Origin of the sequence: Microbacterium luticellae (genome assembly GCF_050408645.1) — a bacterium.
GTDB lineage: Bacteria > Actinomycetota > Actinomycetes > Actinomycetales > Microbacteriaceae > Microbacterium.
In genome coordinates, this window is sequence record NZ_JBNTKE010000004.1 from 1 (window position 1) to 112,820 (window position 112,820).

The 112,820-nt window shown below is 61.7% G+C and carries 116 protein-coding genes and 3 pseudogenes (1 of these 119 running past the window's edge); 34 read left to right on the forward strand and 85 right to left on the reverse strand.

Features of this window, described 5'->3' with window-relative positions; all coding sequences use genetic code 11:
• The first annotated feature begins 172 nt into the window (after window positions 1-172).
• Window positions 173-919: a YcnI family copper-binding membrane protein gene (locus tag ACQUSW_RS10575; protein ID WP_428932271.1), complete on the forward strand. Its 747-nt coding sequence runs from the start codon at window positions 173-175 to the stop codon at window positions 917-919.
• A 44-nt stretch (window positions 920-963) separates the two neighbouring features.
• Entirely contained in the window at window positions 964-2,622 is a 1,659-nt protein-coding gene (locus ACQUSW_RS10580) for a copper resistance protein CopC (RefSeq protein WP_428932272.1), read from the forward strand.
• A gap of 217 nt (window positions 2,623-2,839) precedes the next feature.
• Here the strand turns inward: ACQUSW_RS10580 and ACQUSW_RS10585 are convergent.
• Both ACQUSW_RS10585 and ACQUSW_RS10590 read right to left on the reverse strand, forming a co-directional pair.
• Window positions 2,840-3,993 (reverse strand): annotated as a pseudogene (locus tag ACQUSW_RS10585) (IS3 family transposase).
• An 89-nt stretch (window positions 3,994-4,082) separates the two neighbouring features.
• Window positions 4,083-4,386 (reverse strand): annotated as a pseudogene (locus ACQUSW_RS10590) (integrase core domain-containing protein); the annotation flags it as partial.
• Between the two features lie 32 nt (window positions 4,387-4,418).
• Here ACQUSW_RS10590 and ACQUSW_RS10595 point away from each other — a divergent pair.
• Window positions 4,419-4,742 (forward strand): annotated as a pseudogene (locus ACQUSW_RS10595) (IS30 family transposase); the annotation flags it as partial.
• Window positions 4,743-4,876: 134 nt separating this feature from the next.
• Here ACQUSW_RS10595 and ACQUSW_RS10600 read toward each other — a convergent pair.
• From ACQUSW_RS10600 to ACQUSW_RS10765, 34 genes are all read right to left on the reverse strand, one after another.
• Entirely contained in the window at window positions 4,877-6,382 is a 1,506-nt protein-coding gene (locus tag ACQUSW_RS10600) for an FAD-dependent oxidoreductase (RefSeq protein ID WP_428932273.1), read from the reverse strand.
• A 335-nt stretch (window positions 6,383-6,717) separates the two neighbouring features.
• Complete coding sequence (gene rplQ / locus ACQUSW_RS10605) at window positions 6,718-7,257, reverse strand: 50S ribosomal protein L17 (RefSeq protein WP_428932274.1); 540 nt, start codon at window positions 7,255-7,257, stop codon at window positions 6,718-6,720.
• 33 nt (window positions 7,258-7,290) lie between these two features.
• On the reverse strand, window positions 7,291-8,280 hold the full coding sequence (locus ACQUSW_RS10610; protein ID WP_428932275.1) for a DNA-directed RNA polymerase subunit alpha: 990 nt from the start codon (window positions 8,278-8,280) through the stop codon (window positions 7,291-7,293).
• A gap of 136 nt (window positions 8,281-8,416) precedes the next feature.
• On the reverse strand, window positions 8,417-8,815 hold the full coding sequence (gene rpsK / locus ACQUSW_RS10615; RefSeq protein ID WP_428932276.1) for a 30S ribosomal protein S11: 399 nt from the start codon (window positions 8,813-8,815) through the stop codon (window positions 8,417-8,419).
• Window positions 8,816-8,842: 27 nt separating this feature from the next.
• Window positions 8,843-9,217 (reverse strand): 30S ribosomal protein S13, encoded by a 375-nt coding sequence (rpsM, locus tag ACQUSW_RS10620; protein ID WP_428932277.1) that lies wholly within the window; start codon window positions 9,215-9,217, stop codon window positions 8,843-8,845.
• Between the two features lie 147 nt (window positions 9,218-9,364).
• A complete protein-coding gene (gene rpmJ / locus ACQUSW_RS10625) occupies window positions 9,365-9,481 on the reverse strand; it encodes a 50S ribosomal protein L36 (protein WP_005050492.1) in 117 nt (38 codons plus the stop codon).
• A gap of 103 nt (window positions 9,482-9,584) precedes the next feature.
• On the reverse strand, window positions 9,585-9,806 hold the full coding sequence (gene infA, locus ACQUSW_RS10630) for a translation initiation factor IF-1 (protein WP_013583992.1): 222 nt from the start codon (window positions 9,804-9,806) through the stop codon (window positions 9,585-9,587).
• 437 nt (window positions 9,807-10,243) lie between these two features.
• On the reverse strand, window positions 10,244-10,879 hold the full coding sequence (locus ACQUSW_RS10635; RefSeq protein WP_428932278.1) for a hypothetical protein: 636 nt from the start codon (window positions 10,877-10,879) through the stop codon (window positions 10,244-10,246).
• A 222-nt stretch (window positions 10,880-11,101) separates the two neighbouring features.
• The gene (locus tag ACQUSW_RS10640) at window positions 11,102-12,568 is read right to left on the reverse strand and encodes a choice-of-anchor A family protein (RefSeq protein ID WP_428932279.1); all 1,467 of its coding nucleotides are present in this window, start codon (window positions 12,566-12,568) and stop codon (window positions 11,102-11,104) included.
• A 225-nt stretch (window positions 12,569-12,793) separates the two neighbouring features.
• Entirely contained in the window at window positions 12,794-13,471 is a 678-nt protein-coding gene (locus ACQUSW_RS10645) for a DsbA family protein (RefSeq protein ID WP_428932280.1), read from the reverse strand.
• A complete protein-coding gene (gene map, locus ACQUSW_RS10650) occupies window positions 13,471-14,340 on the reverse strand; it encodes a type I methionyl aminopeptidase (protein WP_428932281.1) in 870 nt (289 codons plus the stop codon). Before map ends, ACQUSW_RS10645 begins: the two co-directional genes overlap by 1 nt.
• Window positions 14,340-14,975, reverse strand: coding sequence for an adenylate kinase (locus ACQUSW_RS10655; protein WP_428932282.1), 636 nt, complete (start codon window positions 14,973-14,975; stop codon window positions 14,340-14,342). Before ACQUSW_RS10655 ends, map begins: the two co-directional genes overlap by 1 nt.
• Window positions 14,972-16,294 (reverse strand): preprotein translocase subunit SecY, encoded by a 1,323-nt coding sequence (gene secY, locus ACQUSW_RS10660; protein ID WP_428932283.1) that lies wholly within the window; start codon window positions 16,292-16,294, stop codon window positions 14,972-14,974. Before secY ends, ACQUSW_RS10655 begins: the two co-directional genes overlap by 4 nt.
• Before the next feature lie 101 nt (window positions 16,295-16,395).
• A complete protein-coding gene (rplO, locus tag ACQUSW_RS10665; RefSeq protein WP_428932284.1) occupies window positions 16,396-17,007 on the reverse strand; it encodes a 50S ribosomal protein L15 in 612 nt (203 codons plus the stop codon).
• Window positions 17,007-17,192: a 50S ribosomal protein L30 gene (rpmD, locus tag ACQUSW_RS10670; RefSeq protein WP_428932285.1), complete on the reverse strand. Its 186-nt coding sequence runs from the start codon at window positions 17,190-17,192 to the stop codon at window positions 17,007-17,009. The genes rplO and rpmD overlap by 1 nt, the downstream gene beginning before the upstream one ends.
• On the reverse strand, window positions 17,192-17,899 hold the full coding sequence (gene rpsE / locus ACQUSW_RS10675) for a 30S ribosomal protein S5 (protein WP_428932286.1): 708 nt from the start codon (window positions 17,897-17,899) through the stop codon (window positions 17,192-17,194). Before rpsE ends, rpmD begins: the two co-directional genes overlap by 1 nt.
• Entirely contained in the window at window positions 17,896-18,255 is a 360-nt protein-coding gene (gene rplR / locus ACQUSW_RS10680) for a 50S ribosomal protein L18 (RefSeq protein ID WP_428932287.1), read from the reverse strand. Before rplR ends, rpsE begins: the two co-directional genes overlap by 4 nt.
• Window positions 18,256-18,257: 2 nt before the next feature.
• The gene (rplF, locus tag ACQUSW_RS10685; protein WP_428932288.1) at window positions 18,258-18,794 is read right to left on the reverse strand and encodes a 50S ribosomal protein L6; all 537 of its coding nucleotides are present in this window, start codon (window positions 18,792-18,794) and stop codon (window positions 18,258-18,260) included.
• A gap of 6 nt (window positions 18,795-18,800) precedes the next feature.
• Complete coding sequence (rpsH, locus tag ACQUSW_RS10690) at window positions 18,801-19,199, reverse strand: 30S ribosomal protein S8 (RefSeq protein WP_428932289.1); 399 nt, start codon at window positions 19,197-19,199, stop codon at window positions 18,801-18,803.
• A gap of 144 nt (window positions 19,200-19,343) precedes the next feature.
• The gene (gene rplE / locus ACQUSW_RS10695; RefSeq protein ID WP_428932290.1) at window positions 19,344-19,928 is read right to left on the reverse strand and encodes a 50S ribosomal protein L5; all 585 of its coding nucleotides are present in this window, start codon (window positions 19,926-19,928) and stop codon (window positions 19,344-19,346) included.
• Window positions 19,928-20,287 (reverse strand): 50S ribosomal protein L24, encoded by a 360-nt coding sequence (gene rplX, locus ACQUSW_RS10700; RefSeq protein WP_428932291.1) that lies wholly within the window; start codon window positions 20,285-20,287, stop codon window positions 19,928-19,930. The genes rplE and rplX overlap by 1 nt, the downstream gene beginning before the upstream one ends.
• Before the next feature lie 2 nt (window positions 20,288-20,289).
• On the reverse strand, window positions 20,290-20,658 hold the full coding sequence (rplN, locus tag ACQUSW_RS10705) for a 50S ribosomal protein L14 (protein WP_428932292.1): 369 nt from the start codon (window positions 20,656-20,658) through the stop codon (window positions 20,290-20,292).
• The gene (gene rpsQ / locus ACQUSW_RS10710) at window positions 20,655-20,945 is read right to left on the reverse strand and encodes a 30S ribosomal protein S17 (RefSeq protein WP_428932293.1); all 291 of its coding nucleotides are present in this window, start codon (window positions 20,943-20,945) and stop codon (window positions 20,655-20,657) included. The genes rplN and rpsQ overlap by 4 nt, the downstream gene beginning before the upstream one ends.
• Window positions 20,945-21,262, reverse strand: a complete 318-nt coding sequence (gene rpmC, locus ACQUSW_RS10715) for a 50S ribosomal protein L29 (RefSeq protein ID WP_428932294.1) — start codon at window positions 21,260-21,262, stop codon at window positions 20,945-20,947. Before rpmC ends, rpsQ begins: the two co-directional genes overlap by 1 nt.
• The gene (gene rplP / locus ACQUSW_RS10720) at window positions 21,262-21,681 is read right to left on the reverse strand and encodes a 50S ribosomal protein L16 (RefSeq protein WP_428932295.1); all 420 of its coding nucleotides are present in this window, start codon (window positions 21,679-21,681) and stop codon (window positions 21,262-21,264) included. The genes rpmC and rplP overlap by 1 nt, the downstream gene beginning before the upstream one ends.
• Window positions 21,681-22,427, reverse strand: coding sequence for a 30S ribosomal protein S3 (gene rpsC / locus ACQUSW_RS10725; RefSeq protein WP_428932296.1), 747 nt, complete (start codon window positions 22,425-22,427; stop codon window positions 21,681-21,683). Before rpsC ends, rplP begins: the two co-directional genes overlap by 1 nt.
• Complete coding sequence (gene rplV, locus ACQUSW_RS10730; protein WP_428932297.1) at window positions 22,427-22,828, reverse strand: 50S ribosomal protein L22; 402 nt, start codon at window positions 22,826-22,828, stop codon at window positions 22,427-22,429. Before rplV ends, rpsC begins: the two co-directional genes overlap by 1 nt.
• Before the next feature lie 26 nt (window positions 22,829-22,854).
• Window positions 22,855-23,136 (reverse strand): 30S ribosomal protein S19, encoded by a 282-nt coding sequence (gene rpsS, locus ACQUSW_RS10735; protein WP_257501491.1) that lies wholly within the window; start codon window positions 23,134-23,136, stop codon window positions 22,855-22,857.
• Window positions 23,137-23,148: 12 nt separating this feature from the next.
• The gene (gene rplB, locus ACQUSW_RS10740) at window positions 23,149-23,988 is read right to left on the reverse strand and encodes a 50S ribosomal protein L2 (RefSeq protein ID WP_428932298.1); all 840 of its coding nucleotides are present in this window, start codon (window positions 23,986-23,988) and stop codon (window positions 23,149-23,151) included.
• A 21-nt stretch (window positions 23,989-24,009) separates the two neighbouring features.
• Window positions 24,010-24,333: a 50S ribosomal protein L23 gene (gene rplW / locus ACQUSW_RS10745; protein ID WP_428932299.1), complete on the reverse strand. Its 324-nt coding sequence runs from the start codon at window positions 24,331-24,333 to the stop codon at window positions 24,010-24,012.
• The gene (rplD, locus tag ACQUSW_RS10750) at window positions 24,330-24,992 is read right to left on the reverse strand and encodes a 50S ribosomal protein L4 (protein ID WP_428932300.1); all 663 of its coding nucleotides are present in this window, start codon (window positions 24,990-24,992) and stop codon (window positions 24,330-24,332) included. Before rplD ends, rplW begins: the two co-directional genes overlap by 4 nt.
• A 5-nt stretch (window positions 24,993-24,997) precedes the next feature.
• Window positions 24,998-25,657, reverse strand: a complete 660-nt coding sequence (rplC, locus tag ACQUSW_RS10755) for a 50S ribosomal protein L3 (protein ID WP_428932301.1) — start codon at window positions 25,655-25,657, stop codon at window positions 24,998-25,000.
• 8 nt (window positions 25,658-25,665) lie between these two features.
• Window positions 25,666-25,974 carry a 30S ribosomal protein S10 gene (gene rpsJ / locus ACQUSW_RS10760; protein WP_428932302.1) on the reverse strand — a complete coding sequence of 103 codons (309 nt, stop codon included), beginning with the start codon at window positions 25,972-25,974 and terminating at the stop codon, window positions 25,666-25,668.
• A gap of 573 nt (window positions 25,975-26,547) precedes the next feature.
• Window positions 26,548-26,829: a hypothetical protein gene (locus ACQUSW_RS10765; protein WP_428932303.1), complete on the reverse strand. Its 282-nt coding sequence runs from the start codon at window positions 26,827-26,829 to the stop codon at window positions 26,548-26,550.
• 253 nt (window positions 26,830-27,082) lie between these two features.
• Here ACQUSW_RS10765 and ACQUSW_RS10770 point away from each other — a divergent pair, with 253 nt between their 5' ends.
• A complete protein-coding gene (locus ACQUSW_RS10770) occupies window positions 27,083-27,439 on the forward strand; it encodes a hypothetical protein (protein WP_428932304.1) in 357 nt (118 codons plus the stop codon).
• A gap of 49 nt (window positions 27,440-27,488) precedes the next feature.
• On the opposite strand, the gene ACQUSW_RS10775 is transcribed toward ACQUSW_RS10770, so the two are convergent.
• The 6 genes from ACQUSW_RS10775 to ACQUSW_RS10800 form a co-directional block, all read right to left on the reverse strand.
• Entirely contained in the window at window positions 27,489-27,716 is a 228-nt protein-coding gene (locus ACQUSW_RS10775) for a hypothetical protein (RefSeq protein WP_428932305.1), read from the reverse strand.
• Between the two features lie 142 nt (window positions 27,717-27,858).
• Entirely contained in the window at window positions 27,859-29,052 is a 1,194-nt protein-coding gene (tuf, locus tag ACQUSW_RS10780; protein ID WP_428932306.1) for an elongation factor Tu, read from the reverse strand.
• A gap of 154 nt (window positions 29,053-29,206) precedes the next feature.
• Window positions 29,207-31,321: an elongation factor G gene (gene fusA, locus ACQUSW_RS10785; RefSeq protein ID WP_428932307.1), complete on the reverse strand. Its 2,115-nt coding sequence runs from the start codon at window positions 31,319-31,321 to the stop codon at window positions 29,207-29,209.
• An 87-nt stretch (window positions 31,322-31,408) separates the two neighbouring features.
• A complete protein-coding gene (rpsG, locus tag ACQUSW_RS10790) occupies window positions 31,409-31,879 on the reverse strand; it encodes a 30S ribosomal protein S7 (protein WP_428932308.1) in 471 nt (156 codons plus the stop codon).
• 5 nt (window positions 31,880-31,884) lie between these two features.
• On the reverse strand, window positions 31,885-32,253 hold the full coding sequence (rpsL, locus tag ACQUSW_RS10795) for a 30S ribosomal protein S12 (RefSeq protein ID WP_428932309.1): 369 nt from the start codon (window positions 32,251-32,253) through the stop codon (window positions 31,885-31,887).
• A 317-nt stretch (window positions 32,254-32,570) separates the two neighbouring features.
• The gene (locus ACQUSW_RS10800) at window positions 32,571-34,346 is read right to left on the reverse strand and encodes a S1 family peptidase (RefSeq protein WP_428932310.1); all 1,776 of its coding nucleotides are present in this window, start codon (window positions 34,344-34,346) and stop codon (window positions 32,571-32,573) included.
• 166 nt (window positions 34,347-34,512) lie between these two features.
• On the opposite strand from ACQUSW_RS10800, the gene ACQUSW_RS10805 reads away from it, so the two are divergent.
• Window positions 34,513-34,950, forward strand: coding sequence for an META domain-containing protein (locus ACQUSW_RS10805; protein WP_428932311.1), 438 nt, complete (start codon window positions 34,513-34,515; stop codon window positions 34,948-34,950).
• A gap of 10 nt (window positions 34,951-34,960) precedes the next feature.
• Here the strand turns inward: ACQUSW_RS10805 and ACQUSW_RS10810 are convergent, their stop codons facing one another.
• The 5 genes from ACQUSW_RS10810 to ACQUSW_RS10830 all read right to left on the reverse strand — a co-directional run bounded on the left by ACQUSW_RS10810 (window position 34,961) and on the right by ACQUSW_RS10830 (window position 40,111).
• Window positions 34,961-35,608, reverse strand: coding sequence for a spermidine/putrescine ABC transporter substrate-binding protein (locus ACQUSW_RS10810; RefSeq protein ID WP_428932312.1), 648 nt, complete (start codon window positions 35,606-35,608; stop codon window positions 34,961-34,963).
• 90 nt (window positions 35,609-35,698) lie between these two features.
• On the reverse strand, window positions 35,699-36,193 hold the full coding sequence (locus ACQUSW_RS10815) for a hypothetical protein (RefSeq protein WP_428932313.1): 495 nt from the start codon (window positions 36,191-36,193) through the stop codon (window positions 35,699-35,701).
• The gene (locus ACQUSW_RS10820) at window positions 36,193-37,215 is read right to left on the reverse strand and encodes an ABC transporter (protein ID WP_428932314.1); all 1,023 of its coding nucleotides are present in this window, start codon (window positions 37,213-37,215) and stop codon (window positions 36,193-36,195) included. The genes ACQUSW_RS10815 and ACQUSW_RS10820 overlap by 1 nt, the downstream gene beginning before the upstream one ends.
• Window positions 37,216-37,328: 113 nt before the next feature.
• Window positions 37,329-37,487, reverse strand: a complete 159-nt coding sequence (locus tag ACQUSW_RS10825; protein WP_428932315.1) for a hypothetical protein — start codon at window positions 37,485-37,487, stop codon at window positions 37,329-37,331.
• Between the two features lie 56 nt (window positions 37,488-37,543).
• Entirely contained in the window at window positions 37,544-40,111 is a 2,568-nt protein-coding gene (locus ACQUSW_RS10830; RefSeq protein ID WP_428932489.1) for a glycoside hydrolase family 2 protein, read from the reverse strand.
• A gap of 157 nt (window positions 40,112-40,268) precedes the next feature.
• On the opposite strand from ACQUSW_RS10830, the gene ACQUSW_RS10835 reads away from it, so the two are divergent.
• Window positions 40,269-40,475 carry a hypothetical protein gene (locus tag ACQUSW_RS10835; RefSeq protein WP_428932316.1) on the forward strand — a complete coding sequence of 69 codons (207 nt, stop codon included), beginning with the start codon at window positions 40,269-40,271 and terminating at the stop codon, window positions 40,473-40,475.
• Window positions 40,476-40,975: 500 nt separating this feature from the next.
• Here the strand turns inward: ACQUSW_RS10835 and ACQUSW_RS10840 are convergent, their stop codons facing one another.
• The 8 genes from ACQUSW_RS10840 to ACQUSW_RS10875 form a co-directional block, all read right to left on the reverse strand.
• Window positions 40,976-41,464 (reverse strand): YajQ family cyclic di-GMP-binding protein, encoded by a 489-nt coding sequence (locus tag ACQUSW_RS10840; RefSeq protein WP_428932317.1) that lies wholly within the window; start codon window positions 41,462-41,464, stop codon window positions 40,976-40,978.
• Between the two features lie 54 nt (window positions 41,465-41,518).
• Complete coding sequence (locus tag ACQUSW_RS10845; protein WP_428932318.1) at window positions 41,519-42,559, reverse strand: alpha/beta hydrolase; 1,041 nt, start codon at window positions 42,557-42,559, stop codon at window positions 41,519-41,521.
• A 194-nt stretch (window positions 42,560-42,753) separates the two neighbouring features.
• Window positions 42,754-43,446: a copper resistance CopC family protein gene (locus ACQUSW_RS10850; protein WP_428932319.1), complete on the reverse strand. Its 693-nt coding sequence runs from the start codon at window positions 43,444-43,446 to the stop codon at window positions 42,754-42,756.
• 7 nt (window positions 43,447-43,453) lie between these two features.
• Entirely contained in the window at window positions 43,454-44,143 is a 690-nt protein-coding gene (locus tag ACQUSW_RS10855; RefSeq protein ID WP_428932320.1) for a hypothetical protein, read from the reverse strand.
• 60 nt (window positions 44,144-44,203) lie between these two features.
• Entirely contained in the window at window positions 44,204-44,845 is a 642-nt protein-coding gene (locus tag ACQUSW_RS10860) for a histidine phosphatase family protein (RefSeq protein ID WP_428932321.1), read from the reverse strand.
• A 4-nt stretch (window positions 44,846-44,849) separates the two neighbouring features.
• The gene (locus ACQUSW_RS10865) at window positions 44,850-46,220 is read right to left on the reverse strand and encodes an FAD-dependent oxidoreductase (RefSeq protein WP_428932322.1); all 1,371 of its coding nucleotides are present in this window, start codon (window positions 46,218-46,220) and stop codon (window positions 44,850-44,852) included.
• Between the two features lie 12 nt (window positions 46,221-46,232).
• The gene (locus ACQUSW_RS10870; protein WP_428932323.1) at window positions 46,233-47,294 is read right to left on the reverse strand and encodes a polyprenyl synthetase family protein; all 1,062 of its coding nucleotides are present in this window, start codon (window positions 47,292-47,294) and stop codon (window positions 46,233-46,235) included.
• 100 nt (window positions 47,295-47,394) lie between these two features.
• Window positions 47,395-48,057: a class I SAM-dependent methyltransferase gene (locus tag ACQUSW_RS10875; protein WP_428932490.1), complete on the reverse strand. Its 663-nt coding sequence runs from the start codon at window positions 48,055-48,057 to the stop codon at window positions 47,395-47,397.
• Between the two features lie 128 nt (window positions 48,058-48,185).
• Here ACQUSW_RS10875 and ACQUSW_RS10880 point away from each other — a divergent pair, with 128 nt between their 5' ends.
• Entirely contained in the window at window positions 48,186-49,451 is a 1,266-nt protein-coding gene (locus ACQUSW_RS10880; protein ID WP_428932491.1) for an isochorismate synthase, read from the forward strand.
• Window positions 49,452-49,474: 23 nt separating this feature from the next.
• On the opposite strand, the gene ACQUSW_RS10885 is transcribed toward ACQUSW_RS10880, so the two are convergent.
• From ACQUSW_RS10885 to ACQUSW_RS10910, 6 genes are all read right to left on the reverse strand, one after another.
• The gene (locus ACQUSW_RS10885; RefSeq protein WP_428932324.1) at window positions 49,475-50,389 is read right to left on the reverse strand and encodes an SMP-30/gluconolactonase/LRE family protein; all 915 of its coding nucleotides are present in this window, start codon (window positions 50,387-50,389) and stop codon (window positions 49,475-49,477) included.
• Window positions 50,390-50,425: 36 nt separating this feature from the next.
• Window positions 50,426-51,361, reverse strand: coding sequence for a phosphoglycerate dehydrogenase (locus ACQUSW_RS10890; RefSeq protein WP_428932325.1), 936 nt, complete (start codon window positions 51,359-51,361; stop codon window positions 50,426-50,428).
• Window positions 51,362-51,433: 72 nt separating this feature from the next.
• A complete protein-coding gene (locus ACQUSW_RS10895; RefSeq protein WP_428932326.1) occupies window positions 51,434-52,288 on the reverse strand; it encodes a polyphosphate kinase 2 family protein in 855 nt (284 codons plus the stop codon).
• 35 nt (window positions 52,289-52,323) lie between these two features.
• Window positions 52,324-54,042 carry a 2-succinyl-5-enolpyruvyl-6-hydroxy-3-cyclohexene-1-carboxylic-acid synthase gene (gene menD, locus ACQUSW_RS10900; protein ID WP_428932327.1) on the reverse strand — a complete coding sequence of 573 codons (1,719 nt, stop codon included), beginning with the start codon at window positions 54,040-54,042 and terminating at the stop codon, window positions 52,324-52,326.
• On the reverse strand, window positions 54,039-54,392 hold the full coding sequence (locus ACQUSW_RS10905; protein WP_428932328.1) for a PLD nuclease N-terminal domain-containing protein: 354 nt from the start codon (window positions 54,390-54,392) through the stop codon (window positions 54,039-54,041). The genes menD and ACQUSW_RS10905 overlap by 4 nt, the downstream gene beginning before the upstream one ends.
• A gap of 49 nt (window positions 54,393-54,441) precedes the next feature.
• The gene (locus ACQUSW_RS10910; protein ID WP_428932329.1) at window positions 54,442-55,131 is read right to left on the reverse strand and encodes a peptidylprolyl isomerase; all 690 of its coding nucleotides are present in this window, start codon (window positions 55,129-55,131) and stop codon (window positions 54,442-54,444) included.
• Between the two features lie 74 nt (window positions 55,132-55,205).
• Here ACQUSW_RS10910 and ACQUSW_RS10915 point away from each other — a divergent pair, with 74 nt between their 5' ends.
• Window positions 55,206-55,529: a DUF4229 domain-containing protein gene (locus ACQUSW_RS10915; protein ID WP_428932330.1), complete on the forward strand. Its 324-nt coding sequence runs from the start codon at window positions 55,206-55,208 to the stop codon at window positions 55,527-55,529.
• Here ACQUSW_RS10915 and ACQUSW_RS10920 read toward each other — a convergent pair.
• Both ACQUSW_RS10920 and ACQUSW_RS10925 read right to left on the reverse strand, forming a co-directional pair.
• Window positions 55,485-56,432, reverse strand: a complete 948-nt coding sequence (locus ACQUSW_RS10920; RefSeq protein ID WP_428932331.1) for a 1,4-dihydroxy-2-naphthoate polyprenyltransferase — start codon at window positions 56,430-56,432, stop codon at window positions 55,485-55,487. The two genes, ACQUSW_RS10915 and ACQUSW_RS10920, sit on opposite strands and share 45 nt — an antisense overlap.
• Before the next feature lie 56 nt (window positions 56,433-56,488).
• Window positions 56,489-57,799, reverse strand: a complete 1,311-nt coding sequence (locus ACQUSW_RS10925) for an aminotransferase class I/II-fold pyridoxal phosphate-dependent enzyme (protein WP_428932332.1) — start codon at window positions 57,797-57,799, stop codon at window positions 56,489-56,491.
• 223 nt (window positions 57,800-58,022) lie between these two features.
• Between ACQUSW_RS10925 and ACQUSW_RS10930 the strand changes: the two genes are divergently transcribed.
• The 3 genes from ACQUSW_RS10930 to ACQUSW_RS10940 are packed head-to-tail and all read left to right on the forward strand — an operon-like array spanning window position 58,023 to window position 61,200.
• Window positions 58,023-59,450 (forward strand): DUF6421 family protein, encoded by a 1,428-nt coding sequence (locus ACQUSW_RS10930; protein WP_428932492.1) that lies wholly within the window; start codon window positions 58,023-58,025, stop codon window positions 59,448-59,450.
• On the forward strand, window positions 59,447-60,094 hold the full coding sequence (locus tag ACQUSW_RS10935) for an SDR family NAD(P)-dependent oxidoreductase (protein WP_428932333.1): 648 nt from the start codon (window positions 59,447-59,449) through the stop codon (window positions 60,092-60,094). The genes ACQUSW_RS10930 and ACQUSW_RS10935 overlap by 4 nt, the downstream gene beginning before the upstream one ends.
• Before the next feature lie 26 nt (window positions 60,095-60,120).
• Window positions 60,121-61,200 carry a threonine aldolase family protein gene (locus ACQUSW_RS10940; protein ID WP_428932334.1) on the forward strand — a complete coding sequence of 360 codons (1,080 nt, stop codon included), beginning with the start codon at window positions 60,121-60,123 and terminating at the stop codon, window positions 61,198-61,200.
• On the opposite strand, the gene ACQUSW_RS10945 is transcribed toward ACQUSW_RS10940, so the two are convergent.
• The 8 genes from ACQUSW_RS10945 to ACQUSW_RS10980 form a co-directional block, all read right to left on the reverse strand.
• Complete coding sequence (locus ACQUSW_RS10945) at window positions 61,178-63,097, reverse strand: M3 family metallopeptidase (protein ID WP_428932335.1); 1,920 nt, start codon at window positions 63,095-63,097, stop codon at window positions 61,178-61,180. The two genes, ACQUSW_RS10940 and ACQUSW_RS10945, sit on opposite strands and share 23 nt — an antisense overlap.
• A 101-nt stretch (window positions 63,098-63,198) precedes the next feature.
• A complete protein-coding gene (locus tag ACQUSW_RS10950; protein ID WP_428932336.1) occupies window positions 63,199-64,569 on the reverse strand; it encodes an MFS transporter in 1,371 nt (456 codons plus the stop codon).
• A 172-nt stretch (window positions 64,570-64,741) separates the two neighbouring features.
• On the reverse strand, window positions 64,742-65,512 hold the full coding sequence (locus ACQUSW_RS10955) for an SDR family NAD(P)-dependent oxidoreductase (RefSeq protein ID WP_428932337.1): 771 nt from the start codon (window positions 65,510-65,512) through the stop codon (window positions 64,742-64,744).
• A 23-nt stretch (window positions 65,513-65,535) separates the two neighbouring features.
• Entirely contained in the window at window positions 65,536-66,525 is a 990-nt protein-coding gene (locus tag ACQUSW_RS10960) for a 3-hydroxyacyl-CoA dehydrogenase family protein (protein WP_428932338.1), read from the reverse strand.
• A gap of 21 nt (window positions 66,526-66,546) precedes the next feature.
• Window positions 66,547-67,503, reverse strand: a complete 957-nt coding sequence (locus tag ACQUSW_RS10965; protein WP_428932339.1) for a sugar phosphate isomerase/epimerase family protein — start codon at window positions 67,501-67,503, stop codon at window positions 66,547-66,549.
• A 150-nt stretch (window positions 67,504-67,653) separates the two neighbouring features.
• Window positions 67,654-68,376 (reverse strand): GntR family transcriptional regulator, encoded by a 723-nt coding sequence (locus tag ACQUSW_RS10970; protein ID WP_428932340.1) that lies wholly within the window; start codon window positions 68,374-68,376, stop codon window positions 67,654-67,656.
• 96 nt (window positions 68,377-68,472) lie between these two features.
• Entirely contained in the window at window positions 68,473-70,209 is a 1,737-nt protein-coding gene (locus ACQUSW_RS10975; RefSeq protein ID WP_428932341.1) for a dihydroxyacetone kinase family protein, read from the reverse strand.
• A 130-nt stretch (window positions 70,210-70,339) separates the two neighbouring features.
• Complete coding sequence (locus ACQUSW_RS10980; RefSeq protein ID WP_428932342.1) at window positions 70,340-70,939, reverse strand: NUDIX hydrolase family protein; 600 nt, start codon at window positions 70,937-70,939, stop codon at window positions 70,340-70,342.
• Between the two features lie 97 nt (window positions 70,940-71,036).
• On the opposite strand from ACQUSW_RS10980, the gene ACQUSW_RS10985 reads away from it, so the two are divergent.
• The 8 genes from ACQUSW_RS10985 (at window position 71,037) to ACQUSW_RS11020 (ending at window position 82,881) form a co-directional block, all read left to right on the forward strand.
• Window positions 71,037-71,705 carry an alpha/beta hydrolase gene (locus tag ACQUSW_RS10985; protein ID WP_428932343.1) on the forward strand — a complete coding sequence of 223 codons (669 nt, stop codon included), beginning with the start codon at window positions 71,037-71,039 and terminating at the stop codon, window positions 71,703-71,705.
• Between the two features lie 68 nt (window positions 71,706-71,773).
• Window positions 71,774-73,921, forward strand: a complete 2,148-nt coding sequence (locus tag ACQUSW_RS10990; RefSeq protein WP_428932344.1) for an ATP-binding protein — start codon at window positions 71,774-71,776, stop codon at window positions 73,919-73,921.
• A gap of 665 nt (window positions 73,922-74,586) precedes the next feature.
• Window positions 74,587-79,260 (forward strand): Lhr family ATP-dependent helicase, encoded by a 4,674-nt coding sequence (locus tag ACQUSW_RS10995; protein WP_428932345.1) that lies wholly within the window; start codon window positions 74,587-74,589, stop codon window positions 79,258-79,260.
• Window positions 79,261-79,262: 2 nt separating this feature from the next.
• Window positions 79,263-80,057, forward strand: a complete 795-nt coding sequence (locus ACQUSW_RS11000; protein ID WP_428932493.1) for an EI24 domain-containing protein — start codon at window positions 79,263-79,265, stop codon at window positions 80,055-80,057.
• A gap of 18 nt (window positions 80,058-80,075) precedes the next feature.
• Entirely contained in the window at window positions 80,076-80,858 is a 783-nt protein-coding gene (locus tag ACQUSW_RS11005) for an Fpg/Nei family DNA glycosylase (RefSeq protein ID WP_428932346.1), read from the forward strand.
• A gap of 105 nt (window positions 80,859-80,963) precedes the next feature.
• The gene (locus ACQUSW_RS11010) at window positions 80,964-81,371 is read left to right on the forward strand and encodes a transferase (RefSeq protein WP_428932347.1); all 408 of its coding nucleotides are present in this window, start codon (window positions 80,964-80,966) and stop codon (window positions 81,369-81,371) included.
• Window positions 81,372-81,408: 37 nt separating this feature from the next.
• Window positions 81,409-82,128, forward strand: coding sequence for a LysR family transcriptional regulator substrate-binding protein (locus tag ACQUSW_RS11015; RefSeq protein WP_428932348.1), 720 nt, complete (start codon window positions 81,409-81,411; stop codon window positions 82,126-82,128).
• 15 nt (window positions 82,129-82,143) lie between these two features.
• The gene (locus ACQUSW_RS11020; RefSeq protein WP_428932349.1) at window positions 82,144-82,881 is read left to right on the forward strand and encodes a glutamine amidotransferase-related protein; all 738 of its coding nucleotides are present in this window, start codon (window positions 82,144-82,146) and stop codon (window positions 82,879-82,881) included.
• A 30-nt stretch (window positions 82,882-82,911) separates the two neighbouring features.
• Here ACQUSW_RS11020 and ACQUSW_RS11025 read toward each other — a convergent pair whose 3' ends face one another.
• On the reverse strand, window positions 82,912-83,409 hold the full coding sequence (locus ACQUSW_RS11025; RefSeq protein WP_428932350.1) for a glutaminase: 498 nt from the start codon (window positions 83,407-83,409) through the stop codon (window positions 82,912-82,914).
• An 88-nt stretch (window positions 83,410-83,497) separates the two neighbouring features.
• On the opposite strand from ACQUSW_RS11025, the gene purU reads away from it, so the two are divergent.
• Window positions 83,498-84,349 carry a formyltetrahydrofolate deformylase gene (gene purU, locus ACQUSW_RS11030; RefSeq protein ID WP_428932351.1) on the forward strand — a complete coding sequence of 284 codons (852 nt, stop codon included), beginning with the start codon at window positions 83,498-83,500 and terminating at the stop codon, window positions 84,347-84,349.
• A 14-nt stretch (window positions 84,350-84,363) separates the two neighbouring features.
• On the opposite strand, the gene ACQUSW_RS11035 is transcribed toward purU, so the two are convergent.
• The 3 genes from ACQUSW_RS11035 to ACQUSW_RS11045 are packed head-to-tail and all read right to left on the reverse strand — an operon-like array spanning window position 84,364 to window position 87,499.
• Complete coding sequence (locus ACQUSW_RS11035; protein WP_428932352.1) at window positions 84,364-85,413, reverse strand: NAD(P)H-dependent flavin oxidoreductase; 1,050 nt, start codon at window positions 85,411-85,413, stop codon at window positions 84,364-84,366.
• 52 nt (window positions 85,414-85,465) lie between these two features.
• Window positions 85,466-86,458, reverse strand: coding sequence for an EamA family transporter (locus ACQUSW_RS11040; RefSeq protein WP_428932353.1), 993 nt, complete (start codon window positions 86,456-86,458; stop codon window positions 85,466-85,468).
• Window positions 86,459-86,518: 60 nt separating this feature from the next.
• The gene (locus tag ACQUSW_RS11045; RefSeq protein WP_428932354.1) at window positions 86,519-87,499 is read right to left on the reverse strand and encodes a sulfurtransferase; all 981 of its coding nucleotides are present in this window, start codon (window positions 87,497-87,499) and stop codon (window positions 86,519-86,521) included.
• Between the two features lie 107 nt (window positions 87,500-87,606).
• Between ACQUSW_RS11045 and ACQUSW_RS11050 the strand changes: the two genes are divergently transcribed.
• From ACQUSW_RS11050 to ACQUSW_RS11100, 11 genes are all read left to right on the forward strand, one after another.
• Window positions 87,607-88,488 (forward strand): tryptophan 2,3-dioxygenase, encoded by an 882-nt coding sequence (locus ACQUSW_RS11050; protein ID WP_428932355.1) that lies wholly within the window; start codon window positions 87,607-87,609, stop codon window positions 88,486-88,488.
• Window positions 88,488-89,492 carry a hydrolase gene (locus ACQUSW_RS11055; RefSeq protein ID WP_428932356.1) on the forward strand — a complete coding sequence of 335 codons (1,005 nt, stop codon included), beginning with the start codon at window positions 88,488-88,490 and terminating at the stop codon, window positions 89,490-89,492. The genes ACQUSW_RS11050 and ACQUSW_RS11055 overlap by 1 nt, the downstream gene beginning before the upstream one ends.
• Before the next feature lie 39 nt (window positions 89,493-89,531).
• Window positions 89,532-90,773, forward strand: a complete 1,242-nt coding sequence (locus tag ACQUSW_RS11060; RefSeq protein ID WP_428932357.1) for a kynureninase — start codon at window positions 89,532-89,534, stop codon at window positions 90,771-90,773.
• Window positions 90,770-91,615 (forward strand): PaaX family transcriptional regulator, encoded by an 846-nt coding sequence (locus ACQUSW_RS11065; RefSeq protein ID WP_428932358.1) that lies wholly within the window; start codon window positions 90,770-90,772, stop codon window positions 91,613-91,615. The genes ACQUSW_RS11060 and ACQUSW_RS11065 overlap by 4 nt, the downstream gene beginning before the upstream one ends.
• Window positions 91,616-91,729: 114 nt before the next feature.
• Window positions 91,730-93,019 carry a M18 family aminopeptidase gene (locus ACQUSW_RS11070; protein ID WP_428932359.1) on the forward strand — a complete coding sequence of 430 codons (1,290 nt, stop codon included), beginning with the start codon at window positions 91,730-91,732 and terminating at the stop codon, window positions 93,017-93,019.
• Window positions 93,020-93,102: 83 nt separating this feature from the next.
• Entirely contained in the window at window positions 93,103-94,662 is a 1,560-nt protein-coding gene (locus tag ACQUSW_RS11075; protein WP_428932360.1) for a purine-cytosine permease family protein, read from the forward strand.
• A gap of 2 nt (window positions 94,663-94,664) precedes the next feature.
• On the forward strand, window positions 94,665-95,336 hold the full coding sequence (locus ACQUSW_RS11080; RefSeq protein ID WP_428932361.1) for a cysteine hydrolase family protein: 672 nt from the start codon (window positions 94,665-94,667) through the stop codon (window positions 95,334-95,336).
• 1,510 nt (window positions 95,337-96,846) lie between these two features.
• The gene (locus ACQUSW_RS11085; RefSeq protein ID WP_428932362.1) at window positions 96,847-98,487 is read left to right on the forward strand and encodes a radical SAM protein; all 1,641 of its coding nucleotides are present in this window, start codon (window positions 96,847-96,849) and stop codon (window positions 98,485-98,487) included.
• Window positions 98,484-98,828 carry a hypothetical protein gene (locus ACQUSW_RS11090; RefSeq protein WP_428932363.1) on the forward strand — a complete coding sequence of 115 codons (345 nt, stop codon included), beginning with the start codon at window positions 98,484-98,486 and terminating at the stop codon, window positions 98,826-98,828. Before ACQUSW_RS11085 ends, ACQUSW_RS11090 begins: the two co-directional genes overlap by 4 nt.
• Window positions 98,795-99,649: a prolipoprotein diacylglyceryl transferase gene (locus ACQUSW_RS11095; RefSeq protein WP_428932364.1), complete on the forward strand. Its 855-nt coding sequence runs from the start codon at window positions 98,795-98,797 to the stop codon at window positions 99,647-99,649. The genes ACQUSW_RS11090 and ACQUSW_RS11095 overlap by 34 nt, the downstream gene beginning before the upstream one ends.
• Entirely contained in the window at window positions 99,633-99,932 is a 300-nt protein-coding gene (locus ACQUSW_RS11100; protein ID WP_428932365.1) for a hypothetical protein, read from the forward strand. Before ACQUSW_RS11095 ends, ACQUSW_RS11100 begins: the two co-directional genes overlap by 17 nt.
• A gap of 40 nt (window positions 99,933-99,972) precedes the next feature.
• Here ACQUSW_RS11100 and ACQUSW_RS11105 read toward each other — a convergent pair whose 3' ends face one another.
• From ACQUSW_RS11105 to ACQUSW_RS11120, 4 genes are read right to left on the reverse strand one after another with little or no spacing between them, the layout of a single operon-like run.
• Window positions 99,973-101,397 carry a sodium:proton antiporter gene (locus ACQUSW_RS11105; protein WP_428932366.1) on the reverse strand — a complete coding sequence of 475 codons (1,425 nt, stop codon included), beginning with the start codon at window positions 101,395-101,397 and terminating at the stop codon, window positions 99,973-99,975.
• 53 nt (window positions 101,398-101,450) lie between these two features.
• Complete coding sequence (locus ACQUSW_RS11110; RefSeq protein ID WP_428932367.1) at window positions 101,451-102,206, reverse strand: triose-phosphate isomerase family protein; 756 nt, start codon at window positions 102,204-102,206, stop codon at window positions 101,451-101,453.
• Between the two features lie 4 nt (window positions 102,207-102,210).
• Window positions 102,211-102,672: a ribose-5-phosphate isomerase gene (locus ACQUSW_RS11115; RefSeq protein ID WP_428932368.1), complete on the reverse strand. Its 462-nt coding sequence runs from the start codon at window positions 102,670-102,672 to the stop codon at window positions 102,211-102,213.
• Window positions 102,673-102,706: 34 nt separating this feature from the next.
• The gene (locus ACQUSW_RS11120) at window positions 102,707-104,416 is read right to left on the reverse strand and encodes a dihydroxyacetone kinase family protein (protein WP_428932369.1); all 1,710 of its coding nucleotides are present in this window, start codon (window positions 104,414-104,416) and stop codon (window positions 102,707-102,709) included.
• 211 nt (window positions 104,417-104,627) lie between these two features.
• On the opposite strand from ACQUSW_RS11120, the gene ACQUSW_RS11125 reads away from it, so the two are divergent.
• From ACQUSW_RS11125 to ACQUSW_RS11135, 3 genes are read left to right on the forward strand one after another with little or no spacing between them, the layout of a single operon-like run.
• Window positions 104,628-105,515, forward strand: a complete 888-nt coding sequence (locus ACQUSW_RS11125) for a sugar phosphate isomerase/epimerase family protein (protein ID WP_428932370.1) — start codon at window positions 104,628-104,630, stop codon at window positions 105,513-105,515.
• Window positions 105,512-106,282, forward strand: coding sequence for an SDR family NAD(P)-dependent oxidoreductase (locus ACQUSW_RS11130; RefSeq protein ID WP_428932371.1), 771 nt, complete (start codon window positions 105,512-105,514; stop codon window positions 106,280-106,282). Before ACQUSW_RS11125 ends, ACQUSW_RS11130 begins: the two co-directional genes overlap by 4 nt.
• A 32-nt stretch (window positions 106,283-106,314) precedes the next feature.
• Window positions 106,315-107,010: a GntR family transcriptional regulator gene (locus ACQUSW_RS11135; protein ID WP_428932372.1), complete on the forward strand. Its 696-nt coding sequence runs from the start codon at window positions 106,315-106,317 to the stop codon at window positions 107,008-107,010.
• A 67-nt stretch (window positions 107,011-107,077) separates the two neighbouring features.
• On the opposite strand, the gene ACQUSW_RS11140 is transcribed toward ACQUSW_RS11135, so the two are convergent.
• The 6 genes from ACQUSW_RS11140 to ACQUSW_RS11165 all read right to left on the reverse strand — a co-directional run.
• Window positions 107,078-107,977 (reverse strand): NAD(P)-dependent oxidoreductase, encoded by a 900-nt coding sequence (locus ACQUSW_RS11140; RefSeq protein ID WP_428932373.1) that lies wholly within the window; start codon window positions 107,975-107,977, stop codon window positions 107,078-107,080.
• 2 nt (window positions 107,978-107,979) lie between these two features.
• On the reverse strand, window positions 107,980-109,317 hold the full coding sequence (locus ACQUSW_RS11145) for an NAD(P)H-dependent oxidoreductase (protein ID WP_428932374.1): 1,338 nt from the start codon (window positions 109,315-109,317) through the stop codon (window positions 107,980-107,982).
• A gap of 102 nt (window positions 109,318-109,419) precedes the next feature.
• A complete protein-coding gene (locus ACQUSW_RS11150) occupies window positions 109,420-110,433 on the reverse strand; it encodes a TRAP transporter substrate-binding protein (RefSeq protein ID WP_428932375.1) in 1,014 nt (337 codons plus the stop codon).
• Window positions 110,434-110,456: 23 nt separating this feature from the next.
• Window positions 110,457-111,779: a TRAP transporter large permease gene (locus ACQUSW_RS11155; RefSeq protein ID WP_428932376.1), complete on the reverse strand. Its 1,323-nt coding sequence runs from the start codon at window positions 111,777-111,779 to the stop codon at window positions 110,457-110,459.
• Between the two features lie 2 nt (window positions 111,780-111,781).
• Window positions 111,782-112,339 carry a TRAP transporter small permease gene (locus ACQUSW_RS11160; protein ID WP_428932377.1) on the reverse strand — a complete coding sequence of 186 codons (558 nt, stop codon included), beginning with the start codon at window positions 112,337-112,339 and terminating at the stop codon, window positions 111,782-111,784.
• Window positions 112,340-112,584: 245 nt separating this feature from the next.
• A protein-coding gene (locus ACQUSW_RS11165) for a carbohydrate ABC transporter permease (protein WP_428932378.1) crosses the window boundary here: on the reverse strand, window positions 112,585-112,820 show its 3' end. It continues 673 nt past the right edge of the window; the window shows 236 of its 909 coding nt (coding positions 674-909); the start codon falls outside the window, past its right edge; the stop codon is at window positions 112,585-112,587.

Genomic DNA, 112,820 nt, shown 5'->3' on the forward strand with positions numbered 1-112,820 from the left:
TTCGTCGTGGAATTCGTCGGTTGTGTGCGGGGCGGAAAACGAATGTGGGTAGGTCACACCGGAGATGTCGGAGCGGGAGCACTGATGTGCCTCGGGATGGCAGCGATGTGCCTGCCAATGCTTGTCGGTTAAGACTGCCCTAACCGGGGTGGCACAAAGTAAGGAGAAATCAATGGAAGAAATTACACAACAGCAAACGTCGTCTCGGGCCAAGCGCCCATTCTTGCTGAGCGGGGCAGCAGTGCTGGGCGCGATCACGCTGACACTCGGCGGAGCTGTGGCAGCGAACGCGCACGTCACCGTCAGTTCAGACACCGCAGAAGCCGGAGCGTACTCACTCCTCACGTTCAGCGTTCCGCACGGATGCGACGGATCAGCGACAACGGCCGTGTCGATCCAGATCCCCGAAGAAATCAACTCAGTCACCCCGACGCGCAACCCGCTCTACACAGTTGAAACTATCTCTGAGGTCCTCGATACTCCGATCATGGATAGCCACGGAAATGAAGTGACCGAGCGCATCGCGGAGGTCGTCTACACTGCCCAAACCCCGCTGCCTGATGATCAACGGGACGCCTTTGAACTGTCGGTGAAATTACCCGAGAATGCGGCGGGCGCGACGCTGTATTTCCCCACAGTGCAAACCTGCGAGCAGGGTGAGTCGGCGTGGGTGCAGATCGCGGCTGAAGGTCAAGATCCGCACGAACTCGATCTTCCCTCTCCTCAGATCGCGATTAATGAGGCGAGCGCGAATAGCGGTCACGATCACGGCGATCACACCGCCGAAGCTTCAGAAGCCGCGGCGCAGGACGAGAGTTCGAGCGTGCAGACGCCGCTGGTGATCACCGCACTGGTGGTCGGCACTTTGGGGCTCCTTGCTGGCATCGTCGCACTGGTTCGAGGTCGTAAGCAGGCATGAGTCTGACTGTCACGGGAAAGAGGCAGCTCCTAGAGGGGGTGGTCATGCGGTTACTGCTGGCCATCCTCATCGGGTGTGTGCTGACGTTAATTACTGGCGTCCCACCGGCGAATGCGCACGCGATCCTACTGGACACTACGCCGGGCGATGGTGAGGCCCTTGAGCAAGCTCCAGAAACCGCCGAACTGCAGTTCAACGAACCCGTGCAGCTCATCGAGGACGCGATCCGCCTCTTTCCTAGCGACGGCGACCCGATCGCCCTTAATGCGCAGACACATGACCACGCCGTCGTGATCTCCCTACCGGACCGGCTCGCCGACGGCACTTATGCGCTGAGCTACCGGATCGTGTCTGCCGACGGACACCCCGTCGGGGGCGCGATCACCTTCCACATCGGTGAAGCTTCCTCATCAGCTCCGACTCCGGACGCCGAGACAGTGACATCAGCCTACACAGAAGTGACGGTCACCATCTTGACCGTCATTCAATACCTCGGACTACTCGTCTTCGCAGGACTACTTTTTTTCCAAAGCATCATCTTGCGCCCCCGCCAGAGCTTTTGCGTGAGGGCACGGCGTCTCATGAAAATTGCCCTCGGAGGTGGGGTAGCAGCCTCGGTGCTTCTGATACCCACCTCTGCACTGCGCATAACCGGGAACGGCCTGGGATCGATCCCCAACCTTGACAGGTGGCTGCCGGGAGTGCAGTGGCCTCCGATACTCGTTGCGGCCATCGCACTGGCTACTAGTTTTGCTGCCTACCTCCTCAGCGCACGCGCCCGTTACGTGGCAGCCCGAGTCTCGTCGGTACTGCTGGCTGCAGCTGCAACCGCGACGCCAGTACTGGTCGGGCACTCCCGAACCCGGGAACCCGTATGGCTCATGATCGCGGCAGATGTTTCGCACCTTATCGTCGCAGCACTCTGGACGGGCGGAGTAATCGGGCTTCTTCTGTTTTTAACGTCGGTGAGCCCGCGTCGTGGCAGGACCTCCACAAACATTGAACGAGCCACTCGGGTGACTATACGGTTCTCCCGTTTCGCTCTGTATAGTGTGACCCTTCTCGCGGTCAGTGGCACCGTCATGACCGTGCTGATCCTCGACGCACCGGCGCAACTAGTCGATACCGGTTACGGCCTGACCTTGCTACTCAAACTTAGTATCGTCCTCACGCTCATCGCCCTCGCTGCTTGGAATCGTACCCGGCTCCTTCCGCGCATCATCGCCCATCCGACGGCCGGGCTGCGCTGGGCGGCCCTTAAACGCATCCTCAGTTACGAAGCAGCACTCATCGTCGCTGTCATCGCGATCACCGGGTACCTCGGAAACAGCAGCCCGAACCACGCGCACCACCACGGCGGTCAGGCACAAACTGCAGCTCCGCAGGAAACCTCGGTGCGAGTCGAATCGCAAGGCCTAATCGTCGAAGGCTCACTGCATCCCGTCACGACCGGACCTAACACTCTTGTATTCCACCTCGCCTACGAAGGGGAACCTGTCACGCCGGATGAAGTACTGGTCACTGCACGGCTTCCCGAACAACAGCTCGGGCCCATCACCGCGATCACGACATTAGACACCGCGACTGGGAAGTATGAAGCATCGTTCACACTCCCCGTCAGCGGTGAGTGGCAGTTCGAAATCAGTGCCCGTATCTCGACCTATAAACAACCCATAGTGATCGCGACAATTCCCATCGCGTGACGCATGAGCCGGATGAGGTCAGTCGAACTCAAAATTTCGCCCTGGTCACGGGAATCGTTCCGAGGGAAAATCGTCCCGGGCCTTCAACGACGAAAACAACTCAGTGACGTTGCTCTAAGCGATAGCTGCGCCAGTATACGACGGGCACGTTGCTCTCTAGAGAACTCGCTTTTTCTGACCTGCCCTACGGTTTGGTTACCCACCGTCGTGGTGAGGATCAAGCTGGAACAAGTGTCCGTTCGTAGGCTACCTCGACCTCGATCGGGGTGCGATACCCGAGCCCTGAATGTCGCCGCTTCCGGTTGTGGAACACCTCGATGTACTCGAACATGGCGTTCGCGAGTTCAACTCTTGTTGACCATCGCTGCCGATCAAGCAGTTCGATCTGCATTGAGGACCAGAACGATTCCATCATCGCGTTATCAAGCCCATCGCCGATCGACCCGAACGAAGGCATCAGCCCTGCCTCACGAATCTTGTTCGTGAATGCCCAAGAGGTGAATTGCACGCCATGGTCGGCGTGCACCACCCCGCCAGGAGTGGGTTGTCGGTTCTTCAGCGCCATATCGAGCGCGTTGACAACGAGGTTCGAATTCTGAACGGTATCGATCGACCATCCCACGATCTTTCGACTGAAGGTGTCCATCACGCAGCCGCAGAACACCTTGCCTTCTTTCGTTCGATGTTCAGTGATGTCCGTGACCCAGAGTTCGTTCGGTGACAGGCGATGGAACTTCCGATTCACGAGATCATCCGCGGTGACCACGCCACGTAGCTTTTTCACCTTCGCCGGCCCTGGTAGCCCGCGAATGCCCGCGAGGCTCATGAGCACCGCCACGAGACGTTCGCTCACCACCACACCCATCCCCATCGTGAGTTCGGCATGGATACGCCTGGACCCATAGGTTCCTCGGGACGCTTCATGCACCTCGCGGATCAAACCAGTCAGCCATTGTCGTCGCATCTGCGTGCGTGATAGCGGACGTGCGCGATATCGGTAGTAGCCCGGCGAAGATACCCCGAGCACGCGGCAGCACATCTTCACTGAGAACCCGGCGTCGACCAATGCGTCGATCACCGGGTGGATCCTTTTGGGTGCGGGACTTCCTCCCCGAGGAGCTTCGCAGCACGCTTCACGATCTCGAGTTCTTGTTCGAGCTGGTGGGTGCGTTTCCTCGCGCGAGTGAGCTCCACGCTCTCAGCGGTGCTGGTACCGGGGATCTCACCGCGGTCGATTCGGTCTTGTCTGACCCACCGGTGAAGACCTCCTGCGCTGATGCCGAGGTCTTCAGCAACATGTTTTACCGGCTTGCCGGAACGAACGAGTGCGACTGCACGCTGCCGGAACTCTCCGGGATATTGCTTGGGCATAGGAACGAGCCTTTCAGAAGAGAAATGAACTCGATACTCACAAGCCGAAAGGGTAACCAAACCGTAGGGCAGGTCACGGGTTTCTTTTCTTACGCGGCCACGTCGACCGTGGTTCTCATTATGGTCTCGAACTCGATCGGTGTAGGGCGCCCGAGCCCGCGTTGTCGTCGCTTGCGGTGATACTTCCCTTCGACCCATGCGACGATCGCGAGACGAAGTTGTTCTCGTGTAGTCCGGGATTGCCGGTCGAGAACGTTCTTCTGTAGCAGGCTGAAGAAGCTCCATCGCGGCGTTGTCACCACAGGCTCCGACTCTGCCCATCGACCCTTGGGGCTCGTGAACGCGCAGTGCGTGCTGGAATGCTCGGCTTCGAAATTGGCCTCCTCTGTCGCTCTTGGAGCAGGAGAACGAGGTGCTGCGGCGGGCTGATCGCGAAGATGAAAGACCTCCCCGACCTGCTGCGCCGCTCGGTCACATGGGACCAAGGATTCGAAATGCGAAAACATCAGCAGATCGCGATGGACGCCAATATCGACGTGTACTTCTGTGACCCCCACTCACCCTGGCAGCGACCCACAAACGAGAACACCAACGGGCTCCTGCGCCAATACTTCCCCAAAGGCACAGACCTGAGCGTGTACAGCCAGCAAGACCTCGACTACGTCGAATGGGAAATGAACGACCGACCCCGCAAACGCCTCGAATTCGCCAAACCAGCCGAAGTAATCGAAAGCATACTGTTGCGCTAACCACTTGAATCCGCCCGGACAATAATCGGCAAATCTGTTAGACAAGCGGGATCTGTCAGACAAACGGGGTAGGCGATGGCACGCAACCGACGCCTGACCGCAGCATCCGGCACCAATCCAATCGCTGCTGCCCATCACAGCGTTTCGAGGTCTTCGGTCGCCGGGCCTTCGAGCACTTTTCCGTCGGCACCAAAACGCGACCCATGCAGCGGACAATCCCATGAACGCTCGGCGTCGTTCCACGTGACGATCCCGCCCAAGTGCGTGCATACCGCCGAAAGGCGACACACCTCGCCGCCAACTTTCGACGCAGCAACCGGCTTACCACCGTCGTTCCCTACAGTCCCCTGGCCTTCGTGCAGCGTCGATTCAGACACCGGATGCCGCTCGGCACCCACCCACCCCGAAGCCAACCCCGCCCCCACCTCAGCGTTCACCGCCACCGCCGACACGATGTCTTTCGGCAAGGTCAGCCGACGATGCAAAGTGTTAGCCCACTGCATGTTTCCACCCAGCAGATCGGCGGCAATACTCAAAGCTGCCGCAACCGCGTTCGTCATACCCCACTTGTTGTACCCCGTAGCGAGGGCAACCTTTTTGCCCGTGCGCGGCATCCACCCAACGAAAGGAACACGGTTGATGGAACGATAGTCTTGCGCCGACCACGCGTGAGTGCACTGTGCACCCGGAAAATGTTGCAGCGTCCACGCCTCAAGATCATCAACGTATTTACTTGTGGGCCCCTCCCGCCCCACCGTATGGCTATTACCGCCCACGATCAGCAGCTCTTCGCCGCCGACAGTCGCCGTGCGCAACGAACGAGTCGGTTGATCGAACGACAGATACATGCCCTGTGGGAGCACCCCGGCCTCCGGCATCCGGTATGCCTGCGCATAAGACCGCGACGGCTTGACCTTCGCAAAATACAGCCCCCGTTCAAGAATCGGAATGCCCGTCGCAAGAATCACCGTCGTCGCATGCACGGCACCCAGAGTCGTTGCAACCGTGCTGGGTTCGCCCACATCAACGCCCGTCACGCGTGCACCCTCAACAATAATCCCGCCCCGATCACGCACATCGGCCGCGAGGGTACGAAGCACATCCATCGGGTTAAACTGCGCCTGGTCAGCCAACCGAATCGCCCCATACGTCGCAAAAGGCAGCCCGGTTTCGATAACGCTCTCCACCGGCAGGCCCGCCTCGTGACAGGCACGCAGCTCGACATCTACCGCCCCTGCGCCGTCGGGAGTCGCGGCGTACGAGTACGCATCACGGCGTTGAACAGGCACAGTGTGATCGTCAAGATAACGCAGCATCCACTCCTGACCCTCGCGGTTACCCTCCACATACGCCTTCAACACATGCGCCGAACCACGCGCCAGAATGCTCGACAACACCCGGCCCTGCAACAAGCTCAGCTTCGCAGTCGTATGCCCAGTAGTCACCGCACCAATAAAACGCGCCTCCAGCACCGCCACCGAAAGACCAGCCCGAGCCAACAGCAGCGCAGTCGTCAGCCCCGTCAACCCCGCACCAACAACAACCGCGTCATAGGTAGCATCCGGTTCACAAAAGTCGGAAACAGTGCCGGTCTGCTCGGTATCGGTCTGCTCGGTCTCGAGCCACAAAGATGTCATCATCGACCTCCTACTGTCCGCGAACGCGACGCACCCATTACAACTCCCCCGAGACCCCGGATGCAGGGGCCTTGACTCCGCGCCAACGACATGACATGGTCGCTCGCCCATCGTTCCGCACCGGCGTCCCCATCGCCACCGCCATCGCACCCTCCATCCGTCTGACAAATCGCCATCTGTCAGACAAAAATGGCCAAATCTGTCGGACAAGTGGTGATCTGTCAGACGGATGGGGGGTGGCGGCGGTAACAGTGGCAGTGGCGGCAGCAGCGGCGGCAGCAAAAACAGCAAAAGGCCCGCCACCTCGAGGGTGACGGGCCTTTTTGTTATGCCAGTACTTACTCGGCTGCCTCTTCAGCGGGCGCTTCGGCTGCTGCGTCGGCCGCGGGGGCCTCGTCAACAGCGTCAACTGCTGCCTCGTCAACGGCCGACTCGTCGACGACTGTTTCGTCAACGGCAGGCTCTTCAGCCGGAGCAGCCTCTGCCTTAGCAGCGGCCTTCTTCTTCGGCTTGGGCGAGACGGGCTCGAGCACCAGTTCGATAACGGCCATGGGCGCGTTGTCGCCCTTGCGGTTACCTACCTTGACGATGCGGGTGTAGCCGCCTTCGCGCTCGGCAACGAGGGGTGCAATCTCGGCGAAGAGAATGTGCGTTGCTTCTTTGTTGCGCAGCACCGACAGCACGCGGCGACGTGCATGCAGGTCGCCCCGCTTCGCGAAGGTGACAAGACGCTCAGCGAACGGACGAAGGCGCTTCGCTTTCGTCTCGGTTGTTTTGATCGACTTGTTGACGAAAAGAGCTGCTGCGAGGTTCGCGAGAAGCAGACGCTCGTGTGCGGGTCCGCCTCCGAGGCGGGGTCCCTTGCTGGGCTTGGGCATGTTCGTGTTACTCCTGAAAGGAAAGGTCGGGGGTCAGTAGGACTCGTCTTCGGAGCCGCTGTAGAAGTGTGCGCCGTCAAAGCCGGGCACAGAGTCTTTCAGCGTCAGGCCGAGGGCGTCGAGCTTCTCGCGAACCTCGTCCACCGACTTCTGACCGAAATTACGGATGTTCATAAGCTGGGTTTCTGACAGTGCGACCAGCTCAGAAACGGTGTTAATTCCCTCACGCTTGAGGCAGTTGTATGAGCGGACCGAAAGGTCGAGGTCTTCGATCGGCATCGACAGTTCGTTCGAAAGAACTGCTTCTACCGGTGCCGGACCAATCTCAATACCCTCTGCTTCAACGTTCAGTTCGCGTGCGAGACCGAACAGTTCAACCAGCGTGCGACCAGCCGACGCAACCGCGTCACGCGGTGCGATGGAGGGCTTGGTTTCAACGTCGAGGACCAGCTTGTCGAAGTCGGTGCGCTCCCCGGCACGGGTCGCGTCGACACGGTAGCTAACCTTGAGCACCGGCGAGTAGATCGAGTCGACAGGAACCTGTCCGGCCTCGGCGTACTCGTTACGGTTCTGGTCGGCCGAAACGTAGCCACGGCCACGCTCGATGGTCAGTTCGAGTTCGAACTTCGCATTCTCGTTGAGTGTGGCGATAGCCAGTTCAGGGTTGTGAACTTCGACACCGGCCGGTGCCGAAATGTCGGCGGCCGTAACCTGACCCGAACCGGTCTTACGCAGGTAAGCGGTAATGGGTTCGTCGCGTTCGCTCGAAACAACCAGCTGCTTGATGTTGAGGATAATTTCGGTGACATCCTCTTTCACACCGGGGATGGTGCTGAACTCGTGCAGTACGCCATCAATACGAACGCTTGTTACTGCGGCGCCAGGAATCGACGACAGCAGGCTGCGACGCAGCGCGTTACCAATCGTGTAACCGAAACCAGGCTCGAGCGGTTCGATGATGAACCGGCTACGGAATTCGCCGATCTTCTCCTCGGTGAGGGTGGGACGCTGTGCGATGAGCACTATGTGTTCCTTTCGATCACGTGCCCGCTATATGACACGTGCGGTCGGGTGAATCTTGAGTTATGAGTACTCGTACCGCGAAGCGGACGATGACTCGGTGGAGGAAACTGTAGGAGCTTCCTCCACCGAACACAGATCAAACGCGGCGGCGCTTCGGCGGACGGCAGCCGTTGTGTGCCTGCGGCGTTACGTCTTGAATCGAACCAACCTCGAGGCCCGCTGCCTGCAGCGACCGGATGGCGGTTTCGCGGCCCGAACCGGGGCCCTTCACGAAGACGTCGACCTTCTTCACACCGTGCTCAGCAGCCTGACGAGCAGCCGATTCGGCTGCCATTCCTGCGGCGTACGGCGTCGATTTACGTGAGCCTTTGAAGCCCACGCCACCGGACGAAGCCCAGCTGACGACGGCCCCTGAAGGGTCGGTGATCGAAACGATGGTGTTGTTGAACGTCGACTTGATGTGGGCCTGGCCCAGCGCGATGTTCTTTTTATCCTTGCGGCGCGGCTTACGCGCAGCGGCCTTTGGTGCAGCCATGAAAGTTTTCTCCTCTTACCTGGCCGCTTAGCGGGCCTTCTTCTTACCGGCAACTGTGCGCTTTGGTCCCTTACGGGTACGAGCGTTGTTTTTGGTGCGCTGACCACGAACGGGCAGGCCACGACGGTGACGGATGCCCTCGTACGAGCCGATTTCAACCTTGCGGCGAATGTCGGCAGCAACCTCACGGCGAAGGTCACCCTCTACCTTGTAGTTGCCTTCGATGTGGTCACGCAGAGCAACAAGCTGCTCGTCGCTGAGGTCTTTCACGCGAACGTTTTCGTCGACCTCGGTCGCAGCAAGAATTTCGCTGGAACGGGTACGGCCAATGCCGTAAATGTATGTGAGTGCGATCACCACGCGCTTATCGCGCGGGATGTCAACGCCGGCAAGACGTGCCATGCGGTTCTCCTGAACGTGTTGTGGAGGTATGGAGCAGGATAGGTGCCCGGGCCTCCGCCCCGAGGTATCCCCTTCGTCACAAGTGTGTGATGAAAGTTTCTAACCCTGCCGTGTGTGGATATTGAGTTGTTTTCGGATGCTGCTGAATCAGCCCTGGCGCTGTTTGTGGCGCGGGTTGCTCTTGCAGATCACCATGACGCGGCCGTGGCGACGAATCACCTTGCAGTGGTCGCAGATCGGCTTAACGCTGGGGTTGACCTTCATGATTTTCCTATTTCGCTGTCTTCGTGCCCCTGTAACGGGTTAAGCGCCTGTCATATGACAGGCGCAAATTACCCCCACCAGTGGCCGTTACTTCTCAACTGACCTAACGGTAGCGATAGACGATGCGACCACGCGTGAGGTCGTAGGGCGATAGCTCTACAACTACGCGGTCTTCCGGAATGATGCGGATGTAGTTCTGCCGCATCTTGCCCGAGATTGTGGCAAGCACCTTGTGTCCGTTGGTGAGCTCAACACGAAACATCGCATTGGGCAGCGCCTCTGACACCGTGCCTTCAATCTCGATGACACCGTCTTTCTTAGCCATGGGCCTCGCTGACGCTAAAGCAGACCAGTCGATCTGCGGTGGATAATGGAGTTAGTACGCAGGCTTCCGAAAGGACACGCCAAACCTGGGCGCAACGCACCAAAGATCTATGTTATATGCTCCGCGGCTCTGCGGCAAGCTGTGTTGTGCGGCGGCGTGCGCTCGCTTTCGCGACCGGGCGCAACACGCCGCATCGAGCACACCGGATGCAGCATATCGCGACCGGTCGCGCAGGCCTGGCGCGACTGGTCCCGCAGGCTTGGCCCGCGCCGCCTCCCGCGACCGGACGCAACACGCCGCTACGTATGCGATCGTAGCGGCGTGTTGTGCCCTCTCGCGAGTGTTGCGTACCCTCGGGAGGATTGCCTCCCCTCGCGAGTGTGTGCGCACAAAGCGTGAACACGGGTAGTGGAATCGGGCGCGAACGCCCCGTACGGCTACAGCAGGCCAGCACCCACAGGAACACTGATGCTGGTGGAGTCGGTGTAGGTGACGCCGCCAAGCGTCACGGAGAGAGAGACCGGGAAGGAGGCCAGCGCGCTGATGGAGAGGAGATCACTGTTCCCTGCAAGCCCGAACTCGACCGGCACAGCAAGGCTGCCGTTCGAGTCGATGCTGACGGTACGCGTTCCCGTCCACGTCGTGATAGGGAAACCATACTGTATCCCAGTGAGGGGAGTCCTTTGATAGCTGATGGAGCGTTCAGCTGGCGCGGTCACCTGGCCGGCGGCGGCGTAAACACCGAAACCACGAGCGCGGCCGAGAGGGAGGTTGATTCCACCGGGGCGCCCAACGGTTACCGTAATGCTTGCTGCCTCCGTTATCGCGCCGGGGCCGTTCTCGATAGTAAATGCCGTCGGCACCGTGACAAGAGCCTGTGCTGTGAGGACTGATGACCCGTCGAGAAGCCTGAGGGAGAGAAGGCCTGTGTCACTGTCAGACCAGTAGAGGTCAGCGTTATTGACGGAGGCCGACGCCATGGGCACGGCAACAGCAGCAGCAACGACGGGAGCCGACCATGCGGCACCCTTCAATACGGTGCGGCGAGAGAGAGTCTGAGGGGTTTCACTCACAATGGCAGGTCACTTTCGTTAGCAGGGATGAGCGGAAAGCCGCTCATCCCTTCGCAACGAAGGGATCCGAGCCGCAAATTGTATCCGCTATGATTACGCGTTCAACGTACTACCCCAGCAAGCCCTGCTGAGTTTTTGTCCGCTAGAAGATTAGCTATATAGAAGACGTTTGCGGGTGGGTGTGACCTCTCTCACACACCCACCCGTACGCTACTGAGTGCCTCAGCTGGTCGCGCTGCGGCGCAGCATCATCAGCAGCACACCGGCACCGGCTGCAAACACGCCAACCATAATCATCGACACCGGCACGATGGCGCCTGTGACAGCAAGACCACCATCGCCATCAGGTTGCTCGGAAGGAGCATCCGGAGTCGCTGTCGGCACAGGAGTGGGCTCAGGCGTGACTTCAGCCTCAGGAGTCTCCGTCGGCTCAGGAGTGACCTCAGGAGTCCCGCTGGGCTCTGGCGTCGGCTCAGGCGTAACCTCGGGAGCATCTGTCGGTTCGGGAGTGGGCTCCGAAGTCGGGTCAGACGTGGGCTCGGGAGTCGGGTCGGGCGTGGGTTCCGGCGTGGGCTCGGGCGTGACCTCAGGCTCGGGGTCGCAGCCGAAGTTTTCGTCGATGAACGGATAGTTGTGGTGCTCATTACCCACACCGTGCATACGCACAGAACCGTTGACGAGCAGGCGACCATTGGTGCTCGCCGTGAACTCCAGCTCGTACTCCGACTTGTCGGTGTTGACCGTAGGGATAAGCAGTGAACCGAGAACCTGCGAAGAGCCGAGAACCTTAACGTTTACGGCATCCGGAAAGTTCCAGATAGTGCGAGCGGCAACCTTACCGAAGCCGTCAACACCGGGTGACGGGTTGTCAATGCGGTCGGTACCGGCGAACTTGCTGTTCTCGGTAATAACGTTGGGTGCCCACCGAACCTGCTCACCCGTCACGTTGATCACGACGCGCGCACCATCAGCAATACCGGTGAAGTCGTACTCTGTGGCCGCCAGGTCGTCTCCGGCGATTTCGAACACTTCAGATTCTGCGCCCGTGCCGGCGAATGTGAGCCGTGCGCCTTCACGTATAGCGTCTCCGGTGCTCGCCAGGCCCGCGAACTTGCGTGATGCCTGTGCGATGTCGTCGCTCAGGGCATCCCAGTCAGCGGTGGCTGCTGTGCCGAGGCCGGTCAGTACGTTTCCGCCGTTGGCGTCGAGGCGGGTCTGGGCTTCGCTGGGCACGAATGTTCCACCAATGAGCACTTGGCCGCCGCCGGCGTGGTCGCGCACGGGGCTGCCGACGAGCACTCGGTTGCCGTCGATGATGGAGAGGTCGCCGCCGATGGCGAGCATGGTTTCTCCCGGGTCGGGCACGACTCCAGAGCCAACACCGACCGTGCCAATGTTGAGCACGCGGTGGTTGTGCATTGCGACAGAGACGTTGCCGTTAACGACGACGAGGCCTTCGATTTCGGCGGCTGCGCGGTCGACGAGAAGGTCGCCTCCTACGTAGACCGAGACGTTCTCATCGCTCAAGAACGATCCGGTATTCGACGGACTGGGAATTTCGGTGGGTTCGCATGCCTGCGCGGCGGCAAAGCCCGATGATGCTGTGCACAAAGCACCGACGACGCCTGCGGTGATCGCTGCTGCGACCAGGCGGCTTCGCCGGGGGTGTCGTACAGGCACGGTGAACATCGTTGACATCGTTGCCTTTCCAAGGGGGGGATTCTGTGAAGGGACAACGTTTGTAACTTTAGTTTACAAACGTTGTCGCGATCATAGCGGAACCGCGGTGTCGTGTGCGGGCCCCTGTGGAATACTTCGAAATATGTGGGCGGGCGCGGTGGTGAAGCATCCAGAAACGCAGATTGGCGGGGCTGTGAACCGTGTCACAACCCCGCCGACCGAAAACGCAGTGCGCTACTTTGCGAGCAGTTTGCTCAGCACCGTCTGGCGATCGTTCGGTGCAACATAATCGCCGTTGACCACAATCGTGGGGGTTGCAGACCGCCCATCAGGGCCAGCCGGGAGCTCCCCCGTGTGCGCATCAACAAACTTGGAATATGTACCCTCGGTGATGCACGACGCCGCACCGTCGGCACCAGCATCCGAAGCCAACGAAATAAGCTGGTCGTCGCTCAGACCGGGCGTATTTTCGCTCGGCTGATTCGCAAACATCGAGTTAAAGAACGGCAGAGCAGCCGCTTCGTTATCGGATGCAACACAGTAGAACGCGTTGCCGGCCCGAGTCGAGAAGTCCGTTCCCTGCGAGAAACGGTTCAGAATCGCCACCGGGTGCACCCGCAGCGTGATTTCGTCATCAAGAGCAGCCTGCTGCAGCTGACCGCCCCACTGATCCTCAAACGTCGCACACGCCGGGCACATGAAGTCGACATACGTGTCAACGACATCGGCGCCGGTACCGAACTCAATCGCGCCCGATTCGGGGTCAACAATCGAAGCCTCAGGAGCCTCACCCGGGTCCGTAGCCTTGTTGTTCACAATGATCACGAGCGTGCCCACGCCAACCAGCGCAAGCACAACAACAGCTGTGATGATGATGGCGAACCAGTTGGTCGTGCCTTTAGCAGCGGCCATTATTTTCCGATCTCTCGCGGCTCAACACCAAAAGGCGCCAAACCTGCCTTACCTCCGTCGGGCGCTGTCAGCACCCAGACTCCCCCATCATGCACGGCAACGCTATGTTCCCAATGAGAACCGTCTGAACCGTCAACGGTCGTCACAGTCCAGTCGTCATCTTCAACAAAGGTCTGTTCCGACCCATCGGTCACCATCGGCTCGATAGCCACAACAAGCCCCGGGCGCACATCAGCACCACGGTCAGCAGTGCGATAGTTGAACACCGTCGGGGCCTCGTGCATACGGCGACCAATACCGTGTCCCACATATTCACGCAAAATGCCATAGCTGGTACCTGCCTTTGCAGCATTCGTTGATGCCAGCGGCTCCTGCGCTTCGATGTACTCCTGAATTGCCGCGCCCACCTCGCCCAAATGCGAAGCCGACGCTAGCGCCGCAATACCGGCCCACAGCGATCCCTCAGTCACCCGCGACAACTCTTCGCGACGAGCGACAACGTCGGGTTGCGCAGCATCCGGAATCACCACACTGATCGCGCTATCACCATTCCAGCCACGAAACTGTGCACCGCAGTCGATCGAAACGATATCGCCCGGCTGCAACACGCGGTCGCCAGGAATGCCATGCACCACCTGATCATTCACCGAAATACAGGTCGTATGGCGGTAACCACGCACGAGCTGAAAGTTCGACTCCGCACCGCGACCCACGATGATGCGATTCGCTTCGGCGTCGAGCTGCGCGGTCGTAACACCGGGCTTGATCAGCGCGCGCACGCCCGCAAGAGCTTCGGCAGTGATGAGGCCGGGTTCCACCATCGCACGAAGCTGCGACGGTGACTTATAGATTGAACGCCGAAACACCATCAAACCGTGGCCGGAACAATCCCTCGGGCTTCCAGCGCCGAAAGAATACGTGCCGTAATAGCGTCGAGCTCGCCCGTGCCATCGATCGTGTCGACAATGCCTCGTTCGCCATACACCGCAATAATCGGTGCCGTCTCGCGCTCATAAATATCGAGTCGGTAAGCAATGGCTTCTTCGGTGTCGTCAGCGCGGCCCTGATCGACGGCGCGCTGACGCAGACGCGCCATGCTCTCGTCACGAGCAACATCGAGCAGAATCACGGCATCAAGCTTTTCGCCCTTCGCCGCCAAAAACTCATCCAGGTGTCGCACCTGCACCGCATTACGCGGATAGCCGTCGAGCAAGAAACCCGCGGCTGCATCGTCTTGCGTCAACCGGTCACGAACAATCTCGCTCGTAAGCTCATCGGGCACCAGGTCACCGCGCTGCGTGATCTCGGTCACCTGCTGGCCCAGAGGAGTGCCCTCTTTAATGTTCGCGCGAAAAATATCGCCGGTCGAAACGACAGGAATACCAAAGGCTTCGCCAATACGCACACCCTGTGTGCCCTTGCCTGAACCCTGAGGCCCAACAATCAGCAGCCGTGCAACCGCGCCAGAACCATTACCTGCGTTGTTCGGTTGAACCGTTGTCATCGAAGAAGCCCTTCATAGTGTCGTTGCTGAAGCTGTGCATCAATCTGCTTGACCGTCTCAAGACCAACGCCCACGATAATCAGAATCGATGCGCCACCGAAGGGGAAGTCTTGGTTGGCACCGATCGTCGAAAGAGCAACGAGCGGAATCAACGCGATGATACCCAGGTACAAAGAACCGGGGAACGTGATGCGTGTAAGTACGTAATCGAGGTACTCGGCGGTGGGACGACCAGCCCGGATGCCGGGAATAAAGCCACCGTACTTCTTCATGTTGTCGGCCACCTCGACAGGGTTGAACGTGATCGCAACATAGAAATAGGTGAAACCGATGTTCAGCAAGAAGTAGACGACCATGTAGATCCAGTCGTCACCGGTGGCAAGGTGGGTCATGACCCACGTGGTCCACTCGGGCGGTGTCGAGCCGTCTTGCGGAATATTGAACTGCGCGATGAGCATCGGCACGTACAGCAGCGATGAGGCAAAGATCACCGGAATCACACCGGCCATGTTCACCTTCAACGGAATGTAGGTGTTCGTGCCGCCATAGGTGCGACGCCCCACCATACGCTTGGCGTACTGCACGGGAATGCGACGCTGTGACTGCTCAACGAACACGACAGCCGTCATCACCAAGATTCCGACGACCATCACCAGCAGGAAGGTCTCGAAGCCGCGCGTCTGCCAGATGAGGCCGACAGCGCCAGGGAAGGTGGCGGCGATCGAAGCGAAGATGAGCAGCGACATACCGTTACCGATACCGCGCTCGGTCACCAGCTCGGCGAACCACATGATGAGGCCTGTACCGGCCGTCAACGCCATGATCATGAGCAACTGTGCCCACCAGGCGTCATTGGTCAATACGTTGTTACACGCGGCGACACCGGTCTGCCCAAAGAGCTGACCGCTGCGAGCCACTGTTACCAGCGTCGTCGACTGCAACAGTGCCAGCGCGATTGTCAGGTAACGCGTGTACTGCGTGAGCTTGGCCTGGCCCGCCTGACCCTCTTTGTGAAGAGTTTCAAAGTGAGGGATGACCACACGCAGCAGCTGGGTGATGATGGTGGCCGTAATGTACGGCATGACACCCAGCGAGAAGATGGAGAGTCTCAGAAGCGCGCCACCTGAGAAAAGGTTGACGAGTCCGAGAAGACCTTCGGTGCTGCTCGAAACAGCAAGACATTCCTCAACGTTCGGGAAATGCACGAAGGGAGCGGGCACCGCAGAACCCAGACGGTACAGCGCAATGATGGCGAGGGTGAAACCGATCTTCCGCCTCAGATCGGGCGTGCGGAAGATCCGCGCGATGGCGCTAAACAAAAGTTTTCCTCCTGAGGGGATTGCCGTGCCGCAATGGACGGACGAAAGACCAGAGTAACCCAAAGAGGGGCCGGATATTGTTCCGGCCCCTCTTCCTGTGGTTACTTGACGGAGCCGCCCGCCGCCACGATCTTCTGCTCGGCAGAGCCCGAGACCTTGTCGACCGTGACAGTCAGCTTGACCGAGATGTCGCCGTCACCAAGGACCTTGACCTTCTCGTTCTTACGCACCGCACCCTTAGCAACGAGGTCACCGACCGTGACGTCGCCACCGTTGGGGTACAGTTCGGCCAGCTTGTCGAGGTTGACAACCTGGTACTCCACACGGAACGGGTTCTTAAACCCGCGCAGTTTCGGCGTGCGCATGTGCAGAGGCATCTGCCCACCCTCGAAACCGACCTTCACGGTGTTCCGGGCCTTCGTGCCCTTCGTACCGCGACCAGCAGTCTTACCGCGACCCGAGCCGTCACCACGACCAACGCGCTGCTTCGTAGCCTTCGCTCCGGGAACAGGACGCAGGTGGTGAACCTTCACAACACCGGGACGCGACGTTGCAACATCAGACTTCTCTGATGCCTTGGATGCAGTCTTGGCGGGAGCCTTCTTTGCAGGCGCCTTCTTGGCCGCCGGCTTGTCTGCTGCAGCCTTCGCTGTCTTCTTTTCAGCCTTCTCGGCTGCGGCAGCCGCCTCAGCGGCGTCGTTCTTCTCAGCCATTAGTCGATCTCCTCAACCTGGACGAGGTGAGCGACGGTGTTGACGTAGCCGCGAGTCTGCGAGTCATCCGGGCGGATAACCGAGTCGCCGATCTTCTTCAAACCGAGGCTGCGCAGCGTGTCGCGCTGGTTCTGCTTTTCGCTCACCTTGGACTTGATCTGCGTGACCTTGAGCCGTGCGGCCATCAGGCACCTACCTTCTGCGTGGCGGCGGCTGCAGCAGCGGCCTTCGCCTCGTTGCGGATGATGATCTCCGGCACGACAGCGTCGTACTCGAGACCACGGCGCGCGGCAACAGCACGAGGAGCCTCCAGGCTCTTGAGTGCCTCAACTGTCGCGGCCACGATGTTCAGGGTGTTCGACGAACCCAACGACTTCGACAGCACGTCGTGGATACCGGCGCACTCCAGTACGGCACGCACCGGACCACCGGCGATAACACCGGTACCCGCAGCGGCCGGACGAAGCAGCACAACACCGGCAGCGGTCTCGCCCTGAATCGGGTGAGGAATGGTGCTGCCAACGCGAGGAACACGGAAGAAGTTGCGCTTGGCCTCTTCTACACCCTTCGAAATTGCGAGGGGAACCTCACGAGCCTTGCCGTAGCCAACACCCACGAGGCCGTTACCGTCGCCCACCACAACGAGTGCGGTGAAGCTGAAACGGCGTCCGCCCTTAACAACCTTCGAAACACGGTTGATCGTGACAACACGCTCAAGGAACTGGTTGTCGCCACGGTCACGCGAGTTGCGGTCGCGCGAGTTGCGGTCACGACCGCCTCGGCGCCCTTCGCGCTGGTCACGGCCACCACGCTCTTCGCGTGCCGGCTGCTCGGTCGTGGTTCCGGCGGCTTCTGCCGTCTCGGTCACTTCTTTCTCCTTGTTGTCACTCACAGTGCCAGCCCCCCTTCGCGGGCGCCATCGGCGATCGCCGCGACGCGGCCCGCGTAACGGTTGCCACCGCGGTCAAAAACGACCTCAGAAATACCGGCGGCCTTTGCGCGCTCGGCAACCAGCTCGCCCACTTTGCGGGCCTTAGCGGTTTTGTCACCATCGAGAGCACGAAGATCGGTCTCGAGTGTAGAGGCGGATGCCACCGTGTGGCCCTTGCTGTCGTCGACGAGCTGCACGAACACGTGGCGTGCAGAACGCGTCACGACCAGACGGGGGCGCTGCTCGGTTCCGACAATCTTCTTGCGCAGGCGGGCGTGACGACGAGCACGCGCTGCGGTCTTCGACTTCACAGCCATGATTACTTACCAGCCTTTCCGGCCTTGCGACGCACGACCTCGCCGGCGTAGCGCACACCCTTGCCCTTATAAGGCTCGGGCTTGCGGATCTTGCGGATGTTTGCAGCAGTCTCACCGACCACCTGCTTGGAGATACCGGTCACGGTCACCTTGTTGGCACCCTCGACGGCAAACGTGATGCCGGCAGGAGGCTCAACAACAACCGGATGCGAGAAGCCCAGCGCAAACTCGAGCGAGCTGCCCTTCTGCTGCACACGGAATCCGGTACCGACAACCTCGAGAGCCTTCGAGTAGCCCTGGGTAACACCAATGATGTCGTTGTAGATGAGAGTGCGGGTCAGGCCGTGCAGCGAACGCGATTCGCGCTCGTCATCGGGACGAGTAACAAGTACCTGTCCTTCTTCGACCGAAACCTCGATGGGGCTGGCCACCTGCTGGGTCAATTCACCCTTGGGGCCCTTCACCGAGACCTGGTTGCCGTCAACCGAAACGGTAACGCCTGCAGGAATCTCGATGGGAAGTCGTCCAATACGCGACATGTTGAATCACCACACGTAGGCGAGAACTTCTCCGCCCACGCCCTTCTGTTCTGCCTGACGGTCAGTGAGAAGACCGGAGGAGGTGGACAGGATGGCTACGCCAAGACCGCCCAAGACCTTCGGCAGCTCGGTCGACTTCGCGTATACACGAAGACCGGGCTTAGAGACACGCTTGACGCCAGAGATCGAGCGCTCACGGTTCGGGCCGTACTTCAGAGTCAGCTTCAGGTCTTTACCAACACGAGCATCAACGGTCTCGAAGCCGGCAATGAAACCCTCGCGCTGCAGAATTTCGGCGATGTGGGTTTTCAGCTTGCTCGACGGCATAGACACAGAGTCGTGGTGCGCCGAGTTCGCGTTGCGCAGACGGGTCAGCATATCTGCGACCGGGTCTGTCATTGTCATAATATTTTTCCTTCGATCATGAGGTTTCGACTGCCGTTACACGACAGGCGACCTGCTATGAACACACAATTTTCAATTGTATGACACATCAGGGCCCGGCTACTGGCACGAACCCAGTAGCCGGGCATCCGGAGTGAAAAACGCTTACGCGTCTTCGGCCTTAAACGGGAAGCCGATGTGACGCAGCAGTGCACGCCCCTCAGCATCCGTCTTCGCGGTCGTAACAACCGTGATGTCAAAGCCGCGTACGCGATCAACCTTGTCCTGGTCGATCTCGTGGAACACGCTCTGCTCTGAAAGGCCGAAAGTGTAGTTGCCGTGACCATCGAACTGCTTCGGTGACAGACCACGGAAGTCGCGGATACGCGGCAGAGCCAACGACACGAGACGGTCGAGGAACTCCCACGCGCGGTCTCCACGCATAGTGACGTGAGCACCAATGGCCTGGCCGTCACGCAGTTTGAACTGCGCGATTGACTTGCGTGCCTTCGTGACGATCGGCTTCTGACCGGTAATGCGGGTCAGGTCGTCGATCGCGCCGTCGATCACCTTGCTGTCGCGGGCTGCTTCACCGACACCGGTGTTGACAACAACCTTGACCAGACCGGGGATCTGCATCACGTTCTTGTAGCCGAATTCTTCCTGCAGTTTCTGCTGGATTTCGGCTTTGTACTTCTGCTTCAGGCGCGGCTGGATCTTGCCAGCCTGCGCGGCAGTGGCTTCGCTCATCAGAGGTCCTTACCTGACTTCTTGGCGTAGCGCACGCGAACCGTACGCTTCACGCCGTCCTTGACCTGCTCCTCTTCGCGGAAACCAACACGGGTCGGCTTCTTTGTTGACGGGTCGACGAGGGCGACGTTGGAAATGTGAATAGGTGCCTCGACGGTCTCAAGACCACCTGTCTTGGTGCCACGCTGCGTCTGGCCGACACGCGTGTGCTTGGTGACATAGTTGACACCCTCAACGACAACACGGTTCTGCTCGACAAGGACCTCGAGGACCTTGCCCTGCTTACCGCGGTCGCCACCACGCTCGGGCTTGGCGCCCGAGATGACCTGAACCAGGTCGCCCTTCTTGATTTTCGCCATAATCAAATGACCTCCGGGGCGAGCGAGACGATCTTCATGAAACGCTTGTCACGAAGCTCACGGCCAACCGGGCCGAAGATACGGGTGCCGCGAGGCTCCCCGTCGCTCTTCAGCAGCACGGCAGCGTTCTCGTCAAACTTGATGTACGAGCCGTCTGCACGGCGCGTCTGCTTCTTGCTGCGAACGATAACCGCCTTGACGATATCGCCCTTCTTGACGTTGCCGCCGGGGATCGCGTCTTTCACCGTTGCAACCACGGTGTCACCCAGACCCGCGTAGCGGCGGCCAGAGCCACCGAGAACACGGATCGTGAGCAGCTCCTTGGCACCGGTGTTGTCGGCAACCTTAAGGCGGGACTCCTGCTGGATCACTTAGCCTTCTCCAGAATCTCCACCAGGCGCCAGCGCTTGGTAGCGCTGAGCGGGCGGGTCTCGTTGATCAGAACGAGGTCGCCGATGCCGGCCGTGTTGGCCTCATCGTGTGCCTTTACCTTCTCGGTGCGGCGCATGACCTTACCGTAGAGCGGGTGCTTCACCCGGTCTTCGACCTCGACGACGATGGTTTTATCCATCTTGTCGCTGACGACGTAGCCGCGGCGTGCCTTACGGTACCCGCGCTGCTGGGTGGCCTCGACGGCCTCTTCCTTCTTATCGGCCATCACTCAGCCTTCCCTTCAGCGTCGGCTGCCTTCTCGTCAGCCTTCTTAGCCTTAGCTTTTGACGCCTTCTTGGCCGCAACCTCAACCGGAGCCGGCGTCGCACGGATGCCGAGCTCACGCTCACGGATGACGGTGTAGAGGCGCGCAATGTCGCGCTTGACAGCGCGGATGCGGCCGTGGCTGTCCAGCTGGCCAGTAGCCGACTGGAAGCGGAGGTTAAATAGTTCCTCCTTGGCCTTGCGCAGCTCCTCGACGAGGCGCTGGTCTTCGAACGTGTCGAGCTCGCTCGTGGCAAGCTCCTTGGTGCCGATCGCCATTACGCGTCGCCCTCCTCGCGCTTGATAATGCGTGCCTTGAGCGGCAGCTTGTGGATTGCTCGGGTCAGTGCTTCACGAGCGAGTTCTTCGCTCACACCGGCGACCTCAAAGAGGACGCGGCCCGGCTTGACGTTTGCGACCCACCACTCGGGTGAACCCTTACCGGAACCCATGCGAGTTTCGGCAGGCTTCTTGGTGAGCGGGCGGTCGGGGTAGATGTTGATCCACACTTTTCCACCACGCTTGATGTGACGGGTCATCGCGATACGAGCTGCCTCGATCTGACGGTTGGTCACATATGCGGGGGTCAGTGCCTGAATACCGAATTCGCCGAAGGAAACCTTCGTGCCACCGGAGGCCTGGCCCGTACGCTTCGGGTGGTGCTGTTTGCGGAACTTGACCTTACGGGGGATGAGCATTACGCCGAGGCTCCTTCCGCGACCGGCGCCTCGTTGCGAGGTGCACGACGACGGTCGCCACGCTCACGCGAAGGCTTCTGTGCAGCCTGTTCCCGCGCGAGTTCCTTGTTCGTCAGGTCGCCCTTGTAGATCCAGACCTTCACGCCGATACGGCCGAAGGTGGTGCGAGCCTCGTAGAAGCCGTAGTCGATGTTTGCGCGGAGGGTGTGCAGGGGCACACGGCCTTCGCGGTAGAACTCCGAACGGCTCATCTCGGCGCCGCCAAGGCGACCAGATACCTGAATACGAATACCCTTGGCGCCAGCACGCTGTGCGCCCTGCAGACCCTTGCGCATTGCGCGGCGGAATGCCACACGCGCAGCGAGCTGCTCGGCGATGCCCTGGGCAACCAGCTGTGCATCTGCCTCGGGGTTCTTGACCTCGAGAATGTTCAGCTGAATCTGCTTACCCGTGAGCTTTTCCAGGTCGCCCCGGATGCGCTCAGCTTCGGCACCGCGGCGGCCAATGACGATACCCGGGCGGGCCGTGTGGATATCTACACGGACACGGTCGCGGGTGCGCTCGATCTCAATACGGCTGATGCCGGCACGGTCGAGGTTCGTCTGCAGCAGCTGACGGATTTTGACGTCTTCGGCCACGTAGTCGGCGTAACGCTGCCCGGGCTTCGTTGAGTCCGAGAACCAGCGGGACACGTGGTCCGTGGTGACGCCGAGGCGGAAGCCGTAGGGGCTAATCTTCTGTCCCATTACTTGCTCGCCTTCTTCTTGGTGTCGCCGGCAGCGGCCTCGTCGGCTGCTTCAGGCGTCGAGAGCACGACCGTGATGTGGCTCGTGCGCTTCTTAATCTGGTTGGCGCGGCCCTGGGCGCGGGGCTGGAAACGCTTCAGCGTTGTCCCCTCGTCCACGAAGGCGTTCTTGACGTACAGGTCTTGTTCGTCAAGGTATTCACCGTCGCGGTCGGCCTTAACCTGCGCGTTAGCGATCGCTGACTCCACGAGCTTGAAAATCGGCTCGCTGGCACCCTGCGGCGCGAACTTCAGGATGGCCAGTGCCTCCTGAGCCTGTTTGCCCTTAATGAGGGCGACGACACGACGAGCCTTCTGAGGGGTCACGCGGATGTGTCGCACACGTGCGATGGACTCCACCATTTCTCTCTCCTCTTGCGTCACCGCGCTTAGCGGCGACGGCCCTTCTTGTCATCCTTCTCGTGGCCGCGGAAGGTGCGGGTGGGCGCGAACTCGCCCAGTTTGTGACCGACCATGGTTTCGGTAACAAACACAGGGATGTGCTTGCGACCGTCATGTACGGCGATCGTGTGTCCCAGCATGGCGGGGACGATCATCGAACGGCGTGACCAGGTCTTGATGACGTTCTTGGTGCCTGCCTCGTTCTGGACGACAACCTTGCGAAGCAGGTGCTCGTCGACGAAGGGGCCCTTCTTAAGACTGCGTGGCATCTTCCTCTACTCCTACTTGCGCTTCTTGCCGGTGGTACGGCGACGCACGATGTACTTGTCGCTTTCCTTGTTGGCGTTACGAGTGCGACCCTCAACCTGGCCCCACGGGGAAACAGGGTGACGACCACCAGAGGTCTTACCCTCACCACCACCGTGCGGGTGGTCGACCGGGTTCATTGCAACACCGCGAACGGTCGGGCGGATGCCCTTCCAACGGCTGCGACCGGCTTTACCGCCGTGAATGTTTGCCTGCTCCGAGTTGCCGACCTCACCGATCGTGGCACGGCAGCGGGCGTCAACGTTGCGGATTTCACCCGACGGCAGACGCAGCTGCGCGTAGGGACCATCTTTAGCAACGAGACGAACCGAGGCACCAGCCGAGCGTGCAAGCTTCGCGCCGCCACCCGGACGCAATTCGATCGCGTGAACGACCGTACCGGTAGGGATGTTCTTCAGCGGAAGGTTGTTGCCGGGCTTGATGTCGGCCGAAGCACCCGACTCCACAACATCGCCCTGACGGAGCTTGTTGGGAGCAAGGATGTAACGCTTCTCACCGTCTACATAGTGCAGCAGCGCGATGCGTGCCGTACGGTTCGGGTCGTACTCGATGTGTGCGACCTTGGCGTTGATGCCGTCTTTGTCGTTACGACGGAAGTCGATAACACGGTACTGGCGCTTGTGGCCACCACCGATGTGACGGGTCGTGATGCGGCCCTGATTGTTACGGCCACCGGTCTTGCTCAGTGGGCGAAGCAGCGACTTCTCGGGCGTTGATCGGGTGATCTCGGCGAAGTCAGCCACCGACGCGCCACGGCGACCAGGGGTCGTGGGCTTGTACTTGCGAATAGCCATGTTCTGTCCTTATCCCCCGGGTCAGCCGACTGCCGTGAAGATGTCGATGGAACCCGACTTCAGCGTGACAATTGCGCGCTTGGTGTCTTTGCGCTTGCCGGTGCCGAAACGAGTGCGACGGGCTTTACCGACGCGGTTAATCGTGTTGACCGCAGCAACCTTGACGTCGAAGATCTTCTCGATAGCGAGTTTGATCTCGGTCTTCGTTGCACGCGGGTCGACGAGGAAGGTGTACTTGCCTTCGTCGATGAGGCCGTAGCTCTTCTCAGAGACGACCGGCTTCAGGATGATGTCGCGAGGGTCTTTGTTCCAAGCCTTCGCGAGGTTCGAGTCCTGCGCGCTCATGCGGAGACCTCCTCGGTGGTGCCGGTCTTCGCAGCAACGAATGCTTCGAAGGCGGCCTTGGTGAAGACGATGTCGTCGGAGTTGACTACGTCGTACGTGTTCAGCTGGTCGAAGCTGATCGTGTGCACGTTCTGCAGGTTGCGAACGCTCTTCACGGTCAGTTCGTCGTTGCGCTCGGTCACAACAAGCACGTTCTTCGACGGTGCCACGGCAGCCAGCAGGCTGACAGCGGTTTTGGTCGAGGGCTTGCCTTCGAGACCGAACGACTCAACAACGTGCAGACGCTCACCGCGGAAACGGTCGCTGAGTGCACCAGCAAGTGCGGCAGCGATCATCTTTTTGGGTGTGCGCTGGGCGTAGTTGCGCGGCTTCGGGCCGTGAACAATGCCACCACCGGTGTGCTCGGGCTGACGGATCGAACCCTGACGGGCGTTACCGGTGCCCTTCTGCTTGAACGGCTTACGGCCAGAGCCGGAAACCTCACCGCGGGTCTTGGTCGAGTGGGTGCCCTGACGAGCTGCTGCCAGCTGCGCCACGACAACCTGGTGGATGAGAGGAATGTTCGTCTTGACGTCGAAGACCGCGGCGGGGAGCTCTACCGAGCCCGTCTTCTTGCCAGCGGTGTTCACTACGTCGAGCGCGAGAGTCGAGTTAGCCATTTAACTCAGGCCCCCTTCACTGCGTTGCGGACGTATACGATGCGGCCGCGAGCACCGGGAACAGCGCCCTTGACGAGCATGAGTCCCTTCTCGGCGTCGACAGCGTGCACTGTCAGGTTAAGAACGGTCACGCGGTCGCCACCCATACGGCCGGCCATACGCATGCCCTTAAAAACACGACCGGGGGTCGCTGAGGCACCGATTGAGCCGGCTTTACGGTGGTTACGGTGCTGACCGTGCGAGGCACCCACACCGGCGAAGTTGTGACGCTTCATCACACCTGCGGTGCCCTTACCCTTGCTGGTGCCGACAACATCGACCAGCTGGCCAGCCTCAAAGAGGCCGTCGAGGGTGAGTTCCTGACCGAGTGAGTAGTCAGCAGCATCCGCGGTGCGAATTTCGGTGACGTGACGGCGAGGCGTAACACCGGCAGCGGCGAAGTGAGCCGTAAGCGGCTGGTTCACCTTGCGGGGGTCGATCTGGCCGTACGCGATCTGAACGGCGTTGTAGCCGTCTTTCTCGGGGGTACGAATCTGGGTCACGACGTTCGGTGCGAGCTCGATGACGGTGACGGGAACAAGCTTGCCGCTTTCGTCCCATACCTGCGTCATGCCGAGCTTGGTGCCGAGCATGCCCTTAGAAGTCTTGGTGTTGATGTCAGCCATGTTGATCCTTACAGCTTGATCTCGATGTTGACGTCTGCGGGAAGGTCGAGCCGCATCAGCGAGTCAACGGCCTTCGGCGTGGGGTCGACAATGTCGATCATGCGCCGGTGGGTCCGCATCTCAAAGTGCTCGCGGCTGTCCTTGTATTTGTGGGGCGACCGAATAACGCACACGACGTTCTTCTTGGTCGGAAGGGGAACCGGGCCAACAACTGTTGCTCCGGCACGGGTAACGGTGTCGACGATCTTTCGCGCCGACGTGTCGATGACCTCGTGGTCATACGACTTCAGGCGAATGCGGATCTTTTGTCCCGCCATTGTCTGCTCACTCTCTGTCAAGCGTCTTACCGACCGGAGCCCGGTGGCTCTGGGGCATTGGACGCACATCAGCGCTGTTGCGCTTCATTTGCAGCATTCAAAGTTGTGGTGGACTCTTCTGCTGCACCGCTGTTCTGCTGTCAGCCCACACACCCGAAAGCATGTGGAAGCCGACCCTCGCCGCACACGGCGAAGCCTCATAAAGAGGAGTGTCGGTTGTATGTTCTGCCGCTCGCGGCCTAGAACCCTGCGCTTTACACGCCGCCTAAGCACTGCCCGCACGGTGATCCGGCACAGTTGTACTGCCGGAATGTGGAACCTGACTATTTTGCCACGGCAAACCACCATGCGCAAACCCGGGCGTGTCGCATCCGGCAACCGCAGTTTTTTGCTCCGGATGCTGCGCCCCGGCCTTCTTGTCGCTGCCCCGCCGCGCACGCCCCAAAACAGCATAATTGCCGAAAACAGCATGATTGTGGCGCAATCTTGCGCCACCCGGCAATTTTCCTTTTTTCGGTCAACTACCTCGCCGCGCCTTCGACAGCAGTTCTCGCGACCGGTCACAACACGCCGCTAAATACTGTGAGCAAACGGCGTGTTGTGACCGGTCGCGAAAATGGGCCATGTGCGTCGCAGCGCGGGCATAGCAAGGCAGAATACGCCGGTGGAGCGCGCGGGCACAAAAAAGGCGGCACGGCCGTAAAGATTAAACTGCGTCTGGATTCTTAGCGACGCAATATCATCCCACAGCGATTGCACATAGTTCGCGTCGGGCGCGCCAGACGCAGTCCACAGGCACCCGTAAAAATGCTGCCGCTGCCGCTCTCGCCACACCACCCGCGTGTCGCTATACATCGATGGGTTGTCGTGTGCTGATCTCTCAAAGCTTTCGTCTCAGCAGATTACGAACCGCGACAAACTTGCCACGTTCAGTTACCGACATCATCGCCATATGACGCCGGTTTTGGCGCTGGATGAATCAGTGCTTGATCGCCGCGTTTTCTGTACTTCGCAGGGCATTCAAGCCGCGGTTGAGCGTTGCGATACACCCCTCACCCTGGCAAAGTAAAGAGCGGGTCCATGGCGGACTCAACGAGGGGGGATACTCGTGAGCGATGCTTATGCTGGCTTAGCGCCGGGAGCACTGTGCGTCATCATCGCGCCTAACGACGCAGAACGAAAAGAAGCGATCGAACGTTGGCTTCGCAGTCAGGCTAACGCCGGGCATATGGGCATCCTTGTCGACGCCAACGACGACCTCACGCCTTTTGTCGAGGCAGGCATCCGTCATCTCGCCATCGACAACCTGCAACCTGCCCACGCGCCACATCGCGCGCTCATCGACCAGACACGCTTACTCTTCGAAGACGGCACGGTCGAAACTCTCATCCTCGCCAGTCACGACACGACACTTCTTGACACGCTCACCTCCACCGAAGAGATCCGTATCTTGCACGAGGCATAAAAAACCGCCGGATGCTAGAACCCCAGCATCCGGCGGCAGTAAAAGCTAGTTACTCGTTGCCGATTTTCTTGTCGAGATTGTCACGAATCTCGTCGACCTTGGCAGCGTGTTCCCCAGGAACAACCTTCTTGGCGGCACCCGCCAATTTGTCGAGCACATTGTCGCTGATTTCCTCAGCCTTATCGCTCTGCAAGGCCGCATCAATCTTGTCTTTGTTGTCGTTGATAAACGACTTAGCTCTGTTCAGCGCATCTTCTGCCGGGTTGTTCGTAGTCATCGGATTTCCCTCCATCGTCAATGACGCCAGCACCACTGCTGGCACACTCATTGTGCACCCAGACCATAAATAAAAACAAACGCCGCAGAAAACACAATGGGGCCGGACCTTGCGGCCCGACCCCATCGCTAAAAGATGTTACTTACGAGATCACCTTGGTGACGGTACCGGCACCAACGGTGCGGCCACCCTCACGGATAGCGAAGCCCAGACCATCTTCCATAGCGATCGGCTGAATCAGCTCGACCGTCATGTCGGTGGTGTCACCAGGCATAACCATCTCGGTGCCCTCAGGCAGTTCGATAACACCGGTCACGTCAGTGGTCCGGAAGTAGAACTGCGGGCGGTAGTTCGTGTAGAACGGGTTGTGGCGGCCACCCTCGTCCTTCGACAGGATGTACGCGGTGCCCTCGAACTTGGTGTGCGGGGTGATCGAACCAGGCTTAACAACAACCTGGCCACGCTCAACGTCTTCACGCTTGGTACCACGCAGCAGAAGACCACAGTTCTCGCCGGCCCATGCCTCGTCGAGCTGCTTGTGGAACATCTCGATACCCGTAACGATCGTCTTCTGCGTCGGGCGCAGACCCACGATCTCGACGTCCGAGTTGATGGCAAGCGTGCCACGCTCGGCACGGCCGGTAACGACCGTTCCACGACCGGTGATGGTGAAGACGTCTTCAATCGGCATCAGGAAGGGCTTGTCACGGTCACGCTCCGGGTCGGGAACATTCTCGTCAACGGCTTCCATGAGGTCGAGAATCGACTGTGCCCACTTCTCGTCGCCCTCAAGTGCCTTCAGCGCCGAAACGCGGATGACAGGAGCGTCGTCGCCGGGGAAGCCCTGCGACGAGAGAAGCTCACGAACCTCGAGCTCAACGAGCTCAAGGATCTCTTCGTCGTCGACTGCGTCAGACTTGTTCAGCGCAACAAGCAGGTAAGGAACACCAACCTGCTTGGCGAGCAGAACGTGCTCGCGAGTCTGCGCCATCGGGCCGTCAGTGGCGGCGACGACAAGAATCGCACCGTCCATCTGTGCAGCACCGGTGATCATGTTCTTGACGTAGTCGGCGTGACCCGGAGCGTCTACGTGTGCGTAGTGACGCTTGGGGGTCTCGTACTCGATGTGCGAAATGTTGATCGTGATACCACGCTGACGCTCTTCAGGAGCCGAGTCAATGGTGGTGAAGTCACGCTGCACGTTGGTCTCAGACGGGTACTTGTCAGCGAGCACCTTCGAGATCGCCGCCGACAGCGTGGTCTTGCCGTGGTCGACGTGACCGATCGTTCCGATGTTCACGTGCGGTTTGGTCCGCTCGAACTTGGCCTTAGCCACTGGGTCCTCCTCAGGACGGTCATGTAGAGGGTCCGGGCGCTGGTTTGCGACCGTTTCTCTACGGGTTGATTTCTCAGTTTAGTGGAGAGTGAATGTGAAGTTGTCAGTTTGCTTCTCCGGATGCCTGTGAAAAGCATCCGGAGAAGCGAAAGGGTTACTCGCCCTTGCCCTTTTGGATGATCTCGTCGGCGACAGCCTTCGGGACCTCGGCGTAGCTGTTGAAATCCATTCCGTACACGGCGCGGCCCGAGGTCTTCGAGCGGAGATCACCAATGTAGCCGAACATTTCTGACAGCGGAACGAGCGCACGAACAACCTTGACGCCCTGAGCATCTTCCATTGCCTGGATCTGCCCACGACGCGAGTTCAGGTCGCCGATAACGTCGCCCATGTACTCTTCGGGAGTACGCACTTCTACAGCCATAATCGGCTCGAGAAGTACGGGGTTAGCGCGACGCGCAGCCTCCTTGAAACCAATGGAGCCCGCGATCTTGAACGCCATCTCCGAAGAGTCGACGTCGTGCGCCGCACCGTCAACGAGGGTTGCCTTGACGCCGACCATGGGGTAGCCAGCAAGCACACCCACGTTCATTGCGTCGCGCATTCCCGCGTCAACCGACGGGATGTACTCGCGTGGAACACGGCCACCTGTGACCGCACTCACGAACTCGTACGTCTTGTCACCCTCGACCTCGAGAGGTTCGATGGTGAACTGGATCTTGGCGAACTGACCCGAACCACCCGTCTGCTTCTTGTGGGTGTAGTCGTGCTTCTCGACGGTCTTGCGGATCGTCTCGCGGTAGGCCACCTGGGGCTTACCGACGTTCGCCTCAACCTTGAACTCGCGCTTCATGCGGTCGACAAGGATGTCAAGGTGCAGCTCGCCCATACCCTTGATGGTCGTCTGACCAGTCTCGGGGTTGAGCTCGGTGCGGAAAGTGGGGTCTTCTTCAGCGAGCTTCTGGATAGCAGTACCCAGCTTCTCCTGGTCGGCCTTCGTCTTCGGCTCGATCGCAACTTCGATCACAGGCTCAGGGAAGGTCATCGACTCGAGGATGACGGGCGCGTTGACATCAGCCAGGGTGTCACCGGTGGTGGTGTCTTTCAGACCGATAACGGCGTAGATGTTTCCGGCCGAGAGCTTGTCAACAGGGTTTTCCTTGTTGGCGTGCATCTGGAAGATCTTGCCAACGCGCTCTTTTTTGCCCTTGGTCGAGTTGATGACCTGCGTGCCTGCGTCGAGCTGACCCGAGTAGACCCGAACGTAGGTCAGACGACCAAAGAACGGGTGCACGGCAACCTTGAACGCAAGAGCCGAGAACGGGTCGGATGCATCGGGACGACGCTCGATGACCTTGGTCTCGTCTTTCGGGTCGTGAGCCTCGGTAGCCGAGACGTCGAGCGGTGAAGGCAAGAAGTCAACAACCGCGTCGAGCATGGGCTGGACACCACGGTTCTTGAACGCTGAACCACACAGAACGGGGTAGATCTCGTTGGCGACAACAAGTTTGCGGATGGCGCCCTTGATTTCGTCGACAGTGAGCTCTTCGCCACCGAAGAACTTCTCCAGCAGTGCCTCATCGGTTTCGGCAACCGTTTCGAGCAGCTGCTGACGGTACTCTTCAGCCTTGGCCTGCAGGTCGGCAGGAATCTCTTGCACCTCGTAGGAGGCGCCCATGGTGACGTCACCCTTCGAGTCTCCGGGCCACACCAGTGCGCGCATCTGTACGAGGTCGACGACACCGATGAAGTCGTTCTCTGCGCCGATAGGAAGCTGGAGAACGAGTGGCTTAGCGCCCAGACGGCTCACGATGGTCGAAACGGTGTAGTAGAAGTCGGCACCGAGTTTGTCCATCTTGTTGACGAAGCAAATACGGGGAACTTCATACTTGTCGGCCTGGCGCCACACAGTCTCTGACTGCGGCTCCACACCTTCTTTACCGTCGAACACAGCAACGGCACCGTCGAGCACGCGCAGCGAACGCTCAACCTCGACCGTGAAGTCGACGTGGCCAGGGGTGTCAATGATGTTGATCTGGTTGTTGTTCCAGAAGCAGGTAACAGCGGCCGACGTGATCGTGATGCCGCGCTCTTTCTCCTGTTCCATCCAGTCGGTAGTTGCGCCACCGTCGTGGGTTTCGCCCAGCTTGTGGTTGACACCCGTGTAGAAGAGGATGCGCTCGGTGGTGGTGGTCTTTCCGGCATCGATGTGCGCCATGATGCCGATGTTGCGGACCTTACTCAGGTCGGTGAGCACGTCTTGTGCCACGGGAGTGTCCTTATCTGTCGAGCAGTGGAACTGCAAAGAATGGGGTGCCCGCCCGGTGCTCTTCGGCCCGGGCGGGCCCCGCTGATATCACCAGCGGTAGTGTGCGAACGCGCGGTTCGACTCAGCCATCTTGTGGGTGTCTTCACGGCGCTTCACGGCGGCACCGAGGCCGTTCGAAGCGTCGAGAATCTCGTTACGCAGACGCTCGGTCATCGACTTCTCGCGACGGCTCTTGGCGTAGCTGACAAGCCAGCGCAGCGCGAGCGTGTTGGCACGGTGAGGCTTGACCTCGACCGGAACCTGATAGGTCGAACCACCAACGCGGCGGCTACGCACCTCGAGAGTGGGGCGCACGTTGTCGAGAGCCTTTTTGAGCGTGGCAACGGCGTCTTGCCCACCCTTTTCTTCGACGCCAGCGAGGGCACCGTAGACAATCGATTCGGCCAGGGACTTTTTACCGTCGACAAGAATCTTGTTGACCAGCTGTGTAACGACGGGAGCGCCGTATACCGGGTCGTTGACGACGGGACGCTTGGGCGCGGGACCCTTACGAGGCATCGGACTTAACCCTTCTTCGCGCCGTAGCGGCTACGAGCCTGCTTACGGTTCTTGACGGCCTGGGTGTCGAGTGCACCGCGGACGATCTTGTAACGGACACCGGGGAGATCTTTCACACGACCGCCACGCACGAGCACGAGCGAGTGCTCCTGCAGGTTGTGGCCCTCGCCGGGAATGTAAGCGGTTACCTCTGTACCGTTACGAAGCTTGACACGAGCGACCTTACGCATCGCCGAGTTCGGCTTCTTAGGTGTGGTGGTGTACACACGGGTGCACACGCCCGCCTGCTGTGGGTTCGACTTGAGCGCAGGCGCCTTGGTCTTGTTGACCTTAGGCTTGCGGCCCTTGCGAACCAACTGCTGAATAGTTGGCACGTTTTCTCCTCATAGTGCTGCACGGTGACAGCGTGATGGGTTTCACATCATGACCCACCGACACAGTGGAATCACTGAAGTCGTCGTGGTGGGTATGCCGTGGGGGCGAGACCGGCGGATGCCGGTGCCCGTGTGTAGGCACGCCAAGGCGCACACACACCCGACCTATTGTAATGCTGCGTCATGTTCATGGCAAGCGCATGTGGGGCGTACGAACAATGTCACGCAATTCTCTCAGCTAATAAACAGCAGAAGGCGCGTTCCCCGTGAGGAACGCGCCTTCTGTTAGTCACTGCAGAGTTTTACTCTGCGACCAATTAGTCCTGCGCGTGTGCGCGCTTACGCGACACCATCAGCACGATAACACCGGCAGCCAGCACGCCGACGCCGAGCATCGAAGCGCTGATAACAGCCGAGGTGTCCATACCGGTTTCGGGTAGACCGTCACCGTTGCCACCGTCACCATTACCGTTGGGGTCATCGGTGGGCTCAGGTGTGGGTGTGGGCTCGGGCGTTACAGCCTCAGGAACAACGGTCACGGTCACGACATCAGATGTCGGGCCGATTTCGTCATCGCGAGTCTGGAATGCCGAGATTTCGTGCACACCCTCTGCCAGCGGCGCGTCGAGCGTGAAGCTCCAGGTGCCGTTGGTGACGTCTGTGGTGCCAACCTCGACGCCGTCAACGATTACGGTAACCGTTGCGCCCTCGAAGCCGGTGCCGGTGATGGTGTCAGGCGACTGAGGCAGTTCAACCTCAAGGCCGTCAGCCGGGCTGGTGATGGTCGGAGCAGTAAGCGGTGCCTGCTCAACCGTCAGCTCGTACTCCACCGTCTCAGACACGTTGTAGCCGTCGTCCTTGACCGTCAGCTGGTAGGTGTAGTCGCCTACGCCAGGAGCGGGGAACGACCAGGTGCCGTCAGCAGCAATCTCGACCTCGGTCTCGCTGCCGTTGAGCTCAACGACCAGCGTGTGACCGGGCTTGCCGGTACCGGTGATGGTTGCACCCTCGGTCACGGTGTTTGCGGTGTCAACGACAGGTGCGTCGATGAAGACCATGACGGTGTAGCCGGGCGTCTGGTTCAGGCCGTTGACCAGTGCCGTTGCGAACGAGGTGGTGTTGTCGCCGCCCGAGAGAACGCCGACTGCAATGCCGCCGTCCTTCACGAAGGAACCGCCCGAGTCGCCACCGCGCGAAACAGCGTCGGTGAGGAAGCCGTTAACAACGTGGCAGTTGACAGGAACAGGAGTGACCTCTTCACATACGTTGATGTACATGTCGACCTGCAGCACGGTGCCCGACTGCTGACCAGTCGAACGGCCCGAACGGAAGATGTTGTCACCCACGGCTACTTCGCCCACACCGTTGATAACGGTGGTCGAACCCGAGAGGTCTTCTGACTGCCAGGTGCTCCAGTCGGTAACCTCGGGAAGGAGGTTCACGCTGGTGTCGGTGACGTCAATAGCAGCGATGTCGGTGCTGCTGGGGTCGCCAGCTTCACCCTCGGTGCCACCGGGGCCACCCCACTGCGAGAAGCCGAAAGTGCCGACGACGCCGAAGACGTCGGGGTACTGGTACGCAGGCTCCTGAGCCGGGAAATAAGGGGCGTCGTCTGTCGACGGAACGGTGCGCTCGACAGTCTCGCCTTCGACACCACAGTGACCTGCGGTGATGATGGCGGGGTCGCCGTCGGGCGTCCAGCCGCTGAAGCCGAACGAGCACAGGCCGGCCTGTTCGACCAGGTAGCCGGCGCCGCCGACAACATCATCGGTCGAGAGTGCCTTAATGGGGCCGCGCTCATCGATCACGAGGTTGTCGTACGAGTCGAGCAGCGCCTTCGTCTCGTCGCTGAGCTCGTCGGAGGTTACGGAGACGACAATTTCGCCTTCACCGTTGAGACCGACACCGTTGATGCCTTCGTTCTCACCAACGAGCTCCTGAGCGAATGCGCCGTACTCGACGCCATCGACGGGTGCTGTTTGTAGGTTGATTTCTGCAGCTGTTGCGGGGCTGAGCAACAGACCGCTAGCAGCGAGCGCTGCCGTGGCTCCCACGGCAAAGAGGCGCACTGCCCTCCGGTTTGAATTCTTCACCTGATTCCTCAATACGTAGTTGTCAGAGATTGTTTTCGTGCAAGGTAAAAGCTGAATAGGCTTCCCCCAAAGCCACGCCTACGAGAGACACAGCCTCTTCACAGTAACGCACGATGTCAATTTTTGCGAGGATAGAAATCCCCATCCGTCACGAAAGTTGGTTTGCGTGCGTATTCGTTCTGTTGCTCTTCTGGTTACTGTTGGCGCGGCTGTATTCAGCCTTGCTGGTTGCTCTTCCGCCGAGGTTCCGGCGGCTCCCACCGAGGTTCCTCAGCCTAGCAATTCACCGTCTGAAACCGATACGGCAGTGCTCGAAAGCCTGTGGCACACTGCTGAGGCCACCGATGCGCCGGGACCGAAACTCGCCCTCTACGCCGATGGAACTTTCGCTGCCCACGACGGATGCAACCCCTTCAACGGCACGTATGAGCAAGACGGCGACGATCTCACCTTTGAGGTCAAGTTCGGCACGAAGAAAGGTTGCGTCGGCGTCGACACATGGCTGAGTCACATCGCCACGGCAACCGTCGACGCTGACGTACTGCAGGTGTACGACGCCCAGCAGTCGAGCATCGGTTCGCTGCCGCGGCAAAAGGAACAGTAGGCAAATAGAACTACAGTGTGTCGGCGTCGAAGGGTGAGTCGAGGGCTTCGGTGAGCTCGGCCAGCATCGCTTCGATCTGTGGTTCAACGTATTCGGCGATCGCCTGCTGCACTGCTAGTCGATGGCTGAGCAATATATTGCACACCTCACGTCCGACCGCGTTGGCGTAGTCGTCAGCGAGTGACACCTCACGCCGCAGTGCCTCTTTTGCTTCCTCGCTGAGGGGAGGCAGCGGGGGCAGTTCTGTTGCGGCCTCGTTCGCCATACCCGCCAGGGTGAACAGAAACGGTGCGCCCGGCACCGGGTCGGGGTCGAGTGGCAGTCCGTCGAACTCCGGTTCAAGATCGTCTTGTGGCCGGTAGCTTCGCGCCCTGTTGCGCTGTGACTGCTGGTCAAGTTCGCTCTGCAGCAGCGGAAGGTTCAGCGAGGTGTACTCGTTAACAGCGTGGTCGACAACCGTTTTTATGCGGGTCGATAGCCCGTGCTGCACACCGTGCGGAACATCGGCACCAATTCCCGCCGCCGACAAAATCGGTGAGCCTAAGCAGCGTCTGCACGGGGCGATTCTGCCCCGGTGCGTGGCCGGCTGCCAGCGCGGCACCCATCGCAACCAGGCCTGCACAGCCTGGTTGACCTGGGTCTCTAGCGAGCGCTCCATGCCTTTAGCGTACGGGGGTGCGGGGGCATTGAGAACATGCCTCGCCCAGCGGCGTGGGGTTGGGCGCGCAGCATCCGGGGTCGTGTGCTCTTATGATTCCGGATGCTTCTCCCACGGCCACCGCATCTGCTGCCCACGCGCCCGCACCATCACGGCCGCCCCCGCAACGAGCAGGGCGCTCAGACCCAGAATGAGGCTCGGGCCCCGCAACACCAGGTCGCGGGCGGCAACAGTAGCGTCGACAATGCTTTCGCCAGTAACGGTGGCCACAATCCACACAACGACAAGGTGCGCGAGCGGAACCACGATGGTCGCCAACATCGCCGCCCCGAATGTTGCGCGGGCCGCGCGCAGGGTGGGCAGCATCAAAAAAGTGAGCGCAAGAATCGCCGCGACCATACCGATGATTCCGGGCGCCTGACCAAGCCCCTGCACCTCGATAATGTCGGTCTCGGTGAGCAGGGTGAGAAAGCCCAGGCCCATGATCGCGACCGAGAAGAAGGTTCCGATCATGAGCACAACGGCAACGATCGTGGGAACCTTATTGGGCTCCTGCGGCGGTGTCGTGCGCGGTAAATCAGACATCACTGGGGAAGCTGCGGGCCCGCCTCAAGCGTGCGCTCGTATTCACGCTGCGCTTCGGCATTCAGCACGGTCATACGGGCGCCGCGGCGCGCCGCCCAGGCACCAAACCACATCGTGATTTCGCGGGCTGCGATGAACGCAACAATCGCGGCCGGTGCCAACAACTGCTGCTGCACCAGTTCGCTACCCTGACTGGCTGTGATCATCCAGAACGGGGCCTCAAACAGCGCACCCAAAATGTGACCGGCGTAGGCGATAACACCCACCACAAAGCCCCAGAAAACCCAGTTTCCCCAGCGGCCACGGTTGATAATCGCACCGATCAACCAGAAACCGATAAAGAACACCGCCGTGGTCACCCACAGACCAAAACCAGACACCTCGCGAACAACCAGGTCGACGAACGATGCAGAGTTTTCAGCCGCAAAATAGTCGAGCAGCACGCGCGCTGTCAGATAGATCGCGGCGAACACGATCGCTGCCAAGAGACCAATCAGGCCCGCAGCGCCCCGGTTTCCACGCGGACGCGGCGGCTCAGGTGCCTGCACAAAGATCGGCTGCATGGCGGAAGGCACTACGAGGCTCTGTGGCTCGGGTGCTGCCACCTGCGCCGTGGAGTCAACCGGCGCCTGGTACGCCTGCGTCACAGCAGGCTCCTCGGCAACAAGGGGCGCCGTGGGTGCTGGTGCATCGGCAGCGGTGGCCGTGGCAGCAGGCTCCGCCGGGGCATCAGCATCCGGATGCAACGCAGGAGCCGCACCCTCTGAGGCCACGCCCGACGTAGGCTCCGCCGGGCCCGCAGATCCGGCAAACGTGCCAGGAAAAGCCGACTCGGCCTGCGCGAACGCCGCGAGATCGGGATCTTCGGGGTTCTCGGGCACCGGGTGGGCAGAAGCATCCGGTGACTGATGCGCCACATTGTCGCGGGCGGCTTCAGCCTCGGCAAGACCCTCGTTCGCGCTGCCGACGACGTCGTCTACGCCTTCGGGGTTCTCGGGCGTCGGTGACTGGGGATCGCTCATTGGTGCTCCTCACATCGGATGGGTGCAGTGCGAGAATATCGCCGCACTGCGCTGCGCGCCATAAGGCTTGCCGAAGTATGGCGTGTTGCCTACACTGCCCAGCCGCCTGGCTTCTACCCGCCGCCATACGTGGAACGCAACATATCGCCCACAAACTGCACGGCATCAGGCATAACAGGTATCGCCAGCCACAGCAGGCCAACAATTACTCCCGCACACACGATCCCGGCAAACCAAGCCAAGAACGAGCTGCGTCCCCCAACGCGCGCCATGCCAATACAGTACGACCAATACCGTGCCGCCAAGGGTCGGACACACCCGCCCGCCGCTACGCGCGCGCTGCCGCCACCAACGGGTTGAGCGTGCGCAGAGTCGCAGCGAGCGCATCGGGATCGAGCGGTTCACTGCTGTGCACCGTTACCGCGACGGGTTCGCCCGCAAACAGATCAAGATCAACGTCACTCACCCAGGCATCCGGAGCAATGCGGTCAGGAAAAAGCGAGGCGCCCCGCACAAAGTGTTCGGCCCGCAGCGTCACACGATGCTGCCCCTCGTGCCACGGCGCAACATCAACCTCAACCGGGCCGTCGGCCAAGCCCATATCGACGTCGTCGACATAGCTGAACACAATGGGGCGCTCTAGCCCGACGATATGCGCCGAGATTATTTCGTAGCCTGTATCGCGCACGCCACTCATCACCGACGACAGCGGTATTTCTACCAGCGACTGCGGCTCCACTGGCGCCGAGAAATGCTCGCGCGCATACACAACGTTGTCGAAGCGGCGACGCACCAGCTCACCCTCGGCCTGCCAGGTTTTGTCGCCATCGTTCACGACAAACAGCGACAGCCCGTGATCGGTGCGACGAATAAGCCCCCACCGCAGTGCGTTAACGCGACGCACCGCATGCCACAGCGGCTTGCGTCGCCCATACCCATCGACCGCCGCCCACGACGTCACCGGCCAACAGTCGTTCAACTGCCACATGACCGTGCCCATGCAGTGCGGCCGCAGCGTACGCCACCAGCCGGTACCAAACTCCACCGCCCGGGCCTGATTTACCTGCGCCAAATAATGCCATTCGGCAAAGTCGCGCGGCTGCGGCAGGTGCGGCAGCATTCCGCGCGCAATCTTGTCGTTACCGTTGGGTGCTTTCTGGTGCAGCAGCATGGCTTCCGAATCCGGATGCTGCGGCTCGGCCTCAATCCCCTGCACAATCGTCGCCCACGTTGCCGGGCCCTGAAAACCGTACTCCGAAGAAAAACGTGGCCGGTAGTCGGCGTACCGCCGATAGTCGACACGGTTCCAGACGTCCCACACGTGCATCGTGCCGTAACCAGGATCATTCGGATGAATGTCGGGCGACCCCGAATAGGGGCTCCCTGCCCAATACGGTGTAGCCGGGTCAATCTCGGCCACCACACTCGGCAGCAGCTGCGTGTAGTAGCCCATCCCCCACGTCGTGCCACCGGGAGCTTCGGCAAGCTTGCGCTGCCAGCCCCAGTCGTGCCAGCCCCAAATATTTTCGTTGTTACCGTTCCACAGCACCAGGCTTGCACGCCCCGCAAGCCGCGCCACATTATCGCGCGCCTCGGCCTCAACCTCGCTCCGCAGCGGCTCTTCTTCGGGATACGTGGCGCAGGCAAACAAAAAGTCTTGCCACACCATAATTCCGCGCTCATCACAGGCGTCATAAAAGTCTTCCGACTCATAAATGCCGCCGCCCCACACCCGCAACAGGTTCAGGTTCGCCTCACGGGCATCATTCACCCTGCGCGCATACCATTCCGGGGTGATCCGCGAAGGAAAACAGTCCTCGGGAATCCAGTTCGCACCGCGCACAAAGATGGGCACGCCGTTGACACGAAAAGTGAAGGCTGCACCCGCGGCATCCGGCGTTGTATCAAGCTCAATCCGACGAAAACCAATATTCCGGATGCGACGATCCAGCACCGCACCCTCGGCATCAACCAGCTGCACCTGCAGCCGATACAGCGGCTGCGCACCCGCACCCTGCGGCCACCACAGAGCAACATCGTCGACCGCGAGGTCGACGATAGCCCGCCCCTCGGCAATCGTTGCCTGCGCCGAAACCTCCACGGTGCCGTGCGCGGCAGTCAGGGTCGCCTGCACGCTCATACCCGCACCGTCTATGCCTGCTATGCCTGCTATGCCTGCGCCGGAATGCTTCGCCATGTCGACCGTGGTCGTCACACGCACCGTGCCGACACCACGCACGCCATCGTGCTCGTGCACATCAACCTGCGGCACCACGGTCGCCAGACGCGCCCTGCTCCATGCCTCGAGCCGTACATCACGCCACACCCCGGCGGTCACCAGCTGCGGACCCCAGTCCCAACCAAAGTTTGCCGCCATCTTGCGCACAAAGTTGCCGGGCGTCGGGTAGTCATTCGGACGATCACCCAGCTGATCCCGCAGGGCCTCCGCGTGCGCCCACACATCCGCGAACTCAACCTCTAACAGGCATCCGGCAGCACCCGCCGCACGCACCTGCTCGGTCACATCCCACCGATACGTACGATGCTGATTCGCCGTCTGCGCGATAACCGCACCATCAAGCCGCACCGTTGCGACCGTATCGAGCCCATCAAAAACCAGTTCAACCCGCTCGGCATCCGCCAGCCCCGAAGCATCAATACGGGTGCGATACGCCCAATCAGAACGACCAATCCACGCCGACTTCGGCTCATTCACCCCCACATAAGGGTCGTCAATAAGGTGCGCGGCCAATAAATCGGTATGCACCACCCCGGGCACCGACGCCGCAATGTCGTGCGGAATCTCAGGTGCACCATCTGCGAGCCGCACCGGATGCAGCATCCACACCTGACCACTCGCCGACGACAGTGACAACTCGCGCCGCTCGCGCACCATAACAACCACTCACTTCTTTGCACCTACGACGGCGGCCCGGATGCGGCATCCGGAAACCAACCCAACCCAACTCAACTCAACTCAACTCAACCGACAACAGTAGTGTCTTAAGACGGGTAAGCTGGTCAGGCTGGTATTCGTTTATGGGAGGCACATCGTGGGCAGCTTCATCGTTTTCGTCGTCCTATTCCTGTCGGGAGTGTGGCTGACGGGCTACTCGCAAGAAATGACCGAATACCCCGCACTGTTCTTCACCCTCGGCCTGCTACTGGTCAGCGGCGCCCTCGCCTGGGCCATGCGCGCTGCCGGATCAGCCACCGTGCGCACCAAACAAGAGTCCGGCGACGAACCCCGCGCCCGCTAATACCGCCGCTGCGCCAGCGCCCGCCGTGCTGGCATCCGGGTTTTGTGCCTGTGCTTGTGCTCGTGCTTGAGGATTGACGCTCGGGCTTGAGGTTTGAGGTTCGTGCTTGAGGTTTGAGGTTCAGGCTTGAGGTTTGAGGTTCGGGCTTGTGCTTGAGCGAGTGTCGCCAGTGCCTGTGCTGCAACTATGCCGCGTCCGCCATTTTGGTAGCGGGCGCGGCTTTTGCGTGCGCGGCGCGTATGAATGTGTATGCGGCCAACCTTTTGTGCGCGCGGCGTTGCCCAGAACGCCCACCGTTCCCGAGAACAGCCGCCCACTGTTGCCCAGAACAGGAAAATCGCCGAATAGCGGAAGATTTCTGAAATTTCGTGCTGTATTCGGCAATTTTCCTGTTCTCGGCAACTCCCGGCAGGAAATCGCAACCTGCAACCAGGAAATAGCACCTAGCCAGCCGGAAATAGCGCCCAGCGGGTACCACTTCCGGCCGCGGCGCCTCGGGGCTAGCGGTAGTTCACAAACTGCAGGTCGATGTCGAGGTCGCTGCTTTTCAGTAGCGCAATAACCGACTGCAGGTCGTCGCGGCTCTTCGACTGCACACGCAGTTCGTCGCCGTGAATCGACGACTTCACCGATTTTGGCCCCTGCTCGCGAATGATCTTGCCGATCTTCTTGGCGTTCTCGCTCGAGATGCCGTTCTTCAGCGTCGAAACGATGCGGTACTCTTTACCGCTCGCCTGCGGCTCACCCGATTCAAGGCTCTTCAGCGAAATGCCGCGCTTGATCAGCTTCGACTGAAACACGTCGAGTACCGCTTTTGCGCGCTCCTCCGAGTTCGCAACAATCACAATTTGTTCGCCGCTCCAGGCGATCGAAGCGTCGGTACCCTTGAAATCGTAACGCTGCTCGACCTCCTTGCGTGCCTGGTTAAGCGCGTTGTCTGCCTCTTGGTTATCAACCTTCGAGACGATGTCAAAAGAACTATCAGCCATACCTTCCAGTGTATCCAGTCGCACTCGCGGCGGCTCGGCCGGCGGCTCCGGCCCCTATTCGCGCTGTGTACCGCGCCATCCGGCGAGCCAGGTTTCTAGGCGGCGATACGCTTCATTTCGGGCATCCGGATGCGAGATAAAAACGTCGTGCAGTGCGCCATCGATGCGCGCGATCGTGACGACCGGGCCCAGTCGGAGAGCGGCGCGAGCAATATCGTCGACGATAAGAACCGAGTCGGCGCGGGTCAGTTCCTCCGACCACTGAGTGGGCAAAACGGTGCGTGCCGACAGCATCACAAAAGTGGGCACATCAATGTGCAGACCTTCAGCAACCGTGCTGTGTCCTTCGAGCACGGCATGTAACCAACCCACATGCACGGGCATGCTCTGTTCGGGCCGCCACTCAAGGTTCGTCTCCAGAGGATCATCCGGGTCGACTGCCTCATGCTGCGCCCGCGAATAGTAGCCGAGGTCGATCTGCGGAATCTTCTCGAGCGGACGATACCGGGCCCGCAGGTTTACCAGCCGCAGTGCGGCCTCGCGCGTGAACCGGGGTAACTGAAACTCAAGCCAGGGGCTATTGAGAATGAGTGCGTCAGCAGCATCCGGATGCCGCGCAGCCCAAAGACTCAACACCAGACCACCAGTCGAATGCCCCAGGAGCATGAGTTTGCGTCCGTGCGCTGCGCTCTTGCGCGTCGGGCCGGTAAGGCTCACGCCAATAACGTTGAGCGCCGCGGCAATGTCTTCGTCGTAGGTGGTGAGGTCGGTGATGAATCCGGGTGTTTGCCCCTCGCGCAGGCTGCGGCCATACTTGCGCAGGTCGAGCGCATAAAAACGGGCACCGTGCGCGGTAAACGTGCGCGCAAGACGCTTATGAAAAAAATAGTCAGACCAGCCGTGCACATACAGCACATCGACGTCGTCGAGCCGACGCGGCTGACCCGTCACACGCCGCCACAATTCTTGCCACGGCTCGCGAGCCGGAAGAGCGCGCACGAGCGTGGCAACAACCGGTCCTTCGTCGTCTTCACCGAGTTCGAGCGTGGTCTGCTCAAACTCATCGCCCAGCACGTCGGGTGACCAAATGACCATAGGGCCAGAATAACGGCGTTGCCCCACACAACAACGCCGACCCACACCGTGATGCCGACCCACACCGTGGCGTTGCCCCCACCATGACGAAGACCCGAGGCAGCGCACCACCTCGGGTCTTCGATAAACGCCGTCTACACAGGCCGTCTACACGGGTCGTTTATACAACCCAGCCGTGCAGGCGTTGTCGGCTGTTACGCCTGGGGTGTGTTGTCGCGCCCAGCACCAGCATCCGGGTCACCATCACCGCCAGCACCACCCGCACCGGCACCAGGGCCACGCGAGGTTGCGCGTGAGCTGCGCACGAGGCGAAGGCCGACGGCTACCACGATGACGATGCCGGCGGCGATCGCCAGAATACCGAGCACACCCATGCCTTCGGGCTGTGGTTCGTTATCGATCGGAGCGATCGGCTCGTCGGTGTCGGCCGGTTCTTCGGTGGCTGCGGGTTCTTCAGCGGGCTCTTCGGCTGGTTCTTCGGTGGGTTCGGCCGCGGCGTCAGCGGCATCGACCGAGAACGGAATAACACCCGAGATCGGGTGCCCGTCGCTCGATACAACACGCCACTGAATCTCGTAGCTGCCGTTACCCAGACCCTCGCGCAGCTGCTGCGTGGCCGTCATTTCGTTGATGACGGGTTCACCGTCTGCCCAGTTGTCACCCTCGGCATCAAGCACCACAATTTCGGCACCGTCGGTCATCAAAATGCCCGAGAACGACAGCGTAATTTCGCTGGGCGTTTCGGTAAGAACTTCGCTGTCGGCAGGAACACTGCCCACCAGTTCATCGTGCGCTGCCGCGGGCAGAGCACCGCCGACAACAGCAACAGCTGCGACGGCAACCGCCGCTGTCCATGTTGCTATCGAATGGCGAATACGAATTTTCATGTTTTCCTCACAGGGATAGTTGTGCAAATACGCGTGTAGTGGTCTGCTCTTCAGCCCGGAATGCGAGCTGTGGCAGAAAAACCTGGTGGCACGGTGGGCCGCGTCGTGCGACAGCTGAGAGCCATACGCGTAGTCGGGGCAGGGTGTGATCGGCAGCATCCGGATGCCACCCATACACCGCAGCGCTGTGTCGCACGGTGGGTTGTTCCACACGCCGTACGAGCCATGCGCGGCACTGTGCGGCCAGGTGCAGACACAGGCCAAGCAACCATTCGCCTCGGTAGAGCAGCACACTGGTGATGCCGGATGCTGCGGCGTGCGCGATCCACATCATGGGCCCGGCGATGAACGGTGCTGCTGCCGCCGCCATGTCGGGCGACATGTCGGCCATGGGCCAGAGACTGTGGATGTGTACTCCGCCGGTGGCGGTGAGGGTTCCGGTGGGTGAGGCGCCGAGCACAAAGAGTGCGTGGAACAAAAATTGGCTGGCGAATACGGCGGCGGCCAGCCGCGCCGCGTGCAGTCGGCGACCGACAAGAGGAATACACAGCAACACCGAGAACAGCCACGGCACAAAAACGCCTGCCCAGCCGGGCATGGGGGCACCGGCGGCAACGTGTGCCAGAAGGGCAATAAAGGTCGCAACGCTCGCGGCTGCGAGACCGCGCACGACCCTGCCTACCCTGTGCTCACGCATGCTTCTAGCTTTCCTCACTGACCTTTCGCTCGGCTGATAACGGCGCGCGTGACAACGACGCTACTCCCCCGTGACATCGTGGGCGGCGGTATCGGCCAATTCAGTGCCGCCGAGGGGCTCTGCCACCCAGCGGCCCAGCTGCCATCCGCGCTCGGGGTCACCGATCAGTTCGACCAGGCCGGTGTTGTCGAGGTGCCCGCTGCCACGCGAGCGTGCCGCGTACCCGGCGAACATACGAATCGCGGCGCCGTGACTGAATACGGCCACGGTGTCGTCGTCGTCGTGTGCCGAGACAACGTTTTCTACCGCGTTGGCGTAGCGGCGAAAGAAGTCGTGGCCGGTTTCACCGTCGGGCAGCATGGCCGAGAGGTCACCGCGAGCCCACCGCATGAGGAGGTCGATGTAGCGGCGCTGCGAGTGCTCGTCGGAACGCATTTCTGCGTCGCCCGCCAGAATTTCTTCGAAGCCCTGCTGCACAGTAACGGTGGTGCCGGATGCTTCGGCCAGAGGTTGTGCTGTGAGCTGTGTGCGCGTGAGCTGTGATGCGTAAACTCCCGCGATGGTTTCTTCTGTCAACGCGGCCGGTACAGCCTGCGCCTGTCGTGTTCCGAGGTCGGTGAGCGCGGCGCCCGGGTAGGCGGTATCGAGCGCGCCGACAACGTTCGAGGGTGTTTGGCCGTGGCGAATCAATAGCAGTCGCATGTGTTTACTCGCGTGAGACGCGCAGCATTTCTTCGCGGTCAACGACCTTGATGCGCGCACGGCCTTCTTTTTCGCCGAGTGCGATTTCGTGGTCGTCGAGGCGGTGCCATCCGTCGAGGTCGGTCCATTCGATGCCGCGTTCACGGAGCATGGCCGGAATCGACTCTTCTGCCGGATCTTCTGGCTGCCACCATGAACCCTGGTCGTTGATGAGGTGGTTGACGGTTTCCATCGCGTCCGACTTGGTGTGGCCGATAAGCCCCACGGGCCCGCGTTTGATCCATCCGGTGGCGTACATGCCCGGCACAATCTCGTTCGAGTCTTGTTCGAGCACCTGGCCTTCGTGGTTGGGAATAACACCGTGGCGGTCGTCGAAGGGCACACCGGGCAGCGGCGAACCAAAGTAGCCGACGGCACGGTACACCGACTGCACAGCGATCTCGCGAATTTCTCCCGTGCCCACCGCGCCACCTTCGCCGTCGGGCTGGGTGCGTTCGTAGACGATAGCGCTCACGCGGCCCTCATCGTCGGTACGCATTTCGATGGGACGCGACCAGAAGTGCAGGTGCAGGCGACGCGAAGCTTCACCGGGGTTGTTGTTGACGGAGGGACGCTTGCGCCACGACTGCAAAATGCGGTCAATGACCATCACCTGTTTGTTGCTGGCGATCGCCGCCTTCGAAGCTTCGTCGTAGTCAAAATCTTCGTCGTACACGACAATGTCGACGTCGTTCACTTCACCGAGTTCGCGCAGTTCAAGCGGAGTGAATTTAACCTGTGCGGGGCCACGGCGCCCAAAAATGTGTACATCGGTGACGGCACTGGCTTTCAGGCCCTCGTAAACATTGTGCGGAATTTCGGTGACCAGCAGGTCGTCGGCATGCTTAGCGAGCATGCGCGAGACATCGAGCGCCACGTTACCGTTACCGATGACGGCGACGCTCGAGGCATCAAGCGGCCACTGGCGAGGGGCATCCGGGTGTCCGTCGAACCAGCCGACGAATTCGGCCGCGCCATAGGAACCCTGCGCGTCGATACCGGGAATGTCCAGCATCGAGTCGCGGACGGCGCCGGTGGCAAAGATGACTGCGTGATAGTGACGTTTGAGGTCATCGAGCGTGATGTCGGTACCGAAGCGCACGTTACCGAAGATGCGGATGTCACCCCGGTCGAGCACATTGCGCAGCGCGTTAATAATGCCTTTGATGCGCGGGTGATCGGGCGCTACGCCGTAGCGTACGAGTCCGTAGGGCGCGGGAAGGTGGTCGAAGAGATCAACCGATACGTCGAAGCCGTGATCAGACTTCAGCAGAATGTCGGCGGCGTAGATCCCCGCCGGACCTGCCCCCACAATGGCCAGTCTCAGCTTGGTCATGCGTTCCTTTCGTCAGCTGCTGCGGTCGGCCAGGGTGGTAGCGAACCGCGTAAGAGCGTCACGCACGGCGCCATCGGGCAGCGGTGCGAGAGCGTCGATAGCGTCTTGCGTCCAGCGGCGAGCCAGCACCATGGTGCGTTCGGTCACCGCATGTTCGCGCAGATCGGCTAAAGGCTCATCGAGAATGCCTGCATCTTCGCCGTCGGCGATGCGCGCAACACCATCGTCGATGCGCGCTGCGAGGGCTCTCGAATCAGCATCTGTCTGCGCAGCCAGCAGCAGCGACGGCATCGTCGGTACTCCTGCTCGCAGATCGGTTCCTGGAACTTTGCCTGTGTCGTCGGGGTTGGCTGACAAATCGATCACGTCGTCAAGAAGCTGAAAGGCGACACCAACTTTTTCGCCATATACCCGCATGGGCTCTTCGTATTCACTCGGGGCGTTCGAGAAAATCACGCCCGATTGCGTGGCTGCCGCAATGAGCGAACCCGTCTTGTCGGCAAGCACCTGAATATAAAAGTCGATCGGGTCGTCGTCGGGCGTTGGCCCCACAGTTTCGTGCAGTTGGCCGAGCACGAGCCTTTCAAACGTGTCGGCCTGCAGGCGAATAGCACGCTCGCCGTAGCGGGCCATGAGCTGGCTGGCACGCGAAAAAAGGATGTCGCCGGTAAGAATGGCTACGTTATTGCCCCATACCGCATGCGCGGCGGGAACACCGCGACGGCGGTCGGCTTCGTCCATGACGTCGTCGTGGTACAGCGACCCGAGGTGGGTCATTTCGAGGGCTTTTGCGACGTCGATGACCGGCTCAATGTTGCCCTCGCCCAACTGTGCGGTGAGCAGCGTGAGCACGGGCCGAACACGTTTGCCGCCCGCCTCGTACAGGTAGCGACTTGCTGCATCGGCGATGGGGTCGGCCACCCGCAGGTCGTCGGCCAACCCACGCTCAACGAGCTCGAGCCCGGCTTCAATGTCGTTGGCGAGTCGGCGCGCGCGAGGGCCAGCGAACACGCGGTCGCTGAGGCCAAAATTGCGCGCAAGTCGGGTGCGCTCGGCGGCAGGGCTCGAAGTCACGTATCAAGCCTACCCGCACCTCTTAGGTACCGGATGCTTCGGGCCAGCACGAAACGCTTCGCGCCCACCCGAACAGCACGAGGCATCTACCCGAACAGCACTAGGCAGCCGCTCGAATGGCGCGGTGCAGCGCCACGATCCCCATCGATAGGTTGCGGTATTCCACGGCGGACCACCCGGCCGTACGGATCATGTCTGAGAGGCGCCGCTGGTTGGGCCAGTCACGAATTGACTCGTTGAGATAGTCGTAGGCGTCGGCGTTCGACGAAACAGCGCGCGCAACAAACGGCAGTATGCGGTCGTTGTAGAAGCGGTAGAGGCCGCGGAAGGCGGGTGATGGCGGTGTAGAAAACTCGCAGATAACCAGGCGTCCGCCGGGTTTGGTCACGCGTAAAAATTCTTGCAGCGCCACCTCGGGTTCGCGCACATTGCGGAGACCAAAAGACATCGTGACGGCATCGAATTCGCCGTCGTCAAACGGCAATGCCATGGCGTCGGCCTCAACGAAAGAGAGGTTGTGGCGGTGGCCGTGCCTGCGGCGCCCTTCGGCAAGCATGCCGACCGAGAAATCGGCGGCCACTACCTGCGCGCCGCTCCCTGCCAGCGCTGCCGAAGAAACGGCCGTACCGGCAGCAATGTCAAGAATGCGTTCGCCACGGCGCGGAGCCACCGCGCGTACCATTGCCGCCCGCCACAGTTTGTCGTTCCCCAGGCTCAGCACTGTGTTTGTGCGGTCATAACCGGTCGAAACCTGGTCGAACATGCGGCTCACCCCGGTCGGGTCTTTTGCAAGATCGGCACGGTTGCGTTCAGGGTTGCTGGTCACGCCCCGAGTCTACGCGGCAGCATGTGCACATTCCGCACACCTTTAGACTGGAAGACGTGAGCAGCATGCGCCTGTTCGCGGAGACCCGCGAGATCGATCCCGTTGACGACCTCCTTTCGTACGCCGATCCGGCGCGCCCTCTGGCGTGGTTACGACGGGGCGAGGGTTTCGTTGCGGTCACCGGCAGCATGCCGGCGTTTATTCGCCTGGGTGCCGACCCGCGTACCCCGCGCTCGGCCACCATGGCGGCTGCCTGGCGTCAGTTAGCGGCCGCGGCCACGGTTGTTGACCCGGTCCAGTTGCCGGGTACCGGTCTGGTGGGCCTGGGTGCGCTTGTTTTTGATGAGCGATCGCAGGCCGACAGCGTGCTCATTGTGCCGGAATATGTGATCGGTACACGGGATGGTCGCGGCTGGATCACCAGCATCCGGATGCATGATGCCGACGCTTCTGCGACGCCCAAGCCGCGGCCCGAAGGCCCCCAGTGGGCAGCAACTCTGGGACCGGGCGCGCAAGATCCGCAGGGGTATCAGGAGTCGGTGCGCCAGGCGGTGGCCGAGATTGATCGTGGCGACTACGGCAAAGTGGTGTTGGCGCGTGACCTGGTGGGCACGGTACCGGCCGATGCTGATCTGCGACGCCTGGCGCGGGCGCTGTCGACGAGCTATCCCGATACGTGGACGTATGCGGTCGACGGGCTCATTGGCGCGAGCCCCGAAACCCTCATCACCGTGCACGAGGGCACAGCAACAGCACGCGTACTGGCGGGCACCATCGGACGGGGTGCCGATGCGGCAGCCGATGAAGCCGCGAGCACCTCTTTGGCATTCAGCGAAAAAGACCGCAACGAACATCAGTTTGCCGTCGACAGTGTGCTCGACGCCCTGCGTCCCTCTACCAGCGCACTGCAGGCAGCCGCCGAACCTTTTGTGCTGCAACTGCCAAATCTTTACCACCTAGCCACCGATGTGGCCGGAACCCTCACGGGAGACGCCTCGTCGCTCGACCTTGTTACCGCGCTGCATCCGACCGCCGCCGTCGCTGGCACACCCACTCCCGTCGCGCTCGACGCAATCGCCCGCATCGAGCCCTTCGATCGCGAACGCTATGCGGGGCCCGTCGGCTGGATCGATGACTCCGGCGACGGCGAATGGGCGATTGCCCTGCGCTGCGCCCAGTTCGAGCGCGGCGATGTGCGCGAGGCATCCGGTTCTTCAACCCTGGCCGTCACCGCTTATGCCGGGGCAGGCATTGTGGCCGGATCTGACCCCGAGTCAGAACTGCTCGAAACGCGCGTCAAATTTCGCCCGCTCGTTGACGCCCTCGCCTAAAGCGCGCACCTCGAGCGCCGCGCCTACCGTGCCTGCCCGCGCTCGGCGCACCTGGTCAGTGTTTTCAGGTGGTAGATGCTTGTTGATGCGGCAATAAATAGCTCGGTCCCGTCGTCGCCGCCAAAGCACACATTGCCCACCTTTTCGGGCACCGGGATGCGCCCAATCAGTTCACCCGCGGGGGTGTAGACGAGCACGGCGTCGAGGCTGGAGGTCCAAATGTTTCCCTCGATATCAACGCGAAAGCCGTCGGCAATGCCGCGCTCGATGGTCGCAAAAACCCGACCATTTTTGACCCGGTTGTCATCGACGTCGTAGGCGCGAATGTGGTGGTTGCCGGTTTCGCCCAGCGACGCTAGTGAGGTGTCCGAGACATACAGCGTCTTTTCGTCGGGCGAAAATGCTAGGCCGTTGGGCTCTTCGACATCGAGCACAACGGGCATCGTGACACCGGTTTCGGGGTCGTGCCGAAACACATAGTGGTCGCGATATTCACGCTCGCCCGGGTAGCCCTCGACGGGCACGGTAATGCCATAGGGCGGGTCGGTAAACCAGATGGTGCCGTCGCTGGCCACAATCACGTCGTTGGGTGAGTTAAACCGCACGCCGTTCCAGCTGTCAACAATCGGTGTCACTTCGCCATCACGATCACGCTCGATGCGGCGCCGACCATGCGAGCACTGGATCACCGAGCCATCGTGGTCGAGTGTGCGGCCGTTGGTGAACTCCGCGCCCTCTTTGTAGACGCTCGTCTCACCGGTTTCGACGGCGTACTCCATAATCCTGTTACCGGGAATATCGCTCCACCGCACAGCCCGCCGTTCGGGAATCCACACGGGGCCCTCCGACCAGGTTGCCGCCGTTGTCAGACGGGTGACGCGTTCACCAGGAGCAACAAGCGATGAGAAGCTTTCCGTCAAACCGTATCCGCTGGCCATGAATACCCTTTCTGCGATTTACACACGGTGCACGATTTACACGCGGTGCAGTACGTCTTCTTCTGCCAGCAGCGCGCGAACGTTTTTCTCGATGCGTTCGTTGGCACCCACGGGCCGCCCGCCCGCTGCATGCGGCGTGATGAGAAGGCGCGGGGTTTCCCACAGGGGCGAGTCTGCGGGCAGCGGCTCGGGTGTCGTGACGTCAATGGCGGCTCCGGCAATGGTGCCGTTGGTCAGCGCTGCGATAAGCGCCGTCTGGTCGACGACCGCCCCGCGGCCTACATTGACCATGAATGCGTGGCGTGGGAGCGCTGCAAAGATCTCGGCGTTGATCACCTCGCGGGTGGCTTCGGTGTCGGGCAAAATGCTGATCAGCACATCGGTGGTGGGTAGTTCTTCCGCGATTTCTTGTTCGCTCACTACTCGGTAGCCGTCTCGTGTTCCCGCTGAGCGAGCAACCCCGGTTACCGTCGCCCCGAGCGCGGTCAGCAGCGGGGCAAGAGTTTTTGCGATGCCGCCAAAACCCCAAATAAGTACGCGGGCTCCCAGCAGGGTCGTGGTGCGGTCTTCCGGATGCAGCGGCTGCAGGCCGCCCAGTTCTTCCGACCAGTCATGGCGTTTTTGTGCTTCGATCACCTCGGGAATGCGACGAACCAGCGTCAGCAACAGCGCGAGGGTGTGTTCGGTCACCGTTTTGTCGTGCAGGCCCGAGCCGCTGGCAATAATAACGTCGGAAGAAAAACCGGCCGCAACAATCTTGTCGACCCCGGCCGAGAGTGACTGCACCAGGCGCAGCCGCGGCATCGTGCGCGCTGCTGACTCTACATAGGCGCTGCTGCCACCCCACACCACCAGAACTTCGGCATCCGTGTGCTCGGACGGAATCGGCTGCGCGGCGTCAACGATCACCGCTGTGCATCCCTCGGGCAAAGTGGGGTCGAGCGGCATCGTATTGGGCAGCACAATCTTCATCGGGCACTCTTTTCTGTGTTCACGAACGTTACGTATCGTCGCGGTTTGTCTGCGGCATCCGGATGCTACTGATCAACTGTTGGCGAGTCTGCGACGCTGCTCGTCGACATCGAAATCAGCCACCGGCCACTGCGGATCAATCGTATCGAGGGTGTCAAACAGCAGCTCTTGTACGGCCAAGCGCGCATACCATTTGTGGTCGGCCGGAACAACAAACCACGGCGCGTGCGCCGTCGCCGTACGATCAAAAACAGTCTGGTAGGCGCTCATGTAGTCATCCCACCGCTGCCGCTCGTCGATATCACCGGGGTTAAATTTCCAGTGCTTATCGGGACGGTCGAGCCGCTTGGTGAGGCGCTCGCGCTGTTCGTCGCGAGAAATATAGAGCATGACCTTGATGATGCGTGTGCCAGCGTTCACGATTTCTTGCTCAAACTCGTTGATGGCCTGGTAGCGGCGCTCAATTTCTTCGGCGGGTGCCAGCTGACGCACCCTGCCGATCAGTACGTCTTCGTAATGCGAACGGTCAAAAACACCGATGAATCCTGGTGGCGGAAGTTCTTTGCGAATACGCCACAAAAAGTCGTGCTCGAGTTCTTCGGGCGTCGGTTTCTTAAACGCCACGAGCGCTACCCCCTGCGGGTCAACACCGCCGACAACGTGGCGCACAATTCCGCCCTTGCCCGCGGTGTCCATGGCTTGCAGCACCAGCAGCACACTGTCGCTGGCATTGCCCACATGGCTTGCGGCGAACAGTCGTTCTTGCATATCGGCCAGGCGTGGCAGGTCTTTTGCCAGGTGTTTTTCGGCCTTGGCTTTATCGCCCGTGTACCCGGGTGTGGAACCCGGGTCGACGTCGGCGAGCCGAAAATCTTCGCGCACGCGTAATGCTTCTGCTGCCGGTTTTTTCCAGTGCTTATCGCCCATGCCCCTATATTGCCCTGTCGCTCGTGCGGCGGGTGTTAGCGCGGCAGTTGCACGTCAATAATGCTGCGGCGAGGTGCCTCGGGGGCGGCGGCGAGCGCGAGTGCTGCGCGCAGTTCAGCGTTCGTGCGCACGGCGATGTAGTGCCACCCGTAGCCCTGCGCGAGGGCGGCAAGGTCGGCGTGGTGGGGGGTGTAGAAGGCGCGGTCAAAGTCGGCCGCCGGTGCGGTGGCGGCTACTTCGAGTGCATCAAAAATGGTGCCGCCGCCGTCGTTGCCGATCACGATCTGGAGGCACGGTTCGGGTTCGTCACGAGGAAGCAGCAGTGCTCCTGTGTCGTGCAGCGCCGATACATCGCCGAGCAGTACGCGGGTGACGCCCGTCAGACGCTGGTGCCCAGCGGTCGGCGCGGCTCCGGCGCCGGCACCGGCACCGGCTCCGATACCAATTCCTATTCCGGTCGCAATAATGCCGTCGATTCCGGCCAGGCCACGGTTGGCGTGCACACGGACGCGTCGGGCGGGCGCGGTGTCGTCAAGCACGCGCACGAGTCGCGAAGAACCCACCATGAGCCGGTCATTCGCACCGGTGGCCTGCCATACAGCGTTGACGAGTGTGGGCCTGTCGATCGGGGCTGCATCGTCGGCGGGTTTTTGTGGTGGGTGGGCGAGGGCGTGTTCAGCATCGAGCCACTGCTGGAGCCACGCGGCATCCGGAGCCCGTGTGTGTTCGACCGCGATACGCGACTCAATGCGGGCATCATGGCCAAGGTTCACGGCCTCGCCTCCGCGGGGAACACTGATCACCTGCACGGCTGGGTCAGAGATGAGCGCGGCCACTTCGCGGGTCAGGGTCGGGTGACCCATCACGACCACGCGTTCAATACGGTTACGTAGCTGCGGGGTGCGCAGCAGTTGCCGGTAGCGCGTGATTACCGTCGCGCCATAGCGGGCAGCGCTCACTGCTTCTGCTAGCAGTGGCCACCCGGCAGCTTCGGCCAGTTCGACGGCCTCGGCACCGGCGCCGTCTCCTGCAACAAGCACCGTGCGCAGGCCTGCTGACACGAGCGTCGCACCTCGTTCTACCGTCGGAGGAACCGCCCCCGGCACGTAGTTGGGCGCTACGGTGTCGCTAGAAAGCGGCTCACGATATGGCAGGTTCACATGCACGGGCCCGGCAACACCGGCCCTGCCTCGCACACCGGCAACCACATCGATACCCCGGATGCTCCGTGCCACCGCCTCTGCACCGGCCGTGTCGGCACCGACTGCCGCGTTCACCGCATATCGTGCCAGTTGCTGCCAGTCGACCGACTGCTCGCCGGGTGTGGGTGCGTCGATCGACCAGCGGGTCCACGCATCAAACATGCCCACCTGCGCTGTGGCCTGGTTGGCACCCACGCCGCGCAGCTCGGGTGGCCGATCAGCCGTGAGTACCAACAGCGGCACACCGGAATGAAAGGCCTCCATGGTGGCGGGCAAAAAACCTGCTGTGGCGGTGCCTGATGTGCAGATCATGGCCACGGGGGCCCGTGTTTCGCGCGCTAACCCGAGTGCCACGAACCCGGCAACGCGCTCATCAATACGCACGTGTACGCGGGCCGCTCCCTGCCGCTGCGCTGCAACAACAGCGAGTGTGAGTGCCTGCGAACGAGACCCGGGCGAAACAACAAAGTCACGAACACCGTGGGCAATAAGCCCGGCAACAAAAGCGTGCGCCGCACGTGACGACGCCGCCGATTCGCGCCCCAGTGTCACGATCGTTCGCCCGACGAACCGTTCTCTTTGGGGTGATCGTCGTCGAGCTTGGCCAGTTCGGCCTCAAGCTCACGAATACGCTGATCTTGCTCGGCCTCGCTGATGCGGCGCAAATGCGAAGGGTCGTCATCGAGGGGCACGTACAGATCACGCGGCTCTTCGCCCGGACGCGCCCGACCCAGAGCAAACCATAAGATGCCACCGATCACCGGCAGCAGCGCAACAATCGCGATCCATACGCCCTTGCGTACACCACGATGCCGTGTTGGCGGCTGCACAGCGCAATCGACAACACTAAAGATCCAAAAGACCGCGGCTAAAAAACCACCGACTATAAGGAAACGGGCCACAGCGACAGTCTACGCTGAGCGCCCGCCCCCGGGCTCTCAGACATCGGAGCTACTGCGTGACCGAGACGATCTCGACCGGGTTCTTCGGCGCACCATCGCTCGCCCCCGAGTCAGTGCCCTCAGCAGCAATGCCCGCCACGATCGCCGTGCTGGCGTCGTCGAGCCGGCCGAATACGGTGTAGTCGGGCGAGAGCTGGCTGTCGTCATAAACGATGAAGAACTGCGAACCATTCGTGTCGGGTCCGGCATTCGCCATCGCCAAGGTGCCAGCCTTATACGTTTCGGAGCCGGTCAGCTCGTCGGCAAAAGAGTAGCCGGGGCCGCCACGACCGGTGGCCGACGGGTCGCCACACTGCAGCACAAAAATTCCGGCCGTCGTGAGCCGGTGGCACTGCGTGTCGTCAAAATAGCCCTGTTCCGCCAGCGACAAGAAGCTGTTCACGGTGCACGGCGCCGCATCGGCGTCGAGTGTCATCGCAATATCCCCCGCGCTCGTGCCCATCGTGACGGCAATATCGCCGGATGCAGCGGGCTCGGTCTGTGGCGGAGCGACATCTTTTGCGGCATCGCGCCCGGTTGATGGATACACGCACTCGCCCGAAGCATCCGTGTCAACGGCCGGGCCACCAGCATCCGGGGTCGAAGAACACCCCACAAGAGCGAGCGTGGCCACCGCCACAACCGCCAACAGGGAGCGTCGAAGGGCAAAAGGGCGTGAAGCTGCAGAGTGAATTCGCACGCCACGATCGTACGCGAACCACACCTGGTTGAAGCTGACAGAACCACTCGGGGCAACACGCCTAAGCTAGAGGGGTGAAGTTGCCTCCTCTTCTTGTGTATTCCGTGCTGCGGCTTTTGGCTTTTCTCGTGCCGCTGGGGATTCTGTGGTTCTTCTTCCCCATTTTTCGCGAATACTGGATGCTGGCGGTACTGTTCTCGGCCCTTATCGGCGTGAGCCTGTCACTGCTGTTCTTGCGGGCCCCGCTGTCAGAAACTTCGCGTGACATTTATGAACGCCGTGCTGCTGCACGCACCGACAGTACCGACGAAAACGTAGAAGACAGCGATCTCGACGCCGCTGCGCACCAGGATTCACGCCCAGAAGGCGACGAGCATCCCGATAGCGAACAGCAGTGACCCGAGCGATGTCACGCTGAGCGCGACAATCAGTTCGGCCGGACGACGATACGCCCACACGATCACGATGGCCGGAACAATGGCCAGTAGCACCAGCAGCGCCAGCCACATCCACGGAAAAAACAGCAGCAGCCACGCGGCGATAACAAACGGTACGAGCGCAAAAACCGTAAAGAGAATTTGCGATCCGCGCTTGCCGATCAGCACACTCAGCGTGCGCTTACCTGCGGCGCGATCCTGCTCAATATCACGCACATTATTGGCGACCAGCACGGCGCACGCGAAGCATCCGGCAGCAATCGCCCCCGCCCACGCGGTCTGCGGCAACTGAAACACCTGCACCCATGTGGTGCCGAGCGTGGCCACCAAACCAAAGAACACAAACACAAACACTTCACCGAGGCCGAAGTATCCGTAGGGGCGTTTGCCACCCGTATACAGCCACGCGGCGACAATAGCGGCAGCACCCACCGCCAGCATCCACCACTGCTGCGTCGCAATCACCACGACAAGCCCCACGACGGCGGCGAGCGCAAAAAATGCCAGCGCCACTATCAGCACGTGTCGGGCAGGAATACGACCGGATGCTGTGAGCCGGGCCGGGCCCACGCGGTAATCGTCGGTGCCACGCACGCCGTCGCTGTAGTCGTTGGAGAAGTTCACCCCGATTTGCAGCAGTGCCGCGATCACAAGGCAGGCCAGTGCCGTCAGCCAGTGAAACGTGATGTCGACCGAGAGTGCTGCGCCTGTTCCGATCAGTACCGGGGCCGCGGCGAGCGGGAGGGTGCGGGGGCGGGCAGCGTCGATCCAGTCGCGAGCGGTCACGGGTGGCTGGTGCTGCACCTGCCGCTTGGCGGGGTTGCCGGAACGAGAATAGGGGGCGCTGCGACGAGAAGCTGACACGTCTCAAACTTTAGTGCGCTCGGCGGCGAACTGCTCTCAGCGGCTGCCGAGGGCTCTTAGCGGCGTCGTACGACCTCGGCAACGGCGGCCGCCAGATCGTCGGCGAGCCGCACCATTTCTTTCGTGGTGAGGGTGTGTGCGGTCACCCGTATTTCGGGTGCTGACTCGTCGCCGTCGAGGCGAAAGACGCCGCCGGTGCGAATAAGCCAGCCACGGCGCATCATCGCCTGCGACACAGTACGGGCATCAGCCGCTGTTTCTACCCACACATTGAGCCCGTCGTTACCGCGAACGGTGAGCGAGCGTTCGCGCAGCAGCGCCCGTAACTCGGCGTTGCGTTCGGCATAGTGGGTGCTGGCGCGCTGCAGGGCGGTCGAGGTTTCGGGATGGTCAAGCATCGCCACGGCCACTCGCTGCAGTATGCGGCTCACCCAGGTGGTGCCGGGTGAGAGTCGCGTGCGCAGTTGGCGTGCTGTTTCTGGGTCGCTGGCCAACAGTGCCAAACGCAGATCGGGGCCGAGAAACTTTGACATCGACCGCACGAGCGCCCACCGCGGGTGCTGCGGCGGAATCACGGTGTAGTAGGGGCTTCGCGCCAGCAGCGAATAATGGTCGTCTTCAATAATGAGTACGTGCGGGTGCTCGGCGAGTAGTTCCTGGAGCTCGCGGGCGCGCCTTTTGCTCAGGCTAATACCGGTGGGGTTGTGGGCGCGCGGTGTGCACACAATGGCACGGGCACCGGCGGCGAGCGCCGCCTCTACGCCACCGACGGTGATTCCTTCGTCGTCAAGCGGTATGCCGTGCGCGCGGTACCCGGCAATCTTGGTCATATTGATCGACGACAAAAAGCACGGGTCTTCGAGCCCCACGGTGTCACCCTGCACGAGGGTCTGCGCAAGCAGCCTTTCGATCGCGTCTACCGCACCCGAAGTGACGGTCAGTTCGAGTTCGCGGGGCTGCGCCTGCTGCAACCAGGCGGTGGCCCATTTTTCGAGGTCGCTATCGATCAGCGCATCACCGTAGAGCGCCGGGGCCCCCAGATCAACCTGCGACAGCGGGGGTAGGGGCAGCAGCGCGGGGTCGGGGTTTCCGCTACCGATATCGTGCAGCACCGTTTCGGGGGCGAAGCCCTCTTCTTCGGTCAATGCCGGGCCGGGGGTAATAACGGTTCCGCCCCTGCCTCGGCTCACCACAATGCCCGCCTGCGCAAGCGAGCGGTAGGCAGCCGACACGGTATTGCGGTTGATTCCCAACTGTTCCGCCAGTGCCCGCACGGGCGGCAGGGAGTCACCTGCATGCAGGTCGCCGGTGTCGAGCAGCCCGCGCACGCTCTCCACAATTTCTTGCGCTGTCGTGCCCTGAATCATGCCGTACCTCCGCAGTCATCCTAGGCTCACGGCCGGCGCGGAGCGGCGGGGCGTGCCGGATGCTGTTGCTGTGCGGCATCCGGGCGTACGCTAGGAGCACCATATCCACCGCAGGCCCCACAAGGGCGCGCATCAGTGCACTGTCGCACGCTCTGTGGAGACTGCATGAGCCTCGAGAACGGAGGTTCCCATGTTGAACAACACTCTTCGCGACCAGATTGTCATGAAGGCCATCATTGGCGAGCCCGAGGTTGTCGAGGACGCCTGGTATGACCTGAAAAAGGCTGTGTCGCAGTTGCGTGACCTGCAGCAGCGTGATGGCGCGGTACGCCAGCCCGACGAGAACGACGACAGCGCGCAGGCGCAGCACGACTATGCCGATCGCATCCGCCAGGCACACGAGCTGGTGGCAGCGATCACGGCAAAAATCGAGGAGCTCGCACCACACTTTGCGCACGATCACGACTATTTGCAGGCGGTCGTCGCCGATTTTCATCGATGGTCGGCATCCGGTTTCGGAGCCCCCGACTTTTATGACTCTCTCATGGCGTTCCAGCCCCAACAGCAGCGGGTCGATGGGCTGCGACACCTCGTGGTCTTTCCCATGTACACGCAAAACGGGTCGCCCGACAAACGGGTCGAGGCGCTCATCGTCGAAACAATCTGGCCCGACTTTATTGCCGAGCTCGAAGCCGGGCACTACAGTAACCCGCTGTTTGTTTCGCTGCGGCTGATCGACTTCACCGCTGGATACGACACCAACTCGGCCGTGCTGTTTCCCGAAACAATCGCCACGGCCGAGGTGCCGCCATTCACCTGGGGTGCCATTTTTCAAGACCGTGAAGCCGCCCGTTACCGCCGTGTGGTGCGCGCGGCCGCCGAGATCACACGGCTGCAACTGCCTGCTCGTGCGGCAGCCATGCTCGACAACCAGGCGCAAACCGAAAAAACGTTCGTCATGTGGGACATCATTCACGACCGCACCCATATGCGTGGCGACCTGCCTTTCGATCCGTTCATGATTCGGCAGCGCATGCCGTACTTTTTGTATTCGCTCGAAGAGTTACGGTGCGACCTGACCGCCTTTCGCGAGTGCGTGGCGATCGAAAGAGCACTACGCCGCCGACGCGACAGCGGCGAACAGCTCACGGCATCCGAACAAGAAATGCTCGACCAGGCCGGACTCGTGCAATTCGCGGTCGTGTGTGACCGTATCTTCCGCTTTGCCGTGACCGGGTCGCGCGTGCGTAACTATGACGGTCTGGGCGGGCAACTGCTATTTGCATGGCTGCATCAAAAAGGTGTTGTGCACTGGACCGATACACAGCTCACGATCGACTGGGACGCCCTCCCCGCGTGCGTTATCGCTCTCGGCGACGCCATCGACGACCTCTATTGGCGCTCGATCGACCGGCCCAAAGCGGCGCACTGGCTGGCCGCCTACGACCTGGTGCGATCGGTGCTTACACCGCATCCGGCATCGCAGTGGAACCGGGGGCTGCCCGATACTGTGCTGGCCGGGCCGCTCAAGGGCTATACCGATGCCGTGCTCGACGACGAGTTTCCGCTGTCGATGTTCTACGAGGCATTACAGAAAAAGATTGGCCCCGTTATTGAATCGACCGTCGGTATTCGAGCGAGCGACGCATGACTATGCCCCACCGCACCGCCGTGATCGCCGGTGCTACCAGCGCCGCCGGCAGAACAGTGGTAGAAACACTGCTGTCTGCCGGTGTGCGGGTAGTGGCCACCGGCCGCTCGGCCGAACGCCTTGCACTGCTTCCGGATGCCGCGGACAAGCGGGTTGCCGATGCCACAAGCCTGGCGGATATGACCGCGCTTGCCCACGCACTGCCCCGCGTTGATGCCGTTATTCCACTCGTGGGCGGCTGGTATGGCACGGGCACGATCGAACAGCAGAGTGATGACGGTTTTGCTCAGCTGTTCCCGGCTCTGCAGGCCGTGCGGGCAACAGCGCGCGCGTTTTATCCGGCACTGATTGCGGCCCCTGCTGGGCGCTTCGCGGTCGTATCATCGACCGCGGTCGCCCGGCCCACCGGCGGCGGAGCCGACTATGCCGCTGTCAAAAGCGCCGTCGAAACCTGGACGCAAGCCCTCGCCCACAGTTTCGCGCGCGAAGCACGTGCCCGCGATGGCGAGCTGCTGGCCGCAGCCACGGTGTTTCGTGCCCGCGGGGCACTCGGCGCTGCCGATCTCGCCGACGCCACCCTCTGGATGCTCGACGCACCTGCCAGCGATCTCAACGACCACATCATCGAACTACCACACGCTTAAAGGCTTCGACCCCTAAGGTTTTTACTGTGACTACACTGCACGACCCCGCCCTGCGGGGCTTCGCCTCCGACAACTACTCCGGCATTCATCCCGAAATTATGGCGGCGATCAGTGCCGCTAACGGCGGCCACCAGCCCGCCTATGGTGCCGATCAGTACACCGAACACCTGGGCTCGGTATTTCGTGAACACTTTGGCGAAGCCACCGAAGTTTTTCCGGTGTTCAACGGCACGGGCGCCAATGTCACTGCCCTGCAGGCAATGCTGCCCCGCTGGGGTGCTGCGATTGCGGCCGACACCGCGCACATTCACGTTGACGAGGGTGGTGCGCCCGAGCGCGTGGGCGGTATCAAGCTGTTAACGGTGTCAACGCCCGATGGCAAGCTCACCCCCGACCTTATTGACCATGAGGCGTGGGGTTGGGGTGATGAACACAGGGCGCAACCGCTCGTGGTTTCGATCACGCAGTCAACCGAGTTGGGCACGCTCTATACGCCGCAAGAGATCCGTGCCATTACCGAACACGCGCATGCCCGCGACATGCTTGTGCACGTTGACGGTGCGCGGTTGGCGAATGCGGCAGCGGCCCTCGATTTGCCGCTGCGTGCTTTTACGACCGATGTTGGTGTTGATGTGCTGAGCTTTGGTGGCACCAAAAATGGGGCGATGCTGGGCGAAGCGATTGTTGTGCTGCGCCCGGATGCTGCGTCCGGCCTCATGTACTCCCGCAAATACATGATGCAGTTGGCGTCAAAGATGCGTTTCGTCTCGGCGCAGCTGATTGCGCTGCTCGAGGGCGATCTGTGGCTGCGTAATGCCCGGCACTCGAATGCGATGGCGCAGCGGCTGCGTCGCCTGATCGATGAGGGTGTGGCTGCGGGCAGCATCCGGGGTGTCAGCGTTACTCAGCCGACACAGGCTAACGCCGTTTTTGTGACCCTACCCGAGGGCGTTGCTGATCGCCTGCGCGAAAAGTTTCGTTTTTACGACTGGGATGCCTCGCGCAACGAAGTGCGGTGGATGTGCAGCTTCGACACCGAAGAGGCCGATGTCGATGCGCTCGTGCGCGAGGTAGCCCAGGCGACTACTGCGACGGGGTCGGCGTGAGCCAGGTCCGGTAGGCGTCGACGGTAAAGGGCCTGCCCAAGAACGACTCGACCAGGTCGGCGGCGTCACGCGAACCACCCGGTTCAAGAATTTCTCGGCGGTAACGCGCTGCTGATTCCGGATGCATGAGGCCGGCCACAAACCCGGTGAGCAGGTCGCGCGCAATCACCAGGCTCCACTGGTAGGTGTAATAACACGAGCCATATCCGGTCAGGTGACCAAAACCGGCATAGGAGTGGGTGTCGGGCAGGCGGGTGACACGCGTGGAGGCGTCGTACCAGTGCTGCGTTGCCGCTGCGAGGTCGTCGGGCACATCAACGTGCAGGTGGTACGAGACTCGCGCATGCCCCAATTGTGTGCGCACGAGCAGCGCGCGACCAAAGGCGTCGGCCGTACGCATCTTGTCGACGAGGTCGGCGGGAATCGGCTGGCCCTGCTCGTTCATGGCGAACGTTTGCAGCACTTCGGCATCCCACGCCCACTCTTCGAGCATCTGGCTTGGTGCCTCAACAAAGTCCCATTCGGTCGCAACCCCCGAGAATGCTGCCCACCGCTGGTCGCCGCCCAAAATGTCGTGCACGAGGTGACCGAACTCGTGGAAGAACGTGGTCACCTGGTCGTGCTCCATGAGCCCGCGCGGAAAATTACACACGAGGGCTGCTTCGGGCAGCATCCGGCCGGTGATTCCCGGTGCGATCGGAAAACATGCCGCGTGGTTATATTTACCCTCGCGCGGATGCATGTCGAGGTGAATACGCCCGATGCGTTCGCCGTCGCGCACCACATTGTACGAACGCACGTCTTCGTGCCAGGTGGGCACATCAACCTGCTCGTAGACGATGTCGAACAGTTGTCCGGTGATGCGCAGCACACCGGCGAGCACACGGTCGTAGTCGAAATACGAGCGCACCTGTTGTGCATCGACCGAGAAGTTTTCTTCGTGCATACGCGTAAGCAGGTACTGCTGATCGGCTGCCGTCACCGATTCGGCATCGGGCACGTCGCGGCGCAGCCGCTCGAGCAGCAGATCATATTCCGCGCCTGCAGCGGCCGCCGAGGCTTCGTCAACCTCGACCAAAAACTCGGCAACACGCGCGCTCGACGTGGCCATGCGGTCTTCTGTTTCGTAATCGCACCAGTTGCCATATCCCAAAACTTGTGCGCGTTCGCGGCGCACCTGCAAAAGCTCGGCGAGAACGGCATCGTTGGCCGGCCACGCAAGGTCGGCGCGAGCGCGAGCCAGTGCCGTGCGCACCTGACGATTGTGGGCATAACTAATCACTGGCAAAAAGTCGGTCGCGTCGGTCGACAGGGTTACGCGACCCTCGGCGTCAGCCGGATGCTCGGCAAGAAAATCGTCGGGGAGCCCTTCAAGATCGCCCGCATCGACCGTGATTTCACGGCGGCCCTCACGAATATTGCGCGAGAACGCCAGAGACAGCTCGGTATCTTTCTCGGCCAACTGCTGCGCCTTCTCGCGCTGCGCACGTTCGAGCCCCGCACCACCGCGACGGAAATCGCGCAGCAGATGATCGAGAACCCGTGCCGCCTCTTCGTCGAGCCCCCGAGCGTCAAGACTCGAGAATGCACCGGCCAGAGCGGCATCCGACATCAATTCATTCGACAGTGCCTCAGCAGCAGCAAAACGATCCTCGGCGGCGGCCCGTACCGCGGCATCCGGATGCACCTCGCTCAACGCCGACGACTGACTCATGGTGGCATGCAAGTCGATCTGCAGATCGTTCCACACCTGCAAAGCCTCGCCCGCCGAGCGCTCTGCGCCATCGGTGAGTGTTGCCGCCAGCGATCGCACACGAGCAAGACGCTCATCGAAGTGCTCAGTAACAAAAGACAGCCAGCCTGCAGAATCGGTGGGGTATGCAATGGGTTCGATCACCCAGCAGAGTCTACGTGGCATGCCCGACACTGCACGACGCAACAGGCCGGCCCCGTGCTGTTCGCGAGACCGGCCTGCATGATGATCTGAAGGCAGTGGCCTTAAGCGTCGACCTTCTCTTCGTCGAGCAGGGCGTCGGCCTTAGAGCCGAAGAAGCGGGTGCCCCACATCATCAGTGCACCCAAGAAAGCAAACACACCCAGCGAAACCACACCCCATGCCCCGCTGTCGGTCGGCACCGCCTCGTTAATGCTCGTGCGCATAATGGGCGCCACAAAACCACCCAGGTTACCGAGCGAGTTGATCAGGCCGATGCCCGCCGCGGCTGCAGCACCCGCCAAGAACGACGTCGGGTACGACCACGTGATTGGTCCTACCGAAAGGAAAGCGGCAACCGCAATCGTGATGGCGGCAATACCCAGCACGCTGTATCCGTTGGCACCCGCCCACGCCGACACCAGAATGGCAACACCCGTGATGGTAAAGAACCACGTTCCCCACACACGACGACGCTGCACCGTCGTGGCACGCTTACCCACCCAGTAGCAGGCAACAAGTCCCACGGCCCACGGGATGGCGGTCACCAAACCGACCTCCCAGCCAACAGATTTGCCGATCAGCCCCGACACCTGCTGTGGCAGGTAGAACGTGGTGCCATAAACAGCAATCTGCAGGCCGAAGTAGATAACGGTGAAGTACCAGACCTTCCAGCTCACCAGGGCCGCACCAATACCGCGTGGACCATCCGACTCTTTCACCGAGTCTTCGTGGTCCATAACAGCCTTCATGGCAAACTTTTCGTCCTCGTTGAGGAACTTGGCCTTCTGTGGTGAATCGACCAAGAAGAACAGAGCGGCAATACCGGCGACGACCGCCATCATGCCCTCAACAAAGAACATCACCTGCCAGCCCGCCCACGGCGTTACCTGGTCACCAATGCTGATGAGACCACCCGACAGTGGCGCGCCCAGCATCTGCGAAGCAGGCTGTGCCAGGTAGAACAGCGCAAACATTTGTACGCGACGCTTGTTGGGGAACCATTCGGCCAAGAACATGATGACGCCCGGGAACAGACCCGCCTCGGTTACACCGAGCAAGAAGCGCAGCACAATAAACATCGTGTCGCCCGTGACGAATGCAAAGAGCGTCGCGACGATGCCCCACGTAATGGCGATGCGGGCCAGCCAGAAGCGGGCACCGAAACGCGTCAGAAGCAGGTTCGACGGAATTTCAAAGATCGCGTAGCCGATAAAGAAAATTCCGGCACCCAGCGCATAGGCGCCCGCCGTAATACCGCGATCAACCTCGAGCGCTGCCTCCGCAAAACCCACATTCGTGCGGTCGAGGAAGGCAACGAAATACAAGATCATGAGCATCGGCATGAGCCGGAAGGTGGCCTTGCGGATTCCCGAGGCCAGGTGAGGGCTGGCCAAAAGCTGCTGCGCTGATGCGCCTTGTGCCGAATGAGACACAGGACTCTCCTTTGAGTGTTAAGGGAGGAAAAGTGAAAAGTGAAAAAGCGAAGGGGTGCGCGTTACCCGAGCGCCGGGATGATCAGTGCCAGGCCAATGCCGACACAGACCAACCCGACGACCAGATAGGCGATGCGCGCCTTTGAAAATGAACGAGACATGAGTTCGGTGCCTAGTGCATGTAGAGTCCGCCGTCGACGTTCAGGGTCTGGCCCGTCACGAAGCCGGAGTCTTCACTGATGAGGTAGGCAACCGCCGCCGCAATGTCGGTGGGGGTGCCAATGCGCGGCAGCACGCCGTCGGCGGCCATCGCGGTCTTGCGCTCGTCAGAAAGAGTTCCGCCCATGATGTCGGTGTCGATGGGGCCAGGAGAAATAACGTTGGCGGTCACGCCAACCGGCCCCAGTTCGCGAGCAATCGAACGCATAAGACCAATCACAGCGGCCTTCGACGCCGAGTACGGGGTCTTGGAGTACGTGCCGCCACCACGCTGGGCTGAAACCGAAGAGATGCCCACAAGGCGCCCTACACCGTTGTCGGCGAGTGTGCGTGCCACGCGCTGCGTGATCCAGTGCACGCCGTCAAGGTTGATCGACTGCACACGCTGCCATTCGTCGGCCGTCACCTCAAGGTAGGGCACGGGCGACGAGACACCGGCAAAGTTCACCAGGGCCACCAGCTGGGGCAGCTGCTGTTCGAGGGCATCGACGGCTGCCACGGCCTGTTCGCGGTCAGCAACGTTCGCGCCGACACCGGCCGCAGCAACACCGTGCTGCTGGGCGACCTCTGCTGCTGTGGCTGCCGCTGCATCACCGTCGATATCAATAATCCCGATGTTCCACCCGCGCTCGGCAAGATAGAAGGCGGTTGCGCGACCGATGCCGCGGGGGCTTGCCGCGCCGGTCAGAATAACCGTGCGCTCAGCGGGGAATGGGGTTGCCATAGTCGGTTCCTTCCGAAAGAAAATTAGTCGTTGTCCGGGTGGGGGTCGGTGCCCGGATGAATAGGCGCGGGGCCGAGTTCATCGATGAGCTTCTTCATCGCCACATACGCTTTGTTGCGGTACGCCACGAGTTCCGGCGTGCGGTCGGCGGGAACATCCAAGAAGCCCGCGCCCGTCTTGGTGCCGAGCTTTCCGGCACTCACGAGGTCGTCAAGAACCTTCGGTGTCGCAAAGCGTTCCGGAAACTCGGTCTGCAGCGAGGCATAGCAGAACGAATAGACGTCGAGGCCGGCCATGTCGGCAATGGCGAAGGGCCCAAAGAACGGCAGTCGAAAACCAAATGTGGTGCGCACGATCGTGTCGATGTCTTCGGCCGTGGCCACACCCTCTTCCACCAGCTGGGTGGCCTCATGAAAGAGCGCGTACTGCAAACGGTTGAGAACAAAACCGGTGGCGTCTTTTACGCGCGCGGTTTCTTTACCGGTGGCTGCAACAATCTTTTCTGCCGCGGCAATCGTGGCCTCGGCTGTGGAACTGTGCGGGATCAGTTCAACGCCCGGAATAAACGGCGCAGGGTTCGAGAAGTGCACCCCCAAGAACCGTTCGGGGTTCGTCACTGCCTCGGCAAGACGACCGATAAGGATGGTCGACGTATTGCTGCCGATAATCGCATCGGGTGCTGCCGCATCACAGATGCGGCGAAGCGTGGCGTGCTTGATCTCGATCTTCTCCGGCACGGCCTCTTCAATAAAGTCGGCACCGGCCACGGCGTCTTCAATGGTTGCTGCCGTCAGGCGCTGCGCGACCGTGTCGGCGGCATCGGCCGGAAACAGGCCATCGGCGGCAAACTGTGCTGCCTCGGCGATAAGGCGTTCGCGGTTAGCCGTAGCAACGTCAAGGTCGACGTCGGCGATGCGCACATCCGCACCCGAAAGTGCGAGCGACTGGGCAATTCCGCCACCCATATATCCACTACCGATCACGGCATAGACGGGGCGCTGCTGCTGAGTCATGGGGTCTCCTCGTGATGGTTATTAGTTACCGGATGCTGCTGCAGCATCCGGAAGCAGTGAACGTAGGTAGTCGCGGTTGGTGGCGCAAACCCCGAGGCTGTCGCCGCCGTACTGCTCCATCAAGAACGGACCACGAAAACCCAGCTCGATGGCGCGCTCGACCATGGCGCGATAGTTGATGAGCCCCAGTTCGAGGCTGGTGGGCACCGAGGTGTACCAGCTGCCGTCACCGGCTTCGTCGCGCGTGTAGTTTTTCACGTGCCAGTAGTTGGCGTACGGCAGGGTCTTCTCGTGCATCTCACGCCAGTCTTCGATCGGGCGGTGCAAGCGCACCAGGTTGCCGATGTCGGGGTTGAGACCCACGTTGTCGAGGCCGATTTCTTCGATCAGCCGCACGGCGCTATCGGCGGTTCCGAGGTAGGTGTCTTCATACATTTCCAGCGACATCGGCAAACCCACCGAGGCAGCGTGCTCGCCCAGTTCGCGCAGGCGTTTGACTGCGAGCGCACGAGTTTCGGCGTCATCCGGGTCGACAGGGCCCTGCGCGGTCCAAAACCACAGCGCCTTTTTTTGTGCTTCGGTGAAGGGCTGGTGCAGGCCGGTGGAGAAAACTTGCATGCCCAGTTCTGCTGCCGCGTCGATCGCCTCGTGAGCATAGGCCAGGTTCTGTTCACCCTTGCCGGGTTCAATAATGCTCTGGCGCTGCACGTGCACCGAGGTGAGGCTCACACCGTGGCTGTCGGCAATCGACTTCAGCTCGGCGCGGCGCGAAGGTTCGAGTTCTGAGGGGCGAATGTGGCTGTCGGCAATCTCGACGGCGTTAAAGCCAAGCCGTGCGATCTGGGCGAACACGCTGTTCCACTTTTCGGCCGGGGCATCGTGCAACCTCTGCCCCTGGGCATCGACGGGCGCAAATCCGTGCATACATACGGCGATCGGCCAGGTTTCGGCGGTGAGAGTGGGCTTCGTTGCAGTCATGTTCGGCTCCGTTGCGTCGTGTCTTCGAGATGTCTTCGAGATGTCTTCGACATGTTTTCGATAAATCTTCATAGATCCTATAGGAAATATGAGGCGGGTCAAGGCCTGTGTCCTATGCATGAGCAAACACGGCCGCAATGCGGCGCGAAACTACTGACTCTCGAGGTCGAGCGAACGCAAACGCACCAGCTCAATGTGCTGGCGCATCGCCTGCTCCGGGGCATCCGGGTCATCAGAAGCAAAGGCGTCAGCGATCGCTTCATGCTCGGCAATCGCCTCACGCACATCGGTCACGCCGTGCAGCACCGACTGCCGCATCCGGTGCACCTGGGCCCCCAGGGTGTCGGACATCTCGCACAGGTAGCGGTTGCCGCAGTGGTCAAACACCACACGGTGAAAGGCCTCATCGGCCGCAAAATATTCAGCAGTCAACTCCACATCGGAAGCCCCCGACCGCAGTGCGGTAATCACGCGCTCCCCTATGCTGCGGTGCGCCTGCTCGGCCAAACGCAGCTGCTGCAACATGGCGTCTGTGGCAGGAGTCGCCAGCCGTGCAGCCTGCGCCTCGAGCATGATGCGCGCATCAAAAAGTTCAGCCAACTGCGCAGCACCCAACGGCGGAGCCATCCGGTACCCCTTCAACGCCTCACGGGTCACCAAACCCGTGCGCTCGAGCTGCACCATAGCTTCACGCACGGGGGTAGGCGACACCTCGAGTTGGCGCGCAATGGTGTCAATTGACAGGCGCTCCCCCGGCTCTACCTCACCGCTGAGCAGCATGGTCAAAATGCGGTCGTACACGTGGTCGCGCAGACCTCGGCGGTCAATCGCCGAATCCCAACCACGCTTCACCGTTTTTTGGCCAGCCGCCATTCGAGCCTCCTCTTGCGCCTCAATAACAGACGCCTTGCACTATTGTGCCCCGCGGGGCATCGTTACCGCGCACTACGCTGCCCATTACGGCGCCTGTTACACCGTCTGTTCCGCCGCCTGCGAGCGCAGCACACCAAGCACCGTTCGTGCTACCAGAGTGAACGAAACAGCACCCGGGTCAGGTGTACCCAGGCTCTTATCGCCGTGCGAGCGAGCGCGGCCGAGCTTTGCCGTCATCGTTGCTGTCGCGTCGGCTCCGGATGCTGCAGCATCCACGGCCTGTGCCCAGGCATCGATCAGCGATGCACCCGCGTCGACCTCAGCCACGAGGCGGTCAGCAAAGGGCACGATCGCGTCGATCATGGTTTTGTCGCCGGGTTGGGCCTTACCAAAAGTCATAACGGCCTGGCGCATGCGGCTCACGCCCGCGGCGATCGCTGCGGCATCCGCCCCCTCGGTGTCGGAGAGCGCATCACCGAGCGATGTGAGCATCTCACCCCAGATGGCACCCGAAGTTCCGCCACCCTTATCGGCCCATGCCTCGCCCGCCACATGTAGGGCCGTATGCGCCCCTGCCCCTCGAGCTACTGCGTCGGCAAATTCTTCTGCTGCCTGGCGGCTGCCGCGTTGCATACCAATACCGTGATCGCCGTCGCCGGCGATACGGTCGATGCGTCCCAGCTCATCGGCATGGTCATCGAGCATGGCTGCCACCGCCGACAACGCCTCGCTCATACGTTCGGCAACGGCTCGTGACTCCAGGGTCGACGCAGGAATAACCCGCTCTGTTTCTGCCTCAGCCTGGGCGTCAACAGCCACGCGCCCCTCCACCGTGCCGCGCCGGAAAGCGGGAGTATCGCAGGGGGCGTGCCACAGCTCTTCCAGTTCGTCGTCGAGCCACAGCAGCGTCAACGAGACACCGGGCATATCGAAGCTGGTGCAGAATTCACCGACCTCGGGCGAGACAACGTCGATTCCGGCGTGGCGCAGCATCCGGTCAACCGTGCCATAAACCACGTACAGCTCTTCGTATTTAACGCTGCCCAGACCGTTAAGAATCGGCACCACCCGGGCACCCTCCACCGCAACACCCTCGGGTATTTCTTTCAGCAGCGAGGTCACAAACAGCTCGGCCAATTCTGCCGCCGTGGGCACCGGAGTTTCGTCGATACCCGGTTCGCCGTGGATTCCCATACCCACCGCCATACGCCCCTCAGGCACCGAAAACAGCGGTTCCTCGGCCCCCGGCAGAGTGCACCCGCCAAACGCGACCCCCAGCGAACGGGTGCGGTCATTCGCGTGCGCGGCGAGGCGCTCAACCTCATCAAGATCATCGCCCCGCTCGGCGGCAGCGCCTGCAATCTTGAACACCACCAGGTCGCCCGCAATGCCGCGACGCTTATGTTTTTCTGCCGGCGAAGCGCTAGAAATGTCGTCGGTGACGGTCACGGTGCGGCAGTCGACGCCTGCAGCACGCAGTCGGTCTTGCGCCTGCGTAAAGTGCAAAACATCGCCCGCATAGTTGCCGTAGGTAAGAAGAATGCCGCGGCCCTCATCGGCCGCCGTTGCCACCTGACGCACCTGATGTGCTGAGGGCGAAGCAAAAAGATTCCCCATCGCGGCACCGTGGGCCAGCCCCGGACCCACAAGACCAGCAAACGCGGGATAGTGCCCACTGCCGCCGCCAATAACAACGGCCACGGTTGGTTCGGCACCGCGTGTAGAACGCACAACACCTCCGCTCACGGGACGCACCCAACGCGACGAAGCGGCAACAAAACCGGTGACGGAGTCTTCGGCAAACTCATCGGGCTCATTAAACAGACGCGTCATTGCGGGCTCCTTAGGTCACGGGCGTGCGCGGAACATAGGTGGTGCGAACGGGCGCGCCAGCGGCAAACACCCTGCCAGTGAATCCTATAGGAAATCGGATAACCGCGTGCGTAGCCGAGGGTGTCGTCGTCTACCGCAGCAGTCCCAAGTGCGCGAGCGCCTGCCGCACGAGTGTGCCGCGGCCGCCCTCCATTTCAGCAGCGAGGGCGTCGGATGCTGCGTCGCTCGGCGAAAACCAGCTGACCTCCAGTGCGTCCTGGCGCGGCTCGCAGGTGCCCGTCACGGGCACCACAAACGCTAATGACACCGCATGCTGGCGGTCATCGTGAAAAGCCGTAACACCGGGGATAGGAAAGTATTCGGCGATCGTAAAAGGAGTGGGAGCCGGTGGTAGCAGTGGAAAAGCCATGGGCCCCAGATCGTTTTCGAGGTGGCGAAAGAGAGCATCGCGCACGGTCTCACCAAAACGCACCCGGCCCGAAACAATCGTTCGCGTAATCTCGCCCAGTTCTGTCGCGCGCAACAGCACGCCCACCTGGGTCACCTGCCCCTCACCATCGGTGCGCACCGGAATCGCTTCGACATATAGCATCGGCAGGCGGCGTCGGGCCTCGGCCAGCTCAAGCTCACTCAACCACGCCGGATTTGTGTCATCCGAAAACGACTCGCCAAAATCGGGCAGATCGTTATCGCGGTCATCGGGATCTGGGTCGGGCGTGCGTACCACCATGACTCAGTTCTACCAGGCATCGCCACCAGCACGGTGTGCACGGGCAGACAACCGCGTTTCTGCGGCAATGTCACAGGCCACTGGCAGGATAGAAAACATGACGGATGCTCTGGTTATCAATTCCACCGCCACCCGCTGGGTTCACCGCAACACCGACGGGCCGTTGCTTGTTCTTTTGCACGGATACGGCGCCGACGAAAATGATCTGCTCGGCCTGGCCTCGTATCTGCCCGAACAGTTCAGCGTCGCCGCGGTACAGGCACCGCTCACGCCACCTTTTCCCACGCCCGGCAGGTCGTGGTACCCGATCGAGGGGCTCGATGGCCGCAGTGCCGAGACGGTCACCGCCGCCGCAACATCGTTTCTCCACTGGCTGCAGGCCACAGCCCCCGAACGCGAAGTGTCGCTGCTCGGGTTCTCGCAGGGGGCCGCCGTCTCACTGCAGGCACTCCGACTTGCCCCCGAACGCTTCACGAGCATCGTGGCGCTCAGCGGCTATGTCACGCCCGGCGACCTGCCGCACGACGAACAACTGCAGCAGCATCCGGTACCCGTATTCTGGGGCCGCGGCACCCACGACGACGTCATCCCCGCACCCCTCATCGACCACACCGCCCAGTGGCTCCCCAGCCACAGCAACCTCTCGGGTCGCGTATACACGGGACTCACCCATTCGATCTCAGAAGAAGAACTCGCCGACGTCCACACGTTTTTGTTGCGCTGGCACACCGACGCCGCACCACAGGCGAACCCCAAAGACAGCTAAGCTCCACAGCAGGAGCCACACAGTAGCGGCACGGCGCGACAGGGTAGTCGAGAAGGGACACATCCGCGGTGAGTGATGTTGCTATTGACTTTTCAGGGCGCAACACCCGACACACCGTGCATGAGCTCCGCACACGTTTGCGTGCACTCGCTACGAGTTCTGCCCCGGATGCTACGCACGCCCACCAGCGCGCAATTCTCCTCGCGCAGTTGTCGATAGCCCTCTGCGAAAACGATCCCGAACAGTCGCGCACCCTCGCAACAGAAGCGTACGAACTGGCGAACGGTGGCGAAGAGTCGCATCCGGTACCCCTCATCCATGCGCTGCTGGCACAGGCCATCGCCGACCTCGGACCCGACACCCTCGACCAGCGGCTGCAGTGGGCCCGGCAAGCGCTCACACTGTGCGTTGAGCACGAACAGCACAACCTCGGCAGCACCGCCCTCTTCATTTACCTGGGCGCACTCACCGAAAACGCCGACCTGCCTCTCATCGACCGCGAGCTTTCGAGCAAACACACCTCGCTCGGAGCGCTCGACGGCCTGCTCCGCGGCCGCCACGCCCTCTGGTTTCGCTGCATGCGAGCCACCGTCGACGGCCGCCACGAAGAAGCAGAAGCACTCGCCCATCAGGGATATGAACGAGCACGGCAAGAAAACGATCCCGATGCACAAACCGTGCTCATGGGCCAGCTCGCTGTCGTCCGCTGGCTCCAGGGACGCACACAAGAACTCGAGCCCCTCCTCCTACAAGCCCGACAACGGTTTCCTGAAGAACCCGTCTGGCACTGCGCTTTAGCGTGGGTGCTGTTCACTCAGCGTCGGCGTGCGGCCGCAACCGCCATCGTCCGCGACCTCACCGACATCACCCGGCGACGCCACGACCGCAACTGGCTCGCCGCCGTCGCCATCCTCGCCGAAGTGGTCGCCGAAATGGGTACCACCGACATGGTCAACGACCTGCGCACCACACTCGAACCCTACGCACACAGGCTCGTCAGCATCGGCAACGGAGTCACATGCTGGGGCACCGTCGCCCGGCCCCTCGCCCTACTCTCTATGCGTCTGGGCGACCACAAACACGCAGAAAAACACCTGCGCTACGCCATCGCCCTCTGCTCGCGTATGGGGGCCCGCGTCTGGCTCGCCGAAGCCCAATACGACCTCGCCCGCATACTGGCCCACACCCCCTCCACAGCTGACGAAGCCCACACGCTCGCCCGCGAAGCAGCAGCCGCTGTCCACAGTCACGGACCCCACCACCTCGCGCACGCCGCCCGACGACTACTACAAACGCTGCACACCAACCGGCACAGCACGCAACCGGCCGCAACAAGCGGCGAACCGCGCACTCCCAGCATCCGGGTCTTCGGAGAATTTTCTGTCACCGACACCACCGGCACTACCGTCTCGTGGCGATCACAGCGTGCACGCACTCTGCTGCAGTGCCTCGTTGCACGACGCGGAGCCGCCGTGTCACGCCACGCACTGTATGAACTGCTGTGGCCCGGCGAAGACTTTCACACACTCGGCAACCGCTTCTCGGTCGCGCTCTCGACCGTGCGGCGCAGCCTCGACCCGCAGCGAGAATTCGCAAGCAACCACTTCGTGCACACCACCAACGACCTCGTTCGACTCAATATCTCTCACGTCACCATTGACGCCGAAAACTTTCTCGAACGATCCCAGTGGGAACTCGCCTCGGCCCGCGCCCGCAACGAAGCAGGACGCCCCGCCGACGCCGTCGAATTTCATCGCATGGCCGAAACGTTCGACCTCGCCACCGGCCCCATCGCCCTCGACGACGCCTCCGTCGCCTGGGCCGACCGCCTCCACCGCGACATAGAAGGCGACCTGTGCGCACTCGGCCACCTCGTCGCCAACGAAGCCGTCACCAACAACGACCTACGAACCGCCATCGACACCTACCGCCGCATCCTCGACGTCGACATGTACGACCAGCACGCCCACACCGGCCTCATCACCAGCCTCCACCGCGTCGGACTCCACCGGCAAGCATCACAGGCCCGCAGCCGAGCTGCCGCCCTGCTCTCCGAAATCGGCATCGCGCTGCCGCCCCTCCCCGCCGGGCCGCCGCCCTCAGCGCCTTTTGCACCTGCACACGCTGCGTGGCCTGCACCCTCTGCGCGTTCTGCACCCTCTGCACCCTCCGCGCCCTCTGCACCCTCTGCCGAAAACAGGAAGATCGCCGAATAACGCAAGTTTCACGCCAAATCATGCGTCTTTCGGCAATTTTCCTGTTCTCGGTCAACCTCGAGCCCGCCAGGCACACGGCCACCACACACCCGCGCCACTTTTTCTCCACTCTTCGGCGTGTCGCAACCTCCGCGAGTATGTCTAAAGCCCGCGCACCCCGGTATCATTACGGTGCTGTCTCCGTTCCGACGGGGCTGATGCACCGCTTTGCGGGTTGTGTCTGATTACAGCTCATGATCGCGCGGTCGTGGCATTCGATTCGGGGGATTCCGGATGCCGCGGCCGCGGCCTTGTTTACTGCGCGCACGGCGTGCGAGGCACCGCACACCGCGGGGCACGGCTCCAGGCGCACGGCACCCCGCACGGCGCGGGGGCACGGCTCCAGGCACACCTCACCCCGCGCGGCGCACAGCTCCGGGGACACGACACCCGGTCCCCCGACACACGATACGGCGCACGATACACGACACGTGCCACCCCGGCACCCGGCACGGCGCACGGCACACGCCACCCCTGCACCCGGCACGGCACACGCCACCCCGGCACCCCGCACCCCGGCACACACGCGCTCGGCCCCGACCCCTCAGCGGGCCGGTTGGCCGAGAAAAACATCTTCAACATTGCCCTCTCGCGCAATGTCAGTGGCCCGGGCGAAGATAGATGTCGTGGTTGATGTGCTGCAGCGTTTCACCTCGGCAACCCAGGAGTGGTTCCGGGGCGCTTTTGCTGCGCCCACCGATGCACAGGTCGGCGCGTGGCAGACGATTTCGGGTGGCGAGCATGCGCTCGTGGTGGCGCCGACTGGTTCGGGTAAGACGCTGTCGGCGTTTCTTTGGGCTCTTGACACTGTTTTTCGTGAGCGTGCGGAGGTTCCGGATGCCCCGCAGCGCACCCGGATTCTCTATATTTCGCCGCTGAAGGCTCTCGGAGTCGATGTGGAGCGCAACCTTCGGTCGCCGCTGATTGGTATTGGGCAGGCAGCGCAGCGGCATGGCCAGCAGGTTCCGGATGTCACGGTGGGTGTTCGGTCGGGCGACACACCACCGAGTGAGCGTCGCAGGCTTGTGGCGCAGCCGCCCGACATTCTTATTACGACGCCCGAATCGCTGTATCTCATGCTGACGAGTAAGGCGCGCGAGACGCTCTCGGGTGTGCACACGGTGATTGTTGACGAGGTGCATGCGGTCGCTGCTACCAAGCGCGGTGCGCATCTTGCGCTCAGTCTTGAACGGCTCGACCAGCTGCTTACCGAGCAGAATTCACGACCGGATGCCGACTCGCGGCCGCCGCACGCCGGGCGTACTCGCGCCCAGCGCATCGGGCTTTCTGCCACGGTGCGGCCGCTCGATGAAGTGGCACGTTTTCTGGGCGGGGTGCAGCCGGTGCGGGTAGTGGCGCCGCGCGCGACCAAGGCCTTTGATGTTCATGTGGTTGTGCCGCTGCCCGATCTCACGTCGCCTCCGCCGGTTGTTGTCGACGCTGCAGCCAGCAGCCCGAATGCTGCGCATGACCCGGATGCTGGTGACCCGGGTGCCACTCATGGCCCAGAAGCGACACAGCCTGCGGGCGTGTGGCCGCATGTTGAAGAGGCGATTGTTGACCGGGTGCTGCAGCATCGCTCGACGATTGTGTTTGCGAACTCGCGTCGGTTGGCCGAGAAGCTCACGGCGCGACTGAATGAGATCGCGGCGTCGCGTGACGACCAGCATCCGGTGTTGGCTAAAGCCCACCACGGGTCGGTGTCAAAAGAGCAGCGGGCAATTGTTGAAGAAGAGTTGAAGTCGGGTGTTCTGCGCTGCGTTGTGGCGACGAGCAGTCTGGAACTTGGTATCGATATGGGTGCCGTTGATCTGGTTATTCAGGTCGCGGCACCCCCGTCGGCGGCGTCGGGTTTGCAGCGGATCGGCCGCGCCGGGCACCAGGTGGGTGAGGTGAGTCGGGCCGCGATTTTTCCGCCGCACCGGGCAGATGTTTTGCATTCGGCGGTGGTTACCGAGCGGATGCTGGCCGGCAGTATTGAGTCGATTCGGGTGCCGCAGAATCCTCTCGATATTTTGGCGCAGCAAACGGTGGCGGCGTGTGCGCTCGAGTCGATAGATGTCGAGGAGTGGTTCGATACGGTGCGGCGCAGTGCCCCCTTTGCTTCGCTGCCGCGCTCGGCTTTTGAAGCAACCCTCGACCTGGTGGCGGGGCGTTTTCCGTCCGATGAGTTTGCTGAGTTGCGCCCCCGTATCGTGTGGGATCGTGATGCGGGCACTCTCACGGGCCGCCCGGGTGCGCAGAGAATTGCGGTTACCAGTGGCGGCACGATTCCTGACCGCGGCCTGTTTGGTGTTTTTGTGGCGGGCGAAAAAGTGGGTGCCCGCGTGGGTGAGCTCGACGAAGAGATGGTGTACGAATCGCGGGTCGGTGACGTTTTTACGCTCGGCACCACCAGTTGGCGTATCGCCGAGATAACGCACGACCGTGTGCTGGTTACCCCGGCATTCGGCCAACCCGCACGTGTACCGTTTTGGCACGGCGATAGCCTCGGCAGGCCGTGGGAACTCGGAAAGGCTCTCGGGCAGTTCACGCGCGAGATTGCCGCAGCCTCGCCCGACTCCGCGCGCGAACGGCTGCGTGAGTCGGGTCTCGACGACAATGCACAAAATAACCTGCTCACTTATCTTGAGCAGCAAAAGCAGGCTACCGGCACGCTGCCCACTGACCGCGCTCTAACTGTCGAGCGGGGGCACGACGAAGTGGGCGACTGGCGCATCATTCTGCACTCTCCCTACGGCATGACTGTGCATGCACCGTGGGCGTTGGCGGTCGGTGCCCGCATCCGTGAACAGTGGGGGGTTGAGGCTTCTGCCGTGGCGAGTGACGACGGCATTATTGTGCGATTGCCGGATGCCGAGGCAGAGCCGCCGGGCGCCGAACTGTTCGTGTTTGATGCCGACGATATTGACCACGTTGTTACTCATGAGGTCGGCGGTTCAGCACTTTTCGCGTCGCGCTTCCGTGAATGTGCGGCCCGGGCCCTGCTTATGCCGCGCCACAATCCCGGCAAGCGCACGCCACTGTGGCAGCAGCGTCAGCGTTCAGCGCAACTACTCGAGGTCGCGCGGCGCCACCCCACTTTCCCGATCATCCTTGAAACACTGCGAGAAGTGCTGCAAGACGTCTACGACCTGCCAGCGCTACGGCGTCTCATGGACGACATCACTGCACGCCGCATCCGGCTGATCGACACCTCTCCCGCCCAGCCGTCGCCCTATGCGCGCGACCTGCTCTTTGGGTATGTGGGCGCGTTCATGTACGAGGGCGATTCTCCCCTCGCGGAACGGCGCGCTGCCGCGCTCTCGGTTGACCCGGCGCTACTGGGTGAACTGCTCGGCACAGTAGAAATGCGTGAGCTTCTCGACCCCGCTGTCATCGCCCAGTATGAACGCGAAGTGCAAAAGCTCGACCCGGCCCGGCGCGCATACGGCGCAGAAGGTGTTGCTGATCTGCTGCGCATGATCGGGCCCCTCACGGTTGATGAGATCGCTGCACGACTGGCATCCGACCCAGCACAACCTTCGCAGAGCGCATCTGAATGTGTCGAGCAGCTGGTACACCAGCGCCGCATTATTGAGGTCACTATCGCCGGCGAGCACCGCTATGCGGCCATAGAAGACGCCGGTCGTCTGCGCGACGCCCTCGGCACGGCACTGCCCGTGGGTATTCCCGTCGCTTTTCTCGAACCGGTTGCCGACCCGCTCGCCGACATCATCGGCCGGTACGCGCGCACGCACGGCCCGTTTACCAGCGAAGCGCTCGCGGCCCGTTACGGGCTGGGGGCGGCGGTCGTGCAGCACATGCTTGTTCGCCTCGAGCAGCAGGGGCGCGTGGTCAGCGGCTACTTCTTGGCTGCACGAGACGACAAAACACCAGAAGGCACAGCACCAGAGGGCACGGCTGCCGAGGCCGAACAGCGCGAGTGGTGCGATAGCGAGGGTCTGCGGCGACTGCGCATGCGGTCGCTCGCCGCTATTCGTGGCAGTGTCGAGCCGGCTCCGCAAACAGCTTTCGCTCGATTTCTGCCCGATTGGCAGCATGTGTCGCGGCCGCTCGAAGGTGTTGACGGTGTGCTCGCGGCCATCGAGCAGCTTGCCGGTGTTCCTATCCCTGCCAGCGCCTGGGAGACCCTCGTGTTGCCTTCGCGCGTGCACGACTATCAGCCGAGCATGCTCGACGAACTCACGGCATCCGGCGAAGTGGTGTGGGCCGGGCATGGTGCACTCGGCAGTGATGACGGCTGGGTGAGCCTGCATCCGGCTGATCTTGCAAGCTTTACGCTGGCTACCCCCGGAGATACCCCGGATGCTGGTTCTTTAGGCGAACAGATTGTGTCATCCCTGCAACACGGCGGCGCCTCATTTGCCGCGCAGCTTCGAACGGTCACAGACGCCACCAATGAACAGCAGGTGCGCGAGGCACTCTGGCAACTGGTGTGGGCCGGGCTCGTGACCAACGACACTTTTGCTCCCCTGCGTGCGCTGCTCTCCGGCGGCAGCCAGGCCCACCGCAGTGTGCGAAAGCCGCCGCGTACGCGCTCATTTCGCGGAGTCAGTATGGGCCGTACGGCTGCGCGAGCCGGTGCAGAAAACCCGAGTTCCCGTATGTCAGGTGGCCGCTGGGCTCTGCTGCCCGACCGCGAACAGGCCCCCGAACGCATTGCCACGGTGCAGGCCGGGTTGCTGCTTGACCGCTATGGCGTGGTCACTCGCGGATCGGTACAGGCCGAGGGTCTCTCGGGTGGCTTTGCGCAGGTATACCGGATGCTGGCCGGCTTTGAACAGGCCGGACACTGCCGCCGCGGATACGTGATTGAAAAGCTCGGCGCAGCACAGTTCGCCGCGTCGACAACGGTTGACCGCCTGCGCGAATTTGTTCGTGACGACACGGATGCTCCTGGTACCACCGCCTCGCTGCACGCGGTAACGCTGGCTGCGACCGACCCGGCAAATCCCTTCGGTGCAGCGTTGCCGTGGCCTGAAGTTGATGACCGTAAGCATCGTCCGGCGCGAAAAGCCGGGGCCCTGGTCGTCATTGTCGACGGCCATCTTGCTCTCTACATCGAGCGAGGAGGACGCACGATGCTCACTTTTAGCGACTCTGACGAGGTCGTGCACGCGGCGCTGTCACACTTGGCCGAAACAGCGCGCCATCGACGCCTCGAAACCATGACCGTGCAAAAAATTAATGGCCAACCCGTGTATAACGGCGATGAGGGTTTCCGGATGCGGCTGGCTCTCGCCGATGTCGGGTTTACCGCCACTCCGCGTGGCTTTGCACTACGAAAGGTGCTGTGATCATGCTGGCCGAGTTTTTTGTCGGAGTACGCACCCTGGCCCGCGGGTTCGGGGTGTGGCGCACACGACCTGCGCTCATGGCCCTCGGCCTCGTGCCCGCACTGATCACCCTCGCACTACTCGCTGCCGCACTTGTTCCGCTCTTTTTCTCCCTCGGCGCTGTGACAGCGTGGGCCACACCCTTTGCTGAAGGTTGGGCAACGGGATGGCAGGTGACGCTGCGCAGCGCCCTCGGCATCGTGGTGGTTCTCGCCGCACTGGCACTGTCGGCGCTCATATTCCCCGCGCTCACGCTCATCATTGGTGACCCGTTTTATCAGCGCATTTGGCGCGCCGTCGAGGCCGATCTCGGCGGCGATGTTCCCGCCGGTGATGGCAGTTGGTGGACGAGCGTTACCGAGTCGATCAGCCTGCTGCTGTGGGGCATGCTCATTGCTGTCTGCGTTCTTCTTGTCGGGCTCATCCCGCTTATCGGTGCGCCTGTCGCCGCGGTGGGCGGTCTCATCAGTACAGGGTTTGTGCTGGCCCGCGATCTCACGGCGCGAGCATTTAACGCTCGAGAATTTACCCCCGAATACCGAGCGGCGCTGTTTGGTGCGGCTCGTGCGCGCACGATCGGGTTCGGTGTTGCTACCCAGTTGTGCTTTGCCATTCCACTGGGTGCCGTGATCGTCGTGCCCGCAGCCGTTGCCGGCTCAACCTTCCTTGCCCGCGACCTGCGCAACAGGCTAGAGACACCCGGCGCGCACCAGCCCGAAGCCTACGAAGGCCGCACCGATGCCCGAGGGCGACACTGATGCCCGAGGGTGACACTGATGCCCGAGGGTGACACTGTTTTTCGCACCGCTCACCGTCTCGACGCTGCGCTGGCCGGTCACACCGTGACGACGTTCGATGTGCGTGTTCCGCGCGCCGCGACAGTCGACCTCACCGGAGCCACAGTGCACGAGGTGGTTGCTCGAGGAAAGCACCTTCTCCTGCGCATCGGCACCAATACACTGCACTCACACCTGCGCATGGAGGGAGCCTGGCTGCTCTACCCACCCGGGCAGCGTTATCGGCACGCTGATCACCGGGTTCGGGCCGTCGTGGGCACAGCAGCATCCGTCGCCGTCGGCGTTGACCTGGCGATGGTCGAAGTCACACCGACAAAAAACGAAGCCGCACTGATCGGCCACCTGGGCCCCGACCCGCTGGCCTCTGACTGGGATGCCCCGCAGGCTGTCGCACGAGTGCAGTCCGACCCGCGGGCCATCCATGTAGCGCTCCTCGACCAGCGCAATGTTGCCGGTTTCGGTAATGAATACGGTTCAGAACTGTTGTTCTTACGCGGAATCATGCCAACCACACCCACCAGCGATGTTGACGTTGCAGCACTCATCACCCTCGGTGCCCGTACGCTGCAGGCCAACCGCTATCGCGTGCGGCGCACCTTCACGGGAGACACACGCCGCGGGCGCACCCACTGGGTGTATGGCCGAGCTGGCCGACCCTGCTTGCGATGTGGAACACTGATCGAGCGCGGAAACATCGGGGCCCGAGCCGACCAGCAGCGCATTGTATTCTGGTGCCCGCACTGCCAAAAAGCCCCGTTATAACGCGCGCGGACAGCTTTGTCTACGCCGTTTTATTCTCACGGGAATGAAATGAGACTGAGCGTGGTTATGTCTAAGTCCGGACGTTCCGGCTGACGGGAGGTTTCTGTGGGCAAGAACTACATCGACATCGAAGACGACCAGGGTGGCACGCTGCGCTATCGCAAGCACCCCAATGGTCGAGGATTCGTCGCGCACGGCGCGAAGGTGCACCGAGAGGCATATATCGCGTCGGGAGCCTATGTCGAACCTGGAGCCCTTGTAGGGCAAGGGGCACACTTGGCTCGAGGCGCCTGGGTAGAAAGCGACGCCCGAGTAGGAGCAGGGGCATCGCTTGAAGCTCACGCTCACGTGGGGCCCGGCGCAGTAATTGGCGATCGCGCGCAAATTGGTGTGCGCACCTTTATTGGTGCCGACACTCGCGTGGCCGCCGGCGTGCGCATCGGTCACGACGAATCAATACCACCACAATCCGAAGTCAACCCTGACCGCAAAGGTTTTTGGTTGGCTGCCTAGAAGGTGATCACGGGCGGGCCCCGGTACTCTAAACACCATGGCTCGTAAGCGGTTCTCTGCGCGCCGCTCCCCCGGCGCGCAGCGTGCACGCCAGGCACGGCCCGCCCCAGCACCAAAAAAATCCCAGCCGACCGAAACGCCGGCACCGACACCGCAGCATCGTCTGCGCGTAGGCGTCATTCCCGGTGCCACGCCCGGCAAATGGGTCGACACGTGGCAGCAACGTTTTTCGCGCGCCCCTCTCGAACTGGTTGAGGTTGCTGCGCGCGACGCTGTGCAGGCAGTGCGTGAGGGCACGGTTGATATTGCTATCGCGCGGCTGGATAGAGAAGCATCCGGCTCCCCTGACGACCTGCACGTTATTCGCCTCTACACCGAGTTGGCCGTGGTCGTGGCACACCGCGACTCTTTTTTGCTCGCCGCCAACGAACTCGCCCTGGCTGACCTCGAAGGGCAGGGGCTGCTGCCGTTGAACGACGAAGTGATTGCGGCGGCCGACCTGCGGCATCCGGAGTGGATCGATACTGCACCGCTCACCCCCGAAGAAGCGATCGCCACGGTTGCCGCCGGGGTGGGTGCCACGGTTGTGCCGATGTCATTGGCGCGGCTGCACCAGCGCGGCGATGTCGGCTACCGTCCACTGACCGATGGCCCACCGTTGCCCGTGGGCCTGGTGTGGCGGCGCGACCATGAGCCGGTAGAGGTGACGGCGTTTATCGGTGTCGTTCGCGGGCGCACATCGAACTCGTCACGCTGACATAGGCTTTTGAGCATGCAAGAACTGGCGTATGTGGGGGTTCGACCAGAACGTGATGCCGCCGATGCAGAATATGCGTCGTTCTGCTCCGCTATGGGTCTGGCCCCGGAAGAACTGTCGCGCATCGATCTGGTGCAGGCACCACTGAGCGACCACGATTTGCAGCGCCACCGGGGTTTTGTGGTGGGCGGTTCGCCCTTTAACGTCGCCGACGCCGATGTGTCTGACCTGCAGCGTCGAGTAGAACACGATCTCGAACGCATTGCCGAAAGGGCCCTGGATGCCGCAACAACGGCCATGTTCACCTGCTACGGCATTGGCGTGCTCACCCGGATGCTGGGCGGCCAGGTGGTGCGTGATTTTCCTGAGCCCGCCAGCGCCGCCACAGTAACCGTCACCCCCAACGCCGCCATCGACCCCGTTTTTGGCCCCGCCGGGCCCTCCTTTCTCGCATTCACCGCCCATAAAGAGGCGGCAGCAGCCGCGCCCGCGGGCGCCGTGCCGCTCGCTACGAACGACGCCTGCCCCGTGCAGGCGTACCGGGTGGGTGACACCGTGTATGCAACGCAGTTTCACCCCGAAGTAACCCCGGCCGACTTCGCGCACCGCATGACGTTTTACCGGTCGACCGGCTATTTTGATCCCGCGCAGTTCGAGGCGGTACGCAGCCGTGTCGTGGCAGCAGCGGTGAGTGAGCCGGTGCGTCTGCTGCACCGTTTCGCCCGCTTACCGATCACGGCCGCGTCACTCTAGCTCACGGACCCAGCACCAGCACAGCGCCGGTCACGCGCCCTGCAGGTTCAACTGTTCGTCAAGATAACCTGCCAGCGGCGCGGGGTCGCCTGTGCGACTCCATTTCACGTGCGGTATGTTGCCCAGCAGTATGAGGGGCCCGGATGCCTGCTGCTCGGCCAACTGCACGGTGTCGATCGTCGTCCAGTCCAGGTGCACCACTTCGCCATCACGAAAGCCGCCGCGGTGCGCTTCGGCCTGCAGCTGCGCGCGGGAGCGGGCCGATTCGGCGGTGTATCCACGGCGCACGTGGTGGGCAGCGCGAAAAATTGTGCCGGTGCCAAAAACCTGGTCATCGCTCAGCAGCAGCGCACCCAGGCGCCAGGCGCTGCCTGCCCGCACGATCCTTCGACCACGCCAGCGCCCCTGTTTGAGCACGCCCAAGCCTTCCTGCGGTAGTTCCGCTGCGGCGGCCCGCTGCCGGGCGTCTGCCAGAGCTGTTTCCAGCGCCTGCAGTGCGACGCTCGCGGCATTGTCGGTGTTGTCCACGCCCCCAGCGTAATGCTGCCGATTCGCCTCTGCGCCGTGGGAGGGGGAGAATTGCTGCGGATACTGTGCTTGAGCACGAGGAGAAACGATGACCCAGCCCGATACCGCCCGACTTTTGATCACGTGTGCCGATCAGCCCGGCATTGTTTCGGCGGTGGCGGGCGTTCTTGCCGAGCACGGGGCGAACATTATTTCTCTCGATCAGCATTCGACCGATGCCGAAGACGGCCGGTTTTTTCAGCGCACCGTGTTGCACCTGGATGGTCTTGCCGCCAAACGTCCGGCGTTAGAGGCTTCGGTGGCCGAGGTTGCGGAGCGTTTTCGCATGGACTGGTCGCTGCACGATGTTTCACGCCGCAAGCGTGTGGCTATTTTTGTTTCGCGCTACGACCACTGCCTCATGGAGCTGCTGTGGCGGGCGCAGCGGGGCCAGCTCGATATCGACATCACGATGGTCGTGTCGAACCACCCCGATTTGGCGAACCAGGTGCGCACTTTTGGTGTGCCGTTTGTGCATATTCCTGCCGAAGATAAGGCCGAGATGGAGAACCGTCAGATCGAACTGTTGCATGGCAATGTCGATCTGGTGGTGCTCGCGCGCTATATGCAGATTCTGAGTGACGACTTCTTGCGCCGTATCGAGGCACCGGTGATCAACATTCACCACTCATTCCTCCCGGCGTTTATTGGCGCGAACCCCTATGCGCGGGCCAAGGAGCGTGGCGTGAAGCTCATCGGCGCGACCGCCCACTATGCCACGGCCGACCTTGATGAAGGCCCGATTATTGAACAGGATGTCACGCGCGTAACACACGCCGAATCGGCAGCCGAATTGCAAAGCCGTGGCGCCGAAGTGGAGCGCCTGGTGTTGGCTCGCGCCGTGAAATGGCACTGTGAAGACCGCGTTATTGTGCACGGCCATTCGACCGTGATTCTTTAGCGGGTTCGGTAACGCTACGCCCTCAGCCCCGCAGCGAGTTCGGCGAAGACTTCTGTAGCCGAGACTGCGCGAGCAAGCGGTGCCGACTGCCCCAGCCACAGCGATTGCAGTTCGCCTTTTTCTTGTCGCCCGGCAGGTGCGCGAAACTGCCCGGTGAGCCAGTTTTGTGCCGGGAATGGTGCGATGCTTCCGGATGCTTCAATTTCACGCACAACCCGGTTTTCAGCGCCGCGCGCCAACCGGCCACTCATGGCTCGTGTGAGTACGCTCTCGTGGGCTGCGGTGTGCGCTATTGCGTAGCGGTGTGACTTGTTGGCGGCAGATTCGTGCGCTGCGAGGAACGCTGTTCCCACCTGAACCCCGCTGGCGCCCAGTGCGCGGGCTGCTGCAACTCCGCGCCGGTCAGCGATACCGCCCGCGGCAATAACAGGAATATTCCACTCCGCGACGGCGTCGACCACCTGCGGCACGAGCGCTATTGTGCCGACGAGCGACCGCTCTGCCTCGCGCAAGAACGATACCCGGTGGCCTGCCGCTTCGGCGCCCGTTGCCACGACAGCATCGACACCGCCTTCGGCAAGGGCAACAGCCTCAGGCACGGTTGTTGCTGTTCCCACCACCCGGATGCCGCGCCGGTGCGCTTCTTCCACCGTGGCCGCATCGGGCACCCCATAGACGATACTCAGCACGGCAGGGGCAGCAGCAAAAATGGCGTCGAGCTGTTCGTCGTGCGAGGGAAGGTACTGGTCAGGGCGCGGAGGGACGGGTATGCCAACCTCGGCATAGAATGGTGCGAGGGCGCGAGCCCAGGCGTCGTGCGCAGCATCCGGAGCTACTTCTTCGCCGGTAGGAAGCCAAATATTGGCGGCAAAGGGTTGATCGGTGGCTGCCCGCAATTCGTCGATCGTGGAACGTATGCGGTCGCCGGTATATCCATAGAAGCCGTACGAACCGAGGCCACCGGCGTTACTGACCGCGGCCGTGAGCGCAACCGACGATAAACCACCAAAGGGCGCTAAAACAATGGGAGCGGTGAGGTCGACGAGGCTGCGCAAATCGGTCATGCCCTTACGCTACGCCTGCCCGAGCGGCACCGGGGCAAGTGTGACGGGAGTATTACTCGTCGTGCTCGCGGGGCTCGGCGCTGTCGTGCTCGTGGACCTCGGCGATGTCGTGCTCTGTGGCGATGATCGGTATGGGTGCTGTCATGCGGGCGATTTCGGGGGCTGCCTCTTGTTCGCGCACGGTGGCCCGCCGAGCGCTCAGTGTCGTACCGACGCTGGCTGCCACGACGCACACAATGGCGAGCATGCGCAGCAGTGTGGGCACCTGGGCGAGCAGCATCCACCCGGCAAGGGCTGCGATGGCAGGTTCGAGGCTGAGCAGCACACCAAATACGCGCTGCGGTAGTCGTCGCAGCGCAATGAGTTCGAGAGTGTAGGGAATCACCGATGCCAAGAGCGCCGTACCCACCGCCAAGATGAGCAGGTGCGGGTCGACAGCCACCGCGATCGCTGCCGGAACTCCGAACGGCAATAGCAGCACCGAGGCAATCGCGAGGGCCACGGCAAGGCCACCAATGCCGGGGATGAGAATGCCCACGCGGGTGCTTTTGCGTATGTAATACGCCCAAAAAGCCGCGGCGACAAGCGCGAATCCGGCCCCGATCGGATCGAGCTTTTCTGCCCCCGCAATGCCGTCAATACCGATCAAGATCATGCCGGTAAGCGCGAGCCCCACCCACGAGAAATCACGCACGGTTCGTGTGAGAGCTGCGGCCAAAAATAGTGGCCCTAAGAACTCAATAGCCACAGCCGTGCCCAGCGGAATGCGTTCAATAGCGGCGTAAAAGGCACCGTTCATACCCGCGAGTGAGACACCAAACCAGATCACCGCCCACCACTGCTGCTTGTTCCAGCGGTGCGCGCGCGGGCGCACGGCAATGAGCACGATGAGGGCGGCGATAGACAGACGCAGTGCTGTGACCGCCCACGCGCCCAGCACAGGGAACAGTTGCACGGCCAGCGCTGCACCAAACTGCAATGACACCGCTGAACCGAGCATGAGAGCCACGGATGCGCCGATTCCCCCCGGAATACGGAACTGCATAGGTACAGCCTGGCAAACAATGCCGCCCGACGTCTACTTGGTTACCTCGCAGCGCGCGCTTCACAGAGGCTGGAGTGACCCGTAGGGCAGTATGCCGGTGGCGATATATCGGCCGCGCAAGTGTGCCCACTGACTCCATGAGCCGGTGTAGATGCGCGATGCGACACCGATGCTGTGCAGGGCGAGTGCAGTGTGGGCCGAGGCTATTCCCGAGCCGCAATAGATTCCTACTTCGCTACCGGGCGTTATTCCTACCTGTGAGAAGGTGCGGCGCAGCCAGTGCTGTGCGTTCATGCGCCCGTTGCTGTCGATGTGCGCCAACGTGGGCAGGTTGATGGCACCCGGGATGTGGCCGCCGAGGGGGTCAGGGTGAGCACGCTGGCCGCTGTAGTGTTCGGGCGAGCGGGCATCGATCACGATGCCGGTGCGCGCATATTCTTCGACGGTGTCGGCGGTGAGCTCGTCGTCGCCGGTGGGTGCGGTCAGGTGAATGGTGCCGCGGGGCGGCCGTACGTCGCCGTGCTCGATCGGCAGTCCTTCGAGAACCCACGCGGTTAGGCCTCCGTTCAGTACGCGCACATCGACACCCGTGCGGCGCAGCAGCCACCATAGGCGTGCCGCGGCCACACCGCTGATGTCGTCGTAGGCAACCACAATGTCGCCGGGGCGCAGCCCCCATCCGCGGGCGGCGCGCTCTAAACGTGCGGTGGCGGGTACGGGGTGTCTTCCGGATGCCGGGTTGCTGCGCTGCGCTAATTCTCTTTCGAGATCGACATAGACGGCACCGGGCAGGTGGCCGCGAATATAGTCGGGGCGCCCCTCGGGAATATCGAGTCGCCAGCGCACGTCGAGCAGGCGCAGGCGGCGATGCGGTGAGAACTGCTGCTGCGCGAGGAGTTCGGCGAGGCCGTGCGGTTCGATGAGCACGCTGGCGGGCGTGGAGTTGGGCACGGTGGTCGGCGGGGTCATGATGTTATCGAGCGTCGGCCTCTTCGCGCGGGCGCGGTAGCGCGGTTGACATACGGGGTCACGCTGGGTCATGCAGCGTCATACGCGGAACATTTCACTCTTGTGACGCGCGGCACGCTTGCGTTATGTTGTGGGGGTGGGCGGCGTTGCCCATACGCAGCATCAGCAAGGAGGCCTCTGTGACTACGGCATCTCGTTCCGAAGCCGATACCCACAACCGCAATGAACGCGACCTCGAAGAGGGAATCGTCACCGACCTGCGCCAGCGCGAAACGTACGGTTCTTATCTCGACCTCGACCGACTGCTCAGTGCGCAGCATCCGGTGAGTGTTCCGGAACACCACGACGAAATGCTGTTTATTATTCAGCACCAGACGACCGAGCTGTGGCTCAAGCTCATGCTGCACGAACTGAGTAAAGCCCGCGAACTCTTAGCGGCCGACGACCTGCGCGAAGCCCTCAAACCCATTGCGCGCATCAAACATATTCAAGACGTCATTACCCGGCAGTGGTCGGTGTTGGCCACACTCACACCCACCGAATATGCGCAGTTTCGCGGATTCTTAGGCACGTCTTCGGGTTTTCAGTCGGTGCAGTATCGCGCGGTTGAGTTTGCGCTGGGCAATAAGAATGGCCGGATGCTGCGCGTCTTCGACAATCATGCCGAAAACCATGCCCTGCTCTTAGCCGAGTATGAGCGCCCCACCCTGTACGACGAATTTTTGCGTTTCGTGGCTCGTCGTGGCCTGGCTGTACCCCAAGAAATTCTTGACCGTGACGTACGCGAACCGTATCGAGAGCACACCGACCTGATTCCGCTCATCCGCGAAATCTATGTCAACCATCACGAGCACTGGGAACTCTACGAGGCCTGCGAAGAACTGGTTGACGTCGAAGACAATTTTCAGTTCTGGCGGTTCCGCCACCTGCGCACCGTGGCACGCACGATCGGATGGAAACGCGGCACGGGTGGTTCGAGCGGCGTCGACTTTTTGCGGCGAGCGCTTGACCTCACCTTCTTTCCCGAGCTGTATTCGGTACGCACCGAGATTGGTGCCTAATGCGTGCTGTCACATTTTTTGATGGTGAACTGCGTGAGGGCACGCTTATTGTTGAGCATCCAGAACCGGGGGCATCCGGTGTGCGGCTTCTCGCTCAACCACCGCCTCCGGGCACCCCTCGCCTCGACGGCGACGACGGCCGTACCGACAGTGTTGTGACGGGTCGTTTTACCGACCATCACACGCATCTGCAGCTGGTCGACAGCGCAGCGCTGCCGTCTAGCCGCCTCGGCCGCGTCGTCGATCTCGGCGGCACGAGCAGCGTTATCGCTGAGCTCGCCGAGACGCTCGCGCACGACGAACCGAGTGTGACAACGGTGTGGGCGGGGCCGTTTCTGACCGCACCGGGTGGTTACCCGAGTGATCGGTCGTGGGCGGCATCCGGGGCCGTGGCAGAGATCGCCGATGCCGAACAGGCTACCCAGGCCGTGCGCGCAGCCGCTGCAGGCGGAGCCACGCTCATTAAAGTCGTCGCGCATTCGCTGGCGGGCCCGACCCTCAGCGACGAACTGTTTACCGCCATTGTGCGTGCCGCACACCAGCACCGCCTCGCCGTTGTTGCGCACGCCGAAGGGCCGGGGCAGGCCACGCGCGCCGTACGTCTGGGGGCAGCGCTACTCGCCCACGCCCCGTTTAGTGAACGGTTAAGCAGTAGCGAACTGCGCATGCATGCAGCATCCGCCGCCTGGATCTCGACCCTGGCGATTCACGACGATGCCGACCGCGCCACCGCCATCGACAACATTCGCCGCTTTCGTTCACTCGGCGGCGATGTGCTCTACGGCACCGATATGGGTAACGGCGAGGGCGTCGTTGATGTTCGCGAACCAGAAATTGTGGCGCTGCGCGAAGCGGGCGTCACAGGAATCGACCTGCTCACCGCACTCTCTCCTGCATCGCCCGTCACGCCGGGCGAACCCCTGCTGTTAACTCCCCTCGACAACCCCGCAGCGGCGCGGCGACTCACCGCCGACGACGCCGCAGCCGACAACACTGCCCCGTAAAAGCCCTTCTCGTTCCCGAACGTTCCCGAAAGACCCGCCATGACCACCGACGCCACGCTCGATCTCTCACACCAGGCCCAGGCCCTCGACGAGGCCGACCCACTCGCAGCCCTGCGCAATCGCTTTGCTCCCATGCCCGGCGTCACCGCGTACCTCGACGGCAACTCGCTCGGCAGACCACTGGTCGGCACAGCCGAGAAGCTCGCCGACTTTGTGCGCCACGACTGGGGCACACGACTTATTCGTTCGTGGGACGAGCAGTGGATGGCACTGCCAGAAAAGCTCGGCAACCACATTGCACGCACGTGCCTGGGTGCTGCATCCGGACAAACAATCGTTGCCGAATCGACGAGCATCGTGCTGTACAAACTCATGCGGGCAGCACTCGATCACCGGCCCGCCGGACGCGACGAAGTGATTATTGAGCGCGGCAATTTTCCGACCGACAGGTTCTTGCTCGAGGGCATCGCCCAAGAAACCGGATGCCGCATCGTCTGGGTCGATTCTGGCGATGCCACCGGTGCCACCGCCATCACCACCACCGACCTCGAACCACTCGTGTCCCCGGCCACAGCCCTCGTGGTACTCAGCCACGTCGATTACCGTTCGGGCGCTATCGCCGACATGCCGGCGATCACCACGCAGGCACACGCCGCCGGTGCCCTTGTGCTGTGGGACCTCTGCCACAGCGTCGGAGCCCTCGACCTGCAACTCGACACCCACGGGGTCGATATGGCCGTCGGCTGCACCTACAAATACCTGTGCGGTGGCCCGGGCTCCCCCGCCTTCGGTTATCTTGCCGAGCGCCACCACGGCACCCTGCAGCAGCCGATCTACGGCTGGTGGGGCGCTGCCGACATCTTTGCCATGGCCGACAGTTACACGCCGGCCCCCGGCATCCGGCAAATGCTCAGTGGCACACCGCCGGTCACCTCGATGCTCGCGGTCGGCGACATGCTCGACCTCATCGACGAAGCGGGCATGCCCGCGCTGCGCACAAAATCGCTCTCGCTCACCGCATTTGCCGTCGATGCGTGGCGTGGCCTTCTCCAACCACTCGGTGTACGGCTACTCAGCCCCACCGAAGCCGACAAGCGCGGTAGCCACATCACCATCGGCCACCCCGATTTTCGCCGCGTGACCGCTGGCCTGTGGCAGGAGGGCGTGATTCCCGACTTCCGCAACCCCGACGGCATTCGGCTCGGGCTCTCGCCGCTCAGCACATCGCACCGAGAAGTACTCGACGGCGTGACCGCTATTGCCCGTCACCTTGCCGCATGACTACACCCGCACTCGACGACATTGATGCCCGCGCCGGCAGCACAACCTCGCTCCTACGCACCATCACGGGCCTGTTTGTGCGCCAGCACGGTGGAACAATCACGGCGGCAGCCTTCATCACCCTCACCCACCAGCTCGGCATCGACGCGGCCCGCACCCGCACCGGCCTAGCCCGCCTCAAAAGCAAGCAGTTGCTGTTGTCCTCGCCCACCGGTCGCGGCTACTACCAGCTGAACCCCCTCGCCCACCGCATGCTCGAACATGGCGACCGCCGCATCTTTCATCCCCGCAGCATGAGCCGCACCGACCCCTGGTGTCTCATCTCGTATTCGCTGCCCGAAAACCAGCGTCACACCCGCCACCAGCTGCGCACACGCCTGCACTATCTGGGTGCCGGAATCCTCGCGCCCGGCCTGTGGATCTGCCCCGGCCACCTGGCCGAAGAGGTCGAAGAAATCACCGTGCACCTGGGTGTGCGCCACGCCACAACACTGATTCGCGCGCACGACCCGCAACCGGGCATTCCCTTGCCCACAGCCGCGGCCCGCTGGTGGGATCTCGACCGTATCCGCAGCCACCACGATCTTTTTCTGCGCGAATACACACCCCACCACAGCACCCTTACGAACCCGGATGCCGCGCCACCGAAGGCCGCCCTCTTCGCTCGCTACGTGCGTCTCATCGACACCTGGCGGGTTATTGCCTACATCGACCCGGGCCTGCCCCCGCACCTCTTACCCGCCGACTGGCCTGCGCCGCGCAGCACACGACTATTCCGTCAGCTGCACGAGCGCTGGCACACCACCGCACACAACTATGCAGCCAGCATCATCGCGCCGTAACAGTGCGTGGCGCGCCGGACATAACGGCACACACAGGCAGCCCAGCTAGCATCGAAACCGCGTATTCCAGCATCCGGATGCTCCGCATTACCGAGTCACAGAAGGTTTTCTCCTATGGCCCACACCGCTGCCCTCCACCACGCTCACGACCTCGCCGACTTTGTCGACGCCTCACCATCGAGCTATCACGCAGCCGAAGAAACAGCACGGCGACTCGAAGATGCAGGCTTCACCCGCCTCGACGAAACGGCCGACTGGCCGCAGCAACCCGGAGGCTGCTATGTGGTCGTGCGCGACGGCGCAGCCATCGCCTGGGCCGTGCCCACAACAGCGACAGCAACCACACCCGCACACATTTTTGGGGCGCACACCGACTCACCCGGTTTCAAACTGAAACCCCGACCCACCACCGGCACGCACGGTTGGCTACAGGCGGCCGTCGAAATCTATGGCGGTCCGCTGCTGAACTCGTGGCTCGACCGTGAACTGCGCCTGGCAGGTCGCCTCGCACTCGCCGACGGTGCGGTCGTGCTCGCCGACACCGGCCCGCTGCTGCGTCTACCCCAGTTAGCAATTCACCTTGATCGCAACGTTAACAACGGTCTCGCACTCAATAAACAAACCGAAACGCAGCCCGTCTGGGGGCTCGGCAACCCCGTGGACGAAGACATCCTCGGCGAGCTTGCGAGCTCGGCCGGAGTAGACCCACTCACCATTCGTGGATTCGATGCGGTCGTCGCCGATGCCGCACGCGGCGCAATCTTCGGTAAAGACAACGCTTTCTTTGCCAGCGGCAGACTCGACGACCTCGCCTCGGTACACGCCGGAATCATCGCCCTGCAAACCATCGCCGGCACCGGAGCCCCCGAAGGACAAGTGATACCCGTCCTCGCCGCTTTCGACCACGAAGAGCTCGGTTCGGCATCACGCTCGGGCGCCGCAGGCCCCTTCCTCGAAGACATCCTCGAACGCATCTATGCAGGCCTCGGCGCCACCACCAGCGAAACCCACCGGGCCTACGCCGCCTCATGGTGCCTTTCGAGCGACGTCGGCCACTCCGTCCACCCCAACTATGTGGGCCGCCACGACCCCGTCGTGCAACCCGTACTCGGCAGCGGCCCGATTCTTAAAATCAACGCGAACCAGCGCTACGCCACCGACGCAGTAGGCGCAGCAGCGTGGAACGGCTGGTGTGAGGCATCCGGAGTGCTCTCGCAAGAATTTGTCTCGAACAACGACGTACCCTGCGGTTCGACCATCGGCCCCATCACTGCCACTCGGCTGGGCATCCGCACCGTCGACGTGGGAATCCCTATCTTGTCGATGCACTCGGCCCGAGAACTCGCCGGAGTCAACGACCTGTACGACCTCGCACAGGTAGCGACGACGTTCTTTAGCGAATAGTTGGGGCGCGAATTTCGCGGCATCCGGTGAAATATTTGCCCCGGCAGTAGCAGACGAGGCATCTGCAGTGCCAGGATAAAGGTATGAGCGACACTAACACCCTCATTGAGCATGCCGGGATCGAGATTATTCCCGACTCCCAGCGCACCGCCAAGCCCCGCGACCTGTTCTGGCCATGGTTCGCCGCCAACGTTTCGGTCTTCGGAATGTCGTACGGATCATTCGTACTCGGCTTCGGCATCTCGTTCTGGCAGGCCACCATCGTCTCGGCGATCGGTATTGTCGTGTCGTTCTTCTTGTGCGGGCTCATCGCCATCGCAGGAAAACGCGGCTCCACCCCCACGATGGTGCTGTCGCGATCAGCATTCGGCGTGCACGGGCAGAAAGTTCCCGGCATTGTTTCGTGGCTCACCTCCATCGGGTGGGAAACATTCCTCGCCATCATGGCCGTGCTCGCCACCGCCACCGTCATCACCCAACTGGGCGGTAACGGCGACAGCATCGCCCTCAAAATCGTGGCAACCGTGATCGTGGCGGCCCTCGTCGTCACCGCTTCGGTGCTCGGCTACCACACCATCATGAAACTGCAGTCGATCCTGACGTGGCTGACCGGAGCCATGACAATCCTGTACGTCATACTCGCCGTCCCCCACATTGACTTCGCCGCTGCCCTGTCGAAACCCGGCGGCAGCATCGGGCAGGTTATCGGTGCGCTCGTCATGGTCATGACCGGATTCGGTCTCGGCTGGATCAACATCGCCGCCGACTGGTCGCGCTACCAAAAACGCACAGCCCCCGACGGAAAAATTGTGTTCTGGAACACATTCGGCGGCGCTGTCGCCCCCGTCATCCTCGTGATCTTCGGTCTGCTGCTGGCAGGTTCCAACGACGACCTCTTCAACGCCGTACAAGACGACCCCATTGGTGCCCTCGCCACACTGCTACCCACCTGGGTACTCGTGCCTTTCCTGCTCACCGCCGTCCTCGCGCTCGTCTCGGGCGCCGTGCTCGGCATCTATTCCTCGGGCCTCACGCTACTGAGCCTCGGCATCCGCATCCCACGGCCCGCCGCCGCAGGAATCGACGGCATCATCTTGACGCTCGGCACCATCTGGGTGGTCTTCTTCGCCGCCGACTTCCTCGGCCCGTTCCAGTCGTTCCTCATCACCCTCGGAGTACCCCTCGCCTCGTGGGCCGGGATTCTTATCGCCGACATTCTGCAGCGCAAGAAGGACTACGACGAAGAAGCACTCTTCGACGCATCCGGCCGCTACGGATCATGGGACTGGGTATCGATCGGCACCATGGTGGTCACCTCGGTGATCGGCTGGGGCCTGGTCATCAACAACTTTGCCGACGAAGCACCATGGAACAACTGGCAGGGCTACCTGCTGCCACTCGTAGGCGGTAAAGACGGCGACTGGGCCTACGCCAACCTGGGCGTATTCTTTGCCCTCGTCCTCTCGTTCGCCATCGCCTGGTTTGCCCGCCGCGGCCGTATCCGCCGCCAAGAAGAAGGCCAGAGTGCTGGGGTGGGTGCTGGTGCGGGCGCTGGTGCTGGCTCGGGCGCGGGTGCTGATGCTGGCTCGGGTGCGGGTGCTGGTGCTGGCTCGGGTGCTGGTGCTGGTGCGGTGACGGAGTAGCGATGACGACTCCGGCAGATGTAACGGCGGCGGCCGTGGCTTCAGCGGCCGCCGCTACCGCCGATACCGCGCTCACCCCCGAATCGGCGGCCGATTCCTCCCCAGCCGTCGATTCCGCCGCGCTCGGTTCTAACGCCTGGCTCATCGTTATCGACCCGCAGGCAATATTCGCGTCGCCCGATTCCGCATGGGGTTCACCATTTTTTGCTGATGCCCTCGTCAATATTCGTCGACTGGCGGCAGCCTTCGATGATCGTGTACTGGTCACCCGCTGGCTTCCGACGGCCGACCGCACCACCTCGTGGGGAGACTATTTTGCGGCCTGGCCCTTTGCCGACCAGCCCGCCGACGACCCGCTTTTTGCGCTGGTTCCGGATGCCACAGATCTCAGTCCGCACCCCACTCTCGACCTACCCACATTCGGCAAGTGGGGCACCGAGCTCGAGGCCGTTGTGGGCCGCGGTGCAACGGTCGTCGTCGCTGGCGTGTCGACCGACTGCTGTGTTGTATCAACGGCACTCGCCGGGGCCGACGCAGGCGCGCGCCTCTTTGTCGCCGCCGATGCCTGCGCCGGATCCACGGCCGAAAACCATGCGGCCGCGCTGCACGTGATGAGCCTGTACCCGCCCCAGATCACGATCACCGATACGGCGACAATACTCGCCGCTCATTAGCATCCGGTCACCGCTCATCAGCGTGTGGTCACCGCTCATCAGCGTCCGGCAACCGCTCGTTAGCGTGTGGTCGCCGCTCATCAGCATCCGGCAACGTCCGCGTACTTCTGGTGCCGGGTTGGTATTGCCAGAAACAGGAGAATTGCCCAGAACAGGACGATTCCGGCCGAATCATGCGCCATTCGGCAATTTTCCTGTTCTCGGCCACATGGCTGGGAGGCCTGATTGAGGAAACAGGCCACAGGGCGAAGCGCCCAGCCAAATAGTGAAGAAGCCAGAAGATCTGGAGCCAAAACCCCCTACCGCAGCCCTATTTTCTGAATTTGCCGGGTTGGCTGTGCCAGAAACAGGAGAATTGCCCAAAACAGGACGATTCCGGCCCAAACATGCGCCATCCGGCAATTTTCCTGTTCTCGGCCAAGTGGTTGAGTCAAGTGGCTGAGTCAAGTGGTTGGGGGCCTGATTGACGAAACAGGCCACCGGGCGAAACGCCCAGCCAAATAGTGAAGAAGCCAGAAGATCTGGAGCCAAAACCCCCTACCGCAGCCCTATTTTCTGAATTTGCCGGGTTGGCTGTGCCAGAAACAGGAGAATTGCCCAAAACAGGACGATTCCGGCCCAAACATGCGCCATCCGGCAATTTTCCTGTTCTCGGCCAAGTGGTTGAGTCAAGTGGCTGAGTCAAGTGGTTGGGGGCCTGATTGACGAAACAGGCCACCGGGCGAAACGCCCAGCCAAATAGTGAAGAAGCCAGAAGATCTGGAGCCAAAACCCCCTACCGCAGCCCTATTTTCTGAATTTGCCGGGTTGGCTGTGCCAGAAACAGGAGAATTGCCCAAAACAGGACGATTCCGGCCCAAACATGCGCCATCCGGCAATTTTCCTGTTCTCGGCCAAGTGGTTGAGTCAAGTGGCTGAGTCAAGTGGTTGGGGGCCTGATTGACGAAACAGGCCACCGGGCGAAACGCCCAGCCAAATAGTGAAGAAGCCAGAAGATCTGGAGCCAAAACCCCCTACCGCAGCCCTATTTTCTGAATTTGCCGGGTTGGCTGTGCCAGAAACAGGAGAATTGCCCAAAACAGGACGATTCCGGCCCAAACATGCGCCATCCGGCAATTTTCCTGTTCTCGGCCAAGTGGTTGAGTCAAGTGGCTGAGTCAAGTGGTTGGGGGCCTGATTGACGAAACAGGCCACCGGGCGAAACGCCCAGCCAAATAGTGAAGAAGCCAGAAGATCTGGAGCCAAAACCCCCTACCGCAGCCCTATTTTCTGAATTTGCCGGGTTGGCTGTGCCAGAAACAGGAGAATTGCCCAAAACAGGACGATTCCGGCCCAAACATGCGCCATCCGGCAATTTTCCTGTTCTCGGCCAAGTGGCTGAGCCAAATGGTTGAGGAGGGTAAGCACCACGGCCGCCCACCACGCAGCGCTGGCCGAGCACAACTGTCACGCAGCCCTGGCCGTGCACAACTGTTCGGCCAAATGGGAGAAGCCAAGTATCGTGTCTCCCATGAGCTCTGCTGCTGGCACGGGTATGCCTTTGCGTGACTATCGCGTACACCGTTATGTGAATGCGTTTTGCCCGAAATGCCATGAAGAGTATCCCGATCAGCCGTTAGAAGACGTGCGCCGTCTTTCGGGGTGGTTAGCCGATCGTGATGGCACGGTGTGGCTAGAACGAGGGTGTCCTGAGCACGGTTTGGTTTCGACCCTGTACGACGAGTCGGCCGAAATTTTGCGGTATCTCGAACAGTGGACAGCGCCCACCAAGGTGCACACGCCCGACACGATGGGCAACTTTAAACCGGTGCCTGCCGCGTATGCCGATGGCCTGCCGCAGATGCAAACGCAGCACACGTGCATTCTGCTCGAAGACATCACCGATCACTGCAACCTCAAGTGCCCCACGTGTTTTGCCGAGTCCAGTCCGGCTGCGGCGGCGGTCGCCCCTCTTGCCGAGGTGTTGGCGTCGGTCGATGCCCGGTTGGCGCGCGAAAATAACCGTATCGATGTACTCATGCTGTCGGGTGGTGAACCGACGCTGTATCCCTGGCTCGAACAGTTGCTGGAGCATTTGGTGGCTCGCCCTGTCGTGCGCATTCTTATCAACTCGAACGGTTTGCGTATCGCGCAAGACGACGCTTTTGTTGAGGTGTTAAAGAAGCATCGCGAGCGGGTCGAAATCTATTTGCAGTTTGATGGGGAGTCGGCCGAGTCGTCGAAGCATCACCGGGGTGCCGATATTCGGCGGTTTAAAGATAAGGCTTTGCAGCGGCTTTCGGATGCCGGTGTTTTTACGACACTGACAATGACGGCGGCTCTCGGTGTGAACGATCACGAGATCGGTGATGTGATTCGCCGCGCTATGGCCACCCCTTATGTGGGCGGTGTCACGGTGCAGCCCGTATTTGGTTCGGGGCGCTCGGCGGGTATTGACCCCAATAATCGGCTCACCCATACCGGTGTTTTGGCGCGACTCGAAGAGCAGACCGACGGGCTCATGTCGTGGCACGACCTCACGGCGCTGCCATGTAGCCACCCGCACTGCTGCTCGGTCGGCTACTTTTTGAAAGACGACAGCGACGAGTGGAAGTCGCTCGTGGGCCTCATCGGTCATGAACGATTGAAGAGTTTTCTCGATCTCAACCCCGACCTCATCGCCAACCGTATTGCCGACTCGAACGTCAATAAGGCTATTCGTGATGTGGTGAAAAGTTCACTCATGGATCTGTTGAGTGAACAGTCGTCACTGTCCCATCCGTCGATGGTCGATATTTGGCGTGACATTTGTGTCAACTGTGATCTGGGTATCGGCACGATCGCCACCCTTGCCGCGTCGAAACTGCCCGGGCAGCATAAACGTCTGCGGGCAATGCTCGCTGACCGAGTACTGCGGGTTACGGTGAAACCGTTTATGGACATCAACACGATGATCGAGGAGCGTCTCACGCAATGCTGCGTGCACGTGGCGACGGTCAACGAAGAGACGCAGGCGCATCAGTGTGCCCCGTTCTGTGCACTGCAGGCGTGGGCTCCACTGTCACGCACCCGTATTTCTACGGCGACCGCCGAGCGTCCCGCCGATCGCATGGGCGACGTACGGGCGACGGTGCCGGGGCGGCGCACACAGTTGCCGGTGCGTGCGCAATGAGTACGGGCGAGGCTGCGCAGCATCCGGAACATTATTCGTTTCACGGGCTTAATCAGTACGACGAGTCGGTGGGTTCCCCGGATGCCGCTTTTGACCCCCTGCGACTGTGTGTTTTTACCACCGTTGCGCTCATCGCCTGTGTGACGGGGCCGCTGGCGGTGCTCGCATTCGCGATCGTGGCGATTATTGGTTATGCCCGGGCTCGCCGGGCCGGGCTGTTGCGTTCGCGCTGCAAACTGGGCGATACGCGCCTGGTGCTCGTGTATTTGAGTGTGGTCGCAGTGGCGTCGGCGGCTGCTGTCCCGCTGTGGTTCATGATGGTGTTCCGGATGCTGAGCTAGCCATGTTTCCTACCCTGCATGACGTTGCCGCGTGGCTACCACCGATCGACACGCATTCGGCGATGGTCGCGGTGGCTTTTATGGCGGCGGGGATTGTTTTTCTCGTGGAACGCCGACGGCGACGCATCAACGACATTCGGCTGATCCCCATCGCGGGTGGCGCTATTTTGGGTGCTGCGATTCTGGCGCGTCTCGGCACCTGGCTGCAGCACCTAGATTTTTCTCGCAACCTGGGTTTTTTTGATCAGCTCGCCTATGGCAATGCGTCGATACTTTCGGGACTTGTGGGTGCGTGGCTGGGCGCACACGTGGCCAAGCGTCTCGTGCGCTACCCCGACCGCACGGGCGACCTGTTTGCACCCGCCGTTGCGCTTGCCATGGTTTTTGGCCGTGTCGGCTGCTTTCTTACCGAAAGGCCAGGCACGCCCACGGGTGGAGAGTGGGGCATTGTGCTCGACCAGGCAGCCGCCGACCGCATGCACTCGATGGCGGGTGTGCCGCTGCATCCGAGTTTTATCTACGAGATTATTTTTCATGCCGCAGCGTTCGCAGTGCTGTGGTGGTGGCTGCGTTTTCGCCCGATTGCGGCGGGCGAAACCCTCACGATCTATATTGCGGCGTACGCGATTTTTCGTTTCTTCGTCGAGTTCGTGCGCGGCAACGATATCGCCTGGCTGGGCCTTACACGACCACAAATCTTTTTACTCATCACTATCCCGCTTTTGGTGGCGCGCTTGATCTGGATGCTCCGCACCGGTAAATTCCGAGCAACGCCATCGAACGTTGCAGAGAGGATGCCTCTTCATGGACAACACATCTGATGACAGCGCATCGAATGACAACGCATCGAATGACAACGCTGGTGGCGCATCGAACCACCAGTTTGGTGGCCGCGGCGATTCTGCCAACATCAGCGGGTTTTCGGCTGCCGCCCCACCGGCTGCCCCCTACGTTTATTCAGGCCCGCCGCAGTCAAAATCTGCCAAAGTGTGGGGCCGGGTAGGAATTACGCTCGGCATAATTCTTGGCGGGCTCGGAATCATCGTCGGTATCGGCATCGTCGTACTTTTCGGTGTCTGCGTGGCGATGATTGTGTCTATGTAGCGGCGCGTCTAGGTAGCGGCGCGTCTAGGGAACGGCCCGTCTAACTCGTCTGCTGCGCCGCAGCCGCAACCGGATTATGCGGCGCAGGCCGTAACGCCAACCAGAGCGCCCGGGCAACGAGCGCTGCCGCAATAGCAACACCCAGCATGGTCGTTACCGTGCCATCGGCAATAAATATCAGCGCCATGGCGGCGAGGATGGGTACGAGGTAGCCGAGGGCCCACAGAATGTATCCGCCGAATGACGGGGTGTGTACTCCGTCGGCATCGGCCACTGCTTTGACCATGAAGTTGGGTCCGTTGCCGATATAGGTGATGGCACCACAGAACACGGCTCCGAGTGAGATGGCGATGAGGTATGCCTCGGGCACGCCAAGACCTGCGCCGATACGAGGGTCTCCGGGCAGTTGTGCTGCCATCTCGAAGAATGTGGCGTAGGTGGGTGCGTTGTCGAGCACGGCCGAGAGCCCGCCCGAAAACAGGAAGAGCGTGACCGCGTTGAGCGGCAGTGAGGGCGCGATCTGGGCGAGGTAGTTGAGCGCCGGCATCATGGCTAAGAAGATGCCCGAGAACAGGGCAGCTACTTCAAGGATGGGCGCCCAGGTGAACCGGTTGTGCACGAAGCGAATGTTTTTGTTGCCGAGCACGATGGAAGCCACGGTGATGGCGGCAAACAGAATTTCTCGCCACGGAAGCAGCTGCATGGTGCTCGCGGTGCCCGCTTCGATGGCGGCGAGGTCTATCGAGGGAACAAGAGCAACGCCCACGATCACGAGGGCGAAGAGCACAAACTGGCCGCTGCCAAGCAGGCGCAGCGGCTGCTGCTGTTGCGTATCGAGCGCGATGGCTTCGGGGTTTTCACGCGCATAGGCGCGACGGTCGAGGCCATAGTAGGTGAGCAGCAGCAGGGCGTTGACGAGGAGCCAGGGGCCCCACAGCGTGAACGTCCATGTGAATGGCACACCGCGCAGCATGCCAAGAAACAGTGGCGGGTCGCCGAGGGGCGTGAGCAGGCCTCCGCAGTTGGCCACAATAAAGATGGTGAAGATGACAGTGTGCACTTTGTGGGTGCGCTCGCGGTTGGTGGCCAGCAAAGGCCGGATGAGTAGCATGGCGGCACCGGTTGTGCCGACAAACGAGGCGATAAGCCCACCAATCGCGAGGAAGATCGTGTTGTTGCGGGGTGTGGCGCGAATGTTGCCCGACAAAAATATGCCGCCTGCCACCACAAACAACGCCAGCAGAAGCATGATGAATTGAAAATATTCAACGAGTGCATGCACGACTTCGCCGCCGTGGCCGGCAACGATAAACCAGAGGGCGACGGGTAGGCCGCAGGCCAGCGCGACCGCCAGCTTGACGCTATTGCGTTCCCACAGGTTCTCTGCCGCGGGCACGAGCGGCAGAACCGCAATGCACAGCAGCAGAATGGCGAACGGAATAATGCTCCACCATTCGACCGCCATCGCTCATCCTTCTCGTTACGCGAACGCTGCCGCTCTGTACGCAGCGAGCCCTGTTATCGGTCGCTGGCTGCCACCGCAGCGGCCTCCTCGACAATACGCCCCCATGCGGCCGGATCGTGCGCGAAACGGCCAAGAAAGAGCCCATCGACGGCAGGATACAGCTGCTCGAGAAGCCCCTCACCTGCCGCTCCACCGTAAATAATGCGGGCGTCTTTTAGTGCCGGATGCTGCGCAAGTACCTCACGCAGAGCTGCGGCCACCGTGCGGACATGCTCCGCCGAGGCCGCGTGCGGTGCGCCGATGGCCCAGACGGGTTCGTAGGCGACGATGAGGTCGCCGCCGCCCGTGGTGCGTGCGAGTAGGTCGCGAAGAATTTCAGCGCAGCGCCTGGCTGCGGCATCCGGTGTTTCTTCTTCTTTTTCGCCCAGGCACAGAATGGGGCACAGGTCGTTGCGCCAGGCAGAGTCGATTTTTGCGGCAACCAGGCCTGCGTCTTCGCCAAAGAGGCGTTCGCGTTCGGCATGGCCGAGTTCAACAAAGCGGCATCCGGCTTCGCGCAGTTGGGGTCCGCTCACTTCGCCCGTAAATGCTCCTGCGTCGTCGCTCCACATGTTTTGTGCGCCGACTCCGATGGGTGTGTCGCGCAGTTCGGCGACGGTTTCGGGGATCGACAGAAATGAGGGCAGCACGATGGTCTCGACCGTGTCGGGAATCGCCACCGATGCTGCCGCGCGCACCCATTCCAGGGTGCGCGCGTGCCCAAAATACATTTTCAGGCTAGTGGCGACGATGGTTCGTCGCAGCGTCATGAGGTTACTCGCGCTCCTCGTAGTCGCAGATCAGCTGTACTTTTTCGGCCGAGGCTGAGGTCTCGTCGAACTCGTACGAGAGCCATTCGCGGGCAAGGCGACGGGCAAGCTCGAGCCCAATTACGCGCTGGCCGAACGTGAGCACCTGGGCGTTGTTCGACAGCACAAGGCGCTCGACCGAGAACGAGTCGTGCGCAACCGACGCCCGGATGCCAGAAACCTTGTTCGCTGCCATCGCAACGCCGATTCCCGTGCCGCACACGAGCAGTGCACGGTCGGCTTCGCCGCGGGCAACACGCTCCGCTGCTTCGATAGCAACGCGCGGGTAGGGTGTGTGGCCGTCGGCGTCCACGCCTACGTCGACCACGCTTGCTACGCGTGAGTCTGCTTCGAGATCTTTTTTCAGAACCTCTTTGTAGTCGAATCCTGCGTCGTCTGAGCCGACGATAATCCTGAAACCGCTCATGGGGTCTCCTTTCTTTGCTCTGCGGGGCAGAGTGCTACGGGTGGATGGCGTCGGCGATGGTCTCGACGATCATCGCGAACGAGATGGCTCCGGGATCGGGGTGGCCCACGCTCTTTTCTTGGTGGGGGCGGGCACGGCCAAGCTTGGGCAACAGGTCGGCAGTGGCTTCGGCCGATTGGCGGGCGATGGCTGCGGCTTTTGTCCAGGCCGAGCTGATGGTTTCGGATGCCGCTGCATTGTCGAGTGCGTCGGCGAAGGGTAGCGCGGCGTCCATCATGGTCTTGTCGCCGATTGTTGCGCCACCGGCCTTCGCAATAGCGTCGATGGCAGCACGAACAGCGCGGGCAACGCCTGCACCGTCGGGCACGTCGGTGTTACCGATCGACTCGCCGGCTGTGCGCAGTGCGAGCCCCCACAGCGCACCCGAGGTGCCACCGGCGCGGTCGGCCCAGGCGTCTCCAGCCGCGATGAGCGTGCTGCCCGCTCCTGCTCCTGCGGCGCTTGCCTGTTCTGCTGCTTCGGATGCCGCGGTGATACCGCGCTGCATACCAATGCCGTGGTCGCCATCTCCGGCGATCGCGTCAAGTTCACCCAGCGCGTCAACATTGGCGTCAATGACGCTTGCGGCCGCGGCAACGGCGCGTGCGATAGGTGCTGCCAACTGCTGTGATGCTCCGGATGCTGCATCATCGGCCGCGTCGGCGGCGCTGCGAGCCGACTCGTCGGCGAGCGCCTCACCTTGCACGTTTGTGCTGCCCTTGCGGTACGCGGGCGTGTACACGGGCGCTTTCCACGCTTCTTCGAGCTCGTCGTTCAGCCAGCAGATGGTGAGCGAGACGCCGGCCATTTCAAAACTCGTGACGAACTCGCCCACTTCGGGGTCAACAACCTCAAGACCGGCGTCATCAAGACGGCGCTTGACCGATGAATACAGCACGAAGAGTTCTTCGCCCTTGATCGAGCCGAGGCCGTTAACAATCACGGCAATACGGTTGCCCGCGGCATCCGGGGCCTCTGCCAAGACTCGCTCGGTGAGCAGCGCCGCTATGTCGTCGGCGGGAACAATCGCACGGTCTTCGAGACCCGGTTCGCCATGAATGCCCATGCCAATACCCATGTGGCCTTCGGGAATCGTAAACAGGGGTTCTTCGGCTCCTGGCAATGTACAGCCCGAGAAGGCGACTCCTAGCGTGCGGGTGCGCTGATTGGCCAGCTGCGTCAGTTCAGCAACGGCGTCGAGGTCGCGCCCCTGCTCGGCAGCCCATGCGGCAACTTTAAAAACAACAAGGTCGCCCGCTACCCCGCGCCGCTTGTGGGCTTCGTGGGCGGGTGCGCTCGAAATGTCGTCGGTAATGGGAACACTGCGGCACGGAATGCCTTTTTCTTGCAGGAGCGCTTCGGCCTGATCGAAGTTGAGCACATCACCGGCGTAGTTGCCGTAGGTGAGCAGAACACCGGCGCTCGTAGCCACCGACTCGGCGGCGTGAAGAACCTGCTGCGCAGAGGGTGAGGCAAACACATTGCCCATGGCTGCTGCGTGAGCAAGGCCGGGCCCGACAATGCCCGCGAATGCCGGGTAGTGGCCCGAACCGCCGCCGATAACAACGGCCACCTGGCCTTCGGGCGTGCGGTGGCGTCGAGCAACACCGCCGTCGACACGGCGCACGAGCGACCCGTGTACCGACACGAAGCCGTCGATCATTTCATCGCGGAAACGCGTGGGGTCGTTGTGCAGATAGCTCATCTGGTCGTCCTCGATCCTCATTCACGGGGTCACGCCATGTGACAAGTTCGTGATTCGTAACGTAGCCCGTGGTGTTTATCACTGTCAAGACGTAACATCTCGCACGGCTTCTTTTCTCATTTCTGCACGACCTCTTGATTGTTAACAGTTGAACGTCTTACACTGAGCAAGACTTGCTTGCCCGCGCCCTCAGCGCTTCAGGAGAAACACCATGACACTGCCGTCCGCGCTCGGATGCTCAACCATCTCGTTTCAGCACCTCCCACTGCGCGAGGCCCTGGGCGAAATCGCTCGCATAGGCTTCAGCCAGATCGACCTCGGGGCTCTCCCCGGTGTCTGCGACCACGTTCCGGCCCTTCTTGACAGCACCGCCATCGATAACGTGGCCGCCGACATCGCCGCCAGCGGCCTGAGCGTGCGCAGTGTTAACGGCGACATCGGCGACTTCAACGCACTCGAAGTCGACCGCGCGACCCGCGACCGCCAGCTGCGCGCTCTGCTCGAACTCACAGCACGCATCGGTGCGCCCGCCCTCGTACTCCCCTGCGGAGCACTCGGCCACGATCCCATCGACACCGAAGAGGCCGACCTCGACCGCATCGCCGCCGAACTGCGCCATGCCGCCCAGCTGGCGAGCGACTACGGCGTTGCCATTTGGGTCGAGTCGCTGCACTACCTGCGTTTTTGTTACAACCGCGAGCGCGCCAACGCACTGCACGCGCGGTTGGCAGACACGAACGTGCGCCCCATTCTCGATCTCGCGCATGGTGAAGCATCCGGCGACAGCATTACCGAGATTGTGGCGGACTGGGGGCGCGCGATCGCTCATGTGCATGTACGCGACGCCACCCTCGGCAATTTCAATGCACCTTTTGGCACGGGCAGTGTCGACTTTGCGCAGGCCGTGCGCGACCTGCAGGCGATCGGCTTTACCGGGGCCTGGGCTCTTGAAATGCCGTCGGCAGCCTACAGCGATAGCGCGACCGACAGTCTTACTCCCCAGGCCCAGGCCGAAAAATCTCACATTATCGAACAGGTCGCCGCCACGATGGCCGCCCTGCTCACCACAGAACACTCTCGTGAAGGAGAAAACTCATGACCCAGCGCACCGCGGTGATCACCGGCGCAACCTCTGAGCGCGGCATTGGTATGGCCGTTGCCGAACGCTATGCCCGCGACGGATGGGGCGTTGTTATTCTCGACCTCGATGGCGCCCGGACCGCCGAGGTTGCTCAGCGTATCGGCAGCGAACACGGTGTGCCCGCTTTTGGTGCGGCGTGCGATGTGGCCGATGAGCAGGCCGTCACCCAGGCACACGCGGCCGTAGCAGCCGAGGTCGATGCCGGCCACCTGCCCACGATTGGTGCTGTCGTTAATATTGCGGGGATTACCTCACCGGTGCCCTTCTTAGAAACCGATCTGGCACTGTGGAACAAGGTCATGGCCGTGAACGCCACCGGCACCTACCTGGTCACAAAAGCGTTCCTGCCCGCCATGCTCGAAGCAGGGTGGGGCCGCGTGATTACGATGTCGTCGGTCTCCGCCCAGCGCGGCGGCGGTGTGTTTGGCAAAGTGCCGTACTCGGCGGCCAAAGCAGCCATTCTCGGGTTTACCAAGGCTCTTGCCCGCGAGATCGCCAGCAGTGGCGTGACGATCAACTCCATCACGCCCGGTGCCGTCGACACCAATATTCGTGTCGGCAACACCAACCCCGAAATTGAAGCGCGTATCGCCGCGGACATTCCTCTGGGGCGGGTTGCCACGACGGACGAGATCTCGGGAGTTATCGCATTCCTGTCGTCGGATGATGCTTCGTACCTGCAGGGTGCCAATATTGATATCAACGGTGGAAGTCACATGCACTGACCAAAGTCGGTGCAGAACGGTAGCGTAAAGCCATGTCGGTAGATGATCAGTTTCACGTTCTCGGATCCATCACGCGCACAACGCGTCGTGAATTGATCCTTGAGCGACTACGCTCGGCGGTCACCTCAGGCGCCCTGCCGCCGGGTACTCACCTCGCCGAAACCGAGCTCAGCGCACAGCTGGGAGTCTCGCGCGGCACGCTGCGCGAAGCTCTACGCCACCTGCAAGAAGACGGCCTGCTGTCGAAAGACTCGCGTGGCCGCCTCTCGGTGCGAGTTGTATCACCGGCAGAGGTGGCCGACATTTTTGCCGTGCGCTTTTCTCTCGAATCGCTTGCGATACGCCTTCTCAATGAGCGCGACGACTTCGAGCACGTTATAACTGCGCTGCGCTCCGCCCTCGACCTGCTGCGCCAAAGCGAAGAGGGCCCGCTCGAGGGCCAGGTTGATGCCGACCTCGCATTTCACGAGGCAATCTGTCGCGCCAGCCGCAACCAGACGCTGGTCGACTCGTGGCGACGCGTCAGCGGCCTGGCGCGCGCCACCATTACGGCAGCGGGTCGCACGACGGCGCGAGAAAACATGTCGGCCGACCGCCACGCACCGATTCTCGACGCAATCGCTTCGCGCGATGTTGAGGCGGCGCTGGCCGTGCTCGAGCAGCACAACGCCGAAGCCCAGAGCCGCATCGTCACCAATATGCCTGCCCGGGCAGCAGAGAGCGTCTAAAGCTCCTACAGTCAGCGCCGCGGTTCCGGATGCTCCGGCCGCGGCGCTGTTGTGTTGGTCAACGTTTTTAGTTCAGACCGGCGATCACGCGGTAAACGCCCGTGTGGTCGAGTTGGCCGTCGCCGACCTCGACGGAGCGTTCGAACGTCTGTTTTGCTGTGCGCAGGCCATCGAGAGTGAGCCCCGCGGCCTCAGCCACTTCTTCTGCGTAGCGCAGGTCTTTGACCTGATAGGCGACGGTGCCGCCGGGTTCGAATGATTCTTCGATCCAGTGGTGGCGTTTTTGCCGCAGCACTTCGCTGGCGGCCAGCCCACCCGAAAGCGCATCGGCGAGGGTGGCTGGATCAATACCTGCTGAGCGTGCCAGGGCGAAGGCTTCTGATAGCGCAGCGACGGTCTCGGCGACCACCACCTGATTGCATAGTTTTGCTGTAGCACCGGCACCGGTAGGGCCCATGTGCACGATGTTGCTCGCGCAGGCGTTCATGGCATCGCGTACGACAGCGAAGTCGTCGGCAGAGCCACCCACCATGACGCTCAGTCGGCCTTCAGCGGCCCCCATGACGCCTCCTGACAGCGGCGCGTCGACGAGGGTGATTCCTTCGCGTTCGACGTCTTCTGCCAGCGCTCGCAGTGCCACGGGCGATACAGTGCCGCACACGACAACGATTGGGCGGGTGGGGCGGCCACGCAGGGCTGCCAGCAGACCACTGTGGCCTGCAGCATCCGAACCATACAGCAGCTCGTGCACGTCGGGCAGGTCGGGCAGCACCGTAATGACAACATCGGCTGCTGCCTCCGCGATGGTGCCTGCCACCTGCGCCCCGCCGAGTTGTTCGGCGGGGCGAGGAGTGCGGTTCCAGACGGTGAGCGGCCCTGCCGAGGCGAGGTTTCTCGCCATGGGCAGGCCCATTGCTCCGAGTCCGATCAGGCTGACAGAACGCTGCTTCACCGCGGGGTTGGTCATGCTCACACCTTAGCGACGAGAGCTTCGGTCTCGCGGCGCAATTCGAGCGCCTGGGCCAGACTGTCGTCGATTTCGACGTCGCTCCACTTGACCGATTCGCCCTGCGCAACAGGATTTTTGAGCGGCACGTGGTGGGCCAGCGCTACAGGCAGGTAGCCCTGCTCAACCGAGGTTTGCGCGGGTACGAGCTTGCCGTACACAGCAAAACCGCCTTCACCGTCGAGCAGTTCTCCGGCGGCGAGGTCTTTTTTGGCTGTGGCCACAACATCGGCGTAGAAGCCCGCGGGGGCGCCCGTTGCCACACCGCGCAGGGCAGCGTTAGCGATCGACATGTTCAGCTCGAGGCCCACATAGTGGTAGGGGCGGTAGAGCGCCGCGTACTGGCCGGTGGGGTCAGGGTGCCACGGGTACTCCTGGAAGCACTCCGACACGTAGTCGTTGGTGGCCTTGACCACCACAAACACGCCCTCCTGGGTGTTGTGCGGAATCCACTCGCCGTCACGCGTGTAGCTCGACATGACGTCGACCGTGCCCTCGAGTTCAAGGGCACCACCGACCGACTGCGGGCGGCAGACCGTGGCAATCTCTTCGAGATCGCCGGGGGTGAAGGTGAGCCCGTTTTCGCCGGGGCGCAGGCCTGCAGCGTTAGCAACGGCAGCCATTTCAATGGCGGCCTTCGTGCCGTCACGGAACGAAGTGTGCATATTGGGGTTCAGCTGACCCGAGGCCTTGAGCTCTTCGGAGAACTCCCAGTGCTCCCACACGTTGTCGGGGTTCATCTGGTGGTAGCCGGGCAAGTATTTTGCGCCCTTACCGGCACACACCACGTCGAATCCGCTTGTGCGCGCCCAGTCGACAAGCTCAACGATGAGGGCGGGCTGGTCGCCGTAGGCGAGGGCATAAACAACACCCGCATCTTTGGCGCGCTTGGCGAGGGCGGGGCCTGCAAGCGCGTCAGATTCGACGGTCACCATCATGATGTGCTTGCCCGCTTCGATGGTGGCGAGGGCATGCTTAATGCCGACAACCGGGTTACCGGTGGCTTCAACAATGACATCAACGTCGGCGGCAATGAGTTCCATAGCGTCGGCGACGACAGCGGTTTTTCCGGGGGCCAGGTCGGCTACCGAGTCGACGAGGTCTTCTGCTGGCCAACCAACCCGCTCGAAAGACTCCTTCGCTCGGGCAACGTTGATGTCGGCAACGCCTACAACACGCACGCCGGGAATGTTCCGGGCCTGCGAGAGGTACATCGTTCCGAAGCGGCCCGATCCGATGAGCCCGACGCGGATCGGGTTCCCTTCGGTCTCGCGGTCACGGAGCAGTTCGTGCAGATTCACTTTCCAGCTTCTTTCTTCTTCGTGGTGGATGCGCGCAAACACAACCGTGTGGTTGGGGTGGGGGAAACCGCCGGGCCCTGCGCAAGGACCCGGCGGTGAGAATTACATGGCGCGGATCTGTTCGATCCAGGCCTGTACCTGATCGGGCAGGGTTGCGTTAACCGACTCGGTTGCGTCGATCCATGCCTGACGGTCGGTGATTTCGTGGAACTGTGCACCCTCGGCCTTGAGGTCTTCGGTGTACTGCTCTTCGTTGTCGAGTGTGTTCTGGCTGTATTCCTTGCCGATGTCGGCCGCTGCCGTCTCGATCGCTTCACGAACGTCGTCGGGCAGTTCGGCCAGGCGGTCGTTCCACATGAGGAAGTGGTAGTTGGCAAACATGTGCTTGGTCAGGCCAATGTGCGGGGCGACCTCGTGTACCGAGTTGAAGTAGATCGCGTCAAGCGGGTTCTCCTGACCATCAAGAACACCCGATTCGATCGCCGAGTACACCTCGTTGAACGGCAGCGCTTCGGCACGCGCACCCAGCGCGTTCCACGTGTCGAGCATGGTCTGCGCACTCGGGGTGCGAATGGTCATGCCCTTGAGGTCAGACAACTGGGTGACGGGGGTTTTGGTGGTCAACTCACGCGAACCACGGAACATGTTTCCGAGCATCGAGTAGCCGGATGCATCCGAAATCGTGTCTTTAATTTCCTGGCCAAGTTCGCCATCCCACACGCCAAAGAACTGTTCAGTGCTTTCGTAGAGGAACGGCGCCGTTTCGACGGCGGCAAGGTCGGTGTATGCCTCAAGCGACAGGATCGACTCGATCACGATGTCGGTGCTACCCAGCTGCAGGCCGTCGATCATTTCTTCCCACGAGCCGAGGGTCGAGTCGGAGTGCACTTCAATCGTCACACGACCATCCGTGGCCTCCGAGACACGCTTCGCGAGCTCTTCTGACGCCCACTGGCGCGGGTCGGTGGTCGAGCCTGCGTGGCCAAGCACAAGTTTGATGCTGTCGCCGGAGTCGGCCGAGCCGCTCGAGCCGTTGTCGGTGCCGGAGCATCCGGCAATCATGAGTCCTGCGGCGGCGATGCCAGCAATAGACGCAAGAATTCGGGTCTTACGCATGGTGGATCCTTTCGGTGGTGGGGTTAGGAGGCTCCGAGGAGCGAGGGTACGAAGAGAGAGATTTGTGGCACATAGGTGATGAGTGCCAGGTAGAGGAAGCCGGTCAGAATGAACGGACCAGCCTCACGGATCGCGCTAATAAACGACACCTTGGCCAGTTCGCTCGACAGCATGAGAGCAATACCCACGGGCGGAGTAATAAGACCAATACCGAGGTTGACAACGATCACGATGCCCAGGTGCACGGGGTCGACTCCCGCCGATGTCAGCACGGGGAAAAGAATGGGCGTGATGATGATCAGCGCCGCATTTGCCTCGATAAACATGCCCGCCACAATCAGCAGCACGTTGACCATGAGCAACAGGATGACGGGGTTCTCGGTGACCGCGAACATGGCTTCGGCGATCATCTGCGGCACGCGGCCCGAGGTGAGCGCCCACGAATACAGTTGCGCGGCCGCCAAGACCAGCATGATGAGACCCACCATGACGCCCGATTCGGCAAAAGCATGCACGAGCTTTTTCCACGTCAGTTCTCGGTAGATAAGAAAACCGACCAATAGTGCATAGATCACGGCGACAGCCGCGGCTTCGGTAGCAGTAAACCAACCAAACCGGATGCCTGCCAGAATCACCAACGGAAGCAGCAGCGCCGGCAGTGCGGGCCACAGTGACGGCCAGAACTGAGGGCGTTCAGCCTTGGGGGTTTTACCGATCTGACTGAAATCTTTTGTCTGATCAATAACCTCTTTGGTAAACCCGCGGCGGCGGACGGTGAGGTGCACGGTGACCATGAGCATCGCAACATACAGCACGGCTGGCAAAATTCCAGCGAAGAACAGCTGGCCGATCGACGTGCCGGTGACCACGCCATACACGATCATGGTGATGCTGGGCGGCATGATGGGCGCAACAATGGGAGCCGCAGCGGTGACCGCGGCGCTATAGGCGGCGCTGTAGTTGCGCTCCTTCATGGCCTGAATAAGAATGCGGCCGAGGCTAGAGATATCGGCGACAGCCGAGCCCGAGATTCCCCCGAAGAACAGCGACGACAGCACGTTGGTCTGCGCCAGCCCGCCGCGCCAGCCGCCCACGATCGAGTCGGCGAGCGTGAGCAAGCGCTTGGTGATGCCACCGGCGTTCATGAGGCCACCGGCAAGAATGAACAGCGGAATCGCCAGCAGAGCGAACGGTGTGATTCCAGCGACGATACGCTGTGCACCGATCGACAGCGGTGTGTCAGAGACGATCATCAAAGTGACAAACGACGCCAGCGCCAGCGCCCAGCCGATGGGCACGCGGAGCAGCATCGAGCCCAGGAAGTTACCCAGAAGCATCGGGCCCATGATCAGATTTCTCCCTTGACAACGGTTTCACCAGCGGGCTGGAAGATGATGTGCGAGGGCAGTGGATCGGCCTCGAGGTCTTTATTCATGACGGTGCGCACCCATGCCTCGACGGCGAAAATGGCGCACAGAATGCTGCCCACAGGCACCGCCAGCGAGACAAGCCCGAAGGGCACGCCCAGGCCGGGCATGGTGCGGCGCATCGCGCTGGGCAACGCCTGGAAGCCGTACCAGACGAGAGCGGCGATCGTCAGGAGCACCAGCAGGCTTGCCACGGTGGTGATGAGCACGGTCAACCACCGACGGTGAGCAAAGAACTCCCAGATGTCGAGCACCATGTGTCGCCCCTGACGCACACCCAGGGCAATGGCAAACATCGACAGCCAGACGAAGGCGAGGGCTGCAAGGTCGACCGTCCACGATGACGATGCGCGTGTGACATAGCGGGCTAGCACCTGCCACGACACGGCAAAGACGACCAGCGCCATAAACACGACGCACAACCATTGCACGGCTTTGTCGAGGCCGTTCATGATGCGGTCGAGGAGGCTGTGTTGCATCTGCTCGCTCCTTTGCGACGTGCGGGCGAGGAGTTTGTCCGTCCCGCGGTAGAAGAATATGGGTAACTGTTTGACTGTTGACAGTAGAACGGAAGCGCGACGGTGTCAAGCAGTTTTTACCCCGCCGTTACCAAACTGTGGTGCGCGCACCCGCAACCCAGTGCCAACCCACCCACCATGCCCGACGCACGCCGAACAACCCTCGGGCGTCATAGCTAGCCCGAGGGTTGTTGCGCAGCATCCGGTTAGCCCTTGACTGCCCCCGCAGCCATGCCCTTGATGATCTGCTGGTTCAAGAACAGATACAGAATCAAAATGCCGCCCACGGTCGTGCAGATTGCCGCGAACAGCGGGCCATAGTTGACCGAACCGTACTCGCCAGAAAAGTTCAACAGACCAATCTGAATTGTGTTGAGCTTGCGCTGCCCCGCAAACACGAGCGCCATGAGCAGGTCGTTCCAGATGAGAAAGAACTGCACAA

What these genes read in the sequence shown, in the direction of transcription:
- ACQUSW_RS10575 (WP_428932271.1), top strand. Translation starts at nt 173, where the DNA reads ATGGAAGAAATTACACAACAGCAAACGTCGTCTCGGGCCAAGCGCCCA.
- ACQUSW_RS10580 (WP_428932272.1), top strand. Translation starts at nt 964, where the DNA reads ATGCGGTTACTGCTGGCCATCCTCATCGGGTGTGTGCTGACGTTAATT.
- ACQUSW_RS10600 (WP_428932273.1), bottom strand. Translation starts at nt 6,382, where the DNA reads ATGATGACATCTTTGTGGCTCGAGACCGAGCAGACCGATACCGAGCAG.
- rplQ (WP_428932274.1), bottom strand. Translation starts at nt 7,257, where the DNA reads ATGCCCAAGCCCAGCAAGGGACCCCGCCTCGGAGGCGGACCCGCACAC.
- rpsK (WP_428932276.1), bottom strand. Translation starts at nt 8,815, where the DNA reads ATGGCTGCACCAAAGGCCGCTGCGCGTAAGCCGCGCCGCAAGGATAAA.
- rpsM (WP_428932277.1), bottom strand. Translation starts at nt 9,217, where the DNA reads ATGGCACGTCTTGCCGGCGTTGACATCCCGCGCGATAAGCGCGTGGTG.
- rpmJ (WP_005050492.1), bottom strand. Translation starts at nt 9,481, where the DNA reads ATGAAGGTCAACCCCAGCGTTAAGCCGATCTGCGACCACTGCAAGGTG.
- infA (WP_013583992.1), bottom strand. Translation starts at nt 9,806, where the DNA reads ATGGCTAAGAAAGACGGTGTCATCGAGATTGAAGGCACGGTGTCAGAG.
- ACQUSW_RS10640 (WP_428932279.1), bottom strand. Translation starts at nt 12,568, where the DNA reads ATGTTCACCGTGCCTGTACGACACCCCCGGCGAAGCCGCCTGGTCGCA.
- ACQUSW_RS10645 (WP_428932280.1), bottom strand. Translation starts at nt 13,471, where the DNA reads ATGGCCGCTGCTAAAGGCACGACCAACTGGTTCGCCATCATCATCACA.
- map (WP_428932281.1), bottom strand. Translation starts at nt 14,340, where the DNA reads ATGGTGTTTCGGCGTTCAATCTATAAGTCACCGTCGCAGCTTCGTGCG.
- ACQUSW_RS10655 (WP_428932282.1), bottom strand. Translation starts at nt 14,975, where the DNA reads ATGACAACGGTTCAACCGAACAACGCAGGTAATGGTTCTGGCGCGGTT.
- rplO (WP_428932284.1), bottom strand. Translation starts at nt 17,007, where the DNA reads ATGGCTGAGAAGAACGACGCCGCTGAGGCGGCTGCCGCAGCCGAGAAG.
- rpmD (WP_428932285.1), bottom strand. Translation starts at nt 17,192, where the DNA reads ATGGCCGCACGGCTCAAGGTCACGCAGATCAAGTCCAAGGTGAGCGAA.
- rplR (WP_428932287.1), bottom strand. Translation starts at nt 18,255, where the DNA reads ATGGCTGTGAAGTCGAAGACCGCAGCGCGTGCTCGTCGTCACGCCCGC.
- rplF (WP_428932288.1), bottom strand. Translation starts at nt 18,794, where the DNA reads ATGTCGCGTATTGGACGACTTCCCATCGAGATTCCTGCAGGCGTTACC.
- rpsH (WP_428932289.1), bottom strand. Translation starts at nt 19,199, where the DNA reads ATGACAATGACAGACCCGGTCGCAGATATGCTGACCCGTCTGCGCAAC.
- rplE (WP_428932290.1), bottom strand. Translation starts at nt 19,928, where the DNA reads ATGAGCGAAGCCACTGCCGCGCAGGCTGGCAAGATCCAGCCGCGCCTG.
- rplX (WP_428932291.1), bottom strand. Translation starts at nt 20,287, where the DNA reads ATGGCGAAAATCAAGAAGGGCGACCTGGTTCAGGTCATCTCGGGCGCC.
- rpsQ (WP_428932293.1), bottom strand. Translation starts at nt 20,945, where the DNA reads ATGGCCGATAAGAAGGAAGAGGCCGTCGAGGCCACCCAGCAGCGCGGG.
- rpmC (WP_428932294.1), bottom strand. Translation starts at nt 21,262, where the DNA reads ATGGCGATCGGCACCAAGGAGCTTGCCACGAGCGAGCTCGACACGTTC.
- rplP (WP_428932295.1), bottom strand. Translation starts at nt 21,681, where the DNA reads ATGCTCATCCCCCGTAAGGTCAAGTTCCGCAAACAGCACCACCCGAAG.
- rpsC (WP_428932296.1), bottom strand. Translation starts at nt 22,427, where the DNA reads ATGGGACAGAAGATTAGCCCCTACGGCTTCCGCCTCGGCGTCACCACG.
- rplV (WP_428932297.1), bottom strand. Translation starts at nt 22,828, where the DNA reads ATGGTGGAGTCCATCGCACGTGTGCGACACATCCGCGTGACCCCTCAG.
- rpsS (WP_257501491.1), bottom strand. Translation starts at nt 23,136, where the DNA reads ATGCCACGCAGTCTTAAGAAGGGCCCCTTCGTCGACGAGCACCTGCTT.
- rplB (WP_428932298.1), bottom strand. Translation starts at nt 23,988, where the DNA reads ATGGCTATTCGCAAGTACAAGCCCACGACCCCTGGTCGCCGTGGCGCG.
- rplW (WP_428932299.1), bottom strand. Translation starts at nt 24,333, where the DNA reads ATGAGCGCGCAGGACTCGAACCTCGCGAAGGCTTGGAACAAAGACCCT.
- rplD (WP_428932300.1), bottom strand. Translation starts at nt 24,992, where the DNA reads ATGGCTAACTCGACTCTCGCGCTCGACGTAGTGAACACCGCTGGCAAG.
- rplC (WP_428932301.1), bottom strand. Translation starts at nt 25,657, where the DNA reads ATGGCTGACATCAACACCAAGACTTCTAAGGGCATGCTCGGCACCAAG.
- rpsJ (WP_428932302.1), bottom strand. Translation starts at nt 25,974, where the DNA reads ATGGCGGGACAAAAGATCCGCATTCGCCTGAAGTCGTATGACCACGAG.
- ACQUSW_RS10765 (WP_428932303.1), bottom strand. Translation starts at nt 26,829, where the DNA reads ATGTATAGCGACACGCGGGTGGTGTGGCGAGAGCGGCAGCGGCAGCAT.
- ACQUSW_RS10775 (WP_428932305.1), bottom strand. Translation starts at nt 27,716, where the DNA reads ATGACTACGAACAACCCGGCAGAAGATGCGCTGAACAGAGCTAAGTCG.
- rpsG (WP_428932308.1), bottom strand. Translation starts at nt 31,879, where the DNA reads ATGCCTCGTAAGGGTCCCGCGCCCAAGCGTCCCGTCGTCAACGACCCG.
- ACQUSW_RS10810 (WP_428932312.1), bottom strand. Translation starts at nt 35,608, where the DNA reads ATGGAGCGCTCGCTAGAGACCCAGGTCAACCAGGCTGTGCAGGCCTGG.
- ACQUSW_RS10815 (WP_428932313.1), bottom strand. Translation starts at nt 36,193, where the DNA reads ATGTCTGATTTACCGCGCACGACACCGCCGCAGGAGCCCAATAAGGTT.
- ACQUSW_RS10820 (WP_428932314.1), bottom strand. Translation starts at nt 37,215, where the DNA reads ATGAGCGATCCCCAGTCACCGACGCCCGAGAACCCCGAAGGCGTAGAC.
- ACQUSW_RS10825 (WP_428932315.1), bottom strand. Translation starts at nt 37,487, where the DNA reads ATGGCGCGCGTTGGGGGACGCAGCTCGTTCTTGGCTTGGTTTGCCGGG.
- ACQUSW_RS10830 (WP_428932489.1), bottom strand. Translation starts at nt 40,111, where the DNA reads ATGGTGCGCGAGCGGCGCGAGTTGTCACTGTCGTCGGCGAGTGGTCAG.
- ACQUSW_RS10840 (WP_428932317.1), bottom strand. Translation starts at nt 41,464, where the DNA reads ATGGCTGATAGTTCTTTTGACATCGTCTCGAAGGTTGATAACCAAGAG.
- ACQUSW_RS10845 (WP_428932318.1), bottom strand. Translation starts at nt 42,559, where the DNA reads ATGGTCATTTGGTCACCCGACGTGCTGGGCGATGAGTTTGAGCAGACC.
- ACQUSW_RS10850 (WP_428932319.1), bottom strand. Translation starts at nt 43,446, where the DNA reads ATGAAAATTCGTATTCGCCATTCGATAGCAACATGGACAGCGGCGGTT.
- ACQUSW_RS10855 (WP_428932320.1), bottom strand. Translation starts at nt 44,143, where the DNA reads ATGCGTGAGCACAGGGTAGGCAGGGTCGTGCGCGGTCTCGCAGCCGCG.
- ACQUSW_RS10860 (WP_428932321.1), bottom strand. Translation starts at nt 44,845, where the DNA reads ATGCGACTGCTATTGATTCGCCACGGCCAAACACCCTCGAACGTTGTC.
- ACQUSW_RS10865 (WP_428932322.1), bottom strand. Translation starts at nt 46,220, where the DNA reads ATGACCAAGCTGAGACTGGCCATTGTGGGGGCAGGTCCGGCGGGGATC.
- ACQUSW_RS10875 (WP_428932490.1), bottom strand. Translation starts at nt 48,057, where the DNA reads ATGTTCGACCAGGTTTCGACCGGTTATGACCGCACAAACACAGTGCTG.
- ACQUSW_RS10880 (WP_428932491.1), top strand. Translation starts at nt 48,186, where the DNA reads ATGCGCCTGTTCGCGGAGACCCGCGAGATCGATCCCGTTGACGACCTC.
- ACQUSW_RS10885 (WP_428932324.1), bottom strand. Translation starts at nt 50,389, where the DNA reads ATGGCCAGCGGATACGGTTTGACGGAAAGCTTCTCATCGCTTGTTGCT.
- ACQUSW_RS10890 (WP_428932325.1), bottom strand. Translation starts at nt 51,361, where the DNA reads ATGAAGATTGTGCTGCCCAATACGATGCCGCTCGACCCCACTTTGCCC.
- ACQUSW_RS10895 (WP_428932326.1), bottom strand. Translation starts at nt 52,288, where the DNA reads ATGGGCGATAAGCACTGGAAAAAACCGGCAGCAGAAGCATTACGCGTG.
- ACQUSW_RS10925 (WP_428932332.1), bottom strand. Translation starts at nt 57,799, where the DNA reads ATGATTCAGGGCACGACAGCGCAAGAAATTGTGGAGAGCGTGCGCGGG.
- ACQUSW_RS10930 (WP_428932492.1), top strand. Translation starts at nt 58,023, where the DNA reads ATGAAGGCCATCATTGGCGAGCCCGAGGTTGTCGAGGACGCCTGGTAT.
- ACQUSW_RS10935 (WP_428932333.1), top strand. Translation starts at nt 59,447, where the DNA reads ATGACTATGCCCCACCGCACCGCCGTGATCGCCGGTGCTACCAGCGCC.
- ACQUSW_RS10955 (WP_428932337.1), bottom strand. Translation starts at nt 65,512, where the DNA reads ATGGCAACCCCATTCCCCGCTGAGCGCACGGTTATTCTGACCGGCGCG.
- ACQUSW_RS10960 (WP_428932338.1), bottom strand. Translation starts at nt 66,525, where the DNA reads ATGACTCAGCAGCAGCGCCCCGTCTATGCCGTGATCGGTAGTGGATAT.
- ACQUSW_RS10965 (WP_428932339.1), bottom strand. Translation starts at nt 67,503, where the DNA reads ATGACTGCAACGAAGCCCACTCTCACCGCCGAAACCTGGCCGATCGCC.
- ACQUSW_RS10970 (WP_428932340.1), bottom strand. Translation starts at nt 68,376, where the DNA reads ATGGCGGCTGGCCAAAAAACGGTGAAGCGTGGTTGGGATTCGGCGATT.
- ACQUSW_RS10975 (WP_428932341.1), bottom strand. Translation starts at nt 70,209, where the DNA reads ATGACGCGTCTGTTTAATGAGCCCGATGAGTTTGCCGAAGACTCCGTC.
- ACQUSW_RS10980 (WP_428932342.1), bottom strand. Translation starts at nt 70,939, where the DNA reads ATGGTGGTACGCACGCCCGACCCAGATCCCGATGACCGCGATAACGAT.
- ACQUSW_RS10985 (WP_428932343.1), top strand. Translation starts at nt 71,037, where the DNA reads ATGACGGATGCTCTGGTTATCAATTCCACCGCCACCCGCTGGGTTCAC.
- ACQUSW_RS11000 (WP_428932493.1), top strand. Translation starts at nt 79,263, where the DNA reads ATGCTGGCCGAGTTTTTTGTCGGAGTACGCACCCTGGCCCGCGGGTTC.
- ACQUSW_RS11005 (WP_428932346.1), top strand. Translation starts at nt 80,076, where the DNA reads ATGCCCGAGGGTGACACTGTTTTTCGCACCGCTCACCGTCTCGACGCT.
- ACQUSW_RS11015 (WP_428932348.1), top strand. Translation starts at nt 81,409, where the DNA reads ATGGCTCGTAAGCGGTTCTCTGCGCGCCGCTCCCCCGGCGCGCAGCGT.
- ACQUSW_RS11020 (WP_428932349.1), top strand. Translation starts at nt 82,144, where the DNA reads ATGCAAGAACTGGCGTATGTGGGGGTTCGACCAGAACGTGATGCCGCC.
- purU (WP_428932351.1), top strand. Translation starts at nt 83,498, where the DNA reads ATGACCCAGCCCGATACCGCCCGACTTTTGATCACGTGTGCCGATCAG.
- ACQUSW_RS11035 (WP_428932352.1), bottom strand. Translation starts at nt 85,413, where the DNA reads ATGACCGATTTGCGCAGCCTCGTCGACCTCACCGCTCCCATTGTTTTA.
- ACQUSW_RS11040 (WP_428932353.1), bottom strand. Translation starts at nt 86,458, where the DNA reads ATGCAGTTCCGTATTCCGGGGGGAATCGGCGCATCCGTGGCTCTCATG.
- ACQUSW_RS11045 (WP_428932354.1), bottom strand. Translation starts at nt 87,499, where the DNA reads ATGACCCAGCGTGACCCCGTATGTCAACCGCGCTACCGCGCCCGCGCG.
- ACQUSW_RS11055 (WP_428932356.1), top strand. Translation starts at nt 88,488, where the DNA reads ATGCGTGCTGTCACATTTTTTGATGGTGAACTGCGTGAGGGCACGCTT.
- ACQUSW_RS11060 (WP_428932357.1), top strand. Translation starts at nt 89,532, where the DNA reads ATGACCACCGACGCCACGCTCGATCTCTCACACCAGGCCCAGGCCCTC.
- ACQUSW_RS11065 (WP_428932358.1), top strand. Translation starts at nt 90,770, where the DNA reads ATGACTACACCCGCACTCGACGACATTGATGCCCGCGCCGGCAGCACA.
- ACQUSW_RS11070 (WP_428932359.1), top strand. Translation starts at nt 91,730, where the DNA reads ATGGCCCACACCGCTGCCCTCCACCACGCTCACGACCTCGCCGACTTT.
- ACQUSW_RS11075 (WP_428932360.1), top strand. Translation starts at nt 93,103, where the DNA reads ATGAGCGACACTAACACCCTCATTGAGCATGCCGGGATCGAGATTATT.
- ACQUSW_RS11080 (WP_428932361.1), top strand. Translation starts at nt 94,665, where the DNA reads ATGACGACTCCGGCAGATGTAACGGCGGCGGCCGTGGCTTCAGCGGCC.
- ACQUSW_RS11085 (WP_428932362.1), top strand. Translation starts at nt 96,847, where the DNA reads ATGAGCTCTGCTGCTGGCACGGGTATGCCTTTGCGTGACTATCGCGTA.
- ACQUSW_RS11090 (WP_428932363.1), top strand. Translation starts at nt 98,484, where the DNA reads ATGAGTACGGGCGAGGCTGCGCAGCATCCGGAACATTATTCGTTTCAC.
- ACQUSW_RS11100 (WP_428932365.1), top strand. Translation starts at nt 99,633, where the DNA reads ATGGACAACACATCTGATGACAGCGCATCGAATGACAACGCATCGAAT.
- ACQUSW_RS11105 (WP_428932366.1), bottom strand. Translation starts at nt 101,397, where the DNA reads ATGGCGGTCGAATGGTGGAGCATTATTCCGTTCGCCATTCTGCTGCTG.
- ACQUSW_RS11110 (WP_428932367.1), bottom strand. Translation starts at nt 102,206, where the DNA reads ATGACGCTGCGACGAACCATCGTCGCCACTAGCCTGAAAATGTATTTT.
- ACQUSW_RS11115 (WP_428932368.1), bottom strand. Translation starts at nt 102,672, where the DNA reads ATGAGCGGTTTCAGGATTATCGTCGGCTCAGACGACGCAGGATTCGAC.
- ACQUSW_RS11120 (WP_428932369.1), bottom strand. Translation starts at nt 104,416, where the DNA reads ATGAGCTATCTGCACAACGACCCCACGCGTTTCCGCGATGAAATGATC.
- ACQUSW_RS11125 (WP_428932370.1), top strand. Translation starts at nt 104,628, where the DNA reads ATGACACTGCCGTCCGCGCTCGGATGCTCAACCATCTCGTTTCAGCAC.
- ACQUSW_RS11130 (WP_428932371.1), top strand. Translation starts at nt 105,512, where the DNA reads ATGACCCAGCGCACCGCGGTGATCACCGGCGCAACCTCTGAGCGCGGC.
- ACQUSW_RS11135 (WP_428932372.1), top strand. Translation starts at nt 106,315, where the DNA reads ATGTCGGTAGATGATCAGTTTCACGTTCTCGGATCCATCACGCGCACA.
- ACQUSW_RS11140 (WP_428932373.1), bottom strand. Translation starts at nt 107,977, where the DNA reads ATGACCAACCCCGCGGTGAAGCAGCGTTCTGTCAGCCTGATCGGACTC.
- ACQUSW_RS11150 (WP_428932375.1), bottom strand. Translation starts at nt 110,433, where the DNA reads ATGCGTAAGACCCGAATTCTTGCGTCTATTGCTGGCATCGCCGCCGCA.
- ACQUSW_RS11155 (WP_428932376.1), bottom strand. Translation starts at nt 111,779, where the DNA reads ATGGGCCCGATGCTTCTGGGTAACTTCCTGGGCTCGATGCTGCTCCGC.
- ACQUSW_RS11160 (WP_428932377.1), bottom strand. Translation starts at nt 112,339, where the DNA reads ATGCAACACAGCCTCCTCGACCGCATCATGAACGGCCTCGACAAAGCC.